The organism is Bradyrhizobium sp. BR 10289, assembly GCF_019455385.1.
GTDB lineage: Bacteria > Pseudomonadota > Alphaproteobacteria > Rhizobiales > Xanthobacteraceae > Bradyrhizobium.
Genome location: NZ_JACOFR010000014.1, coordinates 1 through 115,343 on the forward strand (window position 1 = coordinate 1; position 115,343 = coordinate 115,343).

At 64.8% G+C, this 115,343-nt stretch carries 94 protein-coding genes and 1 pseudogene (1 of these 95 running past the window's edge); 51 read left to right on the forward strand and 44 right to left on the reverse strand.

What is annotated here, in order from left to right; translation table 11 throughout:
- The 5 genes and pseudogenes from HYH08_RS22180 to HYH08_RS22200 all read left to right on the forward strand — a co-directional run.
- Positions 1-135 (forward strand): annotated as a pseudogene (locus HYH08_RS22180) (branched-chain amino acid ABC transporter permease); the annotation flags it as partial.
- Positions 132-1,130 carry a branched-chain amino acid ABC transporter permease gene (locus HYH08_RS22185; protein WP_220011949.1) on the forward strand — a complete coding sequence of 333 codons (999 nt, stop codon included), beginning with the start codon at positions 132-134 and terminating at the stop codon, positions 1,128-1,130. The pseudogene HYH08_RS22180 and the gene HYH08_RS22185, both read left to right, overlap by 4 nt.
- Positions 1,127-1,870, forward strand: coding sequence for an ABC transporter ATP-binding protein (locus HYH08_RS22190; protein ID WP_220011950.1), 744 nt, complete (start codon positions 1,127-1,129; stop codon positions 1,868-1,870). The genes HYH08_RS22185 and HYH08_RS22190 overlap by 4 nt, the downstream gene beginning before the upstream one ends.
- A gap of 3 nt (positions 1,871-1,873) precedes the next feature.
- Positions 1,874-2,611, forward strand: coding sequence for an ABC transporter ATP-binding protein (locus tag HYH08_RS22195; RefSeq protein ID WP_220011951.1), 738 nt, complete (start codon positions 1,874-1,876; stop codon positions 2,609-2,611).
- Positions 2,608-4,479 (forward strand): bifunctional sugar phosphate isomerase/epimerase/4-hydroxyphenylpyruvate dioxygenase family protein, encoded by a 1,872-nt coding sequence (locus HYH08_RS22200; RefSeq protein WP_220011952.1) that lies wholly within the window; start codon positions 2,608-2,610, stop codon positions 4,477-4,479. Before HYH08_RS22195 ends, HYH08_RS22200 begins: the two co-directional genes overlap by 4 nt.
- Positions 4,480-4,676: 197 nt before the next feature.
- On the opposite strand, the gene HYH08_RS22205 is transcribed toward HYH08_RS22200, so the two are convergent.
- Positions 4,677-5,849, reverse strand: a complete 1,173-nt coding sequence (locus HYH08_RS22205) for an ABC transporter substrate-binding protein (RefSeq protein WP_220011953.1) — start codon at positions 5,847-5,849, stop codon at positions 4,677-4,679.
- Positions 5,850-6,162: 313 nt separating this feature from the next.
- Here HYH08_RS22205 and HYH08_RS22210 point away from each other — a divergent pair, with 313 nt between their 5' ends.
- Positions 6,163-7,425, forward strand: coding sequence for an NAD(P)/FAD-dependent oxidoreductase (locus tag HYH08_RS22210; protein WP_220011954.1), 1,263 nt, complete (start codon positions 6,163-6,165; stop codon positions 7,423-7,425).
- 126 nt (positions 7,426-7,551) lie between these two features.
- Here the strand turns inward: HYH08_RS22210 and HYH08_RS22215 are convergent, their stop codons facing one another.
- Both HYH08_RS22215 and HYH08_RS22220 read right to left on the reverse strand, forming a co-directional pair.
- Positions 7,552-8,763 (reverse strand): ABC transporter substrate-binding protein, encoded by a 1,212-nt coding sequence (locus HYH08_RS22215; protein ID WP_220011955.1) that lies wholly within the window; start codon positions 8,761-8,763, stop codon positions 7,552-7,554.
- Positions 8,764-8,797: 34 nt separating this feature from the next.
- Positions 8,798-10,006, reverse strand: a complete 1,209-nt coding sequence (locus HYH08_RS22220) for a cytochrome P450 (RefSeq protein ID WP_220011956.1) — start codon at positions 10,004-10,006, stop codon at positions 8,798-8,800.
- Positions 10,007-10,089: 83 nt separating this feature from the next.
- On the opposite strand from HYH08_RS22220, the gene HYH08_RS22225 reads away from it, so the two are divergent.
- Positions 10,090-10,596: a MarR family winged helix-turn-helix transcriptional regulator gene (locus HYH08_RS22225; protein ID WP_220011957.1), complete on the forward strand. Its 507-nt coding sequence runs from the start codon at positions 10,090-10,092 to the stop codon at positions 10,594-10,596.
- A 372-nt stretch (positions 10,597-10,968) separates the two neighbouring features.
- On the opposite strand, the gene HYH08_RS22230 is transcribed toward HYH08_RS22225, so the two are convergent.
- A complete protein-coding gene (locus HYH08_RS22230) occupies positions 10,969-12,819 on the reverse strand; it encodes a feruloyl-CoA synthase (protein ID WP_220011958.1) in 1,851 nt (616 codons plus the stop codon).
- A gap of 151 nt (positions 12,820-12,970) precedes the next feature.
- Here HYH08_RS22230 and HYH08_RS22235 point away from each other — a divergent pair, with 151 nt between their 5' ends.
- Positions 12,971-13,465 (forward strand): MarR family winged helix-turn-helix transcriptional regulator, encoded by a 495-nt coding sequence (locus HYH08_RS22235; protein WP_220011959.1) that lies wholly within the window; start codon positions 12,971-12,973, stop codon positions 13,463-13,465.
- Positions 13,466-13,669: 204 nt separating this feature from the next.
- Positions 13,670-15,478 (forward strand): allophanate hydrolase, encoded by a 1,809-nt coding sequence (atzF, locus tag HYH08_RS22240; protein ID WP_502788592.1) that lies wholly within the window; start codon positions 13,670-13,672, stop codon positions 15,476-15,478.
- Positions 15,479-15,586: 108 nt separating this feature from the next.
- Here atzF and HYH08_RS22245 read toward each other — a convergent pair whose 3' ends face one another.
- From HYH08_RS22245 to HYH08_RS22285, 9 genes are all read right to left on the reverse strand, one after another.
- A complete protein-coding gene (locus HYH08_RS22245; protein WP_220011961.1) occupies positions 15,587-16,309 on the reverse strand; it encodes a GntR family transcriptional regulator in 723 nt (240 codons plus the stop codon).
- A 4-nt stretch (positions 16,310-16,313) separates the two neighbouring features.
- Complete coding sequence (gene hpxZ, locus HYH08_RS22250) at positions 16,314-16,706, reverse strand: oxalurate catabolism protein HpxZ (protein ID WP_220011962.1); 393 nt, start codon at positions 16,704-16,706, stop codon at positions 16,314-16,316.
- A 1-nt stretch (position 16,707) separates the two neighbouring features.
- Complete coding sequence (locus tag HYH08_RS22255) at positions 16,708-18,102, reverse strand: AtzE family amidohydrolase (protein ID WP_220011963.1); 1,395 nt, start codon at positions 18,100-18,102, stop codon at positions 16,708-16,710.
- Between the two features lie 7 nt (positions 18,103-18,109).
- Positions 18,110-18,292, reverse strand: a complete 183-nt coding sequence (locus tag HYH08_RS22260) for a DUF4089 domain-containing protein (protein ID WP_220011964.1) — start codon at positions 18,290-18,292, stop codon at positions 18,110-18,112.
- 43 nt (positions 18,293-18,335) lie between these two features.
- A complete protein-coding gene (locus HYH08_RS22265) occupies positions 18,336-20,168 on the reverse strand; it encodes a dipeptide ABC transporter ATP-binding protein (protein WP_220011965.1) in 1,833 nt (610 codons plus the stop codon).
- A 94-nt stretch (positions 20,169-20,262) separates the two neighbouring features.
- Entirely contained in the window at positions 20,263-21,162 is a 900-nt protein-coding gene (locus tag HYH08_RS22270; protein ID WP_220011966.1) for an ABC transporter permease, read from the reverse strand.
- A gap of 3 nt (positions 21,163-21,165) precedes the next feature.
- Positions 21,166-22,179, reverse strand: a complete 1,014-nt coding sequence (locus tag HYH08_RS22275; protein ID WP_220011967.1) for an ABC transporter permease — start codon at positions 22,177-22,179, stop codon at positions 21,166-21,168.
- A 215-nt stretch (positions 22,180-22,394) separates the two neighbouring features.
- Positions 22,395-24,017, reverse strand: a complete 1,623-nt coding sequence (locus HYH08_RS22280; protein ID WP_220011968.1) for an ABC transporter substrate-binding protein — start codon at positions 24,015-24,017, stop codon at positions 22,395-22,397.
- 223 nt (positions 24,018-24,240) lie between these two features.
- Complete coding sequence (locus HYH08_RS22285; protein ID WP_228747999.1) at positions 24,241-25,629, reverse strand: caspase family protein; 1,389 nt, start codon at positions 25,627-25,629, stop codon at positions 24,241-24,243.
- A 145-nt stretch (positions 25,630-25,774) separates the two neighbouring features.
- Between HYH08_RS22285 and HYH08_RS22290 the strand changes: the two genes are divergently transcribed.
- From HYH08_RS22290 to HYH08_RS22300, 3 genes are read left to right on the forward strand one after another with little or no spacing between them, the layout of a single operon-like run.
- On the forward strand, positions 25,775-26,374 hold the full coding sequence (locus tag HYH08_RS22290) for a hypothetical protein (RefSeq protein ID WP_220011970.1): 600 nt from the start codon (positions 25,775-25,777) through the stop codon (positions 26,372-26,374).
- Between the two features lie 11 nt (positions 26,375-26,385).
- Positions 26,386-26,874 carry a hypothetical protein gene (locus HYH08_RS22295; RefSeq protein WP_228748000.1) on the forward strand — a complete coding sequence of 163 codons (489 nt, stop codon included), beginning with the start codon at positions 26,386-26,388 and terminating at the stop codon, positions 26,872-26,874.
- A gap of 32 nt (positions 26,875-26,906) precedes the next feature.
- The gene (locus HYH08_RS22300) at positions 26,907-27,386 is read left to right on the forward strand and encodes a hypothetical protein (RefSeq protein ID WP_220011971.1); all 480 of its coding nucleotides are present in this window, start codon (positions 26,907-26,909) and stop codon (positions 27,384-27,386) included.
- A 37-nt stretch (positions 27,387-27,423) separates the two neighbouring features.
- Here the strand turns inward: HYH08_RS22300 and HYH08_RS22305 are convergent, their stop codons facing one another.
- From HYH08_RS22305 to ugpB, 4 genes are all read right to left on the reverse strand, one after another.
- Entirely contained in the window at positions 27,424-28,350 is a 927-nt protein-coding gene (locus HYH08_RS22305) for an aminoglycoside phosphotransferase family protein (protein WP_228748007.1), read from the reverse strand.
- Between the two features lie 88 nt (positions 28,351-28,438).
- Complete coding sequence (locus HYH08_RS22310) at positions 28,439-28,705, reverse strand: protealysin inhibitor emfourin (protein WP_220011973.1); 267 nt, start codon at positions 28,703-28,705, stop codon at positions 28,439-28,441.
- Between the two features lie 40 nt (positions 28,706-28,745).
- Entirely contained in the window at positions 28,746-29,777 is a 1,032-nt protein-coding gene (locus HYH08_RS22315) for a M4 family metallopeptidase (protein WP_220011974.1), read from the reverse strand.
- Between the two features lie 361 nt (positions 29,778-30,138).
- Positions 30,139-31,461, reverse strand: a complete 1,323-nt coding sequence (gene ugpB, locus HYH08_RS22320; RefSeq protein WP_228748001.1) for a sn-glycerol-3-phosphate ABC transporter substrate-binding protein UgpB — start codon at positions 31,459-31,461, stop codon at positions 30,139-30,141.
- A 198-nt stretch (positions 31,462-31,659) separates the two neighbouring features.
- On the opposite strand from ugpB, the gene HYH08_RS22325 reads away from it, so the two are divergent.
- From HYH08_RS22325 to HYH08_RS22370, 10 genes are all read left to right on the forward strand, one after another.
- The gene (locus HYH08_RS22325; RefSeq protein WP_220011975.1) at positions 31,660-32,655 is read left to right on the forward strand and encodes a TRAP transporter substrate-binding protein; all 996 of its coding nucleotides are present in this window, start codon (positions 31,660-31,662) and stop codon (positions 32,653-32,655) included.
- A gap of 6 nt (positions 32,656-32,661) precedes the next feature.
- Positions 32,662-34,740: a sensor histidine kinase gene (locus tag HYH08_RS22330; protein ID WP_228748003.1), complete on the forward strand. Its 2,079-nt coding sequence runs from the start codon at positions 32,662-32,664 to the stop codon at positions 34,738-34,740.
- Positions 34,710-36,455 (forward strand): ATP-binding response regulator, encoded by a 1,746-nt coding sequence (locus HYH08_RS22335; protein ID WP_220011976.1) that lies wholly within the window; start codon positions 34,710-34,712, stop codon positions 36,453-36,455. The genes HYH08_RS22330 and HYH08_RS22335 overlap by 31 nt, the downstream gene beginning before the upstream one ends.
- 9 nt (positions 36,456-36,464) lie before the next feature.
- Positions 36,465-37,202, forward strand: a complete 738-nt coding sequence (locus HYH08_RS22340) for a response regulator (RefSeq protein ID WP_220011977.1) — start codon at positions 36,465-36,467, stop codon at positions 37,200-37,202.
- Between the two features lie 266 nt (positions 37,203-37,468).
- Positions 37,469-38,080 carry a sigma-70 family RNA polymerase sigma factor gene (locus HYH08_RS22345; protein ID WP_220011978.1) on the forward strand — a complete coding sequence of 204 codons (612 nt, stop codon included), beginning with the start codon at positions 37,469-37,471 and terminating at the stop codon, positions 38,078-38,080.
- Between the two features lie 433 nt (positions 38,081-38,513).
- Positions 38,514-39,212 carry a cytochrome c biogenesis CcdA family protein gene (locus tag HYH08_RS22350; RefSeq protein ID WP_220011979.1) on the forward strand — a complete coding sequence of 233 codons (699 nt, stop codon included), beginning with the start codon at positions 38,514-38,516 and terminating at the stop codon, positions 39,210-39,212.
- 32 nt (positions 39,213-39,244) lie between these two features.
- Positions 39,245-39,832: a thioredoxin family protein gene (locus HYH08_RS22355; RefSeq protein ID WP_220011980.1), complete on the forward strand. Its 588-nt coding sequence runs from the start codon at positions 39,245-39,247 to the stop codon at positions 39,830-39,832.
- Between the two features lie 96 nt (positions 39,833-39,928).
- Entirely contained in the window at positions 39,929-40,903 is a 975-nt protein-coding gene (locus HYH08_RS22360; RefSeq protein WP_220011981.1) for a hypothetical protein, read from the forward strand.
- Between the two features lie 309 nt (positions 40,904-41,212).
- Positions 41,213-41,806, forward strand: a complete 594-nt coding sequence (locus HYH08_RS22365; RefSeq protein WP_220011982.1) for a L,D-transpeptidase — start codon at positions 41,213-41,215, stop codon at positions 41,804-41,806.
- 87 nt (positions 41,807-41,893) lie between these two features.
- Positions 41,894-42,931, forward strand: coding sequence for an amino acid ABC transporter substrate-binding protein (locus HYH08_RS22370; RefSeq protein WP_220012095.1), 1,038 nt, complete (start codon positions 41,894-41,896; stop codon positions 42,929-42,931).
- Positions 42,932-43,203: 272 nt separating this feature from the next.
- Here HYH08_RS22370 and HYH08_RS22375 read toward each other — a convergent pair whose 3' ends face one another.
- Complete coding sequence (locus HYH08_RS22375) at positions 43,204-44,343, reverse strand: acyl-CoA dehydrogenase family protein (protein WP_220011983.1); 1,140 nt, start codon at positions 44,341-44,343, stop codon at positions 43,204-43,206.
- A gap of 147 nt (positions 44,344-44,490) precedes the next feature.
- Positions 44,491-45,705: an acyl-CoA dehydrogenase family protein gene (locus tag HYH08_RS22380; RefSeq protein WP_220011984.1), complete on the reverse strand. Its 1,215-nt coding sequence runs from the start codon at positions 45,703-45,705 to the stop codon at positions 44,491-44,493.
- Positions 45,706-45,841: 136 nt separating this feature from the next.
- On the opposite strand from HYH08_RS22380, the gene HYH08_RS22385 reads away from it, so the two are divergent.
- On the forward strand, positions 45,842-46,387 hold the full coding sequence (locus HYH08_RS22385) for a carboxymuconolactone decarboxylase family protein (RefSeq protein ID WP_220011985.1): 546 nt from the start codon (positions 45,842-45,844) through the stop codon (positions 46,385-46,387).
- A gap of 90 nt (positions 46,388-46,477) precedes the next feature.
- Entirely contained in the window at positions 46,478-46,972 is a 495-nt protein-coding gene (locus tag HYH08_RS22390; protein WP_220011986.1) for a VOC family protein, read from the forward strand.
- Between the two features lie 91 nt (positions 46,973-47,063).
- Here the strand turns inward: HYH08_RS22390 and HYH08_RS22395 are convergent, their stop codons facing one another.
- Both HYH08_RS22395 and HYH08_RS22400 read right to left on the reverse strand, forming a co-directional pair.
- Positions 47,064-48,302, reverse strand: coding sequence for an MFS transporter (locus HYH08_RS22395; RefSeq protein ID WP_220011987.1), 1,239 nt, complete (start codon positions 48,300-48,302; stop codon positions 47,064-47,066).
- Positions 48,303-48,486: 184 nt separating this feature from the next.
- Positions 48,487-49,734 (reverse strand): MFS transporter, encoded by a 1,248-nt coding sequence (locus tag HYH08_RS22400; RefSeq protein WP_220011988.1) that lies wholly within the window; start codon positions 49,732-49,734, stop codon positions 48,487-48,489.
- A 198-nt stretch (positions 49,735-49,932) separates the two neighbouring features.
- On the opposite strand from HYH08_RS22400, the gene HYH08_RS22405 reads away from it, so the two are divergent.
- Positions 49,933-51,999: a prolyl oligopeptidase family serine peptidase gene (locus HYH08_RS22405; RefSeq protein ID WP_220011989.1), complete on the forward strand. Its 2,067-nt coding sequence runs from the start codon at positions 49,933-49,935 to the stop codon at positions 51,997-51,999.
- Positions 52,000-52,093: 94 nt separating this feature from the next.
- On the opposite strand, the gene HYH08_RS22410 is transcribed toward HYH08_RS22405, so the two are convergent.
- Positions 52,094-52,765: a DUF938 domain-containing protein gene (locus HYH08_RS22410; RefSeq protein WP_220011990.1), complete on the reverse strand. Its 672-nt coding sequence runs from the start codon at positions 52,763-52,765 to the stop codon at positions 52,094-52,096.
- 282 nt (positions 52,766-53,047) lie between these two features.
- Between HYH08_RS22410 and soxX the strand changes: the two genes are divergently transcribed.
- From soxX to HYH08_RS22455, 9 genes are all read left to right on the forward strand, one after another.
- Entirely contained in the window at positions 53,048-53,401 is a 354-nt protein-coding gene (soxX, locus tag HYH08_RS22415; protein ID WP_220012096.1) for a sulfur oxidation c-type cytochrome SoxX, read from the forward strand.
- Between the two features lie 37 nt (positions 53,402-53,438).
- Complete coding sequence (gene soxY, locus HYH08_RS22420) at positions 53,439-53,924, forward strand: thiosulfate oxidation carrier protein SoxY (protein ID WP_220011991.1); 486 nt, start codon at positions 53,439-53,441, stop codon at positions 53,922-53,924.
- An 11-nt stretch (positions 53,925-53,935) separates the two neighbouring features.
- Positions 53,936-54,247 (forward strand): thiosulfate oxidation carrier complex protein SoxZ, encoded by a 312-nt coding sequence (soxZ, locus tag HYH08_RS22425; RefSeq protein ID WP_220011992.1) that lies wholly within the window; start codon positions 53,936-53,938, stop codon positions 54,245-54,247.
- Positions 54,247-55,110, forward strand: coding sequence for a sulfur oxidation c-type cytochrome SoxA (soxA, locus tag HYH08_RS22430; RefSeq protein ID WP_220011993.1), 864 nt, complete (start codon positions 54,247-54,249; stop codon positions 55,108-55,110). Before soxZ ends, soxA begins: the two co-directional genes overlap by 1 nt.
- A complete protein-coding gene (locus tag HYH08_RS22435; protein WP_220011994.1) occupies positions 55,107-55,412 on the forward strand; it encodes a hypothetical protein in 306 nt (101 codons plus the stop codon). The genes soxA and HYH08_RS22435 overlap by 4 nt, the downstream gene beginning before the upstream one ends.
- A 49-nt stretch (positions 55,413-55,461) precedes the next feature.
- A complete protein-coding gene (soxB, locus tag HYH08_RS22440; RefSeq protein ID WP_220011995.1) occupies positions 55,462-57,207 on the forward strand; it encodes a thiosulfohydrolase SoxB in 1,746 nt (581 codons plus the stop codon).
- Between the two features lie 306 nt (positions 57,208-57,513).
- Positions 57,514-58,551, forward strand: a complete 1,038-nt coding sequence (locus tag HYH08_RS22445; RefSeq protein WP_220011996.1) for an MBL fold metallo-hydrolase — start codon at positions 57,514-57,516, stop codon at positions 58,549-58,551.
- Between the two features lie 94 nt (positions 58,552-58,645).
- Positions 58,646-58,813 (forward strand): hypothetical protein, encoded by a 168-nt coding sequence (locus tag HYH08_RS22450; RefSeq protein WP_220011997.1) that lies wholly within the window; start codon positions 58,646-58,648, stop codon positions 58,811-58,813.
- 154 nt (positions 58,814-58,967) lie between these two features.
- Positions 58,968-60,179, forward strand: coding sequence for an MFS transporter (locus tag HYH08_RS22455; RefSeq protein ID WP_220011998.1), 1,212 nt, complete (start codon positions 58,968-58,970; stop codon positions 60,177-60,179).
- Between the two features lie 32 nt (positions 60,180-60,211).
- Here the strand turns inward: HYH08_RS22455 and HYH08_RS22460 are convergent, their stop codons facing one another.
- Positions 60,212-61,537, reverse strand: coding sequence for an MFS transporter (locus HYH08_RS22460; RefSeq protein ID WP_220011999.1), 1,326 nt, complete (start codon positions 61,535-61,537; stop codon positions 60,212-60,214).
- A gap of 149 nt (positions 61,538-61,686) precedes the next feature.
- Here HYH08_RS22460 and HYH08_RS22465 point away from each other — a divergent pair, with 149 nt between their 5' ends.
- The 3 genes from HYH08_RS22465 to HYH08_RS22475 are packed head-to-tail and all read left to right on the forward strand — an operon-like array spanning position 61,687 to position 65,871.
- On the forward strand, positions 61,687-62,340 hold the full coding sequence (locus HYH08_RS22465) for an ABC transporter ATP-binding protein (protein ID WP_220012000.1): 654 nt from the start codon (positions 61,687-61,689) through the stop codon (positions 62,338-62,340).
- Positions 62,337-64,799: an FtsX-like permease family protein gene (locus tag HYH08_RS22470; protein ID WP_220012001.1), complete on the forward strand. Its 2,463-nt coding sequence runs from the start codon at positions 62,337-62,339 to the stop codon at positions 64,797-64,799. Before HYH08_RS22465 ends, HYH08_RS22470 begins: the two co-directional genes overlap by 4 nt.
- The gene (locus HYH08_RS22475) at positions 64,789-65,871 is read left to right on the forward strand and encodes a lipocalin-like domain-containing protein (RefSeq protein WP_220012002.1); all 1,083 of its coding nucleotides are present in this window, start codon (positions 64,789-64,791) and stop codon (positions 65,869-65,871) included. The genes HYH08_RS22470 and HYH08_RS22475 overlap by 11 nt, the downstream gene beginning before the upstream one ends.
- Before the next feature lie 283 nt (positions 65,872-66,154).
- Here HYH08_RS22475 and HYH08_RS22480 read toward each other — a convergent pair whose 3' ends face one another.
- The 3 genes from HYH08_RS22480 to HYH08_RS22490 form a co-directional block, all read right to left on the reverse strand.
- Positions 66,155-67,348 carry an ABC transporter substrate-binding protein gene (locus HYH08_RS22480; RefSeq protein WP_220012003.1) on the reverse strand — a complete coding sequence of 398 codons (1,194 nt, stop codon included), beginning with the start codon at positions 67,346-67,348 and terminating at the stop codon, positions 66,155-66,157.
- Between the two features lie 330 nt (positions 67,349-67,678).
- Positions 67,679-70,846, reverse strand: coding sequence for an efflux RND transporter permease subunit (locus tag HYH08_RS22485; RefSeq protein ID WP_220012004.1), 3,168 nt, complete (start codon positions 70,844-70,846; stop codon positions 67,679-67,681).
- Complete coding sequence (locus tag HYH08_RS22490; RefSeq protein WP_220012005.1) at positions 70,843-72,060, reverse strand: efflux RND transporter periplasmic adaptor subunit; 1,218 nt, start codon at positions 72,058-72,060, stop codon at positions 70,843-70,845. The genes HYH08_RS22485 and HYH08_RS22490 overlap by 4 nt, the downstream gene beginning before the upstream one ends.
- Before the next feature lie 254 nt (positions 72,061-72,314).
- Between HYH08_RS22490 and HYH08_RS22495 the strand changes: the two genes are divergently transcribed.
- The 7 genes from HYH08_RS22495 (at position 72,315) to HYH08_RS22525 (ending at position 80,744) form a co-directional block, all read left to right on the forward strand.
- Positions 72,315-73,469 carry an iron-containing alcohol dehydrogenase gene (locus tag HYH08_RS22495; protein ID WP_220012006.1) on the forward strand — a complete coding sequence of 385 codons (1,155 nt, stop codon included), beginning with the start codon at positions 72,315-72,317 and terminating at the stop codon, positions 73,467-73,469.
- Positions 73,470-73,486: 17 nt separating this feature from the next.
- Positions 73,487-75,037: an AMP-binding protein gene (locus HYH08_RS22500; protein ID WP_220012007.1), complete on the forward strand. Its 1,551-nt coding sequence runs from the start codon at positions 73,487-73,489 to the stop codon at positions 75,035-75,037.
- A 237-nt stretch (positions 75,038-75,274) separates the two neighbouring features.
- Positions 75,275-76,873 (forward strand): ABC transporter substrate-binding protein, encoded by a 1,599-nt coding sequence (locus HYH08_RS22505; protein WP_220012008.1) that lies wholly within the window; start codon positions 75,275-75,277, stop codon positions 76,871-76,873.
- Between the two features lie 30 nt (positions 76,874-76,903).
- Positions 76,904-77,851: an ABC transporter permease gene (locus HYH08_RS22510; RefSeq protein WP_220012009.1), complete on the forward strand. Its 948-nt coding sequence runs from the start codon at positions 76,904-76,906 to the stop codon at positions 77,849-77,851.
- A gap of 9 nt (positions 77,852-77,860) precedes the next feature.
- Positions 77,861-78,754, forward strand: coding sequence for an ABC transporter permease (locus HYH08_RS22515; protein WP_220012010.1), 894 nt, complete (start codon positions 77,861-77,863; stop codon positions 78,752-78,754).
- On the forward strand, positions 78,754-79,761 hold the full coding sequence (locus HYH08_RS22520) for an ABC transporter ATP-binding protein (RefSeq protein ID WP_220012011.1): 1,008 nt from the start codon (positions 78,754-78,756) through the stop codon (positions 79,759-79,761). The genes HYH08_RS22515 and HYH08_RS22520 overlap by 1 nt, the downstream gene beginning before the upstream one ends.
- Entirely contained in the window at positions 79,758-80,744 is a 987-nt protein-coding gene (locus tag HYH08_RS22525) for an ABC transporter ATP-binding protein (RefSeq protein WP_220012012.1), read from the forward strand. The genes HYH08_RS22520 and HYH08_RS22525 overlap by 4 nt, the downstream gene beginning before the upstream one ends.
- Positions 80,745-80,775: 31 nt before the next feature.
- On the opposite strand, the gene HYH08_RS22530 is transcribed toward HYH08_RS22525, so the two are convergent.
- From HYH08_RS22530 to HYH08_RS22560, 7 genes are all read right to left on the reverse strand, one after another.
- Entirely contained in the window at positions 80,776-82,752 is a 1,977-nt protein-coding gene (locus HYH08_RS22530; RefSeq protein WP_220012013.1) for an acetyl/propionyl/methylcrotonyl-CoA carboxylase subunit alpha, read from the reverse strand.
- The gene (locus HYH08_RS22535) at positions 82,749-84,365 is read right to left on the reverse strand and encodes an acyl-CoA carboxylase subunit beta (protein WP_220012014.1); all 1,617 of its coding nucleotides are present in this window, start codon (positions 84,363-84,365) and stop codon (positions 82,749-82,751) included. The genes HYH08_RS22530 and HYH08_RS22535 overlap by 4 nt, the downstream gene beginning before the upstream one ends.
- A gap of 120 nt (positions 84,366-84,485) precedes the next feature.
- Positions 84,486-85,352, reverse strand: coding sequence for a beta-keto acid cleavage family enzyme (locus HYH08_RS22540; RefSeq protein ID WP_220012015.1), 867 nt, complete (start codon positions 85,350-85,352; stop codon positions 84,486-84,488).
- A gap of 200 nt (positions 85,353-85,552) precedes the next feature.
- Complete coding sequence (locus tag HYH08_RS22545) at positions 85,553-86,353, reverse strand: helix-turn-helix domain-containing protein (protein WP_220012016.1); 801 nt, start codon at positions 86,351-86,353, stop codon at positions 85,553-85,555.
- 173 nt (positions 86,354-86,526) lie between these two features.
- Positions 86,527-87,183, reverse strand: coding sequence for a glutathione S-transferase family protein (locus HYH08_RS22550; RefSeq protein WP_220012017.1), 657 nt, complete (start codon positions 87,181-87,183; stop codon positions 86,527-86,529).
- Positions 87,180-88,346 (reverse strand): acyl-CoA dehydrogenase family protein, encoded by a 1,167-nt coding sequence (locus tag HYH08_RS22555; protein ID WP_220012018.1) that lies wholly within the window; start codon positions 88,344-88,346, stop codon positions 87,180-87,182. The genes HYH08_RS22550 and HYH08_RS22555 overlap by 4 nt, the downstream gene beginning before the upstream one ends.
- A gap of 12 nt (positions 88,347-88,358) precedes the next feature.
- Entirely contained in the window at positions 88,359-89,495 is a 1,137-nt protein-coding gene (locus HYH08_RS22560) for an acyl-CoA dehydrogenase family protein (RefSeq protein WP_220012019.1), read from the reverse strand.
- 421 nt (positions 89,496-89,916) lie between these two features.
- On the opposite strand from HYH08_RS22560, the gene HYH08_RS22565 reads away from it, so the two are divergent.
- Positions 89,917-91,137 carry an ABC transporter substrate-binding protein gene (locus HYH08_RS22565; protein ID WP_220012020.1) on the forward strand — a complete coding sequence of 407 codons (1,221 nt, stop codon included), beginning with the start codon at positions 89,917-89,919 and terminating at the stop codon, positions 91,135-91,137.
- A gap of 77 nt (positions 91,138-91,214) precedes the next feature.
- Here the strand turns inward: HYH08_RS22565 and HYH08_RS22570 are convergent, their stop codons facing one another.
- Positions 91,215-91,976, reverse strand: coding sequence for a helix-turn-helix transcriptional regulator (locus HYH08_RS22570; RefSeq protein ID WP_220012021.1), 762 nt, complete (start codon positions 91,974-91,976; stop codon positions 91,215-91,217).
- 186 nt (positions 91,977-92,162) lie between these two features.
- Here HYH08_RS22570 and HYH08_RS22575 point away from each other — a divergent pair, with 186 nt between their 5' ends.
- The 3 genes from HYH08_RS22575 (at position 92,163) to HYH08_RS22585 (ending at position 96,252) form a co-directional block, all read left to right on the forward strand.
- Positions 92,163-94,427, forward strand: coding sequence for a marine proteobacterial sortase target protein (locus tag HYH08_RS22575; protein WP_220012022.1), 2,265 nt, complete (start codon positions 92,163-92,165; stop codon positions 94,425-94,427).
- 98 nt (positions 94,428-94,525) lie between these two features.
- Positions 94,526-95,116 (forward strand): class GN sortase, encoded by a 591-nt coding sequence (locus HYH08_RS22580; RefSeq protein ID WP_220012023.1) that lies wholly within the window; start codon positions 94,526-94,528, stop codon positions 95,114-95,116.
- 143 nt (positions 95,117-95,259) lie between these two features.
- Entirely contained in the window at positions 95,260-96,252 is a 993-nt protein-coding gene (locus tag HYH08_RS22585; RefSeq protein ID WP_220012024.1) for a glycosyltransferase family 2 protein, read from the forward strand.
- Between the two features lie 11 nt (positions 96,253-96,263).
- Here the strand turns inward: HYH08_RS22585 and HYH08_RS22590 are convergent, their stop codons facing one another.
- Positions 96,264-97,913, reverse strand: coding sequence for a glycosyltransferase family 2 protein (locus HYH08_RS22590; RefSeq protein ID WP_220012025.1), 1,650 nt, complete (start codon positions 97,911-97,913; stop codon positions 96,264-96,266).
- Positions 97,914-98,106: 193 nt separating this feature from the next.
- Here HYH08_RS22590 and HYH08_RS22595 point away from each other — a divergent pair, with 193 nt between their 5' ends.
- Positions 98,107-100,320 carry an acetate--CoA ligase family protein gene (locus HYH08_RS22595; protein WP_220012026.1) on the forward strand — a complete coding sequence of 738 codons (2,214 nt, stop codon included), beginning with the start codon at positions 98,107-98,109 and terminating at the stop codon, positions 100,318-100,320.
- 102 nt (positions 100,321-100,422) lie between these two features.
- Entirely contained in the window at positions 100,423-101,256 is an 834-nt protein-coding gene (locus HYH08_RS22600) for an MlaD family protein (RefSeq protein WP_220012027.1), read from the forward strand.
- A gap of 3 nt (positions 101,257-101,259) precedes the next feature.
- On the opposite strand, the gene HYH08_RS22605 is transcribed toward HYH08_RS22600, so the two are convergent.
- The 9 genes from HYH08_RS22605 to urtA all read right to left on the reverse strand — a co-directional run bounded on the left by HYH08_RS22605 (position 101,260) and on the right by urtA (position 112,661).
- Positions 101,260-104,361 carry an autotransporter outer membrane beta-barrel domain-containing protein gene (locus HYH08_RS22605; protein ID WP_228748004.1) on the reverse strand — a complete coding sequence of 1,034 codons (3,102 nt, stop codon included), beginning with the start codon at positions 104,359-104,361 and terminating at the stop codon, positions 101,260-101,262.
- Positions 104,362-104,650: 289 nt separating this feature from the next.
- Complete coding sequence (locus tag HYH08_RS22610; protein ID WP_220012028.1) at positions 104,651-105,691, reverse strand: aliphatic amidase; 1,041 nt, start codon at positions 105,689-105,691, stop codon at positions 104,651-104,653.
- 31 nt (positions 105,692-105,722) lie between these two features.
- Complete coding sequence (locus tag HYH08_RS22615) at positions 105,723-106,100, reverse strand: FmdB family zinc ribbon protein (RefSeq protein WP_220012029.1); 378 nt, start codon at positions 106,098-106,100, stop codon at positions 105,723-105,725.
- Positions 106,101-106,277: 177 nt separating this feature from the next.
- Positions 106,278-107,507: a formamidase gene (fmdA, locus tag HYH08_RS22620; protein WP_220012030.1), complete on the reverse strand. Its 1,230-nt coding sequence runs from the start codon at positions 107,505-107,507 to the stop codon at positions 106,278-106,280.
- A gap of 28 nt (positions 107,508-107,535) precedes the next feature.
- The gene (urtE, locus tag HYH08_RS22625; protein ID WP_220012031.1) at positions 107,536-108,225 is read right to left on the reverse strand and encodes an urea ABC transporter ATP-binding subunit UrtE; all 690 of its coding nucleotides are present in this window, start codon (positions 108,223-108,225) and stop codon (positions 107,536-107,538) included.
- Positions 108,226-108,418: 193 nt separating this feature from the next.
- Positions 108,419-109,174, reverse strand: a complete 756-nt coding sequence (gene urtD / locus HYH08_RS22630) for an urea ABC transporter ATP-binding protein UrtD (RefSeq protein ID WP_220012032.1) — start codon at positions 109,172-109,174, stop codon at positions 108,419-108,421.
- Between the two features lie 11 nt (positions 109,175-109,185).
- The gene (urtC, locus tag HYH08_RS22635) at positions 109,186-110,328 is read right to left on the reverse strand and encodes an urea ABC transporter permease subunit UrtC (RefSeq protein WP_220012033.1); all 1,143 of its coding nucleotides are present in this window, start codon (positions 110,326-110,328) and stop codon (positions 109,186-109,188) included.
- A gap of 16 nt (positions 110,329-110,344) precedes the next feature.
- Entirely contained in the window at positions 110,345-111,271 is a 927-nt protein-coding gene (gene urtB / locus HYH08_RS22640) for an urea ABC transporter permease subunit UrtB (RefSeq protein WP_220012034.1), read from the reverse strand.
- 130 nt (positions 111,272-111,401) lie between these two features.
- Entirely contained in the window at positions 111,402-112,661 is a 1,260-nt protein-coding gene (gene urtA / locus HYH08_RS22645) for an urea ABC transporter substrate-binding protein (protein ID WP_220012035.1), read from the reverse strand.
- 168 nt (positions 112,662-112,829) lie between these two features.
- On the opposite strand from urtA, the gene HYH08_RS22650 reads away from it, so the two are divergent.
- Positions 112,830-115,343: the 5' portion of a hybrid sensor histidine kinase/response regulator gene (locus tag HYH08_RS22650; protein ID WP_220012036.1), read on the forward strand. It continues 858 nt past the right edge of the window; the window shows 2,514 of its 3,372 coding nt (coding positions 1-2,514); it begins with the start codon at positions 112,830-112,832; the stop codon falls past the right edge of the window.

Consider the following 115,343-nt stretch of genomic DNA (forward strand, 5'->3'; position numbering starts at 1 on the left):
GGCGTGCTCGACAACCTCGCGGCCGCCTATGTCTCGACGCAGTACCGCGCCGCCGTGCCGATGATCTTCCTGATCGCCGTGATCCTGTTCCGGCCGCAGGGCCTGCTCGGCCGCACCGAGGAGCGCACGGTATGAGCTTCTATGCCAAACCCCTCAAAATCGCGCTCGGCCTTGCCGTCATCGCCGGCCTGATCATCGTTCCCATGAACTTCAACCGCTACGGCCTGTTCATCCTGAGCCAGTGGGCGGTGATGAGCATCGCCGCGATGGGGCTGAACCTCACGCTCGGCTATGCCGGGCAGGTCTCGCTGGCACAAGGCGCCTTCGTCGGCATCGGTGCCTATGCATCCGCGATCATGACCACCCATGGCTGGCCGCTGCCGGCCGCGATCCTGGTCGCGATCGTCTTGAGCTTCGCGGTCGGCTGGGTGCTCGGCTATCCCGCGCTGCGCGTGCAGCATCACTACCTTGCCTTCGTCACGCTCGCCTTCTCGACGCTGGCCTTCCTCGTGTTCCGCAACGAGAGCTGGCTCACCGGCGGCATCTACGGCATCTCCAACATTCCGCGGCCGCACTTTTTCGGCCTCGCCACCAACAAGCCGCTGCCGTTCTACTATGTCTGCCTCGGCTCGCTCGCGATCGTCTCGCTCGCAGTGTGGTGGCTGATCCGCTCACCCTGGGGCCGCGCCTTCATGGCGCTGCGCGAGAATCCGCTGCGCGCGCAATCGCTCGGCATCGACACGCGGCGCTATACGCTGATGGCGTTCGCGATCGGCTCGGCGCTCGGCGGCGTCGCCGGCGCGCTCTATGCGCCGCTGACGCAATATATCGACCCCGTGCCCTTCAACCTGTCGCTCTCGCTCGACCTGCTGATGATGGTGATCGTCGGCGGCGCCGGCTTCTACTTCGGCCCGTTCCTCGGCGCGATGATCGCGGTGCTGCTGCCGGAATGGCTGCGCTTCACCGAAGGCTATTACCTGATGCTCTACGCGGTTGCGGTGATGTTGCTGCTGATCTGGTCGCCGACCGGCATTCTGGGAATCCTCGACCGCTATCTCGCCGAGCGCCGCACCAGGGCCGCCTCCGCACTGCGCGCCGTGGCAAAGTCGCGCCTGGAGACGGTGCAATGAGCGCGGTCCTCGAAGTCACCGACATCAAGAAGAGTTTTGGCGGCATCCACGCGGTCAATGGCGTCTCGTTCGATGTCCGCGAAGGCGAAATCCTCGGCCTGATCGGGCCGAACGGCTGCGGCAAGTCCACGCTGTTCAACTGCATCCTCGGCCAGCTCACGCCATCAGGCGGTGAAGTGAAGCTCGACGGCAAGGCGGTCACGGGCCTGCGCCCCGCCGAGCTCAACAAGCTCGGCGTCAGCCGCACCTTCCAGCTCTTGCAAGTCTTCCCAAAACTCTCGGTGCGCGAGAACCTGATCCTCGCGGGACAAGAGCACCAGGGCAACATGGCCTCGCGCTTGGTCGGCCGCTCCGATGCCGGGCTGACGGACGCCGCCAACCAGATGATCGGCTTCTTCAAGCTCGATCATCTTGCCGATGAGCCGGCCGGCGGCCTCTCCTACGGCCAGCAAAAGCTGCTCGATGCCGCCATGGCGTTCATGGGCGGCCCGCGCCTGGTGCTGCTCGACGAGCCCGCCGGCGGCGTCAACCCGTCGATGCTGGCGGACCTCAAGGATCGCCTGGTCGCGATCAACCGCGAGAAGAACGCGACCTTCGTCGTGATCGAGCACAATATGGAATTCGTGATGTCGCTCTGCTCGCGCGTGATGGTGATGGCGGAAGGCAAGGTGCTGGCGATGGGACGCCCCGACGAAGTGCGCAAGAATCCCGCCGTGATCGAAGCCTATTTGGGACATTAGACCATGAGCGAGGCGATCCTCTCGGTTCATAATCTCGTCGGCGGTTACGGCAAGATGACAATCCTGAACGGCACCACCTTCTCGGTACCGCCGGCCACGATCACCACCATCATCGGCCCGAACGGCGCCGGCAAATCGACCGTGTTCAAGGCGATCTTTGGCCTGCTCAAGCTTCGCGACGGCAAGATCAGCTTTGCCGGCCGCGACGTCACCCATCTGAGCCAGCGCGCGCTGCTCAATGCCGGCATCTGCTACGTGCCGCAGGGCCGCAACATCTTTCCCGAGCTCTCGGTCCGCAGCAATATCGAGCTTGGCGGCGTCTCGGCCGGGAAAGGCATCGACATGCCCGGTCGGATCGAAGCAGCCTTTGACCTGTTTCCGGCGCTGCGGCGGAAATCGACCCAGCAGGCCTCCACACTTTCGGGCGGCGAGCAGAAGCAGCTCGAGATCGCCCGCTCCTTGCTGCTCGACCCGAAGCTGGTGCTGATCGACGAGCCCTCGATCGGGCTGTCGCCGCTGATGGTGCAGCAGACCTTCGACATCCTCAAATCCTTGCGCGACCGCGGCGTCACCATCCTGATGATCGAGCAGAACGCGCGCTCGGCGCTGGAAATCTCCGACATCGGCATCGTGCTCGAGCTCGGCCAGACCCGCATGGTCGACGACGCGAAACGCATTCTGAACGATCCCCGCATCGGACAATTGTTCCTGGGCGGCGCGATGGAGGACAATGCAGCATGACCAAACGCTCGATCGCCACCGTCTCCCTCTCGGGGGCGCTGGACGAGAAGCTCCGCGCCATCGCGGCCGCCGGCTTCGACGAGGTCGAAATCTTCGAGAACGATCTGCTGTCGTTCGGCGCGGGCCCGCGCGACATCGCAAAGCTCTGCGGCGATCTCAATCTGAAAATCTGCGCGTTCCAGCCGTTCCGCGATTTCGAGGGCATGCCGGAGCCGCAGCGCACGCGCAATTTCGCCCGCGCGATGCGCAAGTTCGATCTGATGCAGGAGCTCGGCACCGATCTGCTGCTGATCTGCTCCAACGTCTCGCCCGCCTCGCTCGGCGGCATCGACCGCGCCGCGGATGATTTTCGCGAGCTCGGCGACCTCGCCGCCAAGCGCGGCTTGCGCGTCGGCTATGAGGCGTTGGCCTGGGGCCGCCACGTCAACGACTATCGCGACGCCTGGGAGATCGTGCGGCGCGCCGATCATCCCGCGATCGGCGTCATCCTCGACAGCTTTCACGCACTGGCGCCCGACTTTCCCGTTCGCGCAATGGCCTCGATCCCCGGCGACAAGATCTTCCTGGTGCAGCTCGCGGACGCGCCGAGGCTTGAGCTCGATATTTTGTCGTGGAGCCGGCACTTCCGCTCCTTCCCTGGCCAGGGTGATCTGCCGGTCGGTGAATTCATGCAGGCGATCGCCGCGACCGGCTATGCCGGACCGTGGTCGCTGGAGATCTTCAACGACCAGTTCCGCGCCGGCTCGGCCGCGCAAACCGCGGTCGACGGCCTGCGCTCGCTGATCCTGCTGGAGGACCAGCTTGCGCCGGATTGGCCGAAGATCGTCAGCGAGCCACTGGCGCCGAAGGCGAGGAGCCGCGGCACCGGGTTCATCGAGTTCGCCGTCAACGAGACCAAGGCGGGGGAGCTGGCCCGGCTATTCTCGCAACTGGGTTTCCGCAAGACCGGCAAGCATCGCAGCAAGGCGGTGGAGCGCTGGTCGCAGGGCAAGGTCGAGCTCGTGATCAATTGCGAGACCGACGGCTTTGCGCATTCGCACTACGTCACGCACGGTCCCGGCGTCTGCGCCATCGCGCTCGACGTCGACAATGCCGGCCTTGCGATGCAGCGCGCCGAGGCGCTGAAGGCGCGCACCTTCTATCAGCCGGTCGGCCCGGGCGAGCTGGAGATTCCCGCCATCCACGGCGTCGGCGGCAGCCTGCTCTACTTCCTCGACCAGGCCGGCAAGAACTGGGACACCGATTTCGAGCCTGTCGCGAGCAACCCCGGTGCCGACGCGCTGCTCGCCGTCGACCACATCGCGCAATCGATGCCCTATGACGAGATGCTGTCCTGGCTGTTGTTCTACACCGGCATCCTCGACCTCGAGCGCCTGCCACAGATGGAGATCGCCGACCCCCGCGGGCTCGTGCAGAGCCAGGCCATCATCAACGGCGACCAGAGCCTGCGCTTCGTGCTCAACGGCTCCTCCGCCAACCGCACCCTGCCCGCCCGCTTCATCTCGGAGTTCTTCGGCTCGGGCGTGCAGCACGTCGCGTTCTCGTGCAAGGACATCTTCGCGACCGTCGCCGCAATGCGCGCCCGCGGCGCGGACTTCCTGGACATCCCCGACAATTATTACGACGACATCGAAGCCAAATACGATCTCGCGCCCGACCTGATGGCGCAGCTGCGCGCCAACCACATCCTCTACGACCGCGAGGGCGACGGCGAGTTCTTCCAGGTCTACACGCACATCTTCGACGAGCGGTTCTTCTTCGAGATCGTCGAGCGGCGGAGCTATCAGGGATTCGGCGCAGCCAATGCCGGCATCAGGCTGGCGGCACAGGCCCGCGAAGTGCGCCCTGCAAGCATGCCGCGGGTGTAGCACTCTCTCCACGCCGTCATTGCGAGGAGCGAAGCGACGAAGCAATCCAGAATCCCTCCGCGGAAAGCCTCTGGATTGCTTCGCTGCGCTCGCAATGACGTTGTGGAGGCTATCGAGGAATTCGGCGCGCTGCGTCCCGCGGAGATTCCCCTCACCCCAGCCTCTCCCCGCAAGCGAGGAGAGGGAGAGGAGAGAACTCACTTCATCGGGCACTTGTCGTGGAAACGGTCCTGGTCGTCCGTGACGATGGTGGCAACGGTTTTCAGCGACAGCTCGCCTCCGGCACCCTTCACCACGTCCTGCAGATAGAAGTTCTGGATCGGGATGTGGTTGTTGCCGTATTTGAACGCGCCGCGCAGCGACTTGAAGTTGGCCTTCTCCATTTCGGCCTTCATCGCGTCTTTCTTGCTGGTATCGCCCTTCACCGCGACGACCGCGCTGTTGATGAGCTGCGCGGCGTCATAGGCCTGCGCGCCGTAATAGCTCGGCCGGGCGCCCGGATATTTCGCCCGGTAGTCGGCGACGAACTTCTTGTTCTGCTCGTTGGGTAAGTCGTTCACCCACTGCTGCGCGCCGGACACGCCGAGCGCATTTTCCTTCTGCAGCGGCAGCGTCGTTTCATCGACGGTGAAGGCGGTGTAGAGCGGCATCTGGCCCTTCAAGCCGGCCTGGACATATTGGTTGAGGAATTGCGCGCCGGCAGCTCCCGGATAGAACACGAAGATCGACTCGGCTCCGGAGGCACGAGCTTTCGCCAGTTCGGCCGAGAAGTCGAGCTGGCTCGGCCAGACCGTATACTCCTCGCCCTTGACCTCGCCCTTGAACGTGCTCTTCAAGCCCGAGAGCATGTCCTTGCCCGCAGCGTAGTTCGGGCCGATCAGGAACACGCTCTTGACGCCATTCGCGTTCATGTAGAGGCCCATCGCGGCTGGCGTCTGGTCGTTCTGCCAGGAGGTCGAGAACACGTAAGGGCTGCACAGTTCGCCCGCGAGCTGCGACGGGCCGGCATTGGCCGAGATCAGGAAGGTCTGCGAATCCACCGCCGTCTTCAGCGAGGCGAGCAGCACGTTCGACCAGATATAGCCGACGATGAAATCGACCTTGTCGGACTGCACCAGCTTCTCGGTCTTCTGCTTGCCGACGTCAGGCTTCTGGCCGTCGTCTTCGTAGATGACCTCGACCGGCTTGCCGTCCATCTTGCGACCCAGGTGATCCAGCGCGAGCTCGAACGAGTTGCGCATGTCGTTGCCGATCACGGCGGTCGGGCCGCTGAAGGTCGAGACGAAACCGATCTTGATGGTGTCGCCGGCGAATGCCGGATTTGCCAGCACCAGCGCCGCTGCGCCCGCCAGCCAGTATGCTGTCCTCATAACCAGTCCCCTCCTTATTATTGATCCCGGAAACGGGGTGATCGCCGCCCCGGGTCGTCTCTATTGAACGCAAAATCTGTCACGCCGCCAACGGCTCAGCGCCCGCCTCTGCACCATATTTCGCCCCAATTGGGGATGGCAAGAAATATAATTCTACTCACTTCGGCCAAGGCATGGTCAAGGCTGCGGCGCTTTTTCACGGGGGCATGTCGATACAGCGGGCCTATGCGGCGATTGATGACGGCTATTGGACTGCGGGTGCGCGATACGCACTTAATGAGAGGAGAGCAGCAGAGAGATTCGAGGGTGCATCATGTCCGGCAATCCCCACCGCGTCGTTATCGTCGGAGCCGGCTTCGGCGGGTTGGAGGCCACTTACAGGCTTGCGGGCGCGCCGGTCGAGATCACGCTGATCGATCGCCGCAACCATCATCTGTTTCAGCCGCTGCTCTACCAGGTCGCAACCGCCTCGCTTGCGACCAGCGAGATTGCCTGGCCGATCCGCCATCTGATGCGCGACCGCCGCGAGGTGACGACGCTGTTTGCGACCGTCAGCGGCGTCGACGCCGACCGACGTCGCGTGCTGATCGACGACGGCAGCGAGGTGCCCTACGACACACTGGTGCTCGCAACCGGCGCGCGCCACGCCTATTTCGGCCACGACGAATGGGAGCAATGGGCGCCCGGGCTGAAGACGCTGGAGGATGCGACCACCTTGCGCCGCCACATCCTGGTGGCATTCGAGCGCGCCGAGCGCGAGACCGATCCGGCCAAACGCGCCGCGCGGCTGACTTTCGTCATCGTCGGCGCCGGTCCGACCGGCGTCGAGCTCGCCGGCACCATCGCCGAGATGGCGCACCACACCCTGCCGGCCGACTTCCGCAACATCGACACCCACAAGGCGCGCGTGGTGCTGATCGAGGCGGGCTCGCGCGTGCTGGCGGGATTTCCCGACGATCTCTCCGCTTACGCGCAGGCGTCGCTGGAAAAGATCGGCGTCGAGGTCGTGCTGGGACAGGCCGTCACCGAGATCAACCGTGAGGGCGTCGTGTTCGGCGGCAAGCTGCTCGAGGCCAAGACCCGGATCTGGGCCGCGGGCGTGCGCGCTTCGCCCGCTGCCGAATGGCTGGGCGCGCCAGCCGATCGCGCCGGCCGCGTGCAGGTGGAGAACGATCTGACCATTCCCGGCCATCCCGAGATTTTTGCGATCGGCGACACCATCAACGTCAACGCCTGGAACGGCAAGCCTGTCCCCGGCATCGCACCGGCGGCGAAGCAGCAAGGCCGTCACGTCGCCGAGACCATCAAGGCGCGGCTGCGTGGCGAGAACAAGGGAGCGTTCCGCTACAAGCACTCCGGCAGTCTCGCGCAGATCGGCAAGCGGCTCGCGGTGATCGACTTCGGCAAGGTCAAGCTGCGCGGCACGATCGCGTGGTGGATCTGGGGCATCGCCCACATCTACTTCCTGATCGGCCTCCGCCACCGCCTCAGCGTCGCACTGAGCTGGCTGTGGATCTACGCACGGGACCAGCGCGCGGCGAGGCTGATCACGCAGGGGTCAAGCAAGGTGGTTTAGGGCACCTCTCGTGTCCCGGACGCGTCGCGGCATGAAATGACGCGACGCAGAGCCGGGGCCCAGAAGCCATGGGCCCCGGCTCTGCAGCGCAGCGCTACGCGCTGCACTGCGTCCGGGGCACGAGACCTACTTCACCAGTTCGCACCCGCCCTCCGCCAGCGGCCGGAACGCCTGCTCCGCCGGGATCGTCGAAACCAGCTTGTAATAGTCGTACGGATATTTCGATTCCTCCGGCTTCTTCACCTCGAACAAATACATGGGATGCACGACGCGGCCGTCCTGGCGGATGGTGGTGTCGCCGAACAGTTTGTCCTTGCCCTTGAACTTCTTCATTTCGGGCACCGCATCCTTGGCGTTGTCGCTACCGGTCGCCGCCACCGCATTGAGATAGGCGAGCGTCGAGGCATAGACGCCGGCCTGGTTGCCGCTCGGCATCTTGCCGTTCATCCCGGGCCGCGCGGCGAAGCGCTTTGCGAAGGCGCGGGTGTCGTCGTTCATGTCCCAGTAGAAGGCTTCCATCAGCTGAAGGCCCTGCGCGACCTTGATGCCCATGCCGTGGATGTCGTTGATGAAGAGCAGGAACGCCACCAGCTTTTGACCGCTCTGCTGCACGCCGAACTCGGCGGCCTGCTTCACCGCGTTGATGGTGTCGCCGCCGGCATTGGCAAGGCCGATCACCTGCGCCTTCGAGTTCTGTGCCTGCAACAGGAACGAAGCGAAGTCGGAGGTGCCGAGCGGATGCTTTGAGGAGCCCAGCACCTTACCACCGTGGCCCTCGATGTATTTCTGCGCCTCCGCCTCGATGCCCTTGCCAAGCGCGTAGTCGACCGTGAGAAAATACCAGTCCTTGCCGCCACGCGACATCATCGCAGCCGCGGTGGTGTTGCCGGTCGCCCAGGCGTCGTTGACCCATTGGATGGTGTTGGGCGAGCAGGCCTTGCCGGTGAGATCGGAGCTGGCCGTCGATGACGCCAGGAAAGTCATGCGGCTGTCGCGTAACAGCGTGTTGATGGAGAGGCCGACGGCCGAGTTCGGCACATCGACGATGGCATCGACGCCTTCGACGTCCAGCCATTTGCGCGCGATGGCGTTGCCGACGTCGGCCTTGTTCTGGTGATCGGCATAGACGATCTCGACCTTGATGCCCTTACCGCCCCCATTGAAGTCTTCCGCCGCCATACGCGCGGCCTCGACCGAGCCCATGCCATTGGTGTCCTGGAAGATACCGGAGATGTCGTTGAGCACGCCGATGCGCACGACATTGTCGGAGATCTCGGCGCTCGCCGCGCTGCTCATCAGGCTCGCGGCCATGACGAGCGTCCATTTCAAATTCTTCATTGCTCCCTCCCCCGTTGTTTTATAGCCGTTCGCGTCAGGCCGGCACGATCGTCACCGGCAGGCTGTCGAGCCCACGCAGCGTGTTGTTGAAGCGGCGTTTTGGTTCACCCGTGATCTCGATGCTGGCAACGCGGCGAGCCAGCGCCGAAAGTATCGTCTCGCCTTCGAGCCGGGCCACGAGCTGGCCGACGCACATGTGAATGCCGGAGCCGTAGCCGACATGACCAGAGGTGCGGCGCGTGATGTCGTAACTGTCCGCGTTTTCCCAGCGGCGCGGATCGCGGTTGGCGGCCGCGAGGAACATCAGCACCTTCTCACCCTCGCCGATGGCCGCGCCCGACAGCTCGACCTCGCGCGTCGTGGTGCGGAAGAAGGTCTGCACCGGGCTTTCGAACCGCACGGCTTCTTCGAAGGCGTTGCGCGCGAGTGTGAGATCCTCGCGCAGGCGCTGCCACTGCTCGGGGAAGCGCGCGAGGCAATAGACCGCAGCCCCGATACCATTGACAGTGGTGTCGAGGCCGGCCGACAGCAGCGAGCGCACCAGCAGCGGCGCCTCGGTCGCCGTGATGACCCCCTCGTCGACATGGGCATGAATGCAGGCGCCGATGCCGCCGGGCGTCAGGTTGTCGCGCTGGCATTGCGCGGTGACGTAGGCTTGGTGCGGTGCCGAGCGCGCGATTGCCTCCTGGCGCAATTGGTTCGGCGGACCGAAGGCGTTGAACACCAGGCTCGCATAGGGAATGAGGTTTTCGCGGCCTTCCGGCTTCAGACCCAGCGCATCCGGGAAGATCGAGAGCGGGTAGGCCTCGGCCAGATCCGCGATCGCATCGAAGCTACGCATCTCCAGCAGCGCGTCCACCCGCGCCTCGGCCGCGGCGGCAAAGCGGTCGCGCAGCCCCTTCATCACGGTCGGCGACAATACCTTCGATAGCACCGCGCGGGTGCGGACGTGCTCGGGAGGATCGGCTTCGAGGATCAGGCTCGGCGGCCGCCACGGCGTCTCCTTCTTGAAATCGGACAGGCCGACGCCGCGGCTGGAGCAGAACGTCGCGGGATCGTTCAGCACGGCGTGCACCTCGGCATAACGCGCCACGCCATAGACGTTCCATTTGTCGAGATAGACGACCGGCCCCGTCTCCCGCAGCAGTTCGTGCGTGGGATAAGGGTCGGCAAAAAAGTTCATCGCGAACGGATCGACGTCGAGATGCGGGACGCCTGATGCGGCTGAGCCGGGTGCGCTCATGAAGGTCCTCCCTTATTTTGATCTTGTGAAAAGGCGGTGCATGTCCTTAGGTCTGTCGGCACGCCGCGAGACAGAATCCCGATATGCCGCCGTCCTTGACCAGAGCCCGCCAGAAGCCTGCGCCTGCAGAAGCAGGACCGACGCTGGATCTCGACCGTTACGTCCCAGCCTTCATCACCTTCATCGCCAACAAGCTCTCGAACAGCGCGACGGCGCTCTATCAGAAGCAGTTCGGCGTCAACGTCACGGAGTGGCGGATCATGTCGCTGCTGGCGATCGAGCCCGGCATCCCCGCCTCGCGCATCTGCCACGTGATCGGCTTCGACAAGGGCCCGGTGAGCCGGACGCTGGCGGGTCTCGAGAAGCGGGGGCTGGTGTCGATCCGCACCGATCCGAACGATGGCCGCACCCACTCGATCTCGCTGACGGCGAGAGGCCGCGCCACTCATGACAAGGTGATCGTCGCCGCGTTCGAACGCGAGCGGCGGTTGCTGTCGTGTCTGTCGAAGGACGAGCGCGAGGTGCTGATCGATCTCTTGCGCCGGCTGCACGAGAATCTGGGCGCGGTGACGGGCGGCACCGAGGCCTGACGGGACCCGCGCCGGGCATGATCGCCTGCGATTTTCCGGCATGCGCAGGCATTTTCCTGCGGCACCCTCTTTGCCGAGCATCGTTTCCTCCCGAACGAGACGCAGCGGTTTCCCCGCCGTCATCTTCCCCGGAACGGTTCGCACAAATTAGTTGCTTAGGCAACAAAAGAATCATGCGGGGTATTGCGACAGAATGGCTGGCCCGATCGAGATGTGTCGTGTCCCGGACGCGCTGCAGCGTGAAACGCTGCTGCGCAGAGCCGGGACCCACGCAACCTCGTACATCACGAGAAATGGGCCCCGGCTCTGCAGTGCATCACCACGTGCTGCACTGCGTCCGGGGCACGATCGCCGTTGGCTGCCGCTCGGCCGTTACAACCCCACCCACTCCCCGGACGCATCATCATCCAGCCGCGCCACCGCATCGGCACGGCGCGCCAGCACGGCGCGCTGGTTGATGTAGCCCTTGTCGGTGATCTCGCCGCCGTCGACCGACGGTGGCTCGGCCAGCAGCAGCGCGCGCGTAGCGTGGCCGGAGGAGTTGGCGCCGTGCCGCTTAAGTTTCGCGAGGCCCTGCGCGACGGCGGTCCGAACCTCGTCATGCGCCAGCACGTCGCGCACGCCAGCCGTCTCGGGCAAACCAGCATGCGCACGGCACGCCAGGATGTTCGGGAACACCAGGAACCGCACCTCGTCGCCGCCATGACCGGTGACGACGATGTCCTGCGCCAGCGGCGCCAGGGCGGCGATGCCGGCGACGCGCAGCGTGCCGACGCTGACCCAGGTGCCGGAATTGAGCTTGAAATCTTCGGCGACGCGGCCGTCGAAGAACAGGCCGCGCTCGGGGCGCGCGGGATCGGCAAGCTTCACGGCATCGCCGATGAGATAAAAGCCCTCTTCGTCAAACGCCTGCTTCGTCAGCTCAGGTGCCTTCCAGTAGCCCGGCGTGACATTGGGTCCGCGTACGCGCACCTCCAGCTTGTCGCCTGACGTGACGAGCTTCAGCTCGGTGCCGGGAATCGGCACGCCGATATTGCCGGAGCGTTCGGCGAGGAAATGGCAGTCGGTCGCGAGCGGCGAGGTCTCGGTCGAGCCCCAGGCAGAGACCATCGGCAGCGGACGGCCAGCGGTCTCGACGGAGAGTTGCTCCAGCGCATCCCATAGATTTTGCGGCAAGGCTGCGCCGGCATAGAAGGCAAACCTCACCTCGCTGAAGAAGCGGCGGCGCAGCTCCTCGTCGCCGCGCAGCGCCGCGATCAGCATGTCGAAACCGCGCGGCACGTTGAAATACACTGTCGGCATCACGCTTTTCAGATTCGCGAGCGAGGTCGCAAACAGGCCGGGCGCGGGCTTGCCGCCGTCGATATAGAGCGAGCCGCCATTGCGCAGCACGAGATTGAAATTGTGGTTGGCGCCGAAAGTGTGGCTCCAGGGTAGCCAGTCGAGGATGACGAGATCGCTGCCGGCTTGTTCAAGGAAGGTCCAGGTCTGCGCTTTGGCCTGCTGGGTCGATGTCAGCATGCGCTGGGTGTTGATGACCGCCTTGGGCGTGCCGGTCGAGCCCGAGGTGAACAGGAATTTTGCGATCGTATCAGGCGTCACCGCGGCAAATGCCTGGGCTACATCGCTGGTCTCGGGCGTCGCGGCGATGGCACGGAAAGCGAGCGCATCGGCATCGCTGGCATTGCCGCTGATGACCTTTGCCGTATGCAGCGGCTCGATCGCGGCGAGAGCCGCCGCAAATGCTTTCGTGGCGGAGACATAGATCGCGCCCGGCTGAAGCAGCGCGATCATGCTCTTGAGCTTGTCAAAGTCTTTCGACACCAACGAATAGGCCGGCGAGATCGCCGCCGAGGGCACGCCGACATGCTGGGCGGCCAGCGCGAGCAGCGCGTGGTCGATGCTGTTGTCGGAGAGGATGACGACGGGGCGCTCGGCGCTGAGGCCTTGCGCCAGAATCCAGGACGCTGCCGCGCGCACTCGCAGCAAGGCGCCTGCATAGGTCACCGTGGCCCATGGCGTATCGGCGCCGTCTCGCTCGGCGAGGAAAATCTTGTCCGGCGTCTGCCGCGCAAAATGCTCCAGCCAGTCACCGATGCAGCGCGCGCTGGCGCGCAGAGGCTCGCCCGAGCGCAGCAGAATGCTGCCGTCGGCGCGGCGCTCCGCGACGGTTTTCGGCGTTGCGAACAGGCTTTCTGCGTCACCGCGAGCGGCGGTTGTCATGGTTTCCTCCTCGCCCCGAAAGCTTCGGAACGGCCGCAGCCTCGTTCCGGGCTGCTTTGACCATAATGTTGGGCATGGCAATTGTTGTCGTCAACAACAATCTTTCGCTTTGGCCGCTGGGGCGCTAGGATTGCTCGACAGGAGACACGATGTGACAGCCGGCGCAGCCCAAGCTTCCCCGCGCAAACGCGCCGGCAACGGCGCCGCGCGGCGGATCGACGCGGACGAGATCGGCCTCGACGCGCTGGTCGGCCACGCCGGCTATGCCGTGCGGCGCTTCCAGATCTGGATCTTCCAGGACTTCATCAAGACGCTGGGCAACGTCGACATCCGCCCGACACAATATTCGGTGCTGACAGTGATCGGCGCCAATCCCGGCCTGTCGCAGATGGCGGTGGCAAAACGCCTCGGCATCGAGCGCGCCCGGCTGGTGCATCTGCTCGACAGCCTTGAGCAACGCAAGCTGGTGAAGCGGGTCAAGTCGAAGGCGGACCGACGCTCCCACGCGCTGCACCTCACCGCCCAGGGCGAGATCGCGCTGGCCAAGTTCAAACGGCTCGCCGCCGAGCATGAGCGGCACGTCGAGGACAAGATCGGCAAGGCGAACCGGGAGCGGCTACTCCAGATCCTCGCCGGCTTCACTTGATCTCGCCTGCCCATGATTTGGGCAGATGCCCGTAACAGGGCGTTCGCCCGACGGTCCGGCCGTCCGCCGAAATATCCCACAACCCACTGATCTCTCGATAATATCCGGGGTGGGGACCGTGCCCGGATTCTGTACACAATGGCACATCGCTTGCTTCAATCGGGTGAGACCTGTTGCCGGAGTTTTGTCGCCATGAAGGCTGAGATGGGGGCTGAGCAGCCTGAAACGATCGCCGCGATCGTGGCCGCGCATCGCGCGGGCACGATGACGCCGGCTGAGACGATCGCCCGCACCTATCAGCGCATCCGCGACCACAACGATCCCGCCGTCTTCATCAGCCTGCGCGACGAGAAGGATGCGATCGCGGAAGCCGAGAAGCTCGCCGCGCGCCCGGATGCGGCGAGCCTGCCGCTCTATGGCATTCCGGTCGGCGTGAAGGACAATATCGACGCGCTCGGTTTTCCGACCACGGCGGCGTGTCCGGCCTTCTCCTACACGCCGACGCATGACTCGACTGCAGTGGAGCGCCTGCGCGAAGCCGGCGCGATCATCATCGGCAAGACCAATCTCGACCAGTTCGCAACCGGCCTCGTCGGCGTGCGCTCGCCCTATGGCATCCCCAGGAACGCGATCCGCGAGGATCTCATTCCGGGCGGCTCCAGCTCGGGATCGGCGACGGCCGTCGGCGCGGGGCTCGTGCCGCTCACGCTCGGCACCGACACGGCCGGCTCGGGGCGCGTGCCGGCGATGCTCAACAACATCGTCGGGCTGAAGCCGAGCCTCGGCATGATCTCGACCGCGGGCCTGGTGCCCGCCTGCCGCACGCTCGACTGCATCTCGGTGTTCGCGCTGACCGTGGACGATGCCGCGCTCGCGCTCTCCGTGATGGCCGGCCCGGATCAGGCCGATCCGTTCTCGCGCGACCGGCCGCTTGGTGCACTCACGCCGTTCCCGGCGAATTTGCGCCTGGGCGTCCCGCGCAACGGACAGTTGATCTTCTTCGGCGACAAGAAGGCGGAAGCAGCTTATGCCGACGCGCTGAAGCGCTGGACATCGCTCGGCGCGACGCTGGTCGAGTTTGACCTCGAGCCGTTCTACGAGACCGCGCGGCTGCTCTATGAGGGGCCCTGGGTCGCCGAGCGCTATCTCGTGATCAAGAACCTGCTGGCGTCCGCACCTGACTCAATTCATCCGGTCACGCGCGAGATCACCGCGGCGGGCGCGCGGCTGACGGCGGCGGAGACCTTCTCGGCGCTCTATCGCCTGCAGGGCCTGCGCAAGATCGCCGAGCGCACCTTTGCCAATATCGACGCGCTGGTGCTGCCGACGGCCCCGACCGCCTATACGACCGCGCAGGTGCTGGCCAATCCGATCGAACTCAACAGCCGGCTCGGCACCTATACCAATTTTGTCAACCTGCTCGATCTCTGCGGCCTTGCGGTGCCGGCGGCGATGCGCACGGACGGCATTCCGTTCGGCATCACGCTGCTTGCGCCCGCTGGCCGCGATGCGCTGCTTGCGAGCATCGGCCGCGTGTTTCATGCGGATACGAAACTCACGACTGGCGCAAAGGGCGTAGCGCAGCCCGCGCTAGTTCCGCCGCCCGCCAATTACGGCGACGAGATTCCGATCGCGGTGGTCGGCGCGCATCTCTCCGGCATGGCGCTGAACGGCGAATTGAAGGCACTGAACGGCAAGCTGGTCGAAGCGACAAAGACAGCGCCTGACTACAAGCTCTATGCGCTCCCGACCACGCCGCCGAAGCCGGGCATGCTGCGTGTCGAGACCGGCAAGGGCGCGTCGATCGAGCTGGAGATCTGGTCGCTGTCATCGTCCGCCTTTGGCAAGTTCGTCAACGCGATCCCTGCGCCGATGGCGATCGGCACGGTGCGGCTTGCGGATGGTCGCAGCGTGAAGGGCTTTCTCGTCGAGCCGGAGGTGCTGGGCGAGGCGCGCGACATCACCGCGTATGGCGGCTGGCGGAAGTTTGTGGTCGAAGCCGCGGCGTCATAACCGGTTTCGTAGGGTGGGCAAAGCGGAGCGTGCCCACCATCTGTGCCCATCATTAAAAGAACGTGGGCACGGCGCTTTGCGCCTTTGCCCACCCTACCGAGCGTGCGTCTACACCGACACCGCGTAAATCTCATACTCCCCGCGCACCAGCTCGATATGCGCGCGCATCGCGGCGGCTGCGCCCTGCTTGTCCCCGCGCATGATGGCGACGACGACGCGGTCGTGCTCGGCCTGCGACTTTGCCAACCGGCCGAGATTGCGGAACTGGGCGCGGCGGAACGGCTGCACGCGGACGCGCGTCGCCAGCGTGATCTCGGCGATGTAGCCGTTCTGCGAGCCCGCATAGATCGCGTTGTGGAAGCGCTCGTTGACCTCGTGGAAGCGATCCGGGTTGCCGGCATAGCTCAGCACCCGCAGCTCTTCGTGCACGGCTTCGAGACCGTGACGCTCGGCCGCAGACATGCGCTCGGCGGCAAGGCCGGCGCACAGCGCCTCCAGCTCCGCCATCGCCTCGAACATGCTCTTGAGACGCTCGATCGAGGGCTGCGCCACCACCGCGCCGCGATGCGGCCGCGCCTCGACCAGGCCGCTCGCCACCAGCTGGCGCAGGGCCTCGCGTACCGGCGTGCGCGAGACGCTGAAGCGCCGCGCGATCTCGGTCTCGTCCAGCGGCGCACCGGGAGGCAGGGTTCCACGTACGATCTCGTCGGCCAATTGAAGCCGCAATTCCTCGGCGCGCGTCACCTTGTGCACGCTGGGCTGCGCCCGGTCGACCCGCGGCACCACCGGCTCGGCCGGCAGTGTCCCGGGCGGAAGATCGTCAAGCGTCATACGGTCAGGTCTCTTTCGGCTCGTCGATGATGCTGACATGGGCCGCGACGACGCGCCAGCCCTCCGGGAAGCGAATCCAGGTCTGCATCTGCCGGCCAACCTTGCCGGGAGCCGTGTCGCGATAGAACAAGGTGGAGGCCACGGCCGTGTCGCGGCCGTAGCTGGAGATGACGGTTTTCGCGGTCCGGCGGTTGAGCCCCACCGGCGAACGGCCGGCGCGGAAGCCGGAGATCGCCTCGTAGCCGTAGAGGTTCTCGCCGATGCCGTAGCGCAGGGTGCGGGAATCGTTGCGGAACAGCTCGCCGAGCACGGCGACGTCGTTGCTGACGAGGGCCTGCTCATAGCGCTCGAAAGCGGCTTTGACTTCCGCGATCACCTCGGGGAGATCGATCTCCATGTCAGAATCCTCTTGGAGCTGGCGCGGATACGACGCCCATCTTCTCAAGCGCGTAGGCGACGCGCAGCGCGATGTCCTCGCGCCAGGGCGCGGCGATGATCTGCACGCCGATCGGCAGCGGCTCGAGTGGCACCGGCACGGCGACCACGGGCAGGCCGATGAACGAGATCGGCTGGGTGTGGATGCCGATATTGGCGCGCACCGGCAGTTCGACGCCGTCGAGAGTGAACATGACCTGCCCGAGCTTGGGCGCGGTGCAGGGCGTCGCGGGCGCGATCAGCACGTCGACCGATTTGAAGATCTCGGCGAATTGCGCACGATACCAGCGGCGGAATTTTTGCGCGCGGTCGACCAGCGGCGCCGGCACCATGGCGCCTGCGATCAACCGGTCGCGCACGGCCGGGTCGAAATCGTTCGGGCGCTTGCGCAGGCGGTCGAGATGCAGCGAGGCGCCCTCGGTGGTGCTGATGACGTAAGCCGCGGCGCGGGCACGGGCGGCCTCGGGCACGTCGACGGTCTTCGTCGCACCGAGCGCCTTGGCGACGCGGCCGACGGCTTCGACCGCCTCGGGAAACACGTTCTTCTGGAAGTAGCCGCCGGCGATGCCGATACGCAAATCCGAAACCGGATTGGCGAGCAGCGGCAGCGTCGGCTCGAGGCCGCGCGTGGTGCAGGCGGCATCGTCGGCATCCGGGCCCTGCATCGCGTCATAGGCGAGCGCGAGGTCGGTGACCGAGCGTGCGAACGGGCCGAGATGATCGAAGCTCGCCACGAATGGAAACGAGCGCGCGCGCGACAGCCGGCCATAGGTCGGCTTCAGACCAAAGATGCCGCAAAACGACGAGGGCACGCGGATCGAGCCATTGGTGTCCGAGCCGAGCGCGATCGGCACGAGCGCGCCGCCGACGGCGCTGCCCGAACCGCCGGAGGAGCCGCCGCTCATCCGCGTCGTGTCATGCGGATTGCGCGAGGGACCATCATGGACGTTCTCGCCGGTGAAATCGTAGGCGTATTCGCCCATGTTGAGCGCGCCGACGAGAACCGCGCCGGCAGCTTCCATGCGCTCGATCAGCGTCGCGTCGCGCCTCGCCGGTGCGAGCTCGCGGTTGATCTTCGAGCCCGCGCGGGTCGGCAGGCCCGTGACGTCGAACAGGTTCTTCACCGCGAAGGGCACGCCGGCTAGCGGGCCGACATCCTTGCCGGCGGCGATGTCGGCATCAATGGCGCGCGCCTTGGCGCGGGCGCGATCGGCGGTGACGTCGGTGAAGGCGTTGAGGATGCCGTCATGCTGCTTGATGCGCGCGAGCGCGGCTTCGGTGGCGGCGAGCGCGGACAATTGGCCGCCCGCCACCGCTTTCGCGATCTCGGCAGCATTCATCTCTGGCTTGGCGGTCATGGCGACGTCAGGCCGTAAAAACAGGCGCCGGCTCGGTGTCGTCCGGCAGCGCGAATTCGTCGACCAGGCGGGCGAGCCGCAGCGATACTTCGAGATTGGCGCGAACCGCCGGCCTCCAGGCCTCTTCGACCGGCAGCGCCAGCGCTTTGGAAACGGCGTCGATGTAGTCGTCCAGTGGTTCGGCGGCCATCACTCTCTCAAACTATGCATCTCGCAAGATACTGGCGTATCTGTCAGTGAACCGGCAACGGCGGATGCGGGATCGCCGTCAGCAGCTCCTTGGTGTAGTCGTCCTGCGGATCACTGAGGACTTTTTCGGACGTCCCCTCTTCCACGATTCGACCGGTCCGCATGACAATGACACGATCGCACAACAAGCGCACTACATTCAAATCATGCGAGACGAACAGATAGCTCATACCTAGCCGCGCCTTGAGGTCCTGGAGCAGGTTCAGGACCACGGCCTGCACCGAGACGTCCAGCGCCGCGGTCGGCTCGTCCAGGATGACCAGCTTGGGGTGCAGGGCAATGGCGCGGGCGATGCCGACGCGGGCCTTCTGGCCGCCGGAGAGCTGGTGCGGGAAGCGATCCAGCAAATTGTGCGGCAGGCCGACCATGGTGGCCAGCTCCTCGCAGCGGGCGCGGAGCGCATCGCGGCCCTTGATGTCGCCCAATTGCATGATGGGATCGGCGATGGCGCGGGCGGCGGTGAAGCGCGGGTTGAGGCTGTCGGTCGGGTCCTGGAACACCATCTGGATGCGGCTGCGCTGCGGCAGCCGGGCAAACGACGCCGGCTGGATGGCGCCGATGTCCTCGCCGTCGAACTGGATCAAGCCGGAGGTCTGGTCGAGCAGCCGCATCACCATCATCGAGGTGGTCGATTTGCCGCAGCCGGATTCGCCGACGAGGCCGACGCTCTCGCCATGGCCGATCGCGAAGCTGATGCCGTCGACGGCGCGGAACACGTCGGGCTCCACCGGCGGCTTGCGGCCGAACAGCTTTCCGAGCGTCGCGGTGGCGCCCTGGCGGGGGTATTCCTTCACGAGCTTTTCGATGAGGAGAAGGGGCTGGCCACTTGCACCACTCTGCTCCCTCTCCCCGTCCTTCACGGGGAGAGGGTTGGGGTGAGGGGCTGTCTCCGCGAGCACGGTGCTGGGAGAGTCCCCCTCACCCGCCATGCTGCGCATGTCGGCCTCTCCCCGCGTGCGGGGAGAGGCGAAGGATGCCGCCGCACTTGCTTCCTCTTCAGGCAGCAAGTCTCGTAGAGAGACGCCGAGCCGCGGCGTCGCGCGCATCAGCTTCTTGGTGTAGGGGTGCTGCGGGTTGGCAAAGATGTCGGCGGCTTTTGCGGTCTCGACGACGCGGCCTTTCTCCATCACGACGACGCGGTCGCAATAGGCGGCGGCGAGGCCGAGATCGTGGGTGATCAGGATGGTCGACATCGCCTTGCGTTTTGTCAGCTCGACGATCAGGTCCATCACCGCCTTCTGGGTGGTGACGTCGAGACCCGTCGTCGGCTCGTCCGCGATCAGGAGTTGCGGATTGCAGGCGAGCGCGAGCGCGATGACGACGCGCTGGCACATGCCGCCTGACAGCTCGAACGGATAGGCGTGATAGCGCTCGCGCGGGCGGGCGATCTTGACCTGCTCCAGCGCTTCGATCGCCTTCTCACCTTGATCGGCAACCGTCGCCTGCTGCACATGGGTGCGCAGCACGTCCTCGATCTGGTCGCCGACTTTCCGGATCGGGTTGAGCGCGGCGCGCGGGTTCTGGAAGATCATCGAGACTTCGCGGCCGCGCAGGTCCCGCATCTGGTCTTCGGTCGCGGCCTTGACGTCGATGCCGGAGAACATCACCGAGCCCTCCGCGATCTTGCCGGCTCGGTCGAGGATGCGCATCACCGCGTAGGACGTCACCGACTTGCCGGAGCCGGACTCGCCGACGATGGCCAGCGTCTCGCCCTTGGCGACGGAAATGTTGACGTGCTGCACCGCTTTGACGATGCCGCGGCGGGTGGTGAATTCGACCGTGAGGTCCTGGACGTCGAGCAGCGGCTGGGCGGTCATGGGCGGCTCCCGTCACTCAAGAAATCGAAAACAACCCCATGCACAGTAGAAGCCGCACCGAAATCATTGAGGAATTTTTGCCGGTCGCTCGCCATCAGGTCCTCCGCTGGGGGTCGACGATGTCGCGCAGGCCGTCGCCGAGGAGGTTGAAACAGAACACAGCGATCATCAGCGCGAGGCCCGGAAACAGCGCGATCCACCATTCGCCCGACACCATGAAGCCGGCGCCCTCGGCGACCATGATGCCCCATTCCGCGGTCGGCGGCCGGACGCCGAGGCCGATGAAAGAGAGCCCTGCGGCATTCAAGATCGCATAACCCATGGTCAGCGACATCTGCACGATCATGATCGGCATGATGTTGGGGAGGATATGCACCAGCAGGATGCGGAATTCGCCGTTGCCGGAGAGCCGCGCGGCCTGCACGAAGCCGGCGTTGCGGCGGACATTGGCTTCGGCGCGGGCGACGCGGGCATAGAGCGGGAAGTTCACGATCGCGGTGGCCAGAATGATGTTCTGCACGGTGTTGCCGAGCGCGGCGACGATACCCATCGCCAGCACGAACAGCGGGAACGCCATGATGGTGTCGGCGATGCGGCCGACGATACGGTCGGTCCAGCCACCGAAATAGCCCGCCGCGATACCGGCGAGCCCGCCCATCAAAAACACCAGCACGACGGAAGCGACCGCGATGAAGGTGTCGAGCCGTGTCGCCACCACGACGCGGCTGAAAATGTCGCGCCCGAGCTGATCGGTGCCGAACCAGTGCGCCGCCGAGGGCGGCTTCAGCGCCGCCGCGGTGTCGGAGGCGAGCGGATCATACGGCACCACATAGGGACCGAAGATCGCGGCGATCAGGATCACAATCAGCAGCGCGAAGGCAAAGCCGGTGACCTTGTTCTCGCTGAGCACATAGCGGGTCTGTTCGAGAACCGCGGTAAGGCCCGAGGTGCGGGCAGGGCCGACGGGTTCAACAGCAGGCGCAACGGAGCTCATGAATCAGCCCTCCAACCTGACGCGCGGATCGATGACGCCGTACAAAATGTCGATCACGAGATTCAAAAGCACGTACATCACCGCCATGGTGAGGACGAAACCCTGCACCGGCGCGAAGTCCGAGGAGATCAGCGCTTCCACCGCATAGGAGCCAATGCCTGGCCAGGCGAACACTTTTTCGACCAGCACGTTGGCGCCGAGCAGGAACGAGAACACCATGCTGAGCGTGGTGATCACGGGCAACATCGCGTTGCGGAAGGCGTAGGTGACGATGACGGTTGCCGGCGACAGGCCGCTGGCACGCGCGGTGCGGACGAATTCGGAGGCGAGCACCGCCAGCATGGAGGCGCGGGTCATGCGCGCGATCGGCGCCAGCGAGAAGATCGCCAGCGTCGTCGCGGGCAGGATGAGCTGGCTCAGCGCCGAGCGCCACGCTTCGAAGTCGCGCGCGATCAGGGTATCGATCAGGTAGAAGCCCGTCACCGTCGGCGGCGCGCTGTAGAACACGTCGAGACGGCCGAGCGGCGCGGGCGACCAGCCGAGCTGGAAGTAGAATAAATACACCAGCACCAGGCCAGTGAAGAACACCGGCAGCGACACGCCCGCTGTCGTCGTCACCCGGCATAAATGATCGACCCATGATCCCGGTCGCGTCGCCGCGAGCACGCCGAGCGGAATGGCGATGACGATCGAGACGATCAGGCCGAGCAGCGTCAATTCAGCCGAGGCCGGCAGACGGTTGCGGATTTCCGCCGCGACCGGTTGACCCGTCGTCAGCGAGTTGCCGAAATCGCCGTGGGCGAGATCGTTGGTGTAACGAAAGAACTGCTCGATCAGCGGCCTGTCGAGGCCGAGTTTCTTGCGGATCTGCTCGACGGCTTCCTTGGTCGCGGCGGGACCGGCGAAGTACGCGGCGGGATCGCCGGGCAGCGCGCGCGTCAGCAGGAAGGTGACGATGACGACACCGATCAGCGAGGGGATCGCGAACATCAGGCGCTTGCCGATCATGGCCAGCATGGGGTGCTCCGCAGGTTTGCTTCGCCTCTCCCGCTTGCGGGAGAGGCCGACGCGCTCGCAGAGCGCGGCGGGTGAGGGCTATCGCCGCGCAGGGATATGCTCCGCAGCGCCAGGCAATCCCGACGCGGAGAGACCCCCACCCCGGCCCTCCCCCGCAAGCGGGAGAGGGAGCCCACTGCCGATGCCGATGCGTCGCTGACGATCAGCATCACACATCACCCCTTCACCAGCGCGCGATAATCGAGCCTGCGGTGGAACCAGTATTGGTAGCCGCTGATGTTCTTCTGCATCGCGACGTTGACGAAGGGCTGGTACAGCGGGATGCGCGGGATGTCGGTGTAGGCGAGATCGACGAAACCCTTCACGTCCGTCTCGTAGGTCGCCTTGTCGCCGGTCGCGGCCGCGGTGCGCGCGCCGTCGATCAGCTTGTCCATCTCCGCCGACTTGTAGCTCATGGTGTTGAAGACGGAATTGTTGCCGTGATAGCACCAGTAGAAGAAGTATTCGGGGTAATCGAGCCAGCCCGAAAACACGTTGGTGAAGAGCGGCATTTCCTTCTTGTTCAACTCGGTGCGCCAGTTGGCGCCGGGCACCTTGTTGATGGTGGTCTTGATGCCGATCTGCGCGAGGCTCTCCTGCACCAGCACGCAGAGCGGCTCGTTGACGCCGGCAAAATTCAAGTCAAACGAGATCGTGGTCTCGAAGCCGCCGGCGACGCCGGCCTCCGCCATCAGCGCCTTCGCCTTCTCGATGTCGGTGTTGTATTTGTGCGGCTGCGGCCAGGCGACCTCGGTCGGCTTGTCCGCGGGCGCGCCGAACATCGGGTTGGCGAGGCCGAACATCACCGCGTCCATGATCTTCTGATAGGGCAGCGCGTAGGCGACGGCCTGACGGACCTTCGGATTGTCGAACGGCGGCTTGGTGACGTTCATGCCAATATACTGGATGCCGTTGGAGAACGGCAGCGACACCACGTTGAGCTTGCCGTTCGCTTTCATCTCCTGGAAATCCTTGTTCGGGAGTTCGTAGGAGATGTCGGCGTCGCCGCGCTCCAGCAGCGCGCGGCGGTTGCCGGCCTGCGGCACCATGCGCCAGATCACGCGCTTGATCTTCGGCAGGGGACCGCCGACCCAATCGTCGTTGCGCTCCATGATGACTTCGGTGCCGGCGGTCCACTTCGTCACCTTGTAGGCGCCGGAGCCCGCGGTCTGCTGCTTGGTGAACTCGAGGCCCCAGGGATCCTTCTCGCTGGCGTTCTTCTTCACCAGCTCGGAGTTGACGATGCAGGGCACGATGACGGCGAGGTCGGGGACCGTCAGCCTGTCCTTCTTCAGGAAGTCGACGCGCACGGTGTACTCGTCGATCACGACGAACTGCTCGGGCTTGGTCAGCGACCCCGCGCTCATCTGGAAGGTCGGGAAGCCGCCGACGCTGACGGCGCGATCCAGCGACCACTTCACGTCCTTGGCGGTGACGGGCGTGCCGTCGTGGAATTTGGCGTTCTTCTTCAGCTTGAAGGTGACCGACATGTCGTCGATCTTGAACTCTTCGGCGAGCTCGCCCTTGAACTTGTCGCGGTCGTAATACGGCACGCCGCCAGGACCGGCCTTCATCTCGTGGCTAATCAGGCGGTCGTAGCAATTCCACGACACCTCATAGCCGGGCACGTTGGTGCCGACGCCGTGGATGTCGAGATTGTTGGGGCCGCCTTCCGAGACGATCAGCAGCGTCTCCGAGCGCGCGTCGGCATAAGCCGACGAGACCACGGCTGGCATGGCCGGAAGCGCCGCGCCAGCGGCCAATCCGGAAACGGACTTGAGGAAATCGCGGCGCTTCATGAAATCGCTCCAACACAAAAGTTTCTGGTTGGAACTGGGATTCGCAAGGTTCGTGCCAAGGCTTAACGAACTCTTGCCTGCGGCCTAATCCATTGAAATCCAAATAAATTAGAGCCGGGGACGCAAATGAGACCCGAACCCAAGGCGAAAAAATTGCATACAAAGATGCTTATTTGCCTATTAAATAGACCGAATTATGCAGGAGCCTATTTGCTAGGCCACCCTAGTGGCAGAAGTCCTCGTTGTTCACGCGGAGGCAGCGTGGCGCGGCAACGGTGTTCAGCCGGGCACAGCCGTCGTTGCCATCGACCTTCTTCAGCGCCCGCAGCGCCGCCATGGTCGGCCGGTACCAGAGGAAGCGCTCGTCGGAGAGCCGCGAGGCCCGGCGCAGACCCTGCACGGTGCCGGCGTCGAACACCCCGCTTTGCTCGCCCGAGAAGCAATCGAGCCGCACCAGCTGCGCCTGGATCAGCTGCACCAGCTCGCGGCCCTCATAGGTCGGTCCGGCACTGTCGAGCACGGTGATCTCGCGCAGGCGCGAGGCTGCGCCGCGCGCCTCGTCGGCCTCGGGTGTATCCGGAAACAGCGCGGCGACGAGATCATAGGCTTCTGGCGTCCGCATCTGGCGCGCGCGATCGAGCACCAGCGAGGCAGCCGCGGGCCCGCCGGCGGTCGTCCCCCTTCTCAACTCCGCCGCAGAGGCGCGCGCCTGAACCGATTCCGGGCTTGCTGGAAAACGGTCGATCAGGAGATCGTAGAGCGCGACATTGCCGGTCTCTTTGGCGGCGGCGAGCAATTGCGCGGCCTGGCTCGGCGGAGGCGGCGGCGGCACGAAGAAGAAATCGAGCTCGAGCGAGGTGGATTCCCAGGGGATCTGCTGCTCTCCGGTCGAGAGCCGCACCTGGCGGCGCACGCTCTTGAACACGTCCTCCAACCGTTCGCCCGGCACGATCATCGCCTCCGCAAGCGCTCTGGTATAGGGACTGTGGCCATCCTCGCCGTCGAAGGCCATCTTGCCCGATCCGGTGGCCGACGCAATGAACACGCCGTAGACCGCGCCCATCGGCACCAGCCCGATTGCGTTTGCCGCGACGCCCGGCGGAAACGGATTGTCCCGGCAGGCATCGACGATAAGGATGTTGAGCGTATTGCCTGAAGCGGCGAGGCGATCGGCAATTCGCTTGACGCTGACCGACTGCGGCACGATGTCGGCGCGGCGCTTGATGTCGGCGTTGACCGGCACGAGGTAGTTGGCACCGTCGTTCTCGACGCCATGGCCGGCGTAATAGAGCACCGCGACGGTCGAGGGACCGCGCGCCTTCACCTTCTGTGCAAACTCTTCGACGTCCTGCGACAGGCCTTTCAGGTCGCGGTCGGCAACTGAAGTGACCTCGAAGCCGGTCTGGCGCAGCCGGTCCGCGATCAGTTCGGCATCGCGTCCGGGATTGGCGAGCGTGCCGAGCTTTGCGTAATGGGCATTGCCGATCACCAGCGCCAGCCGCGGCGCGGAATCGGCCACCGGCTTGCGCGCTTCCGATGCGGCGCGCGCGTAGCCGACGGTCAGCGCAGTAAGCGCGGCAGCAAAGAACACCGCAGGACGAGCGATTCGCATCTGCACCATCACATGGTCACCTGCATGGGACGTTACGCAAATGACGATGAGCTGTCATGTCGGGCGATTGACAGGGCGCTTCATCAAATTGACGAGTGCTATTTGCAATATCTAGAATTGAAATTTCACGAATCATTCCCCCTCCATGCCGCGCCAAAACCCCCTCTCGATGTCGCGACCGGGCTCGTGCCTCGCGCTCGCCGTCACCCTGACGGCCCTGCAAGCGCTGCCGGCTGCGAGCGAGGTGCTGAGCGGACGCGAATTCCAGAACCTGATCGCAGGCGGGCCTGAAGGCACGACCATCGTGTTTCAGGGCGGCACCGACAAGATCTTCTACTCGCCGAGCCTGAAGAACCGGCTGCGCCTGAGCGGCGAGCTCGGCCCCGAATTCCTCAAGCAGAAGATCCTGCAGAACACCGTGACCGAGGGCACCTTCATCGGCGCGACCATCGAAGGCGGCAAATGGCGCACCATTTCGGGGATCGCGGGCATCGCCGCCGATTCCGACAGCGGCCATGGCATCCTGACGCTGCTGCAGACCTTCCCCGAAGACACCAGCATCAAGGCGTTCCAGAAGCGCGACCGGCTCTATGCCGTCGTCATCGTCGAGGACGCGCCGGGCGGCGTCGTGTGCCGCAGATCACAGTGGGAGCATTTGTTCGCGCTTAAGGGTGAACCAAGGCTGACGACGGTGCCGTGCGATTTCACGGTAGGCAACGCGGTGACGCCAACGGCGCCGCGATAAGGGGGACTTACATGACGACACTGATTCTCGGAGCCCGCAAGGGCCTCCGGCTCGCGCACTTGCGGATGCTGGCGCTGCTCATGCTGGCGATGCTGGCCGCGATGGTCCCTGACCGCCAGGCATCGGCATCGACGGTTCTCAACGCCGCATCGGCCACCGCGACGTCCGGCCTGTCCGGGTGCAACACCAGCCAGGGCAAGGCGCTCTACAATTGCGTCGCCGACGTGCTGGAACGCATGGCCAATGACGTCAATTCGGTCAGGGTCGGCGAGACTCAGCGGGCGCTGCTGACGGCAGCGAGCAAGCTCCGCGCGGCGAGCAGCAAGGCGCAGGCGCTCTCCGCCATCACGCAATGCCAGGCCGCCATCGCCGGTGCGCTGCGCCAGGTGAAGGCGAGCCCCGGCGGCAACATGATGGTGCCCGGATGGGGCGACGACGGGCTGGCTTCGGTCGTGGGGGTGCTGGCGAAGGCGGCACGGCTGATCCAGGCCAAGGGATGAAGGGAGTCAACAACATGGCCTGTGGAGGCAACATGCTCAAATCGACTGAACCCGGAAGACCCCGTCGCCGCGGCGGCTTGATGGCGAACGGCGCGCGGATTGCCATGGCGCTCCTGATGCTCGCGACCGTCCCGCTCGGCGCGGGCCCGGCCCGGGCCGGCGACGGCGGGACCGGTCCCGCCGCGGCCGTCGGCAGCTCTAGCCTGGAGGCGTGCCGCATGAATCGCGGCAAGGTGCTCTATGACTGCGTCGCGAATACGCTCGACAAGATGAGCAACAGCCTGACGCAGTACGCCCCGCCCGAGGCGCGCAGCGCATTGCAGACCGCAGCCTCGCAATTGCGGGCTGCCAGCAGCAAGGCCCAGGCCCTCTCCGCCATCGCACAATGCCGCTCGGTTTTCTCGAGCCTGCTGCGGCTGGCGACGACCAATCAGCGGCCATCCGCACCCGGGCTCGGCGCCATCGTCGGCGTGCTGAGCAAGGCGGCGGCGCTGATCCAGTCGAAGGGATAGTCGCGATACCTTGAAGCGGCGGGCAATGCTCGCCGCTTCAGCCCGCCCAGATCAATTCCTGCAGTTCGACGAGATCGTTCGCCTGCTCCTGCCAGCCCTCGATGCAGATGTGGCTGTTGAGGTCGCTGGCGTGGTGCAGCAGCATCAGGGCCATCAGGCGGCGCTTGAGCGCGAAATCGAGCTTCGTATAGCCGAACCCTTCGAGCAGGTTGCGCACGCGGCCGGACCGGCCTGCTGCCATGAAGGCGCTGGGGCCGAGCAGGTCGTAGTCGCGCCATCCGGCGCGAACGTCGCCGAAGTCGAACAGGCCTTTGAGCGACCATTCGCCGTTGTCGCAGGCGAGCAGGAAATTTTCCGGGATGTATTCGCCGGTCAGGATCACTGGCGGCGCATCCATCGGGATGAGGCCGGCCGCCGCCTCGCGCAGGAGATCGTCGAGGCCGGCGAGGAATTTTTGCGCGAGGCCGAGACGCTCGTGTCTCGCGCGGCAACTCTGCATCTGCCTGCGCATGAACTCGTCCCAGCGCGGCTCGATGCTCGCGAGCGGACCAAGAGGCGCGCGCTGCACGGCGGCGATGGTCTCGCCGATCTGGCGTAGCACGCGCTGCTTCTGCTCTTCCGGCAACGAGGGCCAGGCCTCCGAGCCGAGCGTGCCTGGCAGGTGCGTGATGACGAGATAGGGCCAACCATCGCGGGTCCCTTCGGCGACGACCTCGGGGATCGGCAAATCGAGGCGGCCCTTGAGCTGCGTCAGCGAGCCGCGTTCGGAGACGAACTGCGCCCGCAGCAGCGGCGGGAAGATTTTCAGGATCAGGCGCTCGCCAAGACCGACGACGAGATTGGTGCCGGTCGAAAAGACATGCGGCGAGCTGGTATCGAGGCCATGGCCGCGCGCGATGTCGAGCGCAATCGGCAGCCATCGCGCACGGTCGGCCCGCAAGGCGCGGTAGGCATCCAGGCTCATCGACGCGGCCGCGCCCCAGGCGCCAGTGGAATCCGGCGGCAGCGTTCCTTCCATCACAGCGACAACCGGGTCCTATTCCAAGACATCTTTATTCCAAGACATCCTTGACGCTGTTCCTGATGGTCAAGGGGACCGCATGCTCGGGGACCTCAATGGTCTGCGCACCGCGCGTGATCCGGTAACTGAACGCGTCGGCCTGGCCGGGATGTGCCGCGGGGACTTTCTTCGGATCGGCGAACAGCGATTCAACTGTCTTCTGATCGGCGTCCGACAGATCCGACACCGCCACTTCACCGCGGCTCTTCAAATGAGGGCCGCCGAAGCCGGCGAACCCTCCGACGCGCTCGATCTTCAAGCGATCCACGCTTCCTTCCTTCCGTAACACCGTGACCGGTTTACAGCCCAACCTTGGTCCATCCCGCGTTGACGGCGGCGTAGACGGCGGCATCGCCGGGATACAACGTGTGGGCACCTTGCCGGGTCCGCGCCGCGAACGCCTTCATCGTCATGTTCGGCGTCGGCCCGAAGCCGGTGAGCGAATGGTACCACACCTGCCCGATCTTGGCCCAACTGTTTCCGCCGAGCGTGGTGCAGGCCGTGTAGAAGGCGAGGTTCGGCGGCCCGCTGGCATAATGCGGATCCATGCCCGGCGTGATTTGCGAGTATTTGGTCGGTTGCGGCGCGAGGCAATGCTTGGCCGCGGGGTTGGCCATGTCGCGCAGGCAGGTGAAACCCTGCTTCTTGGCGGCCGGACCCATGATGTCCTTGCCGATCAGCCAGTCGGCCTTCTTGACGTCCTGCTTTGCCTCCCACTGCCGGAACATCGAGCCGAAGCAATCCGAGATGCTCTCGTTCAGCCCGCCGGCATCGCCGCTATAGGCGAGCTGGAGGCTATGCTGGGTCACGCCATGGGTCAGCTCGTGGCCGATGACGTCGTTGCCCCTGGTGAAATCGATGAAGATGCTGCCGTCGCCGTCGCCATAGATCATCTGCGAGCCGTTCCACATCGCGTTGTTGTACTTCACGCCGAAATGGACCGACGACATCATGGTCATGCCGTGATCGTCGATCGAATTGCGGTTGAAGACCTGCTGGTAGAACTTCGCGACACGGCTTGTCTGGTTGAAGGTGCGCTTGACGGAGCCGTCCGATGACGTCTTCGGCTTCGGGATCGGCGTGCCCGGCAGCGTCTGCGTGTGCTTGCAGTCGTAGACGGTGACGGAGGGCGCCGCCGCCAGCGTGACCAAGGCGCCGGCACGCGCCGCGGCCACGCTGGTCAGCTTCGCGGCCTGAGTGCGCAATTCGCGCAGCTCATGGCTGATCTGGACCGTGTCGGCCAGCTGCTTGCGCAGCGGCGCCGACAGCTTCTTGTCCTGTGAGAGCCTGGTCAGAACGTCGTTGGGGATGATGCAACATGTGCAGGACATTGAGGATCTCCAATCAAGCTGTTTTGAAAATGGACGGATGAAACGATCTCTGGATGCTTCCTGCCGACGAGCGGCAAGCGTCGGCGCCGAACCGGCGTCACGCATACGGGATTATCGCAGGCGGGTGACCCGTTGCGTGTGAGCTCACACACACTTCCGGGTTGCAGATCACCTCTCCCGCAGGGAGAGGTCGGAGCGCATCGAAGATGCGATCCGGGTGAGGGGATCTGGCCTCACTGGCTGCCGCGGCCCCTCACCCGGATTGCACTGGACGAAGCGTCGCATCGCCAGGCGCAATCCGACCTCTCCCCGTCGGGGAGGTGAACGGAGTCAGGCCTGCCGAATCTCGTTCCGGCGCGATTTACCTTTCCGGGCTGGCGCGCTCGAACTGGCGCAGCAGCTTGTTGCCGCGCTCGACCGCGGCATCGAGCGCGGATTGCGCGCTCTTCTGGCCGGCAAAGGCCTGCTCGAGCTCATCCTCGATCGCGCCGCGGACCAAGACGAAGGAGCCGAGGCGGATGCCTTTCGAGTTCTCGGTCGGCGGATGCAGCGTGATCTCCTCGAACGAGATCGCAGATCCCGGATTGCGCTCGTAGAATCCTTGCGCGCGCGTCAGCTCGAACGCGGCGCGGGTGATCGGCAGGTAGCCGGTGTTCTGGTGCCAGGCGGCCTGCACGCCCGGCTGCGACAGATAGGCGAAGAACCGCGCCACGCCCTTGTATTCCTCGCGCGGCCGGTCGCGCAGCACCCACAGCGTGGCGCCGCCGATGATCGAGTTCTGCGGCGCGCCCGCAACGTCGGGCCAGTACGGCATCATGCCGTAGCCGATCTCGAATTTCGAATTGGACTTGATGTCGGCGCGCGTCGCCGAGGAGCCGATGAAGATGCCGCATTCGCCGGTCTGAAAGCGCGGCTCGGCCGATTGGCCGCGGCCGCTGTAGTCGAACAGTTTTGTCTTTTGCCATTCGGCGAGCTGGGCGACATGCTTGACGACAAGCGGATTGTTGATGGTCAATTCCGCGTCGAGCCCGGCAAAGCCGTTGGTACGCGTGGCCAGCGGGAGGTTGTGAAACGCCGAAAAGTTCTCGATGTGGATCCAGGACGGCCAGGACGTGGTGAAGCCGCACGCCGCGCCGCGGTCGCGCAGGCGCTTTGCAGCGGCGCCGAGCTCCGGCCAGGTCTTCGGCGGCGCCTCCGGATCGAGGCCGGCGTCGCGGAACATGGTCTTGTTGTAGTAGAGGATCGGCGTCGAGGAGTTGAACGGGAACGACAACAGATTGCCGGCGGCATCGGTGTAATAGCCGGAGACGGCCGGAAGGTAGTCGTTGAGCGAGAACGGCTCGCCCTGGTCGCGCATCAGGCTGAACACCGGATAGATCGCGCCCTTGGCCGCGGTCATGGTGGCGGTGGCGACCTCGTTGACCTGGACGATCGCGGGCTGGCTGCGCGAGCGGAAGGCAAAGATCGCAGCCGTCACCGTCTCGGTGTAATTGCCCTTGTAGGCCGGGACGATGCGATAATCCGGCTGCGAGGCGTTGAAGTCGGACGCGAGCTTGTCCAATTGCCGGCCGAGCTCGCCGGACATGGCATGCCACAGCGCGATATCGGTGGCGGCACGCGCCTGCCCGGTCAGGGCGAGCGCCATCGCGACGGCGACGGCCCGCATGAGGCGCAATGCTGACATCTCGATGGCTCTTCCCGCGGTAAAAGGCGACCATAGCCTGCTTACGGCGCGGCATTGGCGGTTTCAACCGGAATGAGGCCTGGCCGGGCCGCACAATCCCTCCGCGGGCCCGGCGCGGGATGGCCTTCCCTTAACTATCTGCTAGATTGCATTGAACCTTTTGGTCCCGCCCGAGACTCCACCAACGAGGGGTTGAGTGTGCCAGTGTTGAACCGTGCCGAACGCTCGCGGACCGGGGTGGTTTTCGTCGCGCTACTGCTCGCCATCTGTGCGACGAGCGCCGTTGCGCGCGAATTCCGCGCCGCCGACACCCAGACCGAGGATTACCCGACCGTGCAGGCGCTGCGCTACATGGGCGCGATGATCCATGAGCGCACCGGCGGCCGGCACGAGATCAAGGTGTTCCACTCCCGCCAGCTCGGCGAGGAGAAGGAGACCATCGAGCAGACCCGGGTCGGCGCGATCGATCTCAACCGGACCAACGTGGCGCTGATCGGCAATTTCGTCCCGGCGATGAACGTGCTGGCGATGCCGTTCCTGTTCCGGTCCATCGAGCACATGCAGAAAGTGCTGGACGGGCCCGTCGGCAGCGAGATCCTGGACAGTTTCGAGCCCTACGGCTTCGTCGGGCTGTGCTTCTACGATTCGGGCGCCCGCTCGATCTATAACGGCGTCCGCCCGGTCAAGAGCGTGGCGGACCTCAAGGGCCTGCGGCTCCGGGTCCAGCAATCGGAGCTGATGAGCGAGATGATCCGCGCGCTCGGCGCCGAACCGGTCGAGATGCCCTATGGGCAGGTGCTGCCCGCGCTTGCCAATCATCTGATCGACGGCGCCGAAAACAACTGGCCATCCTTCGTGACGACAGATCATTACAAACATGCCGGCTACTACACGCTGACCGAGCACACGATGAGCCCCGAAGTGCTGGTGATCTCGCTGAAGGCCTGGCGCAGCCTGTCGGCCGAGGACCAGCAGATTTTCCGCGAGGCGGCACTGCGCTCCAGCCGCTTCATGCGCGAGAAATGGCGCGACCTCGAGGAGCAGTCGCAGCGCAAGGCGCAAGAAGCCGGCGTCACCATCGTCAGGGATATCGACCGCAAGCCGTTCGAGGACGCGATGGCCGCGATCTACGCCAAGGCCGGGCGCGATCCCGCCGCGGCCGCGCTGATCGAACGCATTCGCAAGGTGGAGTGAGGCCCGTTGCCCGCGCCCGGACATCACGAGCAAGCAGACCGGCCGCCCGGCCCGATCGGGCGGCTGCGGGCGCGTCTCGTCGGCGTGCTCCGCGCAGTGCCGATCCGCTGGCGCATCCTGTCGATCGCGGCGCTGAACTCCGCCGTGGTGATCGTGCTGGTGGCGATGATCTGGAACGGCTCACAGGTGCTGGGCTCGGCCTGGGACGACGTCCGCCAGGTGCGCGAATCCGACCGCATCCTGGCGCTGCTCGAAAGCGAGACCGGGCGGCTGCAGAACCTGATCCATCGCTACATCAACCAGCCGAGCCCGGACCTGTTCGCCGAGATCCTCCTGCTGCGCGAGGCGGTGCTGGGCACACTGAGCAACCGCGCCGCCAAGGACCCGATGCTATCAGGCTCGGTCGAGGAGCTCGAGCGCACCACCGACCGGTTCCTCAACGGCTTCGGCGAATTGCGCAGCGTGCAGGCGACCATCGCCAGAACCTATGAGGACCAGGTGCAGGGCCCGGCGCGGGACATGGCCGGCCTCTACTCGATCATCGAAGGTGCCACCGGACATCGCGATGCGCTGATCTGGCCCTCGCTCGGCAAGTCGCGCGAGGCCTTTACGGCGATGCTGGTCGCGGCCAACTCGTACTATCTGTCGCTGTCGGCGAACGCCGCCGACGATGCCCGCCGCAACACCGAGACGATCGAGAAGACCATTCCCGTGATGATCGATCTCGCCGACAACGACCTCCAGAAGATGGCGCTGCAGCGGCTCGCGGCCCGCACCATGGCGCTGCGCGAGGGCTTTGCAAAGCTCTCGGAGCAACTGACGAGCCGCACCGAATTGCTGCGCAACACCATCGACGCCAGCCAGGCCGAAGCCATCGGCGCCATCGACGACCTCTCGACCAAGATGCGCCAGCGCGAGCAGAAGGCGCAGGAGACGTTCGACCGCACTTTGGCGGACATCTCGCGGCGCGTGCTATCGATCGCGGTGATCTTCCTCGGCATCATCCTCACCGCCGGCGTGCTGATCGCGCTCTCGATCCGGCTGCCCTTGCAGCAGATCATGACCGCGATGCGCGCGATCGCACTCGGCGATCTCGGCCGCGAGGTGCAGGGCACCAAGGCCCGCGACGAGGTCGGCGCCATGGCGCGCGCGGTGGAAGTGTTCCGCGAGAACGCGATTGCGAAGCGCCAGACCGAGGACGAGCTGCGCGCCGCCAAGGAGAAGGCCGAGAGCGCACTGCTGGAGCTCAACACCGCGCAGCAGAATCTGATCGACGCCGAGCGGCTGGCCGCGCTCGGCGGCCTCGTCGCCGGTGTCGCCCACGAGGTCAACAACCCGATCGGCATCAGCCTCACCGTTGCTTCGAGTTTTGCCCGGCGCAGCGAGATCTTCGAGGCCCAGCTCAAGGGCGACGGGGGCTTGCGCCGCTCGCAGCTGGAGGAGTTCGTGCAGTCCTCGCGCGATGCCTCGCAGCAGCTGGTCGCCAACCTCACCCGCGCCGGCGAGCTGATCCAGTCGTTCAAGCAGGTCGCGGTCGACCGCTCCCATGCCGAGCGGCGGCAGTTCTCGCTCAGCGAAGCCACCGACCAGATCATCGCGAGCCTCCGGCCCGTGCTGAAGCGCTCGCCGATCACGCTCGAGGTCGACGTGCCCGAGGGGCTGCTGCTGGACGGCTATCCCGGCTCCTATGGCCAGATCCTGACCAATCTGTTCCTCAACGCCGCCAACCACGCCTTCGCCGACGGCCGCGCCGGCACCATCACGATCGCCGCCAAGCCGCGCGGGGCCGATGACATCGAGATCATCTTCACCGACGACGGGGCCGGCATGACCCCGGACGTGCAGCGCCAGGCCTTTGACCCGTTCTTTACCACAAGGCGCAATGAAGGTGGCACGGGACTGGGCTTGCATATCGTCTATAACCTTGTCACCCAGCAGCTGGGCGGCCGGATGATGCTGGAATCCAAGCTGGGACAAGGCACCACTTTTCGCATTATCATGCCGCGGGTCGCCAAGGGCGGCGCGCCAAGCACAGAGACTGACGGGACTTCTCAATGGCCGAACAGGACGATGTCCTCCACCTGATCGACGACACCGGTACCGCGTCGGAGGAAACGGACACCAGGAAATGGAAGATCGCCGTCATCGACGACGATCCGGCCGTGCATGACGGCACGCGCTTTGCGCTGTCCGACTACAGCCTGAACGGCCAGAGCCTGGAGATCCTGTCCGCCCATTCCGCGGCGGAAGGCCGTAGGCTGATGGCGGCGCACAACGACATCGCCGCGGTGCTGCTCGACGTCATCATGGAGACCGACGTCGCCGGCCTCGAGCTGGTCGAATACATCCGCAACGAGCTCAAGAACGAGACCGTGCGCATCATCCTGCGCACCGGCCAGCCCGGCCAGGCGCCGGAACGGCGCGTGATCGTGCAGTACGATATCAACGACTACAAGGCCAAGACCGAGCTCACCGCCGACAAGCTGTTCACCTCGCTGACCGCGGCGCTGCGCTCCTACCAGCAGCTCGAGCGCATGGTGCAGACCCGGCGCGGCCTCGAGATCATCATCGATGCCGCCTCGACGCTGTACGACTTCAAGTCGATGCAGCGGCTCGCCGAGGGCGTGCTGACCCAGCTCGCCTCGCTGCTCAACGCCGATTGCGCCGGCATCCTGGTTTTGCGCGACAATGGCGGGGTCGATCCCGAGCTTTCAGTGCTCGCGGGAAGCGGCTGCTACAGCCGCTTCATCGGCACCACCTCGTCCAAGGCGCTCGATCCCGATCTGCGCGCGATGGTGGAGGCCGCCTTCCAGGGCCGCAAGAACGAATTCGCCGACCATCGCAGCGTGATCTATCTGCGCACCGGCTCGGGGCGCGAGGTCGTGGTGCTGCTGCAGGCCGAGCGCGAATTGTCCGAGACCGACCGCTCGCTGGTCGAGATCTTCTCGAGCCGGCTCTCGATCGCGTTCGACAACGTCATCCTCTACCAGCAGCTCCAGGCCGCCAACACCCAGCTGGAAGACCGCGTCGCCCAGCGCACCCGCGCGCTGATGCAGGCCAATCGCCGCCTCTCCGCGCAATGGCTGCGGCTGCAGCGCGCCAACGGCTTCAAGAACGAGATTCTCGGCACCGTCGCGCATGACCTGAAAAATCCGCTCGGCGTCATCCTCGGCCGCACCGAGATGCTGAAAGAGCTGATCTCGACCGGCGCCTCCGCAAGCGGCGTGGTCTCCCAGGTCGATCACATCCGCGACGCCACCAAGCGCCTGACCACGATGGTCGACCACCTGATCTCGGACGCCATGGCCGATGCCTTCGACATCACCATCCGCCGCGAGCCGGTCGATGTCGCCGCGCTGGTGAAGGAGGTCGCCGACGCCAACCAGCCGCTCGCCGTCAACAAGCAGCAGACCATCAGCCTCACCGCGCCAGCCAACATCGTTACCATGTGCGACACCGACCGCATCCGCGAGGCGATCGACAATCTCATCAGCAACGCCATCAAATACTCGCCGATCGGCGGCAAGATCGGCGTCGCCGTCAGCCATGAGGGCAGTGATACCATCGTTCGCGTCACTGACGAGGGCGCCGGCCTGTCGCCGGAGGATCTCGGTCGCCTGTTCGGCCGGTTCCAGCGGCTCTCGGCCAAACCGACCGCCGGCGAGAGCTCGACGGGGCTTGGGTTGTCCATCGTCAAGCGTATTGTCGATATGCATGGCGGCGAGGTGACGGCGGACAGCGACGGCCCCGGCAAAGGCTCGACCTTCACCATCACCCTCCCCGCGACCGAATTGCCGTGATGTAGAGACATGACCCAAAGCCAGCACATCATGATCGTCGATGACGAGGCCCCGGCCCGGGAGATGGTCGGCGATTACCTCAAGATGCACGGCTTCACCGTGACGCTGTGCGACGGCGGCAAAAGCTTGCGCGCCGCGATCGACGGCGGCATGCCCGATCTCGTCGTGCTCGACCTCAACATGCCCGAGGAAGACGGCCTCTCGATCATCCGCGACCTCAAGAGCCGCATCAACGTCCCCGTCATCATGCTGACGGCGACCGCAAGCCCGATCGACCGCGTCGTCGGCCTCGAGCTCGGCGCCGACGATTACGTCGCAAAACCCTGCGAGCTGCGCGAACTGATGGCACGGATTCGCTCGGTGCTGCGCCGGAGCGCGCCGGCCAAGGCCGCGGCGCCGGAGACCGCGGCTGCGAAATCGGACAAGGAGCAACTGGTACGCTTCGGGACAAAGTGGCTCGACCTCGAAGCCCAGGCCTTGCGCGACGACGAGGGCAACGAGCATCCGCTGACCGCATCGGAGTTCGGGCTCTTGAAAGTGTTCGCGGCCAATCCGAAGCGCGTGCTGTCGCGCGAGCGCCTGCTGGAGCTCGCCAACGCGCGCGATGCCGAAGCCTTCGACCGCGCGGTCGACCTGCGCATCATGCGCATCCGCCGCAAGATCGAGCCCGATCCGGCAAAACCCGCCGTGATCCGCACCATCCGCGGCGGCGGCTATCTGTTCTCGCCACAGGGCGAGAAAGCATAAGGCGCCGCGGAGGTGCGGTTGCGCACGCAACGCAAGCCCCGGGAACTCGTTCCTCCTAAGCCAAATCAGCAGTCCTGTATTTTCCGTGCATTGAAATTCCACGGCTTTTTGCCCCGAATGTTTCGTCGCGCTAACCCGGACGAAACAATTTGACGGCGCACGAAACCATTTTCCCCTTTTCGTGCAGACGTCCCGAAACGTTGGCTGATTAACACTTCGCTCCAAGGAAACGCCGCTCGGTTGCGGCGCACCGGGGAGCTAGGTCAATGCAGAACGTCATCGCCATCAACGCCCAGGCCAGCCAGAGCATCGTCGCCGCTCAGGCGACTTCGGACGATATGCTTCTTGAAAGCATTGCCGACGGCAACCGGACGTCGATGCACATCCTCTATTGCCGGCACAATGTGCGGGTCTACCGCTTCATCCTGCGCATCGTGCGCGACGCCACCACGGCGGAAGACCTGGTCAGCCAGGTGTTCCTCGACGTCTGGCGGACCGCCGGCCAGTTCCAGGGCCGCTCGCAGGTGTCGACCTGGCTGCTGTCGATCGCCCGCTTCAAGGCGCTGACGGCGATGCGTCAGCGTCGCTTCGAGGACATCGACCAGGAAGACGTGCGCCAGATCCCCGACGATTGCGACACGCCGGAAACCTCGCTCGATCGCAGCGACACCAGCGCAATCCTGCGCGCCTGCGTCGCAAAGCTGTCGCCCGCACATCGCGAGATCATCAACCTCGTCTACTACCATGAGAAGTCGGTGGAAGAGGTCGGTCAGATCATCGGCATCCCCCAGAGCACGGTGAAGACCCGGATGTTCTACGCCCGCAAGCAGCTCGCCGAATTGCTTAAGGGCGCAGGCGTCGAGCGCTTCGCCGCCTGAAGCCAAGATATTTCAATGGGATAGGACCTTTGGTTTGGCCCTGTCCTGGACACGGAAGCGTTACCACCGACGAAACAATTGAAACAAACGACAACATCAGGCGGAAAAACTTCACCCCTATAAAGCTCACATACGGTTTTCGTTAAACCTCCCAAGACCTCCAGCGACCCGGACGATGCCCCCGTCCGGGTCGTTTTTATTTTGGGCGATGGTGAAGCTGGCATTGTGATCCCCACTGCTTCCTCCATCGTCATGGCCGGGCTTGTCCCGGCCATCCACGCCTTCCCGCACGGCACAAAGAACGTGGATGCCCGGGACAAGCCCGGGCATGACGACCTAACGAGAGCGTCCCCGTCACGAGCGCGTGACAGCGCGTAACGATCTCCCCTCCACGCGCGAACTGCCCTCGTGACCTCCCTCGCGAGTGCCCCCGATGCTCGAGCTTCTGTTCGCCGTCCTTGCCGGTGTCCTCACCATCGCCGCGCCGTGCACGCTGCCGATGTTGCCGATCCTGCTCGGCGCCTCGATCGGCCACACGTCACAGCTGCGGCCTGCAATGATCGCGCTTGGCTTCGTCGTTTCGTTCTCGGCCGTGGCGCTGCTGCTCGGCGCGCTGACGCGGCTGTTCGATTTCGATCCGAACGTGCTGCGCGAGGCCGCGTCGGTCCTGCTGCTCGGCTTCGGCCTGTTGATGCTGTGGCCGACGCCGTTCGAATGGCTGTCGCTCCTGCTCAATGGCTGGCTGGAGCTCGGCAATTCCAGCGCCACGCAGCGCGAAGGCGCGCTCGGCGGGCTCTTGCTCGGCACCACGCTCGGCCTGGTCTGGACGCCCTGCGCCGGCCCCGTGCTCGGCTCGATCCTGACGCTGGTCGCGACACAGAAAAACCTAGCCTGGGCCAGCGTGCTGCTGATCGCCTACGCCATCGGCGCCGCGATCCCGATGCTGGGAATCGCCTATGGCGGACAGGCCGCGACCACGCGCGTGCGCAGCCTCGCCCGGATCTCGCCGCGGCTGCAGCAGGGGTTTGGTGTCGTCGTGATCGCCTTCGCGGTCGCCGCCTATTTCCAATACGACACGCTGCTCGTGGCGTGGCTCACCGGCTTCTACCCCACCGGCCAGATCGGCCTGTGATCACCCTCGCATCTCAACCGGAGGACTCGCCCATGACCGTCAAGCTGCTCGCCGTTTCCGCCGCATTGATCGGCATCGCCGTCACAGGTGCCGTCATCCCCGGCCTCTGCGATGAGGCCGTGCGGGCGACGCCCGTCGCCACCGCGCCCGCGACGCCGATCCAGGTCGCAGCCGCAAGCCAGCAGACCGCGCCCGACTTCGCCGGCATCAGCAACTGGTTCAACTCGAAGCCGCTGAGCATCGCCGACCTCCGCGGCAAGGTCGTGCTGGTCGATTTTTGGACCTATGGCTGCGTCAACTGCGTCAACACGCTGCCGCACGTCACCGACCTCTATGCAAAGTACAAGGACAAGGGCCTCGTCGTGGTCGGCGTGCATACGCCGGAATTCCCGTTCGAGCGCTCCGCCTCGAACGTGCAGGCCGCACTGAAGCGCCACGGCATCACCTATCCGGTGGCGCAGGACAACGATTCCAAGACCTGGGATGCCTACAGCAACCAGTATTGGCCGGCGCAATACATCATCGACCAGAACGGCAAGATCGTGTTCCAGCACGAGGGCGAAGGCCGTTACGACGAGATCGACCGCACCGTGGCCAAGCTGCTGAACGCCAGCAGCTGATGCCGCGCGGGCGGCAGGCTCGAGGTGACGCCGTTGTTGCTTGACTCCACGGACCCGTCCGTGGAGTTTCGCGCGCGACGCAAACAGCCGCCCGCAATGGACGACGCCAAAACCAGCACCGACATCCGCCTTCGTGAAGGCGCCTCGATCGCGCCGCGGCTGGTCATGTCCGCCTTCGCGGCGGCGGTCGCGCTGTGCTTCACGCCCGGCCTGTTCACGCATGACACGCTGGAGATCATCATCTCCGTCGTCGCGCTGCTGGTCGGCGCGGGGTTCGTCGTCGGCATCATGATGGCGACGGCGGTGGTGTGGATCATCACGCCGGACGAGATCCTGATCGGGCACCAGCGTCCGTTCGGGAAGCTAAAGACGCGGATCGTTGCGAAAGACGAGATCGCGGCATTACAGGTTCCCGGCAGCAAGCGGGTGAAGGCGCGCTTTCAACTTGTCTTTACGCTTGTCTCAGGGGAGCGGCTGACCTCGCCGCCGATCTCCGACGTCACCCATGTGCGCGACACCGTGGCGCGGATCGCCACGGCATTCGACGTCCCCAATGTCGAGGAGCCCGTCAATCCGCTGGATGCGAGCAATCCCGAGATGCGTCTCGGCGAGCCGCTCGAGGCGTTCTCGCAGCGGGACATCCGGATCGTCGCGCTGATCGCTGTCGCCTTGTCGGCCGTCCCATACGCCTACAAGCTCTGGCGCGGATGGCCGCCCAGCCATGTCGACATCCTGCTGCTGCCGCTCGGCGCGCTCGCGGCCTTTGCCGTCCATCGATACGCCAACCTCGTCACCGGCGCGTTCTGGATCATCCGCGAGGGCGATATCCGCGTCGAGCGCCTGCGGGGCAATGGCGAGCCGCGCGCCGACCATATCAGGGGGCACGAGGTGAAGACCATCACCGTCGACCGCCGCGGCCGGTCCGAGGACGAGCACTGCATCGTCACGATCAGAACGCACGCGGGAAAGCGGTTTCGCAGTCCCCGGATCGGCTCGCGGGGCGAGGCCCGCGCCGTGGCGACGGAGATCGTGCGGCGGCTCGGAGTCGCGGCGGAGAGCAATAAGATTTAGCGCGGACCATTTCCGTCATGGCCGGGCTTGTCCCGGCCATCCATGCCTTATCACGCCGTACCAAGAACGTGGATGCCCGGGACAAGCCCGGGCATGACGGCATCAATTTCCACCGTCCCACCTGGGGAGAATGTCTCCGACGCAGCTTTTCGCGCCATCCCCTGTTTGTGGCATTGCGGCGGGCTCGTCAAAAAACCATAGGTATTCTCGTGACATATCAGCGCCGCGCGCCATCAACTTGCCATGAACATGCCCCTGAGATTTGATGGTTCCGAATGATTTGCGCTGTGGCAGCGGGGAGAGCTTGAAATGACGGATTATCGTCGCCTGACCGGGATGATCGTGGCTGCGATCAGCCTCGTCCTGACCACCTCATACGCCTCCGCCCAGCAGCCTGACCGCGGCGACGAGCCGGGCCTGATCGCGGACGACAGCTACCAGCTCGATCCGGAATGGCAGAAGCAGGTCGTGTACTACCGCACCACCGAAGCGCCGGGCACGATCATCATCTCGACCTCCGAGCGTCACCTCTATCTGGTGCAGCCCGGCGGGCGCGCGATCCGCTACGGCATCGGCGTCGGCCGCGACGGCTTCCAGTGGCAGGGCCTGGTGAACATCACCAACAAGAAGGAATGGCCGGACTGGACGCCGCCGCCCGAGATGATCCAGCGCCAGCCTTATCTGCCGCGCTTCATGGCCGGCGGCCCCGGCAATCCGCTCGGGGCCCGCGCCATGTATCTGGGCACCACGGTCTACCGCATCCACGGCACCAACCGGCCCGACACGATCGGCACCAAGGTGTCCTCGGGCTGCTTCCGTCTCGTCAACAACGACGTCGCCGATCTCTACGATCGCGTTCCTGTCGGCACCAAGGTGGTGATCCGGCAGAAGCCCGAGCTCTGATCGTTATGGTTTGGGCATGATCCTCAGGGATCATGCCCGCCGCCCTCCCCAAGATTCCTTTTCCCGATTTTTCGAGAGAGCAACATGATGCGCACATTTCGTGGCGGCCTGCTGATCGGGCTCGCGGTCGCCGTGCTGGTCGCAGCCTTGGCCATCACCTATGAATTCTACGACACCCGCACCTTGAAGCGCACCGTGCGCCGCGGCGAAGTGCTGTGCGGCGTCAACAGGGGCCTGCCGGGCTTCTCGATCCCGGACGACAAGGGCAACTGGACCGGCTTCGACGTCGATTTCTGCCGTGCGGTGGCCGCCGCCATCTTCAACGACCCGAGCAAGGCGAAGTTCGTGCCGCTCGACGCCAGCGAGCGCTTCAAGGAATTGCAGAGCCGCAAGGTCGACATCCTCTCGCGCAACTCGACCTGGAGCATGGCACGCGAGCTCGATTACGACCTGTATTTCCCCGCGGTTGCCTATTACGACGGCGCCGGCTTCATGCTGCCGCGTTCGCGCAACAAGGAGACCTCGCTGGACCTCGACGGCAGCAAGGTCTGCGTGCAGACCGGCACCACCACGGCGCTCAACGTCGCCGATTACTTCCGTGCCAACAACATGAAGTATGAGGAGGTGAAGTTCGACAAGCTGGACGACGTGGTGAAGGCCTACGACACCGGCAGGTGCGACACGTTCTCCGCCGACGTCTCCCAGCTCTACGCGCTGCGCCTGAACCTGTCGAAGCCCGGCGACCACATGATCCTGCCGGACATGATCTCCAAGGAGCCGCTCGCTCCCGTCGTCCGCCAGCGCGACGACGACTGGATGATGATCGTGAAGTGGACGCTCTACGCCATGATCAACGCCGAGGAGCTCGGGGTCACCTCGGAGAACATCGACGAGGCCCTGAAGTCGAAGAAGCCCGAAGTGATGCGCCTCGTCGGCACCGAGGGCAATTACGGCGAGCAGCTCGGCCTCACCAAGGACTGGGTCGTCCGCATCATCCGCCACGTCGGTAATTACGGCGAGATGTACGAGCGCAACATCGGCGAGAAGTCGAAGCTGAAGATCCCGCGCGGGATGAACCAGCTGTGGAATGCCGGTGGCGTGCAGTATGCGCCGCCGATGAGGTAAGCTCTCTCTCCGCCGTCATTGCGAGGAGCGCAGCGACGAAGCCATCCAGACTGCCTCTGCGGAAAGATTCTGGATTGCTTCGCTGCGCTCGCAATGACGAGCTTGGGGCAAACGCCTTCCACGCTCCCAGCTGTCCTCGCCCGGCTTGACCGGGCGATCCAGTACGCCGCGGCCTCCCCGTGAATCTCTGCTGTCTCTGGAATACTGGGTCGCCCGGTCAAGCCGGGCGACGACACTGCGTGTGAGACGCGCCCTTCGCGCCTCAGCTCACCTCAATACCCTCGCGCCTTCGCCAGCTGCTCGGTGTGATAGTTCGCATCGCCGAACAATTCCTCGCAGACCCTTGCGCGCTTCATGAAGAAGCCGATGTCGAACTGGTCGGTCATGCCCATGCCGCCATGCATCTGCACGCCTTCCTGCACCGCGCGCGTGGCGGTGGTGCCGGCGCGCGCCTTGGCGACGGCGACGGCTGACGCCGCCATGGCGACGTCGGCGTCCAGTGCCTGCAGCGCCTTCATGGTGGCGGCGCGGGTGATCTCGATGTCGATGTAGAGCTCGGCGGCGCGGTGCTGCAGCGCCTGGAATTCGCCGATCAGCTTGCCGAACTGTTTTCTGTTCTTGAGATACTCGACCGTGCGGCCAAAAACCTCCTCGCTGAGGCCCACCATTTCGGCGGCGACCGCGCCGCGGCCAATGTCGAGCACGCCGTCCAGCAGCGCGGCGCCCTGATCGACCTCGCCGAGCACGCTGTCGGCGGTGACCTCGACATTGACGAGCTCGATCCGCGCCGCGTTATGCGCATCGACCATGATGGTGCGCTCGATCGACACGCCCTTGGCTTTGGGATTGACCAGGAACAGCGTCAGGCCGTCGCGCTCGCCCGCGGAGCCGGATGTGCGCGCAGCGACAATGAAGAGGTCGGCAACGTGTCCGTCGACCACCAGCGCCTTGGCGCCGGACAATTTAAAACCGTTGCCGGCGCGCACGGCCTGCAAGGCGGTCCGAAGCGGCCGGTGTTTTGGGCCTTCGTCGATTGCCACCGTCGCCAGCAGCGAGCCGTTGGAAATTTTTGGCAGATACTCGAACTTCTGCGCGGCATTGCCGCCCCGGTTCAGTGCGGAGGCCGCGACCACGGAGGTCGCGAGGAACGGCGACGGCATCAAGGTGCGGCCGATCTCCTCCATGATGATTCCGGCCTCCATGAAGCCGAGACCGCTGCCGCCGAATTCCTCCGGCACCAACAGGCCGGCAAAGCCCATCTCGGCGAAGGCGTGCCACAGCTCCTTGGAGAATCCGGTCGGATCCTTGCTGTCGCGAAGGCTGCGCAGATGCGACACCGGCGCCTTGTCGCTGATCAGCCCGCGCGCCGAGTCGCGGAGCATCGATTGTTCTTCGGTGAGGACGAGGGCCATGTGCGTGTTTCCGATTCGAAATCTATTTTGGTTTGTCATTCCGGGATGCGCCGTAAGGCGCAGGCCCGGAATCCATCGGGCGGCAGAGTCGGTGGATGAATGGATTCCGGGCTCGCGACTTCGTCGCGCCCCGGAATGACGGAAACCTCACGCCCCCGGCAGATCCAAGATGCGCTTGGCGACGATGCCGAGCATCACCTCGCTCGTGCCGCCCTCGATCGAGTTGGCCTTGGTGCGCAGCCAGGCGCGCGGACGGGCGCCTTGCCGTGAGCGCTCGCTCTCCCATTCCAGCGCGTCGACGCCGCCGGCCGACATCAGGATTTCGTAGCGGCGCTTGTTGAGCTCGGTGCCGTAATATTTCATCGCCGACGAGAACGCTGGATGCGCCTGGCCGGCCTTGGCGAGATCGACCGCCCGCTCGGCGCAGGCGGCGAGCGCGGCTTCGTCGACGTCGAAGCTCGCGATCTTGCCGCGCAGCATGGAGTCATCGAGCTTGCCTTGCGCATCGGTGCCGACCGAGTCGGCCGCGATCTGGCCGAGCGGGCGGCCGACGCCGCGCTCGCCCATCCCGGAGATCATCGCGCGCTCGTGCTGGAGCAGATATTTCGCGACGTCCCAGCCGCGGTTGATCTGGCCGACCACATGCGATTTCGGCACGCGGACGCCGTCGAAGAAGGTCTCGCAGAACGGCGAGTAGCCCGAGATCAAGAGGATCGGCTTGGTCGTCACGCCCTTCGAGGTCATGTCGAACAGGATGAAGCTGATGCCATCGTGCTTCTTCGCAGCGGGATCGGTGCGGACGAGGCAGAAGATCCAGTCGGCGTAGTTGGCGTAGGAGGTCCAGATCTTCGAGCCCGTGATGACGAAATCGTCGCCGTCGCTCTCGGCGCGGGTCTGGAGCGAAGCCAGATCGGAGCCGGCGTTGGGCTCGGAATAGCCCTGGCACCAGCGGATCAGACCCGCGGCGATCTTCGGCAGATGCTCCTTCTTCTGCGCCTCGTTGCCGTATTTCAGCAGCGCCGGCCCGAGCATCCAGATGCCGAAGCTCGACAGCGGCGGGCGCGCGCCGATCCTGGCCATCTCGGAACGCAGCACCTTGTGCTCGGCCGCGCAGAGGCCCCCGCCGCCATATTCCCTGGGCCAATCCGGCACGGTCCAGCCCTTGTCGCGCATGCGCTCGAACCAGATCCGCTGCGGCTCGGAGGAGAATTTTGCGTTGCGCCCGCCCCAGAACACGTCGGCGTCGGATGTCGCCGGCTTGCGCATCTCCGGCGGACAATTGGCTTCCAGCCACGCGCGCGTCTCGGAACGGAATTTTTCGAGATCGGCGGTCTCAGTTTCGCTGGTCTTGGATTCAGACATTGGTCGTTTCCATCAATCAAAAAGGCTTGTTGGGCGCGACTCTGGGCCAAGCCCTCGCGGAATTCAACCACTTCCGCAATCCGCATCGGTTATAGTCGCGACCACGACGGTGCTTGAAAACAAAGAGGAAACGAGAATGCGCCTGAAGCTTCTTTCGCCTGGCGAAATGAACGAGAGCCAGCGGCAGACCTATGACGAGTCGATTGCCGGCAAGCGCGGCAAGCCGCCAGCGCCGATGATGGCCTGGCTCAACAGCCCCGACATGGCCCGCCACGCCACGCGGCTCGGCGAAGTCTTGCGCTACGACACGATGTTTCCGGCTAAACTCTCGGAGATCGCGATCCTGGTGACGGCGCGGCACTGGACCGCGCATTACGAATGGTATGCGCACAAGCGCCTCGCGCTCGCCGGCGGCATGGACCCAAAAATCATCGACGCGATTCGCGATCGTCGCACGCCCGAGTTCGACGACCCGGTGGCTAAGATGATCTACGACCTCGCGAAGTCGCTGCATGAGGGCCACGGCGTCGAGAAGGGCCTCTATGATGAGGCCGTGAAGGTGCTCAGCGAGCGCGGCGTGGTCGAGGTGATTGGTCTGTGCGGCTATTACACGATGGTGTCGATGACGCTGAACACCTTCGAGTTCGAACTGCCGGAGGGCGAGGCGCGCGAACTGTCGTAGTTTCGCATCTGGAAACGCTGGGTTTCGGGATAGGGCCGTAGCACTGTCCCGAAGCCGGTCTTATGTGCATGTCTTCAACGGAGCGTTCACATGTCGCAAAGCCCAGCCGTCGCCGCCGGCACCAGGATCGGCCACGTCCACCTCAAGGTCGCCGATCTCGATCGCGCGCTTGGCTTCTATTGCGGCGTGCTCGGCTTCGAGCTGATGCAGCGGATGGGCTCGGGCGCGGCCTTCATCTCGGCCGGCGGCTATCATCACCACATCGGGCTCAACACCTGGGAGAGCAAAGGCGGCTCGCCGCCGCCGCCCGGCACGACGGGACTGTTTCATACCGCGATCCTCTACCCGACGCGGCCGGCGCTGGCGGATGCGCTGCACCGGGTGCTGTCGGCCGGGATTGCGCTGGACGGCGCAAGCGATCATGGCGTGTCCGAAGCGCTTTACTTGCGCGATCCGGACCAGAACGGCGTCGAGCTGTACTGGGACAAGCCGCGGGAGCAATGGCCGTTCGGGCCGGACGGCAAGCTCGCCATGTTCACCAAGCGGCTGGATGTGGAGGCGCTGCTGAAGCAGCGCGAGGCTTAGTCTCGCAGGGTGGGCAAAGCGTAGCGTGCCCACGCATTCTCGCGATGTAAAGACGGATGCGTGGGCATAGCGCTTCGCGCCTTTGCCCACCCTACGAGAGCTTCGCTCGCGGCGTCCCGCGCACCATGATCAATGCGGCCGCCATCACCTCCAGCGCGATGCAGAGATAGAACGGCAGCGAATAGCCACCGGACCAATCGCGCAAGGCCCCGACGACGCCCGGGCCGAACGCATACGTCACCTGGTTGATCGCGGTGTTGAGGCTGATCAGCACGCCGAACGAGGCACTGTCGAATTCCTGCTGCACGATCAGCGACGGCAGCGTGATGAGATTGCCGACAGAGAAGCCGAACACAGCGCAGGCCGCGATCAGCACATAGTCATTGTGCAGGTTGATGACGACGCACAGTGCAGCGGCCTGGCTCAGGAACGACAACGCCGAGGCGAGCCGCTGGTTGAGGCGGTCGATCACCATCGAGAACAGCACGCGGCCGACCACGGCCATCGCGGTCAGCACGGCAACCGCGACCGCGGCGCGCTCGCGGCCGATCACGGGGTCGAGGAACGAGATCAGGTGCACGATGAATCCGACCTGCGCGAACAGCACCAGCGCGAAGGCAGTGGTCACTGTAAGGAAGCCGATGTCGCGTAGCGCCCAGGAACGGATCTGCGTCGATGATTGCGGCTTCGCCTTTGCCGTCGCATGCCAGCCGTGAAGATCGGGCGGAGGGCCGACGACGAGCAGGATCACCGGCACGAGCAGTACCAGCATCGCGCCGGCCGCGGCGTACATCGCGCCGGCAAAGCCGATCTGGCCGATCAGGCTCACCAGCAGCGGCACGCCGACGATGCCGCCGAAGCTCGCGCCGTTGAGTGCGAGGCTGATCGCCATGCCGCGCCTGTGGTCGAACCACAGGCTGATCGTGTTGGTGATCATGGCGAGGCTGGTGCCGGCCCAGCCAAACGCAAGCACGGCGTCGGCGAGATAGAGCTGCCAGGGCTCGCGCACCGCGCCGATCGCCACGCCGGCTGCCGCCATCGCCAGCGTGCCTGATATCAGGCAGATGCGCGGGCCGTATTTGCGCACGGCCTCGCCGACGAAAACCACCAGCAGCGCGCCGAACAAGTAGAAGAAAGTCGTGCCGGAAGAAATCAGCGACGCCGGCCAGCCGCGCGCACGCTGGAGCTCGGCGACATAGACGCTCTGGCCGTAGAAGCCGAGGCCCCAGCCGAAGGTTGCGAGCAGGAAGCAGACCGCGACGATGCGCCAGCCTTCATAACGGAACGAGGATTCGTCGACGGGAACCGTGTGCCGGGGGTTGTCGAGCATTTGCGCTTCTCCTTCACCTACCCCGCGTCGTGGATCGTCTGTCGATGACGCGCATCATGTAACGATGCCCCACCAGAAAATCACTTCGAGCTGGATCGAAGTATCAACGCTGCTGACAGCCTCCTGACAGTCTATTGCCCGTGATCTTGTCGGAAAACCGCTACGCACTTTGCCGGATCGCGCGTCACACCGCGTCCGGGAACTCGCCCATGGCCGCTTCCAGCCGCGCCTTGCGGCGGCGGGCCCAGGAGACCAGCGACAGCACGGCGAGCCCCAGCACGACCGGCGGGAACACCACCATGTTCACGGCGGACCAGCCGTAATTGGCGAGCAGTTGGCCGGAAGAGAACGAGCCGATCGCCATCATGCCGAACACGAGGAAATCGTTGAAGGCCTGCACCTTGTTGCGCTCCTGCGGCCGGTGCGTCTCCAGCACCAGCGCGGAGGCGCCGATGAAGGAGAAATTCCAGCCGATGCCGAGCATGACAAGCGTCGCCCAGAAATGCATCGCGGTGATGCCGGAGAGGCCGATGGTGGCAGCGCCCGCTTCCAGCAGCAGACCTGCGGCAACGACTTTCGGTGCGCCGAAGCGCGCGATCAGCGCGCCGGTGAAGAAGCTCGGACCGTACATGGCAACGATGTGCCATTGCAGACCGAAATTGGAATCGGAAACGCTGAGGCCGCACAGCTTCATGGCGAGCGGCGCCGAGGTCATCACCAGATTCATCATGGGATAGGCGATGACGCCGCACAATGCCGCGGCGATGAAGCGCGGCTGGCTGACGATGGTGAGCAGCGGCCGGCCGCCGTGCAGATCAGCCGCAGCCGGCTTCGGCATGTCGACGCCGGCGACGATGCCCATCGCGACCAGCGCAACGGCGGCCTGCACCAGGAAGCTGAAGGCGAACAGGTAAGGCTGCCAGACATCCATGGTCCATTGCACGAGCTGTGGACCAAGCACCCCGGCGAACACCCCTCCCGCCATCACCCAGGACACCGCTTTCGGGCGATAGGCCGCGCTGGCACCGTCGGCCGCGGCGAAGCGGTAGGATTGCGCGACAGCGCCGTAGAGGCCGCCGAGGAAGGTCGCGAGACAGAACAGCGCGAACGAGCCGCGCAGGATCGCAAAGCAGCCGCACAGGCCGGTGAGCGTGCCGAGCCCGGTGCCGACGATGAAGGCCGCGCGGCGGCCGAAGCGGCGCGAGATCGCGCCGGTCGGCAGCGTGCCGGCGGCAAGGCCCACCACATACATCGAGATCGGCACCGTCGCGAACGACATGTCGGGCGCCAGCGTCGCGCCGACGATCGCGCCGGTGGCGAAGATGACAGCCGAATTGGCGCCGGTCAGCGCCTGCGCCGCGGCGAGGCGCACCACATTGGAACGCACGCGTGCGTCATCGGAGATCTCATCGGCTGTCGTCACGTCGAGCATCGGCATTTCCGCCCCAGGGGACTTCAAAAGGGCCTCGTTGATTCCCGGCACTATGGAGGGGCACGGGAGGGGGAGCAACCGGCGCGAACGGGCGCAGGCCATGCCTCTGACGCAATCGGGCCGATGATACCCGAGCGCAGCCTTGACGGCTTGCGCTCGATCAAATCCTATCCGCCGCGACCTTCAGGAGTTTCGTTCATGACCGTCGACGACAGGCCTACGCTTCAAGCTCCCGACGACGATCCCTGGCTCTGGCTGGAGGAAATCGAAGGCAAGCAGGCGCTCGATTTCGTCACGCGGCAGAATCAGCTGACACTGGCCGCGTTCAGCGGGCCGGCCTATGTGCGCGATCGCGACATCCTCGCGGCGATCTACGATCGTCCCGACAACATCCCCTATGTCAGCCGGCGCGGCGACGAACTGCACAACCTCTGGAAGGATGCCGCGCATCCGCGCGGCTTGTGGCGGCGGACCACGCTGGCGGAGTTTCGCAAGACCGATCCTGCGTGGGAGACGCTGCTTGATATCGACGAGCTCGCAGCAAAGGAAGGCGAAGACTGGCTGCTCAGCGGGATCGCCACGATGCCGGGCAGCGCGCGGGCGATCCTCAGCCTGTCGCGCGGCGGCAGCGATGCCGTGACCTTGCGGGAATTCGACCTCGCCACCAAGAGTTTCGTCGCGGGCGGCTTCACACTGCCGGAAGCGAAGGGCGGCCTCGACTGGCTCGATGCCGATACGCTGCTGCTGTCGAGCGCGCATGGCGAGGGCATGACCACGAGCTCCGGCTATGCGCGGACCGTTCGGCTGTGGCGGCGCGGCCAGCCTGTTGAGCAGGCCGAGGTGATCATCGAGACTGCCTCCGATCACATGATGATCTACGGGATGAGCGACGACACCGGGCCTGCGCCGCGGGTCTGGATCGTCGACCAGATCGACTTCTTCAACTACGCGGTCTGGCTGCGCGATGCCGCCGGCACGATGACGAAGCTCGACCTGCCGACCGGCATCTGGATGCAGGCCCATGGCGACTGGTTCGCGATGAAGCTGCGCAAGGACTGGACTGTCGGGGGACGGACCTACGCCACCGACACCGTGCTCGGCATCTCGCTCCCGGCATTCCTCGCCGGCAGCCGCGATTTCGCGGTCCTGTTCGAGCCGGCGCCGCGGCGCGCGCTGCAAGGCCTGTTCTGGGTCGCAGGAAAGCTGGTGCTCTCCATCCTCGACGAGCTCAAGCCGCAATTCGAGATTCACACGCCGTCCGCGAGCGGCTGGAGCCGCGAGATGCTTTCCGGCCTGCCTCAGATCGGCGTCGTCGACGTCTGGCCGCTCGACCGCCATCCCTCCGAGAGCAACGGCGACCTGCTCGCCAACGTGCAGGACCCGCTCACCCCGCCCTCGATGCTGTTGATGGAGCGCGGTGTCGCGAGCCCGACCGTGCTGAAGCAGGCACCGAAAACGTTCACTGCCGATGGTCTCGTGGTGACGCAGCACGAGGCGATCTCGATCGACGGCGAGCGCATTCCCTATGTCCAGACCGGGCCCGCCAAGGAGACCGGCGATGCGCCGGTCTATATGAGCGCCTATGGCGGCTTCGCCCTCGCGGTGAAGCCGTATTACAACGCTTCGCTCGGCAAGCTGTGGCTGGAGCGCGGCGGCACCGTTGTGCAGGCCAACTTGCGCGGCGGCGGCGAGTTCGGCACGCGCTGGCATGATGCCGGGCGGCTCGCCGGCAAGAAGCTCTCGCATGACGACTTTGCGGCCGTTGCCGCAGATCTCGTCCGCCGCGGCGTGACCAGCGCGAAGCGCATCGCTGCCCAGGGCGGATCGAACGGCGGCATCCTCATCACCAACATGCTGGTGCGCTATCCCGAGCGCTTCGGCGCCCTGTTCTGCACCATCCCGCTGATCGACATGCGCCGCTACACAAAGCTGCTCGCGGGCGCGAGCTGGATCGCGGAATATGGCGACCCCGACAAGCCGGAGGAATGGGAGTGGCTCAAGACCTATTCCGCCTATCACAACGTGAAAGCCGGCCAGTCCTATCCGCCGATCCTGATCGCCACCACCCGACGCGACGACCGCGTCCATCCCGGCCACGCGCGCAAGATGGCGGCCAAGCTCCAGGCGATGGGCTATGAGGCCTGGTTCTACGAGCCGGAAGCGGGCGGCCACGGCTACGGCAAGGACAACAAGGAGCGCGCCGGGTTTGAGGTGATCGGCTTCCGGTTCTTGAAGGAGAAGATCGGGTGGAAGGACGAGAGCTAGTGCCGTCATGGCCGGGCTTGACCCGGCCATCCACGACTTGCTTTGTCACTCGAAGAACGTGGATGCCCGGGACAAGCCCGGGCATGACGACCTTCTAGCGCGCAAACACCAGTGTGAGATTATTCGCCGGCATCTCGATCGTGTCGACGAGGGCAAGGCCCACCGCCAGTGCGAGCTTTTCGACATCGCCGATATCACGCACGCCCCAGTCGGGATTGCCTTCGCGCAAGGAGGTGTCGAACACGGCGTTGCTGAGCGCGGTGTGCTTGCCGTCGCGCTTGAACGGGCCGTAGAGGAATAGCTTGCCGTCGGCGCGCAAATAGCGGCCGGCGCCGGCGAACAGACCTTCGGCCACGTTCCAAGGCGCGATGTGGATGACGTTGGCGCAGAACACCGCGGCAAGGCTGGTCGGCGCCTGCCCGCTTTTCATCTCAGGACACCAGTCCGGATCGGTGAGATCGATCCGTAAGGGCGAACGGATGTTTGGCAGGCTCGAATGGACGCGCCAGGCCTCGATGCTCTTGAGGTGCCGCGGATTGAGATCGCTCGGCCACCAGACGAGGCCGGGCGTATGGCGGGCGAAATGGACCACGTGCTGGCCGGTTCCGCTGCCGACCTCGACCACGTCGCCGGTCAGGCCGGCGAGATGCGTCTCCAGCGCCGCCCAGAGCGGCTCGTGGTTGCGATGAAAGGCCGGCGCATCGAGGCGTCCATCCGGCTCGACGCGCCCGCCGTCCCTGCCAAATTCAACGACATATTCAGCCAAGTGAGGTCCCCTTGAAAAAACGAGAACGCGGATGAAAACAGGACGAGCGCCCAAGCGCCCTGCAAACCCGCCGGGCGCTGGAAAAAGCCGGCCCCGCCGCCCACCACCCTGAGCGCCCGGGCCAAATCGGCCGAACAAATAATCTCTTCAGTTGCAATGCGGAAGATATTAACTCCATTTTGCCGCGTGAATAGTCTTGATTGTCAGGTCCAGCCCTTTGTGCTTTGGAACGCTTCTATTTCCGCGATCGAGACCTTCGCCACAACGCCTCGGAATGACGCCTTGACCGCCCTTGCTCGAACGCCCCTTCTGTTCCTTCTGCTGGCCTTCGCCGCCGGCCTTGTGGACCCGGCGCGGGCGCAATCCGCTGCCGCCGAGGGCCAAAAACTCGCTTTCGACCGCGGCAAGGGCAACTGCCTGACCTGCCACGTCATCAAGGGCGGTGACCTGCCCGGAACGATCGGCCCGGAGCTGAAGGACCTCAAATCAAAATACCCTGATCGCAACGAACTCACCGCGATCATTTTCGACGAGACCAGGCGCAATCCGCAGACCATGATGCCGCCGTTCGGGCGTAACCGGATTTTGACCGAGCAGGAGATCAGCGCGATCGTTGATTTCCTGCAAACCCTGTGACTTCAGGCACGCAAGAGACTGTGCAGGAGACTTTCCGATGACTGCGACCACCGGCTCTCATCCGACGCGGCGCCTGATCCTTCAGGGCGCAGCCAGCGTCGCGCTGCTCGGCCTCGGCAATCTGCCGTTCGCTCCCGCGCGCGCGGCGGCCAACGACAAATATCCGGAAGAAGCGTTCAAGCTGAAGAACGAAGCGGATGCGATCAAGGCGCTCTACGGCAGGACGGCGGAGCCGTCCGAGAAGGTCAAGCTCGACGCGCCCGAGATCGCCGAAAATGGCGGCGTGGTGCCGATCTCGGTGACGACGACACTGGACAAGGTCACCTCGATCTCGTTCCTCGTCGCCGAGAACCCGAATGCGCTCGCGGCGTCCTACAGGATTCCCGACGGCACGCTGCCCGCTATCGCCAACCGCCTGAAGATGGCCAAGACCAGCAACGTGACCGCGATCGTGGAGGCCGACGGCAAGCTCTACAGCGCGACCAAAGAGGTCAAGGTCACCGTCGGCGGCTGCGGCGGTTAGGGAGATCAGACATGGCATCCAGCATTCGCGTACGCGCCACCGCCAACGGCGACATCACCGAGGTGCAGACGCTGATCCAGCACCCCATGGACACCGGCCTCGTCAAGGATTCCAAGGGCGAGCTGATCCCCGCGCACTACATCCAGGAGCTGAAGTTCGAATGTAACGGCAAGGACGTCTTCGTCGCCAATTGGGGCACCGCGGTCTCCAAGGACCCTTACGTGAAGTTCAGCTTCAAGGGCGGCAAGAAGGGCGACGACCTCAAGATCTCCTGGACCGACAACAAGGGCGGGTCGGACACAATCACCGCGAAGATCGCGTGATGAAGGCTCGCTCCGCCGTTCTGCTTGCATCGTTGAGCGCCGCGCTGGTCGCGTTCGCCCTGACATCTCCGCGCGTGGTCGCGGCCGACAAGGTCGATCCCGCGACTGATGCGAAAGCATTCCAGAACTTCTTCTTCCAGAAATTTCCCGACGTGAAGCATGAGGACTTCGTCAACGGTCCTTACTCCATGAACGCGGACATGAAGCGGCAGTGGCAGGAGAAGGAGGAATTCCCGCCTTACGAATTCGCGCTCGATGCCGGCAAGGAGATGTTTGCGACGCCGTTCAAGAACGGCAAGACCTATGCGGACTGCTTCCCCAATGGAGGCATCGGCATCCGCCAGAACTATCCCTATTTCGACACGAAGGAGGGCAAGGTCGTCACGCTCGAGCTCGCGCTCAACCGCTGTCGCGAAGCCAATGGCGAGGCGCCCTATTCCTACGTCAAGGACGAGATGGCTTCGCTGACCGCCTACATGGCCTTCACCTCGCGCGGCAAGCTGATGGACATCAAGATTCCCGATGACCCGCGCGCGCTGGAGGCGTTCGAGAACGGCAAGCGCTACTTCTACACCCGCCGCGGCCAGCTGAATTTCTCCTGCGCCAGCTGCCATGTGCAGAGCCCGGGCGAGCGCATCCGCGCCGAGATCCTGGCGCCTGCGCTCGGCATCCTGAACGCGATGCCGATCTACCGCTCGGAATGGAGCGGCATGGGCACGATCAGCCGCCGTTTCGTCACCTGCAACAGCCAGACCCGCGCGGTTCCGCTGGAGCCGCAGGCGGATGAATATCGCGACGTCGAATATTTCCTGTCCTACGTCGCCAACGGCCTGCCGATTTCAGGGCCGGGAGCACGGCCATGAAGCGGTCACTTAACCTGGCCATGCTGTTTGCATTGAGCTTCGCGCCGGCAGCGCGCGCGGCCAGCGAGGCGGACTACAAGGCGGCCTATGCCGCCGCGGAGGCTGCTTCCAAGGAGGCAGCCGGCATGCGCAACCAATGGACCGTGACCGTAACCGCGCTGGCGGCCGCCAAGAAGGCCGGCGATAGCGGCGATTTCGACCGTGCGGTCGCTGCATCGAAGGAAGCCGAGGCGCTGGCGAAAGCGTCGATCTTCCAGGCCAATTCTGAAAAAGAGGCGTGGAAGGCCATGGAAATCCGCTAGATTGTATCTCTTGCAGCAGTCGAGCGATCATTGAGGGCGGAGAAATTGGATGGCGATCCGCCGCCGCGATTTCCTGAAGAGTGTAGGCGTTGCCGCCGTCTCAGCTGGCCTGCCACGGCTCGCGCGCGGCGCCGAGACCGCCAGCATCTACGACCTCGAACGGTTCGGCAATGTGCGCATCCTGCACATCACCGACACGCATGCGCAGCTCAACCCGGTCTATTTCCGCGAGCCCAGCGTCAATATCGGCATCGGTGAGATGGCGGGGCGTCCGCCGCATCTGGTCGGCCGCGCCTTCCTCGAACGGTTCGGCATCCGGCCCGACAGCGCCGATGCCTATGCCTTCACCTGTTTCGAGTTCGAGAAGTCCGCGGGGCGCTTCGGCAAGCTCGGCGGCTTCGCGCATCTGAAGACGCTGATCGACCGCCTGCGCGGCGATGTCGGCGAGAGAAATTCGCTGCTGGTCGACGGCGGCGACCTCTGGCAGGGCACCGGTCTTGCCAACGTCATGCAGGGCCGCGACATGGTCGAGGTCGCCAATCTGCTCGGCATCGAGGCGATGACCGGGCATTGGGAATTCACCTATGGCGAGCAGGTGCTCCGCGACAATCTCGAGCGCTTCAAGGGCGAGTTTCTGGCGCAGAACGTTTTCCTGACCGAGGAGGCCGCGTTCAACGATGCGAGCGCTTTCGACAAGGCGAGCGGGCGCGTGTTCAAGCCGTCGACGATCAAGGAGCTCGGCGGCCATCGCGTCGCCATCGTCGGCCAGGCTTTTCCTTACGTGCCGATCGCGCACCCGAAACGGTTCACGCCGGACTGGACCTTCGGCATCCGCGAGGAAGAGCTGCAGAAACATGTCGATGGCTTGCGGGCCAGCGAAAAGGTCGATGCGGTCATCCTGCTGTCGCACAACGGCATGGATGTCGATCTCAAGCTCGCCAGCCGCGTCACCGGCATCGACGTCATCCTCGGCGGCCATACCCATGACGCCGTGCCGCAGCCGATGCCCGTGAAGAACGCCGGCGGCACTACGCTCGTCACCAATGCCGGCTCCAACGGGAAATTCCTGGGCGTGCTCGATCTCGCGCTCGACAAGGGCAAGGTCAGCGACGTCAGATATCATCTGCTGCCGGTTTATTCCGAGCTGCTGAAGCCCGACCCTGCTATGGCCGAACTGATCGGCCGGCTGCGCGCGCCTTACGTGACCGACTGGTCGGAGAAGATCGCAACGCCGGACCGGCTGCTGTTTCGCCGCGACAATTTTACAGGTCCCGTCGACGAACTGATCTGCACCGCGCTGCGCACCGAGCTCGATGCCGAGATCGCGCTGTCGCCGGGTTTCCGCTGGGGCGTCACCGCGCTGTCGGGTCAGCCGCTGACCATGGAGGATGTGCTCGCGGAAACCGCGATCACCTATCCCGAGACCTATGTGCAGGAGATGCTAGGTGCGGACATCAAGAACGTGCTGGAAGACATCTGCGACAATCTATTCAACGCCGATCCCTATTACCAGCAGGGCGGCGACATGGTGCGCGCCGGGGGGCTCAGCTACACCTGCAACCCCACGAACGCGGCCGGCAGCCGCATCTCCGAGCTGAAGCTCAACGGCGGCAAGACGCTCAACGCCAGCCACCGCTACAAGGTCGCCGGCTGGGCCTCCGTCAACGGCCAGCAGGGCGCACCGGTGTGGGACGTGGTCGCCAAATATCTGCGCTCAGGCCGGATGTTTCAGGAGCGCCTCGGCACCGGCGTCACGCTGAAGGGCATAGACGGCAATCCGGGGATTGCGGGATAGGGGTCGACGGGCGCGCGGTCATAGCTCCGCTGTCGTCCCTGCGAACGCCGAGGCCCATACCGCGTGATCTTTCGATTGGGGCGGTACCGAACCGCTGATCTTCGCCAAACTCCTCCCTGGGGTTATGGGTCCCTGCGTTCGCAAGGGACGACTGTGAATTTGGGGATCGGCCATCGCGCCCCCATCCCAGCCTCATCACGTAGAATAAAAATCTTCCAAATTTCCTTGTCTACACAGTGAATTGCTTCTCCCGTGAGCCCATATCGTAGTAGAATCGTCGAAATCAGTTCCACGCCGGGTCCTGCCATGATCTTCCGCCAGCTCTTCGACAGCGTTTCGGGCACTTACAGCTATCTCCTCGCCAGCCGCCCCGGCGGCGAGGCGCTGATCCTCGATCCCGTGCTGGAGAAGGTCGACCGTTACTGCCAGCTGCTGCGCGAGCTCGACCTCAAGCTGGTCAAGGCGGTCGATACGCATCTGCATGCCGACCATGTCACCGGGCTCGGCGAGTTGCGCGACCGCACCCATTGCATGACCGTGATGGGCGACCAGACCAAGGCCGACGTGGTGGCGATGCGGGTGGCCGACGGCGACAAGGTGACGATCGAGGGCCTGTCGCTCGACGTGATGTACACGCCCGGCCATACCGACGATTCCTATTCCTACCTGATGGGCGACCGCGTCTTCACCGGCGATACGCTGCTGATCCGCGGCACCGGCCGCACCGATTTCCAGAACGGCTCGTCGCGCGCGCAATACGATTCGATCTTCAATCGGCTGCTCAAGCTGCCGGACGAGACGATGGTTTTCCCGGCGCATGACTACAAGGGCGACACCGTCTCCACCATCGGCGAGGAGAAGCGCTACAATCCGCGGCTGCAGGTGCGCTCGGTCGATGAATATATCGAGCTGATGTCCAATCTGAAGCTGCCCAATCCGAAAATGATGGATGTGGCCGTGCCCGCCAACATGCGCGTCGGCCTGCATCAGGAGGAGTTGGAGAAAGAGGGCCGTGCGCTCAGCGCAATCGAGGCGATCCGCTCGCTTCACCGGCCCGACATCCTGCTGGTCGACCTGCGCGAAAGCAACGAACGCGCCAAGCACGGCATGCTCGAGGGCGCGCTGCACACACCCTATCCTTCGGTCGAGGAGAGTCTGAAACCCGGCGGCATGCTGCGCGAGGTCGCGGCCGCAACGGGCCGGCGCGTCGTGTTCTTCTGCGCGTTCGGCGAGCGCTCGGCTATGGCTGTTGCAGCTGCGAAAGAAGCAGGGCTCGGCAATACCGCCCATATCGCCGGCGGTATCGACGCCTGGAAGAAGGCGGGCGGGCCCGTGGTGCACTGACGCGCCCAGCCCTCCTCCCCTTCTTGCGGCAGGTCAGGGACCGCACATATTTTCCGGATCAAATCGGGTGACGCATCACCATCCGGAACCAGCCATGGCCAAGATCGGGACCACAAAACCAAGCGCACCACCGAAGTCAGAGATCGCTGAGGGCAAGGCGAAGAAGCCCAGGCGCCTGCGCGATCTCGATGAGGATGACGACGACGGCGATATCGCGACGCCAAAGCGCGATCGCGACGGTTGTGACGACGAGCCGTTGTGAGGGCTGCGGGATTTTGATCGTAAGCTGGCGCGCTGCACGGGTCGTCGCCCCTTGCTTCCCCACCCGCGCTACCTGCCATGCACCTCTGTTCATGGACAAATAACCGCCCTCCCCGATAGTTTGCGCGTCTCTCAAGCCGCAAAACGGAACTGCAATGGTCGACGTTCTCGCCGCACCGCAACAAGGCAAGGCGGACAGCGCGCTGCGCACGCTGACCGGAATCTCGATCGCGCATTGGGTCAGCCATTTCCATCTGCTGGTGCTGCCGATGCTGTTTCCGTTCCTGAAGGACAGGCTCGGCGTCGGCTATGTCGAGCTCGGCTTCTCGCTGACCATTCTGGCCGTCGTATCGGGCCTGACGCAGGCGCCGACCGGCTATCTCGTCGATCATTTTGGCGCGCGGAAGATTCTGCTGATCGGGCTGACGCTCGGCGGCTGCGCGCTGATCCTGCTCGGCCTGCACTTGAGCTACGCGTCGCTGATCGCCTGTGCCGTGCTGCTCGGGCTCGCCAACAGCGTCTATCACCCCGCCGATTACGCGATCCTCGCCGAGCACATGGACGAGGCGCGGATGGGGCGCGCGTTCTCGGTTCATACCTTTGCCGGCTATCTCGGCGGCGCGGTGACGCCGGCGATCGTGGCGGCGCTGGTCACAGTGTCGGGCGGTGTCGGTGCGCTGATCGCATCGGGCGCAGTCGCCATTCTGGTGGCGCTGCTGCTGATCGCCATGGGCATTCCCGAGGCCGGCGCTCATAAGAAAAAGCCGGGCAACGAGAACGCGCCGAAGCAGGCGGTGATCACGCCCGCGCTGATCACGCTGACCGCGCTGTTCATGCTGCTCAGCCTGTCGGTCGCCGGCATCAACAATTTTGGCGTGGTGGCGCTGATGAGCGGCTACGGCACCTCCTATTCGATCGCCAATGTCGCGCTGACCGCGTTCCTCGGCTGCAGCGCTGCCGGCGTGCTCGCCGGCGGCTTCCTCGCCGACCACACCGAGCATCACGGCTATGTCGCAGCGGCCTGCTTTGCCGCGAACGCCGCAATCGTGCTGCTGATCGCGCTGGTGACATTGCCGGGCTGGGCTTTGACGGCGGCGATGGCGAGCGCGGGCTTCCTCTCCGGCGTGATCGCGCCGTCGCGCGACATGCTGGTGCGCAATGCCGCGCCGGCCGGCGCCGCGGGCCGCGCCTTCGGCATCGTCTCCACCGGCTTCAATCTCGGCGGCATCGTCTCGCCGCTGCTGTTCGGCTGGATCATGGATCAAAGCGCGCCGCATTGGGTGTTCGGCGCGTCGGTGATCTTCATGCTGGCCACCGTGGTGCTGTCGCCGTTCACCGAGCGGAAGCCGCAAGCCAAGACGAATTGAGCCGTCGGCAGGGTCGCCTCGTCCCCGCCCCCTTACGTCGGCGACACCGCGCCTTTCAGCGGCGCGGGCTGCGCCGCGGCACCGCGGGTCAACCGCGCCTTCTCCGTGTTCGGCCAGAGCAGCAGCAGGCCGATCACGCCGGAGCCGATCATCACCACCGCGTTGATGGTGAAACCGGTCATGTAGCCGTCGAGCATGCTGCCGGCGCGCTGGATCACGGTGCCCATCACGCTCGGCGCGATGATGCCGGAGAGCGTGTAGAGCGCGCCGTAGATCGCAATGACCGCGCCGCGCTGCGAGGCCGGGGTGAATTCGCCGAGCATCGGCGGGCAGACGACGTAGATCGCGCCGCAGAGACCGGAGCCGACCACGAGCAGCGCGATCTGCAGGCCGGCGCCCGTTGCATGCGGCATCGTCGCGAGGATCAGGCCGCCGATGATCAGCGGCACCGAGCCCAGCACACCGCGCGAGATGCGCGTGGTGTAGCCGCGCGCCATCATCACCTGCGAGATCCAGCCCGTGAGAATCACGACGGTGGCGCCGAACACCCAGGGCAGGATCGAGACAAAGCCGGCCTGGCTCTGCGAGAAGCCGAGCCCCTTGACGATGAAGGGCGTGAACCAGGTGAGGCCGAGCGACAGTGCCCAATAGGCGCCGAAGGTCGCGATCACGCAACCGAGGAAGGTGCGCGAGGTCAGAAGCTGGAAATAGGGAATCTTCGGCTCGGTGGTGGCAAGAACCTGCGTGTCCTCCAGCGGCCCCTCCTTGCCGAAGATAAGCCAGGCACAGACCCAGATCAGGCCGACGATTCCGAGCGCACCGAAGGCGTAGTGCCAGGAGTGATTGACGATGACCCAGTTCAGCGCCGGCACCGCGAGAATGACGCCGAAGGCCGAGCCCTGCGACAGGATCGCGGTCGGCAGCGTGCGCCTCTCATCGGGGAACCATTTGTAGATCGCGTGCGCGGCCACCGAGAAGGCCGGGCCTTCGCCCGCACCCAACACGATGCGGCAGATCAGCAGCGTGGTGAAGGAGACGGTGCCGACCATCGGGAACTGCGCCAGCGCCCAGATCACCGCGAGGGTCAGCAGCACCCAGCGCGTCGGCACCTTGTTGACGATGAAGCCGACCACGATGGCGGAGATTGAGAACAGGAAGAAGAACGACGACCCGAGCAGGCCGAATTGCTCGGCATCGAGCTTCATGTCGGTCATGATCGGCACGCCGGCGAGGCCGACGACGATCTTGTCGGCGAAGTTCACCACCATGAAGAGAAAGAGGAGAAACGTGACGGTCCAGGCGCCCTTCGGCGTATCGGTCGTCTTACCCGCCGCATTGGGCGTTCCCTGAGCGCTCATGATTCTCCCCGTATGTCTCTTTGTCGGCACTTTTTTGATTTGGCCGTATTGGAAGCTAACAACGCCTTGGAAGCCAACGCAACCCCGGCATTGCCGCAATAAGTGTGCTACGCAGCATTTCCGTTAATTCCGTGCGGCGCGATCAGGTCTTGCTAAATATCCGAAACCTCTCCAAAACCTTCTCCTCGGCCGCCGAGCCGGTCCATGTGCTGCGCGGCGTCGACCTTGATCTCAAGGCCGGCGAGCGCGTCGCGCTCACCGGGGAATCCGGCAGCGGCAAGAGCACGCTGCTGCACCTGATCGCGGGGCTCGATGCCGCCGATAGCGGCTCGATCCGACTGGAAGACACCGAAGTTACCAAACTGTCGGACGCGGGACGCGCCGAGCTCCGGCGCGACCGGATCGGGCTGGTTTTCCAGCAGTTCAACCTGATCCCGAGCCTGTCGGTCGCCGACAATCTCGCTTTCCAGGCGCGGATCGCCGGCCGGCAGGATGCGGCCTGGACCAAGGAGCTGGTCGAGCGGCTCGGGCTTGGCGGACTGCTCAAGCGTTATCCAGAGCAATTATCAGGCGGCCAGCAGCAGCGGGTCGCAATCGGCCGGGCATTGGCGACGAAACCGTCGCTGCTGCTGGCGGACGAGCCGACCGGCAATCTGGACGAAGCCACCGCCGAGGACGTGCTGGCCCTGACGCGCGACCTCGTCGCGCGCACCGGCTGCGGCTTCCTGATGGTGACGCACAGCCTCCATCTGGCCGGCACGCTCGACCGCCACCTCACCTTGCACGCGGGACGAATCGCATGAGGCGCGCGCTGTGGGTGCTTGCGGTGCTCCTGAGCCACTGGCGGCGGCACAGGATGCAATTCGCGACGCTCCTGATCGGGCTGATCGCGGCGACGGCGCTGTGGAGCGGCGTGCAGGCAATCAACCAGCAGGCCCGCAACGCCTATGACCGCGCCGCGGCGACCTTTGGCGGCGCGCGCACCGCCATGCTGGTGGCGCCGAACGCGGCGACGTTCTCGCAAGGCCTATTCGTCAAGCTGAGGCGCGCGGGCTGGCCGGTCTCGCCGGTGCTGGAGGGCCGCGTTCAGGTGAATGGACGCTCGGTCCGGCTGCTCGGCATCGAGCCGGTGACGATGCCGGCCGATGTCGGCAATACGCCGCGCCTTGGGGCCTCGGATCTAAGCAGCTTTGTTGCCCCACCCGGCCAGACGCTGGTGGCGCAGGAAACGCTGAACGACTTGCAGGAGCAGGAGGGCGCGGCCCCGCCGATCAGCAGCGGCGCAAAGCTGCCGCCGCTGCGCGTGCTGCCGCAGCTCGTCCCTGATGTGCTCGTCGTCGATATCGGCGTGGCGCAACGCCTGCTGAACAAGCCGGACCAGGTGTCGCGGCTTCTGATCGGCAAGGCGAAGGGCAAGCCAGCGCCGCTGCAGAGCATCGTCGGCGACCAGCTGCAGCGGGTCGAACCGAACGCGGAGACCGAGCTGGAGCGCCTGACCGACAGTTTCCATCTCAACCTCACCGCCTTCGGCCTGCTGTCGTTCTTTGTCGGCCTGTTCATCGTCAACTCGGCCGTGGGCCTCGCCTTCGAGCAGCGGCTGCCGATGCTGCGCACCTTGCGCGCCTGCGGCGCCTCGGCGCGGCTGGTCAACACCATGCTGGTGGTCGAGCTGGTGGCCCTGGCGCTGGTCGCAGGGCTGATCGGGCTCGTCTGCGGCTACTTTATCGCGGCCGCCTTGTTACCCGACGTCGCGGCATCACTGCGCGGGCTCTATGGCGCGCAGATCCCGGGGCAGCTCAGCCTGCAACCCGAATGGTGGCTCGCCGGCATCGGCATCAGCGTGGCCGGCGCGCTTGTGGCGGCGGCGACTAGCCTGATCAAGGCGATCAGGATGCCGGTGCTGGCGACGGCGCAGCCATACGCCTGGCAGCAGCGGCAGCGCCGCTGGCTGATCCTGCAAAGCTGTGCTGCCTGCGCCGTGTTCGCGGTCGCGCTGCTGCTGCTTCACTATGGTGTGTCGCTGATCGCGGGCTTCGGCGTGCTGGCCGCGCTGATGTTCGGCGCGGCGCTGATCCTGCCGGCGTTCCTCGAGATTATCCTGCTGATCGGCCAGCGCACCGCGCGCGGACCTCTCGCGCTGTGGTTCTGGGCGGACAGCCGGCAACAGCTCTCGGGATTGTCGCTGGCGCTGATGGCACTGCTGCTCGCGCTCGCCGTCAATGTCGGGGTCTCCACCATGGTGGAGACGTTCAGCCGCACGTTTATCGGCTGGCTCAACGGACGCCTCGCCGCCGACGTCTACATCAGCGCCGCCGATAATGCGCAAGGTGTCGCGATCCGGGGCTGGCTGAAGGAACGCAGCGATGTGCAGGCAATCCTGTCGGGCGGACGGGCCGAGACACAGGTTCAGGGCCAGCCGGTAGAATTACTCGGCCTGCCCGATCACGCGCTCTATCGCGAGCGCTGGCCGCTGCTAGAGACCGCGCCGCGCGCCTGGACCCGGCTCGTGCCCGGCAATGCGGCCTTCATCAGCGAGCAATTGAGCCGCCGCCTCAACGTCCGCGTCGGCGATGTCATCGAGGTGCCGGCGCCGGGCGGAACCTGGGAGCTCGACATCGTCGGCATCTACGCCGATTACGGCAATCCCAAGGGGCAGCTTGCTGTCAATGTCGCTGCGCTGATCCGGCAGTTTCCGCAGACACCGCAGACGCGGATCGGGCTCATCGTCGCGAAAGAGAATATCCCCGACCTGATTGCGGCGTTGCAGAGGCAGTTCGCGCTCGACGACCGCAGCGTCGCCGACCAGGCGACGGTGAAGGCGGAATCGATCCGCATCTTCAACCGCACCTTCGCGGTGACTTCGGCGCTGAATGCGTTCACGCTTGGAGTCGCCGGCATTGCGCTGCTGACAAGCCTTTTGACGCTGGCAAACTCCCGCCTGCCACAGCTCGCGCCGCTCTGGGCGATCGGCATCACGCGCCCTCTCCTTGCCGCGATCGAATTGACCAAGACGCTGTCGGTCGCGCTGTTCACTGCGCTGCTGGCCGTGCCGCTTGGGTTGCTGGTGGCGTGGTGTCTGATCGCGATCGTGAACGTGAAGGCGTTCGGCTGGCGGCTGCCGTTCCATGTGTTTCCGCTACAACTGGTCGAGCTGGTCGCAGTCGCGCTGTTTGCCTCGCTGCTCGCCGCATTGCTGCCGATGCTGCGACTGGCGCGGATGCAGCCGGCGAGCCTCGTGAAGGTTTTTGCCAATGAGCGCTGACAGGATTTCGCGGCGCGCCTTTGCCGGCGGCATCGCCGCACTCGCTCTCGCGCGTCGTACAAGGGCACAGGGCTATGCCGGGCTCGGCGAGACGGCAGACGGCTTTGCCAAGGTCACGCCCGGAAAGACGTTCGACTTCCCTGCGGATCATGGACCGCATCCGGAGTTTCGCATCGAGTGGTGGTATCTCACGGCAAATCTCACAGACCGCAGCGGCGCCGCCTGTGGCCTGCAATGGACGCTGTTCCGTCAGGCCGCCCGGCCGGGTCCGCAAGGCGAAGGCTGGGCCAACCAGCAGATCTGGATGGCGCATGCCGCGGTGACGCGCGCCGACACGCACCGCTTCAACGAGGTGTTTTCGCGCGGCGGTATCGGACAGGCCGGCGTCACGGCAAAGCCGTTCGCAGCGTGGATCGACGATTGGGAGATGAAGGGGGTTGAGCGCACCGACGACCAGACCCTGGCGCCGGTGACGCTGAAGGCATCCGGCACGGATTTCAGCTACGCGCTAACGCTCGAGGCCGATCGTCCCGTGGTGCTGCAAGGCGATCGCGGTTTCAGCCGCAAGTCCGAGCGCGGGCAAGCCTCGTACTATTACAGCCAGCCGTTCTACCGCGCCCGAGGCACGCTCACCATCGACGACAAGCCGGTCGATGTGACAGGCCAGGCCTGGATGGATCGCGAGTGGAGCAGCCAGCCGCTCGACACTGACCAGACCGGCTGGGACTGGCTGTCGCTGCATCTGTCGTCCGGCGACAAGCTGATGCTGTATCGGCTGCGCCAGAAGGACGGCAAGGATTACCCGTTTGGCAACTGGATCAGCGCCGCGGGCGAGACGCAGATGATCGCGGGCAGCGATATCCAGATGGCACCGAAAGCGATCACCGAGATCGCGGGACGCAGGCTGCCGGTGGAATGGCAGATCGCGATCCCGTCGCGGTCGTTCTCGATTTCCTGCAAGCCGCTCAACCCAAAAGCCTGGATGGGGACCGGCTTCTCCTACTGGGAAGGGCCGATCAGTTTTGCCGGCACGCATGACGGCGTTGGCTATCTCGAGCTGACCGGGTATTGAGGCGCGGTCCGGGTTTCATGATCCAGGACATCGCGGCGACTGCGCTGTGGGCGGGGGCGTTGGGCGCGGTGGTGGCGTGACGGAAGCGCTGCGGCTCCAATCTCGGCTGTCGTCCCGGACAAGCGCAGCGAAGCGGAGCGCTGATCCGGGACCCATAACCACAGGGAGAGGTTGGGCGAAGACTCGGAGTTGCCTATTCCGCCCCACACCGCTCCCTGTGGTTATGGATCCCGCGTTCGCGGGGATGACAGCGAGATTGGAGCGCTAGCGTTGCCTCTTCCCTTCACTTCGTCAGCGGGCAGCCGCTGTCTTTCGCCGCGAAGAACGCCTTGTCGCCGGGGACGGTGGCGAGCAGCTTGTAGTAGTCCCACGGCTTCTTCGATTCCGACGGCTTCTTGACCTCGAACAGATACATGTCGTGGATCATGCGGCCGTTCTCGAGCACCTTGCCGCCCTGCGCGAAATCGTCGTCGACCGGCAGCTCCTTCAGCTTTTTGGCGACGGCGTCCGGATCCTTGGTGCCGGCAGCCTTGACCGCCTTGAGGTAGCTCAGCGTTGCCGAATAGGTGCCGGCCTGGATCATGTTGGGCATCCGACCGGTGCGCTTGAGGAAGCGGTCGCCGAGATTGCGCGACTTGTCGTTGACGTCCCAGTAATAGCCCTCGGTCAGCACCAGGCCTTGCGCCGCCTGCAGGCCGAGGCCGTGCACTTCGGCGAGCGTCATCAGAAGCCCTGCGAGCTTCTGGCCACTGGCGACAATGCCGAATTCAGACGCCTGCTTGATCGAGTTGGTGGTGTCGAGACCGGCATTGGCGAGCCCGACGATCTTCGCCTTCGAGCTCTGCGCCTGCAGCAGGAAGGAGGAGAAGTCCGAGGAGTTGAGCGGCACGCGCACCGAGCCGACCACCTTGCCGCCATTGGCAGTGACGATCTCGCTGGTGTCCTTCTCCAGCGCGTAGCCGAACGCGTAGTCGGCGGTGAGGAAGAACCAGGTGTCGCCGCCGGCCTTGGTCAGCGCACCGCCGGTGCCGACGCCGAGCGCGCGGGTGTCATAGGCCCAGTGAAAGCCGTAGGGCTGGCAGGCATCGCCTGTCAGCCTCGAGGTCGCCGCGCCGACGACGATGTCGATCTTCTTCTTTTCCTTGGAGAGCTCGTGGATCGCGAGCGCGACCGAGGAAGTCGTCAGCTCCGTGATCATGTCGACGTTCTCGACATCGTACCAGCGCCGCGCGATCGAGGTGGCCAGATCAGGCTTGTTCTGGTGGTCGGCGGTGACCAGCTCGACCTTCTGGCCCAGCACCTCGCCGCCAAAATCCTCGATCGCCATCTTGGCGGCTTCAACCGACCATTTGCCGCCGTAGTCGGCGTAGACGCCGGACTGGTCGTTGAGGATGCCGATCTTGACACCTTGTGCGAAGGCCGGCGCGGCCAGCAGCAGGGCCGAGGTTGCGACAGCGGCCAAAAGGGCTGATTTCATGTGTTGGCTCCCAGCAGTGCTTTGTTTTGAAATCGCGCGAAGTGTAGTGAAGAACCGAGGGCCTGCCCATCCATTTCGGCGTAGGCCGTTAGTATGGAGCGGCGGCGCTACGTTCTCCGTTGTCGTCCCGGACAAGCGCAGCGAAGCGGAGCGCTGATCCGGGACCCCCGCGCGAACGCTTGCGTTCGTCGCGATAGCCACAGGAAGGCGTTTGAGACGAAGCTGGCAACTGCGAGTCTCCGCCAAACTCCTCCCTGTGGTTATGGATCCCCGCCTTCGCGGGGATGACGGCGGAGGGATGTGGAGCCGCCTACGGCCATGGAGGCAGCGTCAGGCCGCCACTTCCGGTTTCTTCCCCTCGTTCCGCCCCTCGGCGAGGTTCCGCACCACCACGTAGAAGATCGGCGTGAACAGCAGGCCGAACAGCGTCACCCCGATCATGCCGAAGAACACGGCGACGCCGACGGCCTGACGCATCTCCGAGCCGGAGCCGGACGAGATCACCAGCGGCAGGACGCCGAGGATGAAGGCAAAGGACGTCATCAGGATCGGCCGCAGGCGCAGCCGGCAGGCGTCGATCACCGCCTCCAGGCGCGGCTTGCCTTCATGCTCGATGTCGCGTGCGAACTCGACGATTAGAATGGCGTTCTTCGCGGCCAACCCGACCAGCACGATGAAGCCGATCTGGGTGAGGATGTTGACGTCCTGCCCCATGACGCGCACGCCGATGGTGGCAGCGAGCAGACACATCGGCACGATCAGGAGCACCGCGAACGGCAACGTCCAGCTGCCATATTGCGCGGCGAGCACGAGATAGACGAACAGCACACAGATCGGGAACACGTAGAGGCCGGCGTTGCCGCCGGTGATCTGCTGATAGGAGAGGTCGGTCCATTCGAAGGTGAAGCCGCTCGGCAGCGTGTCGTCGGCGAGCTTCTTGATGGCGTTGAGCGCGGTGGTGGAGCTGACGCCCGGCGCCGGCTCGCCCTGGAGCTCGGAGGCCGCATAGAGATTGTAGCGCGCGACACGATCGGGACCGGAGACGTCCTTGAACTCGACCACGCTGCCCAGCATCACCGTGTCACCCGAAGCGTTGCGCGTGCGCAGCCGCGCGAGGTCGCTCGGTTCTTTCCGGAACGGGAAGTCCGCCTGGGCCGTGACGTGATAGGTGCGGCCGAACAGGTTGAAGTCGTTCACGTAGGTCGATCCGAAATAGGTCTGGATCGTGTCGTTGATGCTGGCGATAGGCACACCAAGCTTCTGCGCCTTGGTGCGATCGATGTCGACGAACAGCTGCGGCGTGTTGGCCGAGAACGGCGAGAACACCGTAGGCCCGAGCAGCGAAGGCGATTTGCGCGCCGCAGCGACGAGCTCGTCGGTGGCGGCGGCGAGCAGCTCCGGCCCGCGGCCCTGGCGGTCCTGGATGCGGATGGTGAAGCCGCCGCCGGTGCCGATGCCCGGCACGGCCGGCGGCGGAATCACGATGATGAACGCGCCCTGGATCGCCGCGAGCCGCTTGCGCAGCTCTCCCGTGATGGCGTTCGCCGTCAGTCCCTTCTTGAGCCGCGCCTCGGGCTCGTCGAACACCGGGAACAGTGCGGCCGCGTTGCCGGCCTGCGTGCGCGTCGCGCCGGAGAACCCCGCGAAGGCGGCGACGCGGACGATGCCCGGCGTATCCAGCGAGATCCGCTCGATCTCGCGGACGATCTCCGTGGTGCGCGCCAGCGACGCGGCGCCCGGCAATTGCACGGAGATGATGACGTAGCCGCGATCCTGCGCTGGAATAAAGCCTTGCGACGTCGTCCCGATCAGCCAGCCGGCACTGCCAATCAGCACGACGTAGATCAGCAGCATGACCACAGAGTGCCGGATCACAAAATTGGCGAGGCCGGCATAGCCATGCGAGAGCCGGTCGAACAGACGGTTGAAGGCGCCGGTGAACCCATTCCAGCCGCGGGCGATCAGGTTCCACGCAGCGGGCGGCCGCTTCTCCTCGTGCGGCGTGAGGATCAGCGATGCCAGCGCCGGCGACAGGGTCAGGGAGCAGAAGCAGGAGATCGCGGTCGCCACCGCAATGGTGACGGCGAATTGCTGGAAGAACTGCCCGGAGATGCCGCCAAGGAATGCGGTCGGCACGAACACCGCGCACAGCACCAGCGCGATCGAGACCAGCGCGCCGCCGACCTCCTCCATGGTCTTGAGCGCGGCATCGCGCCGGCTCAGGCCATGCTCGAGATGGCGCTCGACATTCTCCACCACGACGATGGCGTCGTCGACGACGATGCCGACGGCGAGGACGAGCCCGAACAGCGTGAGATTGTTGATGGAGAAGCCAAGCGCCGCCATCACCGCGAAGGTACCGACCAGCGAGACCGGGATCGCGATGATCGGGATGATCGCGGGCCGCCAGCCCTGCAGGAACACCAGCACGACGATGACCACGAGCAGCATGGCCTCGTAGATGGTCTTGATCAGTTCGTGGACGGACTGCGCGATGAACTCGGTCGGGTTGTAGCCGATATTGTAGTCGAGGCCTTTCGGGAAGCTCGTCTTGAGCTTCTCCATCGTGTCCGAGATGTTCTTGGCAGTAGCCAGCGCGTTCGAGCCGGGCCGCTGCGTCACCAGCATCGCGACCGCTGATTTGCGCAACAGGAAGCTGTTGGTGGAGTAGGCGAGCGCACCGAGCTCGATGCGGGCGACGTCGCGCAGGCGCACCGTGCGGCCGTCGGAGCCGGCCTTGATCAGGATGTCCTCGAACTGCTTCTGGTCCTTCAGGCGCCCGGTGAACACCAGGTTCGGCTGGAAGGCGCGGTCGGCGATCGGCGGTTCGGCGATCTGGCCGCCCGCGATCTGAACGTTCTGGGCTCGGATCGCCGCCAGCACCTCGGTCGAGGTGAGGCCGAGATTGGCGATGCGGTCAGGGTCGAGCCACAGCCGCATCGAATAGTCGCGCGCACCGAAGATCTGGATGTCGCCGACGCCGTCGATGCGCAGCAGCTGGTCGCGGACCTGGAGCAGCGCATAGTTGGAGATGTAAAGCTGGTCGAAGGTGTCGTCCGGCGAGAGCATGAACACGACCATGAGGATGTCGGGCGAGTTCTTGCGGGTGACGACGCCGTTGCGCTGCACTTCGTCCGGCAGCTGCGGCTGCGCGATCGCGACGCGGTTCTGCACCAGCACCTGCGCCTTGTCGAGGTCGGTGCCGAGCTTGAAGGTGACGGTGATGGTGAGCTGGCCGTTCGAGGTCGCCTGGCTGTAGAGATACAGCATGTCCTCGACGCCGTTGATCTGCTGCTCGATGGGAGCCGCAACCGTGTCGGAGACGGTCTGCGCGGAAGCGCCGGGATATTGCGTGGTGACGACGACGGTCGGCGGCACCACTTGCGGATATTCGGAGACCGGCAGCGTGGTATAGGCGAGCGCGCCAACGATCAGCAGCACGATCGACAGCACCATCGCGAGGATGGGCTGGTTGATGGACAGACGGCCGAGATTCATGACTTGCCACCAGCCGGAGCTTGAGCCGTCTGCGGGGCGACCTTGACGCCGACGCGGGCGCGCTGGATGCCGTTGACGATGACGCGGTCCTCTGCCTTCAGGCCCTCGCGGATCACGCGCAGGCCGTCGTCGAGCGGCCCGAGCACCACGGGTCGCGCCTCCACGGTATCGTCAGGCTTCACCACGAAGACGATCTTGCGGGACTGGTCGGTCGCGACAGCGACGTCGGGGATCAGCAGCGCCTCGTAAGGCGCGCTACCGATCAGGCGGACGCGGCCGAACTGGCCGGGCAGGATCGACAGATCGGTGTTCTTGACCACGGCGCGGCTGCGCAGCGTGCCGGTGGAGACGTCGAGGCGGTTGTCGAGGAAGTTGACGGTGCCCTCATGCGACGGCTTGGTCTCGCCGGCCAGCGTCACCTGCACCGGATTGGCCGTGTCGCGCGAGCTCGGGCGCTTCCCTTCGAACCACAGCTTGCTGTATTTGATGAAGGTCGTCTCATCCATGTCGAAATAGATATAGATCGGGTCGAGCGCGACGATCGAGGTGAGCAACGTCGAGGTGCCGGTGTCGCTGCCCTGCACGAGATTGCCGGGGCTGACGAGATGGCGGCTGACGCGGCCGGTGAGCGGCGCGGTGACATGGGTGAACTCGATATTGAGTCGGGCGGCCTTCAGTGCGCCTTCGGCCTGCATTTCCGCCGCATGCGCGGCTTGCAGGGCCTGGCGGCGCTGGTCGACGACCTGCTCGGAGACGGCGCTGGTCTGCACCAGGTTGAGGCCACGGTCGAGCTCGCGCTTGGCGAGCTCCACCCTGGCACGCGCGTCGGAGAGCTGGCCGTCGGCCTGCTCGGCCACCGCCTCGAACGGACGCGGGTCGATCACGTAGAGCAGATCGCCCTGGTGCACGATGGCGCCGTCCTGGAACTCGACCGAGTTGACGAAGCCGCCGACGCGCGGACGCACCTGCACCTCCTCGACCGCCTCGAAGCGGCCGGTGAACTCGTCCCAATCGGTGACGGTCCGCTTGACCGGCTGGGCGACCGTCACCGGAGCCGGCGGCGGCGCGGACGCTTGCGAGGTCGGTTGTCCGCAACTGGCGAGAGCGAACGAAGCGACGAGGACGCCTGCTAGTGCGTAATGCCGCGGCCGAACGAAGTCGTGCTTTTTGACAAGCGTCCTGGCAAGTCGCTCGCTTCCGTCCGGTTCGGTCATCCCAGTCCTCGCATCAAAAGCCGCGGAAAAAGCAGGGTACGCGTTTACCCGCGGGCGTCCCAACATGGGTGGAGTTGATGAACAGTTCAAGACCAAAGCGCGCGCAGAACTCGGAGCGACGCCCTGGCCGGATGGCGGGTTGACAGCGGTGGGAGCGTTCGAGAGCGGCCAGCGTCTTCGCACATGACTGATACGGCGGGCTCGGCTAGACTTGCCCGACAAGAACGAAGACGAATTGTCCGGGGAGGACAGGCGTGCACCAGGGACGTGTCGTTTACGGCGCGATCGAGGAGGTCGTGTTCGGCCATCCTGCAGCCGGGGCCATCTGCGCGCAGATGGACCGGCTGGGAACGCGCCGCGCTTTCCTGATGGTGTCGGGGACGCTGAACCGAGAAACCGACGAGATCACGAAAATCCAGGATGCGCTCGGCACGCGCTGCACGGGCCTGTTCGACGCGATGCCGGCACATACGCCGCGCGAGGCGGTGATCGCGGCGACCCATGCAGCCCGAGAGGCAGGCGCCGACCTGATCGTCACGGTCGGCGGTGGCTCGATCACCGACGGCGCCAAAGCCGTGCAGCTCTGTCTCGCCAATGGCATCGACGACGTCGCAGGTATCGAGCGCATTCGCGTGCACAAGGGCGTCGCGCCGGAGATGATCGCCCCTCACGTGCGCCAGATCAGCGTGCCGACCACGATCGCCGGCGGCGAGTTCTCGTCGATTGCGGGCGTCACCGACCGCAGCACCAACGTGAAGCAGATGCTGCGGCATCCACTCGCCGTGCCGCGCGCGACCATCCTCGATCCAGGCATCACCGTGTACACGCCGGAATGGCTGTTCCTCTCCACCGGCATCCGTGCCGTCGACCATTGCGTCGAGGCGATCTGCTCGCGCGAGACGCACCCTTACGCCGACGCCCAATCGGTGAAAGGCCTCGCCATGCTCGCCGACGCGCTGCCGCGTGTGAAGGCCGATCCTGCCGACCTCGACGCGCGCATGGATGCGCAGATCGGGACCTGGCTCTCGATGGGCGCACTCGCGGCCGGCGTTCCCATGGGCGCGAGCCACGGCATCGGCTACGTGCTCGGCGCCGCCTTCGACGTGCCGCACGGCCACACGTCCTGCGTCATGCTGCCGGCGGTGATGCGCTGGAACGCGCGCGACAATGCCGAACGCCAGGTGGTCGTCGCCGCCGCCATGGGTTATCCCGGCCATGACGCTGCCGACGTGCTCGACGCCTTCATCCGCTCGCTCGGCATGCCGCGCAGCCTCTCGGACGTGCACGTCTCGCCGGAGCATTTCGACACGATCGCCGAACAGGCGATGCGCACGCCATGGGTACCTCGCAACCCGCGCAGGATCGACGGCCCCGCCGACATCAAAGAAATCCTGCGTCTCGCCGCATGATCCAAGCCGGAGGATAGATGTACACTGGTCACCATGCCCGCCTGCGCCCGCTGCAGCCCGCCTTCATCATGGCGGCGACCGGCGAGGCCGTCACCTATCGCGAGCTGGAGGCACGCAGCAATCGGCTCGCGCATCTGTTCCGCAAGCACGGCCTGAAGCGACGCGACCATTATTCGATCTTCATGGAGAACAATTCGCGCTATCTCGAGGCCTGCGGCGCGGGTGAGCGGTCCGGGCTGTACTACACCTGCATCAACTCCTTCCTGACGCCGGGCGAGCTTGCCTATCTGCTCGTCAACAGCCAGTCGAAGATCCTGATCACGTCGGCCGCGAAGCTCGACATCGCGCGCGAGGCGATCAAGGTCTGTCCCGACGTCAAGCTCTGCATCGTCGCCGACGGCCCCGGCGAGAGCGAGCGCATCGTCGGTCTCGCGGATGTCACTGCCGATCTGCCGAAGACGCCAATTGCAGACGAATGGCTCGGCACGGCAATGCTCTATTCATCGGGCACGACGGGCCGACCAAAGGGCATTTTACGGCCGCTGCCGGATGAGCCGCCACAACACAATCTGCCGCTGTTCGATTTCCTGACCAAGCTCTGGCACTACCGCGAGGGCATGGTCTATTTGTCGCCGGCTCCGCTCTATCACTCGGCGCCGCAAGCTGCCGTGAACCTCACGATCCGCATGGGCGGCACCGTCATCATCATGGAGACATTCGATCCGGAACGTTATCTCCAACTGGTCCAGCAATGGAGCATCACCCACACCCAGCTGGTGCCGACGATGTTTTCGCGGATGCTGAAGCTGCCGAAGGAGGTGCGAGAGCGTTACGATCTGTCCTCCCTGGAGATCGCGATCCACGCCGCCGCGCCCTGCCCCGCGCTGGTCAAGGACGACATGATCAAATGGTGGGGGCCGATCATCCACGAATATTACGGCGCGACCGAAGGCCTCGGCTTCACCGCCTGCGACAGCAAGGAGTGGCTCAGCCATCGCGGCACGGTCGGCAAGGTGCTGCTCGGCGACCTCCACATTCTCGACGAAGACATGAAGCCCTGCCCGACCGGCACGCCGGGCCAGGTCTGGTTCAAGACGGGATCGCCGTTCGAATATTTCAACGATCCTGAAAAGACCAGGGAAGCGCGCTCGGCGGACGGCAGCATGAGCACGGTCGGCGACGTCGGCTATGTCGATGAGGACCGCTTCCTGTACCTCACCGATCGCGCGACCTTCATGATCATCTCGGGCGGGGTGAACATCTATCCGCAGGAATGCGAGAATCTGCTGATCACCCATCCGAAGGTCGCCGATGCCGCGGTGTTCGGCGTGCCCAATCCCGATCTCGGCGAGGAAGTGAAGGCGGTGGTGCAGCCGATGCCCGGCGTGGTGCCGGGACCCGCACTCGCCGAAGAGCTGATCGCGTTTTGCGGCCAATCGCTGTCGCGGCAGAAGGTGCCGCGCTCGGTCGATTTCGAGAAAGAGCTGCCGCGGCTGCCGACGGGGAAGCTGTACAAGCGGCTGCTGCGGGACCGGTACTGGGGGAGCAAGACATCAAGGATTGTGTGAGAGGCTCTTCGCCTCTCCCCGCGTGCGGGGCGAGGGAGCGCATTTTCGTTGCGGCGACAAGCAACGCACTTCACTTCTTCGCACCTGCACTCTCACATCGTGAGAGAAGCCCCTGCGGCCTTCCGTCATCCGAATTGTCGAGAGTGTGGGCGACCTTGCCGGTTGCCTCGCTGTGCGGGCGTCGCTATCGTCCTGACAAACAGGCCGTAAATGGCTGATGTCCAGGGAGGACCGAGGATGCGGAGCGTGTGGGCGCTCGCCGCGACGGCGGCGCTGTCTTTGCTGGCGTTTTCGACCGTGACGTTCGCCGGCGAGCCCAAGCAGGGCGGGATCCTGCGGATGTATCACCGCGACAGCCCCGGCAACGCCTCGATCCATGAAGGCGCGACCTACTCGCTCAATGTTCCCTTCATGCCCGTGTTCAACAACCTCGTCATCTACAAGCAGGACGAGGCGCAGAACCGGATGGATAACATTGTCCCCGAGCTCGCCGAGAGCTGGGCCTGGGTCAATGACAACAAGACGCTGACCTTCAAGCTGCGCCAGGGGGTGAAATGGCATGACGGCAAGCCGTTCAGCTCCGCCGACGTGAAGTGCACCTTCGACATGCTGATGGGCAAGTCGCAGCAGAAGTTCCGGCAGAACCCGCGCAAGAGCTGGTACGATCAGGTCAATGACGTCTCGACCAACGGCGACTTCGAGGTGTCGTTCAATCTGAAGCGGCCGCAGCCGTCGCTGCTGGCGCTGCTCGCCTCCGGCTACACCCCGGTCTATCCCTGCCACGTCTCGCCCGGCGACATGCGCACGCATCCGATCGGCACCGGCCCGTTCAAATTCGTCGAGTTCAAGGCCAATGAATCGATCAAGCTGACGCGGAACACCGATTACTGGCGCAAGGGCCGGCCCTATCTCGACGGCATTGAGTTCACCATCATCCCAAACCGCTCGACCGCGATCCTCGCCTTCGTTGCCGGCAAGTTCGACATGGCGTTCCCGACCGAGGTGAGCATTCCACTGCTCAAGGACGTCAAATCGCAGGCGCCGAACGCCGTCTGCGTGGTCGAGCCCAACAATGTCGCGACCAACATCATCGTCAATTCGTCGGCGCCGCCATTCGACAACATCGACATCCGCCGCGCCATGGCGCTGTCGCTCGATCGCAAGGCCTTCATCTCGATCATGTTCGAGGGCCAGGGCGATGTCGGCGGCACCATGCTGCCGCCGCCGAACGGGCTGTGGGGCATGCCGAAGGAGATGCTGGAGACCATTCCGGGCTACGGCCCCGACGTCAACGCCAACCGCGACGAAGCCAGGAAGCTGATGCAGAAGGCCGGCTACGGGCCGGACAAACACCTCGCCGTCAAAGTCTCGACCCGCAACATCCCGGTCTATCGCGATCCCGCGGTGATCCTGATCGACCAGCTCAAGAGCATCTATATCGACGGCGAGCTCGACGTGGTCGAGACCGCCAACTGGTTCCCGAAGATCGCGCGCAAGGATTACATGCTCGGGCTGAACCTGACCGGCAACGCCGTCGACGATCCCGACCAGTCCTTCTACGAGAATTATTCCTGCGGCTCCGAGCGCAACTACACCAATTACTGCAACAAGGAGATCGAGAAGCTGTTCGACGTGCAGTCGCAGGAGACCGATATCGCCAAACGCAAGAAACTGGTGTGGGACATCGACAAGAAGTTGCAGGAGGACGTGGCCCGCCCGATCATTTTTCACGCGCGCACCGGAAGCTGCTGGCAGCCTTATGTGAAGGGCGTGACTGTCATGTCCAACAGCTCGTATAATGGGTACCGGTACGAAGACGTTTGGATGGACAAGTAGCGCGCTGACGGTCTTACGGGAGGGCGCGGGATGTTTGCCTATCTGGTGCGGCGCCTGTTCCTGATGCTCGTGACCCTGTTCGGGATCTCGGTCGTCATCTTCTTCCTGCTGCGCATCGTGCCCGGCAACATCGTCGACATCCTGTTCGCCGCCGCCGGCTATGTCGATCCCGCCGACAAGGCCAATCTGGAGAAGGAGCTCGGCATCGACCGGCCGCTGATCGTGCAATATTGGCACTGGATCAGCGGTTTTCTGCGCGGCGATTTCGGTTACTCCTATGTCTCGGAGAAACCGGCGCTGCAGGAGATTCTCCCGCGCATTCCGATCACGGCGCGGCTCGCGGGTCTCGCGCTGCTGTTCTCGGCTTCCATCGGCATTCCCCTGGGCGTCATCAGCGCGGTGAAGCAGGGCACGCGGCTCGATTACGCGCTGCGCGTCGTCAGCCTCAGCGGATTGTCGCTACCCTCGTTCTGGCTCGGCCTGCTGATCCTCACCGCGTCGGTGGCCATGTTTGGCCAGATCCCGATCTTCAACCCGAATCCGCAGACCTGGCTCGAGGCGTTCGCGACCTATGCCGTGCCGGCCGCCGCCGTCGGCTTCCGCAGCGCCGCGCTGACCATGCGCATCACGCGCTCCTCGATGCTGGAGGTGCTGCGGCAGGATTATATCCGTACCGCGCGGGCCAAGGGCGCCTCCGATGCCGCCGTGAACTATCACCACGCGCTCAAGAACGCGATCCTGCCCGTCATCACCGTGATCGGCATCGAGGCTGCGTTCCTGATCGGCGGCCTGATCGTCACCGAGACCGTGTTCAACATCCCCGGCGTCGCGCGCTTCCTGGTCGAGGCGATCCGCTGGCGCGATTATCCGATCGTGCAGAACCTCGTGATGTTCATCGCGGTGGTCGTGGTCAGCGCGAATTTTATAGTCGACATGCTCTACGCGGTGTTCGATCCGCGGATCAGATACACGGATTAGGAGAAGCGTTTGGCCGCGATCGACTATGACCTTGAACTGAGACGCGCCGGGGCGCATGCGACCGGGGGGTGGCGGCGCGTGCTGTTTTTGGCGCAGCGGCATGTGCTGGGCGCGGCCGGGCTCGTCATCATGACGCTGTTCGTGCTCACCGCGATCTTTGCCGATTTCATCGCGCGCTATGACCCCCTCACGGTCGACTCCGCGCGCGCGCTGGCGCGGCCGAGCCTGGCGCACTGGATGGGCACGGATTCGTTCGGCCGCGACGTGTTCAGCCGCATCATCCACGGCGCGCGCATTTCGCTCGCCGTCGGCATCGGCTCGACCGCGCTCGGCGGCAGCATCGGCGTCATCGTCGGCCTCACCTCCGGCTATCTCTCCGGCTGGGTCGACCTCGTATTCCAGCGCGTCTCCGACATTCTGCAGGCGCTGCCGCTGCTGGTGCTGGCCCTGATCATGACCGCGGCGCTCGGCCCGTCGCTGCCGAACGTCATCATTGCCATCGCCATTCCGCTGATCCCGACCGTGTCGCGTGTCATCCGCGCCAACACGCTGGCGCTGCGGGAGCAGCCGTTCGTCGAGGCCGCCAAGTCGATCGGCATGAGCGAGGTGCGCATCGCGCTCCGCCACGTGCTGCCGAACACGCTGGCGCCGCTGATCGTGCTGGCAACCGCGCAGCTCGGGTCCACGATCCTCACCGAAGCGTCCCTCTCCTTCCTCGGCCTCGGCATCCCCGAGCCTTATCCGTCATGGGGCCGCATGCTGTCGGAATCCGCCGCCGAATATGTCCGCACCGCGCCGTGGCTGGTGATCTTTCCGGGCATCGCCATCAGCCTCGCCGTGTTCGGCGCCAATCTGTTCGGCGACGCCCTGCGTGACATCCTCGATCCCCGGCAGCGCGGCTGATGGCTGATAAATCCGATCTCGTGCTCGAGGTGAAGAACCTGAAGACGGTGTTCTTCACCAATTCCGGCCTGTTCAAGGCCGTCGACGACGTCTCCTTCACCGTGAGGCGAGGCGAGACGCTGGCCATCGTCGGTGAATCCGGCTGCGGCAAGAGCGTGACGGCGCTGTCGCTGATGCGGCTGGTGCCCGATCCGCCGGGCCGCATCGTCGGCGGCTCTGTTACCCTCGAAGGCAGAGATCTGCTGGCGCTGGATGAAGCCCAGATGCGTGCTGTCCGAGGCAACCGCATCTCCATGATCTTTCAGGAGCCGATGACCTCGCTCAATCCGGTGATGCGGATCGGCGACCAGATCGTCGAGGCCGCGCGGCTGCATCGCAATCTGTCGACCAGGGACGCTCAGACCATCGCGGTCGAGATGCTGCGGCTGGTGCGCATTCCCGAGCCGGCGCGGCGTGCGCGAGACTATCCGCATCAGCTCTCCGGCGGCATGCGCCAGCGCGCGATGATCGCGATGGCGCTGGCGTGCCGGCCGGCGCTGCTGATCGCGGACGAGCCGACCACCGCGCTCGACGTCACCATTCAGGCGCAGATCCTGGCGCTGATCCTCGATCTCCAGAAGGAGCTCGGCACCGGACTCGTGCTGATCACGCATGATCTCGGCGTCGTCGCACAGACCGCGCAGCGCGTGATCGTGATGTATGCGGGGCGGAAGGTCGAGGAAGCCAGCGTCGAGGCGCTGTTCGTCGCGCCGAAGCATCCTTATACGCGCGGATTGATGGCCTCGATCCCGGCCGTGCCTGCATCCGGCGTCGCGGCACAGGAGCGGCTGAACGAGATCCCCGGCACCGTGCCGTCGTTGGTGCGGTTGCCTACAGGCTGCGCCTTCGCGCCGCGCTGCAAGCTCGCAGTCAAGCGCTGCGAGGCCGAATATCCACCGCTCGCCGATTGGGGCGGCGGCCATCTCGCCGCCTGCTGGCGCGCGGCCGAAGTTGCGGAGGTGGCATGACCGGGGCGCTGCTCGACGTCACCGATCTCAAAAAACACTACCCGGTCCGTGCCGGCGTGCTGCGGCGGCAGGTCGGTACCGTGCATGCGGTGGACGGCGTTTCGTTCTCGCTTCAGACCGGCGAGACGCTCGGTCTCGTCGGCGAATCCGGCTGTGGCAAGTCGACCGTGGCGCGCAGCGTACTGCGGCTGGTGGAGCCGACCTCGGGCCAGATCCGCCTCGAGGGCCAGGACATCACGCATCTGTCCAAGACGGCGCTGCGCCCGCACCGCCGCTCGATGCAGATCGTGTTCCAGGACCCGTTTGCCTCGCTCAATCCGCGCATGAGTGCGGGCGACATCGTCGGCGAGCCGCTGGCCGTGCACGGGCTCGCCAGCGGCAAGGAGCTGGAGGCGCGGACCGCGAAGCTGTTCGAGCAGGTGGGCCTGCGCCCCGACCAGATGCGCAATTTCCCGCATCAGTTTTCCGGCGGCCAACGCCAGCGCATCTGCATCGCACGGGCGCTGGCGCTGGAGCCGCGCCTGATCGTCTGCGACGAGCCGGTCTCCGCGCTCGATGTCTCGATCCAGGCGCAGGTGATCAATCTCTTGATCGACCTGCAAAAGCAGCACGGCTTCTCCTATCTCTTTATCGCGCATGATCTCGCGGTCGTCGCCCATATCAGCCACCGCGTCGCCGTGATGTATCTCGGCCGCATCGTCGAGATCGCGAACAAGGACGAGCTGTTCCGCAATCCCAGGCATCCCTACACGCAGGCCCTGCTCGCCTCCGTGCCGATCGCCAACCCGCGGGCGAAGAAGCTTGCGCCACTAGTCGACGGCGACGTGCCGAGCCCGGTCAATCCGCCGCCCGGCTGCGCGTTTCACACCCGCTGCCGGTTTGCGATGGAGCGGTGCAAGACGGAACGGCCGGCGCTGGTGAATGCGGGCGAGGCGCATCAGGTGGCGTGCCTGCTCAATGAGGGGACGGGGCGGGGGCAGTAGCCCTCTCCACCGTCATTGCGAGCTCGCTGCGCTACCCCGCTCCGATCTCCGCCACGATCCTACCCGTCGTGACCTGCTCGCCTTCGGCGACGTCGATCGCGGCAACGACGCCGTCGATGCCGGCCTTGTGGATGTGCTCCATCTTCATCGCCTCGAGCGTCAGCACCGGTTGGCCAGCAGAGATGCGGTCGCCCGGCTTGACGAGGACAGCGACGACGCGGCCGTTCAGGGCCGCGCGGACCTTACCGTCGCCGCCATTGGCTGCGGCGGCTTTCGGTGCGGCGAGGGTGAGATCGGTGATCGCGAGCGGGATGCCACGATGCTGGACGTACAACCGGTCGCCGTCGCGCAGGAATTTCGCACTCTCCATCACGCCGTCGTGGCGGCAGCGGATGGCGTCGGCATCGAGCTGATCGATCTCGAATTTGTCCGGACGACCTTGGGCAGCAACGACGTAGCTGCCATCGCGTTCTCGGGTGACTTCAAGCTCAAGCGTGCGGCCTGCAATCTCGAGCTTCGCGGGCAGCGGGAACGTTGCCGCAAGGCTCCGTCCGCTTTGCCATGACGGCGCGCGGGGATCGGTGACGTAAAGCAGCAGGCCGGCCAGCGCTGTCTCGAATGCGGCATCCGCTCGCGGCGCCAGCAGCTCGTCGCGATGTGCGCCGATGAAGGCCGTCGTGGCCTCGCCCCGGGCAAAGCCGGGATGACGCAGGCACGACATCAGGAACGCCTGATTGGTCGTCACGCCCAATCCCGTGAGCTGCTCCAGGCCGACGATGAGCCGTGCTCTCGCCTCCTCGCGATTGGCACCATGGCTGATCACCTTGGCGATCATGGAATCGTAGAACGGCGGAATCTCCGTGCCCGATTGCAGCGCGTGCTCGACACGGATGCCATCCGGCACCTGCCAGCGAGCCATGCATCCGGACTGCGGCATGAAGTCCTGCGCGGCATCCTCCGAGCAGAGCCGTACCTCGATGGCGTGGCCCGAGAACTTGATGTCCTGCTGCTTCACCGGCAACGGCTCGCCGCGCGCGACGCGCAGTTGCAGCTCGACGAGATCGAGCCCGGTGATCGCCTCGGTGACGGGATGCTCGACCTGGAGACGCGTGTTCATCTCCATGAAGTAGAACGCGCCGCTGGCGTCGAGCAAGAATTCCAGCGTGCCGGCGCCCTCATAGCGCAGCGCCCTCACAGCCGCGACCGCGACCTCACCCATTTTCGCGCGCAGCTCCGGCGTCACCGCCGGTGACGGCGCCTCCTCGATCAGCTTCTGGTGCCGCCGCTGCACCGAGCAATCGCGCTCGCCGAGATGGATGGCGTTGCCAAAACTGTCGCCGAACACCTGGACCTCGATGTGACGCGGATTCTGGATGGCGCGTTCGAGGATCACCGTGGGATCGCCGAACGCCGCCTTTGCCTCCGAGCGCGCGCTGCGCAGCGCATCACCGAACGAGGCGGCCTCAGTGACGAGCCGCATGCCGCGGCCGCCGCCGCCCGCGACTGCCTTGATCATCACGGGGAAGCCGATCTTCTTGGCTTCCGCGAGCATGACCTCGTCGCCCTGGTCGGCGCCCTGATAGCCGGGCACGACGGGAACCCCGGCCTTCTTCATGATCTCCTTGGCGCCGGCCTTGTTGCCCATGGCCTCGATCGCCTGCGGCGACGGGCCGATGAAGACGAGACCTGCATCCTTGCAGGCCTGCGCGAAGTCTTCGTTCTCGGCCAGGAAGCCATAGCCGGGATGTACCGCATCCGCACCGCTCGCTTTCGCGGCAGCAATGATCGCGGGGATGTTCAGATAGGATTGCGCGGGCAGCGCTTCGCCAATCCGGACAGCCTGATCGGCCTGCCTGACATGGAGCGCATCGCGGTCCGCGTCGGAATAGACCGCGACGACGCCGAGGCCGAGTTTTCGCGCGCTACGCATAACACGGAGTGCTATCTCGCCGCGGTTGGCGACCAGAACCCTAAAGAACGGCCGATGCTGCACTGATCCGTTCCTCATGGGCGCGCCACCGAGAACTGCATGCGCTGGGGTATGCGCGAATCGCCCTCGTGGCAGATCGCGAGCACCTCGGACAGCACCGCGCGGGTGTCGCGTGGATCGATCACGCCGTCGTCGAGCACGCGCGCGCTGGTCGAGAACACGTCCATCTGGCCGTCGAACACGCCGATAATCTCAGCCTTCATGGCGTCGAGCTTGTCTTTCTCGAGCGGCTTGCCGCGGCGCGCGGCGGCGGCTTCCGTCACGATCGCCATGGTTTCGGCGGCCTGCTCGCCGCCCATCACCGCCGTCTTGGCGTTCGGCCAGGAGAAGCAGAAGCGCGGATGGAAGCCGCGGCCGCACATGCCGTAATTGCCGGCGCCGAACGAGGCACCGCAATAGATGGTGATCTGCGGCACCGTCGCCGACGTCACCGCCTGGATCATCTTGGAGCCGTGCTTGATCATGCCGGCTTCCTCATAGGCCTTGCCGACCATGTAGCCGGTGGTGTTGTTGAGATACAGGATCGGCGTGCGGGTCTGGCAGCAGGCCTGGATGAAATGCGTCGCCTTGTTGGCACCGGCAGGGTCGAGCGGGCCGTTGTTGGTGATGATGCCGATGGCCTGGCCCTCGATGCGGGCATGGCCGCAAACGGTGGCGGGGCCGTAGTTCGGCGCCATCTCGGTGAAATCGGAATCGTCGATGATGCGCGCGATCACCTGTTTCATGTCGACAGGGCGCTTGTGGTCCATCGGCATGATGCCGAGCAGCTCGTCCTGGCCGTAGCGCGGCGGCTTGAATTGCGCCTTCACCCTGCCCGGCCGCTCCCATTGCAGCGCCGCCATGATCTCGCGCGCGATACGAAGCGCGTCGCGGTCGTCCTCGGCGAGATAGTCGCCGAGGCCGGAGATTTGCGTATGCATCTCGGCGCCGCCGAGCTCTTCCTCGGTCGCGATCTCGCCGGTCGCGGCTTTGAGCAGCGGCGGCCCCGCGAGAAAGGCGCGGGTGCGACCGCGGACCATGACGATGTAATCGGACAGGCCCGTCTGGTAAGCGCCACCGGCGGTGGACGAGCCGTGCGTCACGGTGACGACCGGGAGGCCTGCCGCCGAAAGCCGCGCGAGATTGCGAAAGATGTTGCCGCCGCGGACAAAATCCTCGACGCGGTAGCGCAAGAGATTGGCGCCGGCGCTTTCGACGAGTTGCACGTAAGGTAGCTTGTTCTCCAGCGCGAGCTCCTGCACGCGCAGTGCCTTGTCGAGGCCGTAAGGCTGCAGCGCGCCGGCATCAATGCCGGAATCGCTGGCGCTGACCATGCAGCGGATGCCCGAGACAAAGCCGATGCCGGCGATGACGCCGCCGCCGGGCACGCTCCTGGCGGCATCCGGCACGTCGAACATGTAGCCGGCGAGCGTGGACAGCTCGAGGAAGGGCGCGCCGGGATCAAGCACCAGCGCGACGCGCTCGCGCGGCAGCAGCTGGCCGCGTTTGTGGAAGCGATCCTTTGCCGCCGCGGACGCCGCACGCGTGCGCTCTTCCAGCGCGCGCAGGCGGTCGATCAGGCCGAGCATGCCGTCGCGGTTGGCATGGTAGGCAGCGCTGCCGGGGGAAATGGTGTTTTCGAGAATGGACATCAAAACTCCTGCCCGTCATTCCGGGCGCGCGGAGCGCGAGCCCGGAATCCATACTCCCGATCGTGGTTATGGATTCCGGGCCTGGCCCTTCGGGCCATCCCGGAATGACGGAGTGTGTGGCTACCTGTTCGTCCCAAACATCTTCCGCGCTTCGGCGGGACTTGCGATCTCGCGGCCGGCACGGCGGGCGCAGGCGGCAATGGCTTCGATCAGCTGGCCGTTCGACGTCACCTTCTTGCCGTCGGCGAGATAGAAGGTGTCCTCGAGGCCGGTGCGCAAATGGCCGCCGAGCTCGGCACAGCGCTGATGCAGCGGCCAGATCTCCTCGCGGCCGATCGCGGTGACCTGAAACTGCGCCTCGGGGCGCTTCAGCTTGATCAGGATCGGCAGCAGCTCGGGATCAGCAGGCATGCCGGAGGCGACGCCCATGACAAAGTTATATTCCAGCGGGCCCTTGTACATGCCGACTTGGGTGTACATGCCGACGCAGCGGACGATGCCGACGTCGAAACATTCGAACTCGGGGATGGTGCCGACTTCGTTCATGACGTCGAGATAGTCCTTCACCTTCTCGACCGAATTGTCGAACATCATCGGCGGCCAGGCCCAGCTGTTGTCGGCCTTCACCTTGAGATAATTCAGCGAGCCGGCGTTGCAGGCCGCGATCTCCGGCCTGGTCTCGCGGATGCAGTCGAGCGCGCCGCGGTAGTTCGGCCCTGATACGCCCGAGGTGTGGTTGATGATGACGCCCGGGCAGGCTTCGCGGATCGCCTGCTGGATTTCCTTGCTGACGGCCACCTCCCAGGACGGCAGGTGGCCCTTGTCCGGCGCCTGCTGGCGCAGATGGATGTGCATGATGGAGGCGCCGGCATCGAACGCAGCCTTGGCCTCGCGCGCCATCTGCTCGGGCGTCACGGGCACGTTGTGCTGCTTCGGGTCGGTGAGCACGCCGTTCAGCGCGCAGGTGATGACGGCCTTGTCGCTCATGCCTCAGATGTCTCGCACGTTGAGAATTCAACGTGGGCGATCATGTGATGCGGGGCATGCGGCTTCTTGCGCGGAGAAGCTGGGAAAGGGCGAGCTTTCGTAGGGTGGGCAAAGCGAAGCGTGCCCCCCCTCTTTGCAAGTTACAGAGAGGTGGTGGGCACGGCGCAAGGGGCGCCTTTGCCCACCCTACGCGAGCGGTGCTAGCCCGCCTCCGCGAGCCGTACCGTCTCGGTGCTGCGATAGATCGCAAGATCCCGCGAGCCGACGAAGATTGCGCGGGGCTTCAATCCATAGAAGCGGCGGATCGAGTGGCTGAAATGCGTCGAGTCGGGATAGCCGATGTCCTGCGCGAGATGGGCGAGGTTGAGATCCTGGTTGGCGAAGTGCAGCAGATGCCGCGCACGTTTCCAGGCCCGGAAGGAGCGGAACGAGATGCCGGTCTCTTCCTTGAACAGATGCAGGAAGCGCGAGGCCGAGAGGCCGGCTTCCGCCGCGCAGGTATCCGCCGTCACCGGCTCGCCGGAGAAGCGTCCGATGCGGGCAACCGCTCGCATCACACGCGGGTCGAGCACGCGGCGGGGCAGTGCCTCGCCAAAGCACATCTCGTCGAATTCGGCGGTGGTGATGTCGCCATAGCGGCGCTGGCGCAGCAGCGCGTAGGCGGCGAGGATCTTTCGGGCATAGATGGCCCGGTCCGGTCCGGTCAGCCGCTTTGCCAAAGCCTCGATCACGCCGTCCGGCACGCTCTCGGGCTCGAGCGTCACGCTGATGGCGGTACGGTAGTCGCTGGCGATGGAATGCCGCTGGTTCGGCAGAGTGACGAACAGCTCGGCGGTGGCGAGGACGTCGTCGATGGTCAGGTGCAGATTGCCCTTCACCGCCACATAGACATGGCAGCAGCCCGGGGTCCGCCTGCGGGGGCGGCCGAGCAGGCCGGCATAAAACACCCGCTCCGGCGTGATCAGCATGAGATGGTCGGATTCGCGACCGTTATCTTCCATTGGGCTTCCTCCTCGCGCGGCTCTCTGGCCGCTGCGGACGGAGGTCACCTTAGCGGAAATTTGGGCGCTGTCACGACGGGATAGCGCTGTCATGACGCGCAAAGGATCGGCATTCCAGACGGCGGTGCATCCGTCCGGAACCAATATGAGACAATAGTCCCAACCGTCGCGCCTTACGCCCTCACGCGCGGCGCAACATTCTGCTCGGCTCCGGCCTTTTGCTCCGCAGCAACGGCACGCTTGAAACCGTCGCGCTGCTGCAGGCGCGCCCAATAGGCTGCGACATTTGGCCCGAAATCCTTGGCGAGGCCGATATTGTCCGCGAGGCGGAGCGCATAGCCGATGACGATGTCAGCGGCGGTAAAGCGGCCGGCGCACAATGTTTCGGCATTCGCGGTCGCTGCCTCGACGGCGCGCAGCCGACCCAGAAACCATTTTGCGTAATCGGTGGCGACCTGCGGATTGCGACGCTCTTCCGGCTCGAGCTGGGTATAGCGGAGCACCAATGTCTGCGGGAAGGTTAACGTGGCATCGGAAAAATACATCCAGTTCAGGAAGGCGCCATAGGCGGGATCGGCGACATCGACCATCAGCGGCGTCGGCGCATATCTGGTGCCGAGGTAATGACAGATGCCGGAGGACTCCGTCATCTTCGTCTCGCAGTCGATCATGAAAGGAATCGTGCCGAGCGGATTGAGCGCGAGATAGTCCTTGGCGAAAACGCGCGGCGGAAACGGCAGCATCTTCAGCTCGTACGGCAGCCCCATCTCCTCCAGCATCCAGAGCGGACGGAACGAGCGCGCGGCGTCGCAGTGATAGAGCGTGATCATGATGCATTCCCTTTGCTGCCCGGCAGCGTGCCCATCATCTTGCACAGCACCATCAGCATGACCTCGTCGGCGCCGCCGCCGATCGAAGTCAGGCGGCTGTCGCGATAGGCACGGCTGACCGGCGTCTCGTTGGTAAAGCCCATTCCGCCCCAATATTGCAAGCAGGCGTCGGTGAGCTCGCGACCGAGCCGGCCAGCCTTCAGCTTGGCCATGGTCGCGAGCTTCGTGACGTCCTCGCCGGCGACCAGCTGCTCGGCGGCGCGATAGATCAGTGCGCGCAGCAGCTCGACCTCGGTCTGCATCTCCGCGAGCTTGAAGTGCACGACCTGGTTATCGAGGATCGACTTGCCGAAAGCCTTGCGGTTGCCCGTGTAGGCGATGGTCTCGTTGATGATGTATTCATGCGCCTTCAGGCAGGCCGCCGCGCCCCAAAGCCGCTCCTCCTGGAACTGGATCATCTGGTAGGTAAAACCCTTGCCCTCCTCGCCGATGCGGTTGCGTTTGGGCACGCGGACGTCATCGAAGAAGATCTGCGCGGTGTCCGACGAGCGCATGCCCATCTTGTCGAGTTTTCGCGCGACAGTGACGCCCTTGGCCTTCATGGGCACGCAGATCAGCGATTTGTTGCGGTGAACCGGACCGTCGCCAGTGTTGGCGAGCAGGCAGATCCAGTCGGCCTGCGTGCCGTTGGTGATCCACATCTTGCCGCCGGTGATGAGATAGTCGTCGCCGTCCGAGCGCGCCTGGGTCTTGATCGAGGCGACATCAGAACCGGCGCCGGGCTCGGACACGCCGATGCAGGCGACATAGTCGCCGGAGATCGCGGGCGCGAGAAACTCGCGCCGCACCTCGTCCGAGCCGAACCGCGCCAGCGCCGGCGTCGCCATGTCGGTTTGCACCCCGATCGCCATCGGCACGCCGCCGCAGGTGATGGCCCCCAATTCCTCCGCCATCATCAGCGCGTAGGAGTAATCGAGGCCCGAGCCGCCGAACTCGACCGGCTTGTTCAGCCCGAGAAAGCCGAGGCTGCCCATCTTCTTGAACAGCGCATGCGCCGGGAAGATGCCGGCCTTCTCCCATTCGTCGACGTGCGGATTGATCTCGGCCGCGATGAATTTTTGCAGGGAGCGGCGGATGTCGTCGTGGTCAGCGGTGAATAGCATTTTGTCCTCTCGTCACAACCCCATCTGCCGCGACGCCAGATCCTTCATGATCTCCTCGGTGCCGCCGCCGATGGCGTTGACCTTGACCTCGCGGTAGATGCGCTCGGCCTTGATGCCGCGCATGAAGCCGGCGCCGCCGAAGATCTGCACGGCTTCCGAGGCGCAGAACGCCATGGTCTGGGTCGCCTGGTTCTTCATCATGCAGATTTCGGCGACCGGGCTTTCGCCCTGCTCGAGCCGCCACGCCAGCATCTCCAGCATCGCCTGGCTTGCTGCGACCTTCTGCGCCATGTCCACGATCTTGTGGCGGATCACCTGATGCTGCGCGAGCGGCTTGCCAAAGGTCTTGCGCTCCTTGGCGTAGGCGATGGCTTCGTCGAGGCAGACGCGCGCGAAAGCCGTGCAGCCGGCCGCCATGCCCATCCGCTCGCTGTTGAAATTCTGCATGATGATCTTGAAACCCTGGCCCTCCTCGCCGATCAGGTTTTCGGCCGGCACGCGGCAGTCGTCGAAATGCAGCGTCGCGGTATCGGACGCCCACCAGCCCATCTTCTTCAGTTTTGTCCTGGACAGGCCGGGCGTATCGCCCTCGATCAGCAGCAGGCTGACGCCGCCGGCGCCCTCGCCGCCGGTACGCACCGCAACGGTCAGATAATCGGCGCGCACGCCCGAGGTGATGAAGGTCTTTTCGCCGCTCACGACGTAGTGATCACCGTCGCGTCGCGCGCGGGTGCTGAGGTTTGCAACGTCGGAGCCGCCGCCCGGCTCGGTGATCGCGAGCGCGGAAATCTTCTCGCCCGACAGCACCTGCGGCAGCACACGCGCCTTCACCTCGGCCCGCGCCGCACGCGCGATCGGCGGTGAGCCGATGGTATGGCTCATCAGGCTGGCACTGATGCCGCCCGCCCCGGCCCGCGCCAGCTCCTGGCTGGCGACGATCTTCATGAACTGGTCGGCGGCAATCCCGCCATATTCCTCGGGGAACCCGAGCCCCAGCAGGCCGATCTCGGCCGCCTTGCGATACAGCACCCGGGGAAATTCGCCGGCCTCGTCCCATTCGTGGGCGAACGGGGCGATCTCCTTGTCGACGAAGCGGCGCATGACGTCGCGAAAGGCGTCGTGCTCGGCGGTATAGAACGGGCTCTTCATGGCGCTCGTGCCTCGGACGCGGATTCGTCCCGTTCACCATGGCCGGAACATGTGCCGTTCACTTGCGCAGAGTGGCTGACTCGCGGAACCGCGCCACCGCAGGCCAAGACCTAGCAACTCAACGCAAGACGATTTTCGCCCCCCGCAGGCCAACTCCCGGTCAAAAAAGACGTCGATGCACAAACTCCGGCTGGCCCCAGGGCCATGCCGGGCCTGGTGCACGGCGACAGGGACGCGAGGCGGCACAAGACCGCCGAGGGAGGGATTTTTGGCCGTTCGTCATTACGACTGGATCGCTCATCATGCGCGCCGCGCACCCGGCAAGGTCGCGGTCATCGACCTCGCCAGCGCGGGCGCTTTTGTTTTTTCGACGTGCCTGCCCGAGCCAGAAGAAACCCCGAAGAAACACCAAGGAATTTTCATGAACAAGAAACTCTCCCTGCTTGCCGCCGCAACCGCACTGACGCTGCTTGCGAGCCCATCCGCCCATGCGCAGAAGGCGTACGACACCGGCGTCACCGACACCGAGATCAAGATCGGCAATGTCGAGGCCTATTCGGGGCCCGCCTCAGCCTACGGCATCATCGGCAAGACCGAGGAGGCCTATTTCAAGATGATCAACGACCAGGGCGGCATCAACGGCCGCAAGATCAACTGGATCTCCTATGACGACGGCTACTCGCCGCCGAAGACGGTGGAGCAGATCCGCAAACTGATCGAGAGCGACGAGGTGTTCCTGGTCTTCAATGCGCTGGGCACGCCTACCCAGACCGCCGTGCAGAAATACCACAACGCCAAGAAGGTGCCGCAGCTCTTCCTCGCCACCGGCGCCAGCAAGTGGAACGACCCGAAGAACTTTCCGTGGACCATGGGCTTCCAGCCCAGCTACCGGGTCGAGGCTCAGATCTTCGCCAAATATATCCTGAAGGAGAAGCCGGACGCGAAGGTCGCGATCTTCTATGCCAATGACGATTTCGGCAAGGACTACCTCGCCGGCATCAAGGACGTGTTCGGCGACAAGGCCGCGAAGATGATCGTGGCCGAAGAGAGCTACGAGACCTCGGAGCCGTCGATCGATGCCCATATCGTCAAGCTCAAGGGCACCGGCGCCGACGTCTTCGTCAACATCGCGACTCCGAAATTCGCGGCTCAAGCCATCAAGAAGATCGCCGAGCTGGAGTGGAAGCCGATGCACCTGATGACGGACGTCTCGGTGTCGATCGGCGCGGTGATGAAGCCGGCCGGCTTAGAGGCATCCGAAGGCGTGCTGTCAGCCGGTTATCTCAAGGACGCGTCGGACCCGCAGTGGAAGGACGACGAAGGCATGAAGAAGTTCATGGCCTTCATCGACAAGTACATGCCCGGCGCCAACATCTCGGACGCCAATCTGGTCTACGCCTATGCCGCGGCCCAAACCATGGTGCAGGTGCTGAAGCAGTCGGGCGACAATCTGACCCGCGAGAACGTGATGAAGCAGGCCGCGAGCCTGAAGGACTTCGTTCCCGATACGCTGATCCCGGGCATCAAGATCAACACCTCCTCGACGGACTTCGCACCGATCGAGCAGCTCAAGATGTGGCGGTTCAAGAAGGGCCAGTGGGAGCTGTTCGGCGACATCATCAGCGCCGAGACGGGCGGCTGACCTCGGCGAACGATCCGATACAGGAGAGATGGCGGCGACGAGGCCGCCACCTCCTCATCGGAGGATACCAGAAGAACCTACGCCGACAGAAACAGAGCGAACGACTCTTCGACCGTGCGGCGCAGGTGTTTTCGGTACAGCTCATAATTGGCGTCGTCAGGCGCGACGCGCCCCAGCGATGGTTTCAGGACATTGCTAAGCGGCACATAGGCAATCGGCGCGGCGATCGGCGTCAGCTGCGAGCCAGGTCCGGCACGGAGCGTGGAGATGATGCCGTACATCTCGCCGTCGACCGTCGGCCGCGACACCGTGATCACGCGATGCTGGCCGTGCTTGATGATGACCAGATAGATGAAGCCGGACTGATGCGGCACGGCAACCTCGCCGGTATGCTCATAGGCCGCATCGGTGCGCTCGCCCTCGCGGAACACCAGTGACGAGACTTTTGGCTCCCAGACGATCTCGGTGCGGTAGGCGAAGATCGCGTCCTTGTCGCCGAAGGACGGCCGCAGCGTGATGTAGACGTCCTCCAGCCAGGTCACCGCGCGATGCGAATAGGAGCCGAGGCTGTCGGGGGCGACATCGCTCGCGGCTGGAGGCGTCACCGCGGCGACGGTCTTGCGCAAGGAAACGCCCAGCGCCTGCTCGAGCCGGACGGTCGTCGCCAGGGTGAATGGCCGGCGGCCGCCGAGCACCTTCTCCAGCGTCGACAGGCTGAGCTTGGCCTGTTCGGCCAGCGCCTGCCGGGAGATCCGGCGCCTCGCAAGCTCCTCGCGAATGGTCTCTGCGATCTCGCGGCTCTGCTCGTCCGAAAGCTGCTTGTCGTCCTGCGTCTGCATCGTCAACCCTGCCTTGGGACGCCAGTCTAGCAGGGCGGACAAACCAGCACAAAACCGGACATGGCCGTCCCGCGGGCTGTCGGCCCGGCCAGCCGCGGCAAAACATTGCCGATCATTCTGCTCGCGAGATCCCCCCTCCCGACCGATGCTCGCCATCGTCAAAAACACTCTTCGGGAGCAGGCCAAATGAGCAATGACGACGCGGTCGACAGCAACCAACACCCCTGGCTGGGACGGCTCATCGTCGTCGGAGTGTTCCTTCTGGCGCAGGGCGTTGCCATGCTCCTGGTTGCCTTCATTGCCCTGCTGGTGAGCTTCGAGCCGGGCTGGTCGGCAACGATCGAGCAGGCCAGCCTGCTCCAGCCGGGCGAGGCCAAATCCGGCAGCCTGCTGCTGAAGGACGACGGCGCCACGACCGAAGCGATCCGCCTCGGCACCGATGTCGACATCACGGTCTCGAGCCCGACGCTGCGGGCCCGCGTCACGCAAGTGTTCCGCAACCCGACCAAGGACTGGGTCGAGGCCACCTATGTCTACCCGCTCGCGAGCAACGGCGCCGTCGATACGTTGAAGATGGTGGTCGGCGACCGAGTCATCGTCGGCGACATCAAGGAGCGCCATCAGGCCCGTATCATCTACGAGCAGGCGCGCCGCGACGGTCAGAAGGCCGCGCTGACCGAGCAGGAGCGGCCGAACATCTTCACCAATTCGGTCGCCAATATCGGCCCCGGCGAAACCGTGCTGGTGCAGATCGAATATCAGGAGCCGGTGCATCAGAGCGGCAATGAATATTCGTTGCGCGTGCCGCTAGTGGTCGCGCCGCGCTACAATCCGGCGCCGATCGTGCAGAGCGTCGAGTTCCGCAACGATGGCTCCGGCTGGGGCGCGGCGAATTCGAACCCCGTGCCGGATCGCGACCGCATCGCACCACCGGTACGGGACCCCGCGAAGAATGCACCGGTCAATCCGACCAGCATCACGGTGCGCCTGAAGGCCGGCTTTGCACTCGGCGAGGTCAAGAGCCAACATCACACCATCAAGACGGAAAGCCCCGAAAGCACGACGCGCATCGTCACGCTTGCCGACGGCGCCGTCCCGGCCGACCGCGATTTCGAGCTGACCTGGAAGCCGGCCGCCGAGAAGGCGCCGTCGGTCGGCCTGTTCCGCGAGCATGTCGGCGATGCAGATTACCTGCTCGCCTTCGTCACGCCGCCGAGCGCCGAGCAGGCAACACAGAAGCCGCTGCCGCGCGAGGTCGTGTTCGTGATCGACAATTCCGGCTCGATGGGCGGGACCTCCATCGTGCAGGCCAAGGCGAGCCTGCTCTATGCGCTCGGCCGCCTCCAGCCGAACGACCGCTTCAATGTGATCCGTTTCGACGACACCATGGACGTGTTGTTCCCGGCCTCGGTGCCGGCCGATCCCGCCCATCTCGGCGAAGCCCTCGGTTTTGTCAATGGATTGCAGGCGCGCGGCGGCACCGAGATGGTGCCGGCGATGCGTGCGGCACTGACCGACAAGCTTGGTGACACGAATATGGTCCGCCAGGTCGTATTCCTCACCGACGGCGCGATCGGCAACGAGCAGCAATTGTTCGAAACCATCACGGCGATGCGCGGCCGCTCGCGCGTCTTCATGGTCGGCATCGGCTCGGCGCCCAACACCTATCTGATGACGCGCGCCGCCGAACTCGGACGCGGTGCCTTCACCCATATCGGCGCGGTCGAGCAGGTCGAGGAGCGCATGCGCGGCCTGTTTGCCAAGCTGGAGAACCCGGCAGTGACCGGCCTCAGCGCAAAATTCTCCGAGGCCAAGGCCGACATCACGCCGGCGATCATTCCCGACGTCTATCGCGACGAACCCCTGGTGCTGGCGGCGAAGCTCGACAAGCTCGCCGGCTCGCTCGAGATCAAGGGGCGCGTCGGCGACCGTCCCTGGTCGGTGACGCTGCCGCTGCAAAATGCCGCCGAAGGCAAGGGCCTGTCAAAGCTCTGGGCGCGGCGCAAGATCGGCGATGCGGAAGTTGCGCGCACCCTGCGCGAGATGACGCCCGAAGAATCCGACAAGGTGATCCTGGCGCTGGCGCTCGACCATCAGATCGTCACGCGGCTCACCAGCCTCGTTGCAGTCGACAAGACGCCGAGCCGCCCGGAAGGCGAACCGCTCAAGCTCAGCGAACTCCCGATCAACCTGCCGGCCGGCTGGGATTTCGCGAAGGTGTTTGGCGAGCGTCCGCAGCAGGCGCCTGCGCAGTTGCGCGAACGCCATGCCGATGCGCGCAGCCAGCCGGCGGCAAGACGGCCGACCCCCGCCGCGCCCGATGCGATCCGCCTGCCGAAGACCGCCACCTCGGCCGAGCTGAAGATGATCGCAGGCCTGGTCCTGATCGTGCTCGCCCTGATCCTGTTCGTGTTCAACCGGCGTCAGACCTTGCTCACTGACGCTGCTTGAGAGAGGAGTCCCCCGAACTCCTCTGTTAGCGCGCGCGGCTGCCCGTCCCGCAACAACGGCCGCGCGCGCCTTTTTTGGGGATCGTCATTGGACCTACTATGTCCCGCCTCATCTCTCCTCTCGTCCTCGCGCTCATCGGGCTCTTCCTGTTCGGCGATGGCGCCTACATCCACGCAAAGGCCTGGCTGGCACAGCTGCTGCTGGAGCGCGCATTCGACCGGAGCATTGCGACGGGCCAGCCGGTCAAGCCGTGGGCGTGGGCCGACACTTGGCCGGTGGCGCGGATCGAGGTGACGCGGTTAGGGGCCAGCGCCATCGTGCTGGACGGCGCTAGCGGCCAGGCGCTCGCCTTTGGCCCCGGCCATCTCCACCAAACGGTTGATGCGGGCGAGCGCGGCATTGCGGTATATGCCGCACATCGCGATACGCATTTCCGCTTCCTGCGGAATGTTGCGATCGGTGATGAGATCGACGTGACACGCGCGGACGGCAAGCACTTTCGGTATCGCGCCGACTCCTCGGCCGTGGTCCGTTTCGATGCATCGGGGATCGACCCTGCATCACAAGGTTTCGAGCTCGTGCTTGCCACCTGCTGGCCGTTCGACGCGGTGACCTCGGGTCCCGAGCGCTACGTCCTGCACGCAACATTGATTGGAACCGGTGAACAGCGGTTCGCAATCGAACCGTAAGGCTCCGATTGGGCGTCGACAAGCCGCGATGGAGTGCCGGGCGATCACGTTGGCGGGACCGCTGAACTGGCGCTACCGACCAGAGACCTATAAGAATGGGCGATTGATCTTTTTTGATGCCGCATTTTTCGGGGCAAGCAGTAATGGATGACGAGTACAGGCAGCGCCTCGAACAGCGGTTGGAACTGCTGGAAAACCGGGTCGCCCTCCTCGAAAGGAATCTGGACCTCCTTGCCGCCGGGCAGAGACGCTCCTCGCTTCGAAGCCTCTGGCGTCGCCCGCCGATGTGGACCTTCGAGCAATATCCGCCGCGCCTGCTCAACCTTGCTACGTTCCCGCCCGCGCCGTCGATCCCGGCGAATGCGCCGCGGATCGCGATGGTCACGCCGAGCTACAATCACGCGCAATATCTCGGCGCCACGATCCAAAGCGTCGTCAGCCAGAACTATCCGAACCTGTATTACCACGTGCAGGATGGCGCCTCGATCGACGGCACCGTCGATCTGCTGAAGAGCCGCGGTGACAACATCAGCTGGAGGAGCGAGCCGGACGAGGGCCAGTCCAACGCGATCAATCTCGGCTTCGCCGGCATCGATAGCGACATCATGGCTTACCTCAACAGCGACGACATGCTGCTGCCGGGGACGCTGGCCTATGTCGCCAACTACTTCGCGTCCCATCCCGACGTCGACGTCGTCTATGGCCATCGCATCTTCGTCGATCGCGAGGGGCTCGAGGTCGGGCGCGCCGTGCTGCCGCCGTATGACGGCAAGGTCCTGCAATATGCCGACTATATTCCGCAGGAGACGATGTTCTGGCGCAGGCGCGTGTGGGACGCGATCGGACCGATCGACGAGAGCTTTCACTATGCGATGGACTGGGACTTCATCCTGCGGGCGCAGGCGGCGGGATTCAAGTTCGTGCGCCTGCCACGCTTCCTCGCCTGCTTCCGCATCCATGATGCTCAGAAAACCGCCGCGACTTACGCGGTCGGCGTCAAGGAGATGGCCATATTGCGGCGCCGCGTGCTCGGCTTCGATCCAACCCAGCTGCAGATCCGCCGCGCCATCGCGTCCTATCTCGCCAAGCAACTGGCCTATCACTACGCCCATAAGCTGCGCCTGCTGCGCTACTGAGCCGGCCGGGGTCAGCGATGCTGCTGGGCGCGGCCGCCGCGACCAAGCCAGGCCCGTTCGAGCCCAATCCCGAGCGGCCGCACGTCGCGGCCCAATGCCAGATCCGCGGGCGAGTGCGGATCGGATAGCGCAAGGCTGATGGTCAACGTCCCGTCGGCCGCAATCGCGGCGGGATCCACCATCAATTTGCGCTGGCCGGCGAACGCATCCGTCGAGAATTCCAATTGCTGGAGCGCGCCGCTGCCGACGCGGCAGGCGACGCGCAGCTGCGGATTTTTCTCGGAGACGAACGCCCGGCACGCCAGCACGAGTTCGAGAGGTCGCGATGGAACGGGACGGACCTCGAAGCGGAGCACGCAGTTCCTGGCGACGGACCAGGTGCCCCATTCCTCCGGCTCGCTCCACCCCTCGGTCAGCGCGGCAACACCGGCCCCGTCGCGCGCGAAGCTGAGCTCGTCTCCGCCCAGCAGCGGCACGGATGCGGACACTTCGAGGGTGTCCGGATCGAACGGCGGCTGGTCCGGAACGAACTGCGCGATCGCGCGCACTGCGTCCGCGATCGAGGAAAGCCCAAGCGCCGAGCCATCGAGCTCATAGATCGCACTGTTCGGACCAACGGCGCGCACGCCCGGCCGTGCGGGCGGCGGACGATCCGCAAGGCGTGCGGGAATGATGATGTCGGCGACGTCGAAGCCGCGCGTGCGGGCGAGTTCACCGATGGTCTGCACGGTCCGATCATACAGGGGCGGACGATCGTTGATACCGGTCGCAAGCGCCTGCGCCAGCGCCCTGTAGTCGAGCTGGACGTGATCGTCATCGGCCAGCAGCAGGCGCTTGAGGACGAGCATGTCCCTGGCGATGAAGAGCTCGAGCGCGTTGAGATCGGGGAGCTGCTTCTCGCCGTCGATGGCTCCGAAATCGCGAGCCCCTCGCGGCGTTTCGAGCAGATCCGTGGTCTCGAAGAACATCGCGTGGCCGGTGCTGTACGACGAGATGCCGGACATGCCGAGCGGTCGCGACAGCCGCACGAAACTGTCGGTCAGCGCGGCGTTGGCGATGCCGGAGGCGACATCCGGCGAGAGGCCGATGAAATAGCGCCCGCAGGTCGCGCGCATCCGGTCGATGATGCCGCGGCGAACGAACGAATTGTAGATCATCGGCAGATGCGAATAGTGCGCCTGGAAGGCGAAGATGCGCGCCAGCGCTCGGCGCGAGGAGACCCGCTTCACCGACGCCGCAAGATCGATCTCCGCCAGCAGCCGGTTGCGGAACGCCGGATGATAATAGGTCGGCCAATGGTAGCTGCAGGCGCGCCAACTCAGCAGGTCGATCTTGCCGCCGGCGAGAACGTCGTTCGCCGTCGTGCAGGCATAGGGCATCAAGCCGTCGTCGTCGCCGATGAGCGTGACATACTCGCCCGAGGCATGGCCGAGCGCCGCCTCCCAATTGTCGGTCATGGTAAGAACGCGATCGCTGGCGAAGTGCTTGAATCGCGCATCCTTCAGGCCTTCGACCATCGCCGCGATATCGGGGTTGCCGCCATTGTTCTGGACGATGAACTCGCAATCCGCATTGGTGGGCTGACAGGCCATCGTAGCCAGCGCGTGACGCAGCGTGTCGGGACGATCGAGAGTCGGAACGACAATGGAGAGCAGCGGCATGAGCACCATCGGAAGAACGATCGCGCGGATTCCTAACACGACGCCGGGTCGTTCGCACTTTCGCCAAAAGTCCGGTGATGCTAGCCTTATCGCATCGTCTCATCCATTCCGCCTCGCGGTATGGCGTCAGTTGCAATCAGCCAACCCGGCGCATGATGGCGCAGGGCAACAAGAATAAAGGTGAGGAAGCGCCATGGAAGCCTGCGTATCTGCCGTCTCTCCTCGCCAATGGTCGCCGCCGCCCGATGCCAGTGACGTCGTCAAGGGCATCCACGCCATGCTACATCCGCACAACATCGTGCTGGTGGGCGCGACCGACAAGCCCGGCAACTATGCCGAGCGCATCTGGAACAACCTGGTCAAATACGGTTTCGAGGGTGGGCTCTATCCGGTCAATGCCAAGCGCGAGACCATCTGGGGCGTGCCCTGCTTCAAGGATTTTGCGAGCCTGCCCGAGAAGCCCGACCATGTGCTGGTGCTGGTGCCGGCGCGCTTTGCCGTGCAGGTGATCCGCGACGCCGCGGCGGCCGGCGCGCGGTCGGCCACCATCGTCACCTCGGGCTTCAGCGAGTTGCAGGATGAGGAGAGCCAGAGGCTCGCGGCTGAACTGCAAGCGGCGGTGCGAGAAACCGGACTTGCCGTTACCGGCCCGAACTGCCTCGGCAATCTGAGCGCGGGCGAAAAGCTCTTCACCAATATCGACGACCGCGTCGTCACCATGGAGCAGGGAGCGGTGGCGGTCGCCGGACAGTCCGGCGCCATCGTCATGGCGATCCGCCAGGCGCTGGAGGATCGTGGCGTCGGCGTCGGCTACATGGTGACGACCGGCAACGAGGCCGGGCTCGAGACGCCCGACCTGATGCGGTATTTCGCCGAGGATCCCAGCATCAAGGTGATCGTCGTCTACCTCGAAGGCGTGCGCAACACCAAGGCATTCCGCGATGCCTGCAAGGCGGCGCGCGCCGCGAGCAAGCCGGTGATCGCGCTCAAGCTCGGGGCGTCCGAGGGCGGCCGCGCCGCGGCGATGGCGCATACCGGCGCGCTCGCAGGCTCAATCGAGACGTTCGACGCTATCGCGACGCGCGAGGGCGTGATCCGGGTCCGCGGGCTCGACGAGCTGATCGAGACCACCGAATGCTTTGTCCACTGCGCCGTGCCGAAGGGCGACCGGCTCGCCGCGGTCACGCTCTCGGGCGGCAAGCGCGGCATGCTGCTGGATGCCTTCTACGCCGAGGGTCTGAGTTTTGCGCCGCTGAGCCCGCATGTCGGCTCGGAGCTGGCAAAGATGCTCGGACCCGGCTCGATCGTCGGAAACCCGCTCGACGCCGGCTTTGCCGCGGTGGTCGATCCCTCCGTCTACATGAAGTCGATCAAGCTGATGATCGACGATCCCGATATCGATATCGTCATCATCGATGCCGAGCTGCCCAAGGCGCCGCACGAGCTGCGTGAGCGCAATCTGCGCATCGTCAACGAGATGGCGCGCGCGGCGGGCAAGCCCGTGATCTATGTCAGCGCGATGTCGATCGGCTTCACCGACTTCACCAAGGGCCTTCGCAAATCACTGCCGCATCTCGCGGTGATGCAGGGCATGGACCGCGCGGTCACCGCGATCAAGTCGCTGCTCGCCTATGCCAGGCTGCGGAAGGAAGTGCCCGACATCGTCTCGAGCTCCAAGCCAGCCGCGCGCGCCGTGCTGGAGAAGGCGCTGACATCGGCAACCGGCGCCGCGCTCGACGAGGTTTCTTCGAAGAAGCTGCTGAAGGCCTATGGCATCCCGATCTCGAAGGAGGCAATCGCGCAGACGGCGGCGGAGGCCATGAAGATCGCCAGGCAGATCGGCTTTCCGGTCGTCGCGAAAGTCGTCAGCGCCGAGATCCTGCACAAATCGGATATCGGCGGCGTCGTGCTGAATCTCAACAGCGCCGCCGAGGTGAAGAAGGCCTTCACCGACATCACTGCACGAGTGGCGAAGCTGAAGGGCAAGCCCAGGCTCGACGGCATCCTGATCGCGCAGCAGGTCAAGGCCGATCTCGAACTCGTGGTCGGCGCCTCCCTCGATGCCGAGATGGGGCCAGTGGTGCTATTCGGCACCGGCGGCATCGATATCGAGCTGATGAAGGACGTCGCGCTATCAGGCGCACCGCTGGACGAGGCCGAGGCGCGGGCCCTGATCGGCCGCACCAAGGCCGGCATCAAGATCCGCGGCTATCGCGGCAAGCGGGCCCTGCACGAGGCCTCCGCGGTGAAGGCGCTGGTCGGCCTGTCCAACCTGATCGCGGATGCCGGCGACCGGATCGCCTCGATCGACATCAACCCGTTCCTGATCAACACCAGGACTGGAGTCGCGGTCGATGCGCTGATCGTGCTGAACAATGCCGCGGCAAAACGCGCCGCCGGACATTGATGTCGCGCCGGGCGGGTTACGCTTCCCTAACCCGACTTACCTAGACTCGCGGCCATGCGGGCTTCTTCCAACTTCCCCGCTTTGGCCGTAGACTTAAGCTTCATGGCACGCGCAAGCAATCTTGTGATCGGGACGGTGACGCTGGCGGCGATCGCCGTGGCGTTCGGCGGCTTGCTCGGCGTGCAGAAATGGCGCACCGCCCAGAGCCGCAGCCAGTTGCGTGTCGTGTTCGAAGGCGGCTCGGCCAGCGGCCTGCGCCGTGGCGGCCCGGTCAATTTCGACGGCGTGCTCGCGGGCCAGATCCTGTCCATCAAGCTGGACAATCCCCGCAAGGTCGTGGCGCTGGTGATGCTCGACAACGCCGCGCCGATCCGCAAGGACACCGTGGCGGGCATCGAGTTCCAGGGGCTCACCGGCGTCGCCGCCGTCTCCCTGATCGGCGGAGCGCCCTCCGCTCCGCCTGTGCCGCTGGATTCGGACGGCATTCCCGTGCTCACCGCCGATCTCAGCGACGTCGAATCTATCGTCGACACCCTGCACAGCGTCGACCGCACCATCGTGAGCAACGCGCCGGCGATCAAGGAAGGCCTGCGCACCTTCGAGAGCACCACCGCCGATCTCAGGAGCAAAGGCGGCGAAATCGATTCCGTCATGGCCAAGGTCGACACTGCTTTCGCGGGCTTCGACAAGGCGGTCAGCAAGATCGAGAGCGCGGTGCCCGGCTTCGTCGACGGCAAGGCGGACGAGCTGTTCGAGAAGATCAAGGGGCTGCACGAGCTCGCCGACACCATGAAGAAGAAATCGGCGAGCTTCATCGAGGACACCCGCCGCTCGCTGCTCGACGTCAGCGAGGCCGCCAACAAGATGAGCGGGACACCCTCGCCCGCCGCCGCTGCCCCGCGCCCGCCGCGCAAGCCTCCCCAGAAGAAGCAGTAAAGTTCACCACGCGTAGCGGACGACGCCCTTGCCGGCGTAGGAACGGGTGACGTTCGAGAACTCGCCCTCGAAGGTCGCGGATGCGGACCAGCCGTTCATCCAGTTCATTTGCACCGACGCCGTGGTCAGCGCGGAATCGCGCGCCTGGGCGGCACCGTTCACGACGAAGGCCGCGCCCGGCAACGTCTGGAACACGGCACCCACGGTGCGATCCGGATTGAAATCATGCGCCCAGGCGAGGCGACCACGCAGAGTCATCAAGCCGCCGGCGGCGGCAAACGACTTGTCCGTACGAAAGCCGAGCTCGGTGCGGGTGCTGGTCACGTCCTTGGCGCCATAGTCGAGGGCGAAAGTGTTGCTGCCGACCACGGCGAACTCGGAATAGTTCGGCAGGCTGAACAGGGTGGCCTGGGCCGCGGCATAGGGCGTGAGGCCAATCCACGGCGTGACATAGCGGTAGCCACCCTCGACACGACCCGAGACGGCGTTGGCATTGAACTGCGCTCTCAACTGATCGACGCCGGCGGCTGTGACGATGCGGTTGGTGGTAACGTCCTGCCATCCATAGGCCAACGCGGCGGTGATGTAGGCCGGGCCCGCGGTGTGACGGACGAACGCGCCGGCCTGGAACAGGTCCGAACGGCCCCAGCCGAGCCCGTTGACGCTGAAGCCGGTGCCGCCGCCGGCCAGCGCGAAACCGGCAATCGTCGACGGCGAGAAGCGATAGTCGAGGCCGACGGCGGTGCCGTAGACACTGTTGCTGGTGTTGTTCGAGCCGAGCGTGGCGTTGCCGTCGGTGGTCTGCGAACCACCGTAGCCGGCGGCCCACACATCCCAGCGCGGCTCGAATCCCACGGGTGCCGCCTTGCGATAGATTGAGGCGAAGGCATCGCGCGCGCTCTTTCCGGTCGAAGCATAAGCGTTCGCGCTCGGGCCGTCGGCATAGGGCGCCGCACCAGGCATCCCGCTGCGCCCCGAGCCGAACATATCGGTCAGCAGGCTGATGAACAGGTTCATCGCATTGAACATCGTCTGCTGCGATCCCGTCGCGGATTCACCCGAGGCCTGCGTCAGGCCGGACGGCGAGAGATTGGCGAAGGCACTGTTGATGCCGCCGTTGGCATTGAAGAAATTGGCCAGGGTATTGGCGACGTTCGCCTGGTTCACGTTGAGTGCCGATTTCGCGCCATAGTCGAGCGCAAAGTTCAGGTAAACATTGCTCGCATCATAGCTGAGGCTCGCGGTGTAACTTGCCATGCTGGGCGTGGCGACGCCGCTGAAGGTGCCGATGAGCCCGCCAGCGGTAGTCAGGATGGTATATCGCTTCGCGAGCATGGAGCCCGCTGCCACGCTCACTCCGACGGATCCGGAAAGCGTCGCGGTCCCGGTCACGTTGGCGAGGCTCGACGTCGTGCCGTTGATGCTGACGAGATAAAGCGCGCCGGACTGGAAGGCGAGATTGCCGGACACCGTCATCGCCGTGCCCGGCGTACTGTTGCCCGGCAGGAAAATGCCGCCAGTGGCGATCAGGGCATTGCCGACAGCGCCGACGCCTGTCAGCGCGCCGCCGGCATTCACCGTGGTCAGGACCGACGACGTGATCGAGCCGTCAACCTGCAAGACGCCGCCGTTCACCGTGGTCGTGCCGGTGTATGCGTTGGTGCCAGACAGGGTCAGCGTGCCGCTGCCGATCTTTTCGAGCGAGCCGGCTCCCGGCCCACAGGCGCAGGAATCGACGACGGCGCCGCTCACCTCGCTCGAAAGATTGTTGCTGCCGACCACGAGCGTATTGCCGGCGCCGATCGCGTAGGTGCCCGAGCCCGCGATCGATCCGGCGCTGATGCGGCCGTCGCCATTCCGCCCGGTGCTGCCGGAAAAATCGACGACGCCGGAGCCGTTGGTGACGAACTGCGCGTTGCCGCCCGTTGCTGCGACGAAGAACAGGGTCTGGCCGCCGCTGAGGGTGGTGATGGTGGCGTTGCCGGCGGTCGTGTTGTCGGTGAACACCGTCACGCCGGAGGATCTGTTGGTGATGACGGCGTTGGCTGCCGTGCTGGTATTGTTGAAGATAGTCACGCCGCCACTGCGATTCACAATCGTTGCGCTGGCCGCACTGCTGCCGTCGAGGAATACGGTCGCGCCGCCGTTCCTGTTGGTGATCGCGATCGTGGCGGCCGACGTCGCATTGTTGAACGTCGTCAGGCCCGCATCGTTGGTGAGCGAGGTGATGCCGGCGGTATTGGCATTGACGATGTTGAACTGGCCTTCGTTCGTGATGCCACCTACCATCGAAGCCGTGTGCGTGGCGTCGCCGAGCTGGAGCGTGCCGCAGAAGCAGATCGTCGTGCCGCCGCTATAGGTGTTGGTGCCCGTGAGGACCACGGTGCCGCCGCCACCGGTGGAATCCAGCACGGTCAGTTTGCCGGCTCCAGCGCCGTCGCTGATGTTGCCCGCAATCGTCAGCGTCACGCCGTTGGAATCGATCGCGCTGCCGGACGTCGAATGGTTGATCTTGAAATTGTTGGTGAAGGTGAGATCGCTCACGCCATCAGCCTGGAACTGCGCTTCCTCGAGCGTGACCGTTCCGGTGCCGACCGCATGGTTGTTCGTCACCTGGAGCGTCCCGAGATTGATGTCGGTGCCGCCCGTGTAGGTATTGGTGCCGGACAGGATCAGCGTGCTCTGTCCCTGTAGCCGCACCTGAACGCCGGCGACGGCTTCTCCGATATTGTTGGCAATCGATACGGTCTGACCGGACGACGCATTGTCGAAGATGCCGCCGAATACGACCGCAGCGGAGCTGAAATGGATGTCGGCGCCGGTCAGCGTGTAGCCGTCCGAGAAAAGCATGAAGTCCGGAGCGATCGGGCCAGCCGTGACGTTGACGGTGCTCGATCCGCCGCCAAGGAAATAGACTCCCTGCCCGGACGCCACCGGTGGCGCAGCCGGTGCACCCGACGCCGGGGTGGACCAGTTGGTAGCCAGGTTATAGTCCGATGTTGCGGTTGTGCTGCCGGGGCCATTCCACGTGTAGCCGAAGAAGCTCTGGGCCGAGGCTCCCGTTGCTATAAGACCGAAAGCGCCGGCGAGCACGAGCGCCGCCAAGTTCAGCCGACCTCGCCCACCAAACCGTAGTGGAAAACGCACGCCACACCCCTATTCCCGCGCGCCCCGCGGCGCGGCGGGAACTTAGGCGAGGGAACCCACTCGCAAAACTACGGGCCTCAAGGATTCCCCGGTCGGCATGCGTGTTTTCATCCAGATGTTGCATCTGCGCCACGATTTCGCGTCGAACGATCATTATTTCGGCACAGAAAAGATTGGACAGGCCGGCAACAAAGTCACTTGGTGCTAGTCATCACCGGCGCCGGCCCCCTGTGGCGCCGACGATGACTTAGTAATTGCTGGCCACCGCCTCATTCGGGATGCCGTCGATCGGGCACTCGTCGGTCCCGGGCGTCGAACGGGTCATCGCTTCGACCATGTCGCGGGTCCCTTCGGGATCGGCGATCCAGTTCTTGTAGAAATCATAGGGGCAGGCCGCGACGCCGCGCGGGCTGTCGCCGGAATTGATCATGCCGGTGTAGCCGCGGTGGACCAGCTTGTAGAGATGGTTCTGCGACTGGCCGTTGCGGCGCGCATCGCGGATCAGATGCTTCGACAACTGGGCATATTGGATGCCGTAATCCTCCTCGCCGCATTCGCCGAGCGTGCGGCCGTCGAAGCCGATGATCGCGGAGTGGCCGAAATACGAGTAGACGCCGTCGAAGCCGGCGGCATTGGCAACCGCGACATAGACGTTGTTGGCCCACGCCATCGCCTTGGATATCATGACCTGCTGCTCCTTGGCCGGATACATGTAGCCCTGGCAGCGCACGATCAGCTCGGCGCCCTTCATGGCGCAGTCACGCCAGATTTCCGGATAATTGCCGTCGTCGCAAATGATCAGGCTGACCTTGAGGCCTTTCGGACCCTCGGAGACATAGGTGCAATTGCCGGGATACCAGCCTTCGATCGGCACCCAGGGCATGATCTTGCGGTACTTCTGGACGATCTCGCCCTTGTCGTTCATCAGGATCAATGTGTTGTAGGGCGCCTTGTGCGGATGCTCCTCGTGGCGCTCGCCGGTCAGCGAGAACACGCCCCACACTTTCGCCTTGCGGCAGGCCTCCGCGAAGATCGCGGTCTCCTCGCCCGGAACCACGGACGCCGTCTCGTACATCTCCTTGGAGTCGTACATGATGCCCTGCGTGGAATATTCCGGGAAGATCACGAGGTCCATGCCGGGCAGGCCGACCTTCATGCCGACGATCATGTCGGCGATCTTGCGCGCATTGTCGAGCACCTCTGCCTTGGTGTGCAGGCGGGGCATCTTGTAGTTGACGACCGCCACGCCGACGGTGTCGTTGCTGCTGGAGATATCGCCGTGAAGCATGTTGAGCGCTCCTGTACTTCTTCGTTTGAGGTTAGTGGCTGATCATCCAGGGCCGCGCGGTGGGAAACCCCTTGGCGCCGCTCTTCGTCTTGGTCACCAGTCGGGACGGCTTCTTCTTATCGGCCGCGCCCTTGTCCTTGACCGTCTTGCCCGACGAGCAGCAGCCGCAGCCCGGGCCGTGCGAGGCCTTGTATTGTGCCAGCGTCTGCGGCGCGTGCGAGCTGCGCTCGTTGACGGCGTGCGCCTTGCGCTTGTCCGAGGGCATGCAGAAGAAATTCGGTGCGGTCAGGATGACGCGTGGCGCCAACGTCTCGCAGTGCGGGCAGTTTTGCGGATCGTCGCATTCCGCCATCGGGCGGAGATCCTTGAAGGGTCCGCAATCGTCACAGAGATATTCATAGACCGGCATTGTGTTGTCCTTCGTGTTCTTTAATCCGTCATCCTGAGGCGCTCTAGATGGGGCGCGTTGCGCCTCATCTAGAGCCTCGAAGGATGTACGGCCGAGATACAGCCGGGCCGTCGTCCTTCGAGGCTCGCCTTGCCTTGCAAGGCGAGCACCTCAGGACGACGGGGATAGAACGCACGATCACTTGTCCGGTGAGATCGGCATCTGGATATCGCCCGTAATGTGCTTGATGGGCCCGGCTGCCGACGGCATCACGTCGAAGTCGAAGATCTCTGTCGGAAGCCACAGCGTGGCGCAGGCGTTGGGTACATCGACCACGCCGGAGATGTGGCCCTGGCACGGCGCGGTGCCGAGAATCGAATAGGCCTGGGCGCCGGAATAGCCGAACTTCTTGAGATACTCGATCGCGTTGAGGCAGGCCTGGCGGTAGGCGATGTGGACGTCGAGATAATGCTGCTTGCCTTGCTCGTCGACCGAGATGCCCTCGAAGATCAGGTAGTCCTTGTAGTTCGGCGTGATCGGTGACGGCTTGAAGATCGGGTTCTTGATCCCGTATTTCGACATGCCATCCTTGATCACCTCGACTTTCAGATGCAGCCAGCCGGCCATCTCGATCGCACCGCAGAAGGTGATCTCGCCGTCGCCCTGGCTGAAGTGCAGGTCGCCCATCGAGAGGCCTGCGCCGGGCACGTAGACCGGGAAGTAGATCTTCGAGCCGCGCGAGAGATCCTTGATGTCGCAATTGCCGCCATGCTCACGCGGCGGCACGGTGCGCGCACCTTCCGCTCCGATCTTGGCCTTGACGTCGCCCTTGGCGCGGCCGCCATGGGCGGTCGCTGCGAACGGCGGATTGGCGAGCCCGGGAACGCGGGTCGGATTGGTCGAGATCAGCTCGGCCTCGCGCTTGTTCCAGGTCTCCAGCATCTTCGGATCGGGCAGGCAGCCGATCAGGCCGGGATGGATCAGGCCGGCAAAATTCACGCCGGGCACGTGACGCGACGAGGTGTAGAGGCCCTTGATGTCCCAGATCGACTTCTGCGCCAGCGGGAAATGGTCGGTGAGGAAGCCGCCGCCGTTCTGTTTGGAGAAGAAGCCGTTGAAGCCCCACAGGCTCTCCTTGAGCGGACCGACGTCGAGCAGGTCAACCACCAGAAGGTCACCGGGCTCAGCACCCTTGACGCCGATCGGACCGGACAGGAAGTGCACGATCGAGAGATCGATGTCGCGCACGTCGTCGGCGGAATCGTTGTTCTTGATGAAGCCGCCGGTCCAGTCATAGGTCTCGATGATGAAATCGTCGCCGGGATTGACCCAGGCCACGATCGGGATGTCGGGGTGCCAGCGGTTGTGCACCATGTCATTTTCGTAAGCCGACTTGGTGAGATCGACCTTGATCAGTGTCTCTGGCATCGAGATGCTCCCCTTTTACTACGGTTGGTTAGACGGACAGATATTTGGAGACCTGCGCCGCATCGACGGCGTCACGCGGATCGTCGCGCACGATCTCGCCGTTCTCGATCACCAGCACGCGGTCGGCGATATCGAGTGCGAAGCTGAGGACCTGCTCGGAGACGACAATGGAGAGCCCCTTTTCGTCGCGGATGCGCTTCAAGGTGCGCGCCATCTCCTTGATGATCGACGGCTGGATGCCCTCGGTCGGTTCGTCCAGCAGCAGCACCTTCGGCTTGGTCGCGAGCGCGCGGGCGATCGCGAGCTGCTGCTGCTGGCCGCCGGAGAGATTGCCGCCGCGACGGCCCTTCATCTCCAGCAGCACCGGAAACAGTTCGTAGATGTCGGCCGGTACCTCGGAGCCGCCGGAGACGACGAGACCGGTCTCGATGTTCTCCTTCACCGTCATGGTGGAGAAGATCATGCGGCCCTGCGGCACATAGGCGAGGCCCTTGGCGACGCGCTCATAGCTCGGCAGGGCGCCGAGCTCGGCGCCGTCCATGGTCACCGAGCCGCTCTTGGTCGGCAGGATGCCCATCAGCGACTTCATCAGCGTGGTCTTGCCCATGCCGTTGCGGCCCATGATCGCGACGATCTCGTTGGGCGCGACCTTGACGTTGAGCCCGTGCAGGACCTCGCTCTGGCCGTAGGCGACATGGAGATCGGAAATTGCCAGCATCGATGTGCCTCCTAGACTCGGTGTCTCTTCACCTCTCCCCACCGGGGAGAGGTTGGCGCGTAGCGCCGGGTGAGGGGACGCAGGTCACCCGAGAGAGCGAAACCCCTCACCCGAATGGCTGCGCCATTCGACCTCTCCCTATGGGAGAGGTGGACGGAGATCGCCGCTCCGGCTTGCCGATTACTCGCCATCTCTAGTGCCCCAAATAGACTTCAACGACCTTGGGGTCGTTCTTCACCTTCTCCATGGTGCCTTCCGACAGGATCTGGCCCTGGTGAAGCACAGTGACCTTGTGTGCGATGTCCTCGACGAATTTCATGTCGTGCTCGATCACCAGCACCGAGCGGTTCTTGATGATGCGGTTGAGCAGCTCGGCGGTCTTGGCGCGCTCGGACACGCTCATGCCCGCGACGGGCTCGTCGAGCATCAGGAGGTCCGGGTCCTGGATCAGCAACATGCCGATCTCGAGCCATTGCTTCTGGCCATGGCTGAGCTCGTCGGCATAGGTGTTGAGCCTGTCCTTGAGGAAGATCATCTCCGCGACCTCCTCGACCCGGTCCTTAACCAGCTGGTCGCGCTGGAAGGTCAGCGAGCCGAATACGGTGCGGCCGCGCGGGAACGAGATCTCGAGGTTTTCGAACACGGTGAGGTCCTCGAACACCGACGGCGTCTGGAACTTGCGTCCGACGCCGGTCTGCACGATCTCGTTTTCCTTCATTTTCGTGAGCTCCTTGCCACGAAACTGAATCGAGCCCGAGGTCGCCTTGGTCTTGCCGCAGATCAGATCGAGCACAGTGGTCTTGCCGGCGCCGTTGGGACCGATGATGACGCGAATCTCGTTCTCTTCCACGTAGAAGGAGAGGTCGTTGACCGCCTTGAACCCGTCGAAAGACACGGTCAATCCAGAGACCGCGAGCAGGAATTCCTTGGGCTGTTGTCCGACGAGCATGACCTATCTCCTCACTCTGCCGGTGCGCCGTCGGCGACCGAATTGTCCTTCCAACCAGCCTTCGACTTGCGCGAGGCGAACAGGCGGTCGATGCGCGGCTGTACGTAATCACCCCAGAGGCCGGACAGGCCGTTCGGGAAGGCGAGCACGACTGCGATGAACAGCGCGCCGAGGCCGAACAGCCAGAGCTGCGGAAAGGATTCCGACAGGCTGGTCTTGGCGAAGTTCACCAGGATGGCACCCCAGATCGCGCCGAAGATCGACATGCGTCCGCCGACCGCGGTGTAGATCACCATCTCGATCGACGGCACGATGCCGACGAACGAGGGCGACATGAACCCGACATTGAGCGCGAACATGGCGCCGCCGATCGCAGCAAAGACCGCGGCCATGCAGAAGGCGAAAATCTTGAAATTGGCGACGCTGTAGCCGGAGAAGCGGACGCGGTCCTCCTGCTCGCGCATCGCCACCAGGATGCGGCCGAGCTTGGTCAGGCGGATGAACTGCGCGATACCGATGCACGCGAACAGCAGCACCACCTCGACGAAGTAGAGGATGATCTTGGCGTGGTCCGGCCGGATGTCCCATCCCTTCAGGGTCCGCAGGTCGGTCATGCCGTTGATGCCGCCGGTGTAGCCCTGCTGCCCGACGATCAGGATGGTCAGGATGGCCGCGACGGCCTGGGTGATGATCGCAAAATAGGTGCCGCCGACGCGGCGCTTGAACATCGCGGTGCCGATGATCAGAGCGAAGAGGCCGGGGACCAGGACGATGGCGAGGATGGTGAAGGTGAGGCTGTGAAACGGCTGCCAGAACAGCGGCAGCGACGTGATCTGGTTCCAGTCCATGAAATCGGGAATGCCGGGCGTGGACTGGATTTTCGTGTTCTCGACGCTCGACGCCTCGAGCTTGAGGAACATCGCCATGCAGTAACCGCCGAGGCCGAAGAACACGCCCTGCCCCAGGCTCAAGATGCCGCCATAGCCCCAGCACAGCACGAGGCCGAGTGCGACGAAGGCGTAGGTCAGGTATTTCGCGACCAGATTGAGGCGGAATACATCCAGCGTCAGCGGCAGGATCACGAACAGCACGGCGGCCAAGGCAACAAAGCCCATCAGTTCGGATCGATTGAAGAAGCGTGAGTTGATGATCATGACTTGCCTGCTTCCGTTATTTGCGGACCTTGAGGGCGAAGAGACCCTGCGGCCGCAGCATCAGGATGCCGACGACAGCGAGCAGCGTCAGCACCTTGGCCATCGAGCCCGACATGAAGAATTCGAGCGTCGACTGCGTCTGCGAGATCGAGAAGGCCGATGCGATGGTGCCGATCAGGCTGGCGGCGCCGCCGAACACGACGACGAGGAACGTGTCGACGATGTAGAGCTGGCCGGAGGTCGGCCCGGTCGATCCGATCATGGTGAAAGCGCTGCCGGCGACGCCGGCAATGCCGCATCCGAGGCCGAACGTATAGCGATCGACCTTCTCGGTGTTGATGCCGACCGCGCCTGCCATGATGCGGTTCTGCACGACGGCGCGGACCTGGCGGCCCCAGCGCGACATGTAGAGAACGTAAGCGACGCCGACGGTGATCAGCACGGTCAGGCACATCACGAAGACGCCGTTGATCGGCACTTCGATGCTGTCGGTGACGTGCAGCGAGCCGAGCATCCATTGCGGCAGCTCGACGCCGACCTCGCGCGCGCCGAATACGGAGCGATAGGCCTGCTGCAGCATCAGGCTGAGGCCCCAGGTCGCGAGCAGCGTGTCGAGCGGGCGCTTGTAGAGGTGTCGTATCAGCACCCATTCCACCACCATGCCCAGCGCACCGGATGCGAGAAAGGCCAGGATCATGGCGAGGAAGAAGTAGCCGCCGAACAGACCAGGCATATAGGTCTGGAACAGATTGGAGGTCATCCAGGTGACGTAGGCCCCGAGGATCATGAACTCGCCATGGGCCATGTTGATGACGCCCATCTGGCCGAAGATGATGGCAAGGCCGAGGGCCATCAGGACGTAGACCGAGAACAGGATCAATCCTGCAAAGCCCTGCATGACGAAAATGGAGCCAAGGTCACCAAGCGAGTAGTCGCCGAACATCGATGTCCTCCGTCAGGGAATGGGGTCCCGCGTCGCGAGCAGGTTCGCGACGCGGGGTCTTGGGCGCGGATTTGCTGTCCACGCCAGGGAGAGGCTTGGTGTTGGAGAGGAGGCGCGAGCCGACCGCGGCTTACTGGTATCCCTTCGGGAACGGATCCGGCTCGACGAGATCGGCGGTCTCGTAGATCAGCTCGAACTGGCCATCGAGCTTGGCGCGGCCCACGCGGGTCTTCGACCAGAGGTGATGGTTCTCGTGGATGCGCACGTAACCTTCCGGCGCGCCCTTGAACTCGACGCCCGGCGAGGCCGCCGCGATCTTGTCCACGTCGAAGGAGCCGGCCTTCTCGACCGTCAGCTTCCACAGCCACGGGCCGAGATAGGCAGCCTGGGTGACGTCTCCGATCACGGTCTTCTCGCCCCACATCTTCTTGAACGCGGGCACAAAGGCCTTGTTGTTGGGATTGTCGAGCGACTGGAAATACTTCATGCAGGCATAGGCGCCCGCGATGTTCTCGCCGCCGATGCCGTCGATTTCGTCCTCAGTCACCGAGATCGTCAGCAGCGGCTGCTTGGCGAGGTCGATGCCAGCAGCCTTGAGCTGCTTGTAGAAGGCGACGTTGGAGCCACCGACGACGTCGGTGAAGATCACGTCGGGCTTGGTCAGCTTGATCTTGTTGATCACCGAGTTGAACTGGGTCGAGCCGAGCGCGTAGTACTCCTCGCCGACCACCTTGCCCTTCAGCACGTTCTCGACATGCTTGCGCGCGATCTTGTTCGAGGTGCGCGGCCAGATGTAGTCGGAGCCGATGAAGAAGAACGATTTTGCGCCCTTCTCCTTGGCGATCCAGTTCAGACCGGCGAGAATCTGCTGGGTGGCTTCCTGGCCAGTGTAGATGACGTTCTTGGACTGCTCGAGGCCTTCGTAGAAGGTCGGATAGTAGAGCATGCCGTTGTACTGCTCCATCACCGGGAGCACGGCCTTGCGCGAGGCCGAGGTCCAGCAGCCCATGATGGCCGCGACCTTGTCGTTGACGAGCAGCTTCTTGGCCTTCTCTGCGAAGGTCGGCCAGTCGCTGGCGCCGTCTTCCTGGATGAACTTGATCTTGCGGCCGAGCACGCCGCCCATCGCATTGATCTGCTCGATGGCGAGCTTTTCGGCCTCGATCGAACCGGTCTCGGAGATGGCCATGGTGCCGGTCGCCGAGTGCAGGATGCCGACCGTGACCTCGGTGTCAGTGACCGCAAGACCGGTGGTGTTGACCGCCGAGGTCGCCGGGGCCTGCGCGAACGACGCCTTCGGAAGCATCGTGATGGCCGGCACGGCGGCCATTCCCATCAATAGTTTGCGCCGGAGCGGCGACAACAGGCCCTTGTTGGCTTCGTCTGACATGAGCACCCCACTGTTTGTTCGAGGACACGCGATTGGTGCCGTGAGGATGGCTCGAATTTGTGCAGCGCAAGCATACGCAAGATCGCGTATACTGCACCGCAAAATACCGACGTAGGCTTTTGGTACGGGATTTGCGAGGAAACTGACTAGTCCGGAAGTGGGGTTCGAGTGGCAGGGCGGCAGCGAATAGACCGCGTCAGGCGCCAATATAACCAATGGGTCGCCAACCAGACGCTGGAAGACTACGCGCTGCGCTTCACCGCCAAGAGCGCGCGGCGCTGGTCCGCCGCCCGCGTCGCCAACACCGCGATCGGCGCGATCTCGTTCCTGGTGCTGGAAGCGATCGGCGGCACCATCACCCTAAACTACGGCGTCACCAACGCCGCCGCCGCGATCCTGGTCGTCTCCACTATCATCTTCTGCTGCGGCGTTCCCATTGCCTATTATGCCGCCAAATGCGGCATCGACATTGACCTCCTCACCCGCGGCGCCGGCTTCGGCTATATCGGCTCGACCGTGACCTCGCTGATCTACGCCTCCTTCACCTTCATCTTTTTCGCGGTCGAGGCGGTGATCCTGGCGACCGCACTGGAGATGTGTCTCGGCATTCCGCGCCCGATCGGCTACCTCATCAGCGCGGTCGCCATCATCCCGCTCGTGACTTACGGCATCACGCTGATCAGCCGCTTCCAGCTCTGGACCCAGCCGCTCTGGATCGTGCTGCACATCCTGCCCTTCGCCGCGATCGCGTGGGCCAGCCCGCACTCCTTCACGGAATGGCACAAATTCGCCGGCGAGCACGGCGACCCCGGTGGCCATTTCGATCTGCTGCTGTTCGGCGTTGCGTCTTCCGTGGTGTTCTCGCTGGTGGCGCAGATCGGCGAGCAGGTCGACTTCCTGCGCTTCCTGCCGCGCGACCGCCGCACCTCCCGGGCGTCGTGGTGGATCGCGCTGATGAGCGCAGGGCCCGGCTGGATCGTGCTCGGCGCGCTGAAGCTACTGGCCGGCTCGTTCCTCGCGTTCTTCGCGCTGAGCCACGGCGTGCCGCCCGAAGAGGCCGCCGAACCCGCGCATATGTATCTCGTGGCGTTTCGCTACGTGCTGTCGGAGCCGGATCTCGCGCTGGCGCTGACCGGCATCTTCGTGAGCCTGTCGCAGATCAAGATCAACGTCACGAACGCCTATGCAGGTTCGATCGCCTGGTCGAATTTTTTCTCACGCCTGACCCATAGCCATCCCGGGCGCGTGGTCTGGCTGGTGTTCAACGTCATGGTGGCGCTGCTGCTGATGGAGATCGGCGTCTACAAGGCGCTGGAGCAGACGCTCGCGCTCTACTCCAACGTCGCGATCGCCTGGGTTGGCGCGCTGGTGTCCGATCTCGTCGTCAACAAGCCCCTCGGGCTTCGCCCGCCGCAGATGGAGTTCAAGCGCGCCCATCTCTACGACATCAACCCGGTCGGCGTCGGCGCGATGACGCTGGCCATCATCGTCTCGATCGCGGCGTTCTACGGGCTGTTCGGCCCGACCATGAAGGCCCTTGCCGCCTTCGTCGCGCTGACGGTCGCCTTCGTCACTGCACCGATCATCGCCTGGCTCACTGACGGAAAATACTACATCGCGCGCAAGCCGAAGAAGAGCTGGGCCAATATCGAATCGATCCAGTGCTGTATCTGCGAGCACAGCTTTGAGCCCGAGGACACCACGTCCTGTCCGGCCTACGCCGGCCCGATCTGCTCGCTGTGCTGCTCGCTCGATGCGCGCTGCCACGATCTCTGCAAGCCGCATGGGCGCGCGCAGGTGCAGTTCGCCGAGGCGCTCGGCAAGATCCTGCCGCAGCCCATCTATCAGCGGATCAACTCGCAGTTCGGACACTATATCGGCGTGTTCGTGGTCTCTGCCGGTCTCGTCGCACTGGTGCTGGGGCTGATCTATCTCCAGACTTCGGCGAGCGTGCATGGCGAGAACATGCTGGTCTCGAACGTGCTGTGGAAGGTGTTCTTCTCGCTCAGCATCATCATCGGCGTTGTCGCCTGGCTGTTCGTGCTGGCGCAGCAGAGCCGCCGCGCGGCCGAGGCCGAGACGCGGCGGCAGACCGCGCTGCTGATCCAGGAGATCGACGCCCACAAGCGCACCGATGCCGAGCTCCAGCGCGCCAAGGAAGTGGCGGAATCCGCCAACCTCGCCAAGAGCCGCTATGTGGTTGGCTTAAGCCACGAGCTGCGCTCGCCGCTGAACGCAATCAGCGGCTATGCCCAGCTGCTGGAGCAGGACGCCTCGCTCGCCACCAAGCCGCGCGACCAGGTCCGCGTCGTCCGCCGCAGTGCCGATCACCTCTCCGGCCTGATCGACGGCATTCTGGACATCTCCAAGATCGAGGCCGGACGGCTGTATCTGTCGCGCGACGAAGTGCGCTTAAGCGAATTCCTCGACCAGCTCGTCGGCATGTTCCGTCTCCAGGCCGCGGCCAAGGGCATCGACTTCGTGTTCCGCCGTCCCGCACATCTGCCGTTGGTCGTCTACGCCGACGAAAAGCGGCTGCGCCAGGTGCTGATCAACTTGCTTTCCAACGCCATTAAGTTCACCCAGACCGGCAGCGTGCAGTTCGTCGTGCATTATCGCAGCCCTGTCGCCGAGTTCGAGGTGATCGATACCGGCCCCGGCATCCAGGCCGACGATCTTGAG

Bases quoted from the DNA above. Each gene is read 5' to 3' on its own strand.
- HYH08_RS22535 (WP_220012014.1), bottom strand. From the start codon at position 84,365: ATGTCCATTCTCGAAAACACCATTTCCCCCGGCAGCGCTGCCTACCAT.
- HYH08_RS22565 (WP_220012020.1), top strand. From the start codon at position 89,917: ATGAACAAGAAACTCTCCCTGCTTGCCGCCGCAACCGCACTGACGCTG.
- HYH08_RS22185 (WP_220011949.1), top strand. From the start codon at position 132: ATGAGCTTCTATGCCAAACCCCTCAAAATCGCGCTCGGCCTTGCCGTC.
- urtD (WP_220012032.1), bottom strand. From the start codon at position 109,174: ATGCTCGTCGGACAACAGCCCAAGGAATTCCTGCTCGCGGTCTCTGGA.
- ugpB (WP_228748001.1), bottom strand. From the start codon at position 31,461: ATGTCAGCATTGCGCCTCATGCGGGCCGTCGCCGTCGCGATGGCGCTC.
- HYH08_RS22590 (WP_220012025.1), bottom strand. From the start codon at position 97,913: ATGCCGCTGCTCTCCATTGTCGTTCCGACTCTCGATCGTCCCGACACG.
- HYH08_RS22460 (WP_220011999.1), bottom strand. From the start codon at position 61,537: ATGAGCGCTCAGGGAACGCCCAATGCGGCGGGTAAGACGACCGATACG.
- HYH08_RS22530 (WP_220012013.1), bottom strand. From the start codon at position 82,752: ATGAGGAACGGATCAGTGCAGCATCGGCCGTTCTTTAGGGTTCTGGTC.
- HYH08_RS22560 (WP_220012019.1), bottom strand. From the start codon at position 89,495: ATGAAGAGCCCGTTCTATACCGCCGAGCACGACGCCTTTCGCGACGTC.
- HYH08_RS22210 (WP_220011954.1), top strand. From the start codon at position 6,163: ATGTCCGGCAATCCCCACCGCGTCGTTATCGTCGGAGCCGGCTTCGGC.
- HYH08_RS22245 (WP_220011961.1), bottom strand. From the start codon at position 16,309: ATGACGCTTGACGATCTTCCGCCCGGGACACTGCCGGCCGAGCCGGTG.
- HYH08_RS22280 (WP_220011968.1), bottom strand. From the start codon at position 24,017: ATGAAGCGCCGCGATTTCCTCAAGTCCGTTTCCGGATTGGCCGCTGGC.
- HYH08_RS22290 (WP_220011970.1), top strand. From the start codon at position 25,775: ATGCCGCGCCAAAACCCCCTCTCGATGTCGCGACCGGGCTCGTGCCTC.
- HYH08_RS22360 (WP_220011981.1), top strand. From the start codon at position 39,929: ATGGACGACGCCAAAACCAGCACCGACATCCGCCTTCGTGAAGGCGCC.
- HYH08_RS22365 (WP_220011982.1), top strand. From the start codon at position 41,213: ATGACGGATTATCGTCGCCTGACCGGGATGATCGTGGCTGCGATCAGC.
- HYH08_RS22570 (WP_220012021.1), bottom strand. From the start codon at position 91,976: ATGCAGACGCAGGACGACAAGCAGCTTTCGGACGAGCAGAGCCGCGAG.
- HYH08_RS22270 (WP_220011966.1), bottom strand. From the start codon at position 21,162: ATGAGCTCCGTTGCGCCTGCTGTTGAACCCGTCGGCCCTGCCCGCACC.
- soxA (WP_220011993.1), top strand. From the start codon at position 54,247: ATGAAGGCTCGCTCCGCCGTTCTGCTTGCATCGTTGAGCGCCGCGCTG.
- HYH08_RS22500 (WP_220012007.1), top strand. From the start codon at position 73,487: ATGTACACTGGTCACCATGCCCGCCTGCGCCCGCTGCAGCCCGCCTTC.
- HYH08_RS22255 (WP_220011963.1), bottom strand. From the start codon at position 18,102: ATGACCGCCAAGCCAGAGATGAATGCTGCCGAGATCGCGAAAGCGGTG.
- atzF (WP_502788592.1), top strand. From the start codon at position 13,670: ATGGGGGCTGAGCAGCCTGAAACGATCGCCGCGATCGTGGCCGCGCAT.
- HYH08_RS22520 (WP_220012011.1), top strand. From the start codon at position 78,754: ATGGCTGATAAATCCGATCTCGTGCTCGAGGTGAAGAACCTGAAGACG.
- HYH08_RS22350 (WP_220011979.1), top strand. From the start codon at position 38,514: ATGCTCGAGCTTCTGTTCGCCGTCCTTGCCGGTGTCCTCACCATCGCC.
- HYH08_RS22335 (WP_220011976.1), top strand. From the start codon at position 34,710: ATGGCCGAACAGGACGATGTCCTCCACCTGATCGACGACACCGGTACC.
- urtB (WP_220012034.1), bottom strand. From the start codon at position 111,271: ATGTTCGGCGACTACTCGCTTGGTGACCTTGGCTCCATTTTCGTCATG.
- HYH08_RS22490 (WP_220012005.1), bottom strand. From the start codon at position 72,060: ATGACCGAACCGGACGGAAGCGAGCGACTTGCCAGGACGCTTGTCAAA.
- HYH08_RS22315 (WP_220011974.1), bottom strand. From the start codon at position 29,777: ATGTCCTGCACATGTTGCATCATCCCCAACGACGTTCTGACCAGGCTC.
- HYH08_RS22205 (WP_220011953.1), bottom strand. From the start codon at position 5,849: ATGAGGACAGCATACTGGCTGGCGGGCGCAGCGGCGCTGGTGCTGGCA.
- HYH08_RS22470 (WP_220012001.1), top strand. From the start codon at position 62,337: ATGAGGCGCGCGCTGTGGGTGCTTGCGGTGCTCCTGAGCCACTGGCGG.
- HYH08_RS22225 (WP_220011957.1), top strand. From the start codon at position 10,090: ATGCCGCCGTCCTTGACCAGAGCCCGCCAGAAGCCTGCGCCTGCAGAA.
- HYH08_RS22525 (WP_220012012.1), top strand. From the start codon at position 79,758: ATGACCGGGGCGCTGCTCGACGTCACCGATCTCAAAAAACACTACCCG.
- HYH08_RS22400 (WP_220011988.1), bottom strand. From the start codon at position 49,734: ATGCTCGACGTGACGACAGCCGATGAGATCTCCGATGACGCACGCGTG.
- HYH08_RS22595 (WP_220012026.1), top strand. From the start codon at position 98,107: ATGGAAGCCTGCGTATCTGCCGTCTCTCCTCGCCAATGGTCGCCGCCG.
- HYH08_RS22510 (WP_220012009.1), top strand. From the start codon at position 76,904: ATGTTTGCCTATCTGGTGCGGCGCCTGTTCCTGATGCTCGTGACCCTG.
- hpxZ (WP_220011962.1), bottom strand. From the start codon at position 16,706: ATGGAGATCGATCTCCCCGAGGTGATCGCGGAAGTCAAAGCCGCTTTC.
- HYH08_RS22455 (WP_220011998.1), top strand. From the start codon at position 58,968: ATGGTCGACGTTCTCGCCGCACCGCAACAAGGCAAGGCGGACAGCGCG.
- HYH08_RS22505 (WP_220012008.1), top strand. From the start codon at position 75,275: ATGCGGAGCGTGTGGGCGCTCGCCGCGACGGCGGCGCTGTCTTTGCTG.
- HYH08_RS22370 (WP_220012095.1), top strand. From the start codon at position 41,894: ATGCGCACATTTCGTGGCGGCCTGCTGATCGGGCTCGCGGTCGCCGTG.
- urtC (WP_220012033.1), bottom strand. From the start codon at position 110,328: ATGATCATCAACTCACGCTTCTTCAATCGATCCGAACTGATGGGCTTT.
- HYH08_RS22275 (WP_220011967.1), bottom strand. From the start codon at position 22,179: ATGCTGGCCATGATCGGCAAGCGCCTGATGTTCGCGATCCCCTCGCTG.
- urtA (WP_220012035.1), bottom strand. From the start codon at position 112,661: ATGTCAGACGAAGCCAACAAGGGCCTGTTGTCGCCGCTCCGGCGCAAA.
- soxY (WP_220011991.1), top strand. From the start codon at position 53,439: ATGACTGCGACCACCGGCTCTCATCCGACGCGGCGCCTGATCCTTCAG.
- HYH08_RS22555 (WP_220012018.1), bottom strand. From the start codon at position 88,346: ATGCTATTCACCGCTGACCACGACGACATCCGCCGCTCCCTGCAAAAA.
- HYH08_RS22480 (WP_220012003.1), bottom strand. From the start codon at position 67,348: ATGAAATCAGCCCTTTTGGCCGCTGTCGCAACCTCGGCCCTGCTGCTG.
- HYH08_RS22340 (WP_220011977.1), top strand. From the start codon at position 36,465: ATGACCCAAAGCCAGCACATCATGATCGTCGATGACGAGGCCCCGGCC.
- HYH08_RS22540 (WP_220012015.1), bottom strand. From the start codon at position 85,352: ATGAGCGACAAGGCCGTCATCACCTGCGCGCTGAACGGCGTGCTCACC.
- HYH08_RS22390 (WP_220011986.1), top strand. From the start codon at position 46,478: ATGTCGCAAAGCCCAGCCGTCGCCGCCGGCACCAGGATCGGCCACGTC.
- HYH08_RS22475 (WP_220012002.1), top strand. From the start codon at position 64,789: ATGAGCGCTGACAGGATTTCGCGGCGCGCCTTTGCCGGCGGCATCGCC.
- HYH08_RS22550 (WP_220012017.1), bottom strand. From the start codon at position 87,183: ATGATCACGCTCTATCACTGCGACGCCGCGCGCTCGTTCCGTCCGCTC.
- HYH08_RS22215 (WP_220011955.1), bottom strand. From the start codon at position 8,763: ATGAAGAATTTGAAATGGACGCTCGTCATGGCCGCGAGCCTGATGAGC.
- HYH08_RS22600 (WP_220012027.1), top strand. From the start codon at position 100,423: ATGGCACGCGCAAGCAATCTTGTGATCGGGACGGTGACGCTGGCGGCG.
- HYH08_RS22385 (WP_220011985.1), top strand. From the start codon at position 45,842: ATGCGCCTGAAGCTTCTTTCGCCTGGCGAAATGAACGAGAGCCAGCGG.
- HYH08_RS22575 (WP_220012022.1), top strand. From the start codon at position 92,163: ATGAGCAATGACGACGCGGTCGACAGCAACCAACACCCCTGGCTGGGA.
- soxZ (WP_220011992.1), top strand. From the start codon at position 53,936: ATGGCATCCAGCATTCGCGTACGCGCCACCGCCAACGGCGACATCACC.
- HYH08_RS22220 (WP_220011956.1), bottom strand. From the start codon at position 10,006: ATGAGCGCACCCGGCTCAGCCGCATCAGGCGTCCCGCATCTCGACGTC.
- HYH08_RS22200 (WP_220011952.1), top strand. From the start codon at position 2,608: ATGACCAAACGCTCGATCGCCACCGTCTCCCTCTCGGGGGCGCTGGAC.
- fmdA (WP_220012030.1), bottom strand. From the start codon at position 107,507: ATGCCAGAGACACTGATCAAGGTCGATCTCACCAAGTCGGCTTACGAA.
- HYH08_RS22485 (WP_220012004.1), bottom strand. From the start codon at position 70,846: ATGAATCTCGGCCGTCTGTCCATCAACCAGCCCATCCTCGCGATGGTG.
- HYH08_RS22230 (WP_220011958.1), bottom strand. From the start codon at position 12,819: ATGACAACCGCCGCTCGCGGTGACGCAGAAAGCCTGTTCGCAACGCCG.
- HYH08_RS22355 (WP_220011980.1), top strand. From the start codon at position 39,245: ATGACCGTCAAGCTGCTCGCCGTTTCCGCCGCATTGATCGGCATCGCC.
- HYH08_RS22380 (WP_220011984.1), bottom strand. From the start codon at position 45,705: ATGTCTGAATCCAAGACCAGCGAAACTGAGACCGCCGATCTCGAAAAA.
- urtE (WP_220012031.1), bottom strand. From the start codon at position 108,225: ATGCTGGCAATTTCCGATCTCCATGTCGCCTACGGCCAGAGCGAGGTC.
- HYH08_RS22265 (WP_220011965.1), bottom strand. From the start codon at position 20,168: ATGACCGCCCAGCCGCTGCTCGACGTCCAGGACCTCACGGTCGAATTC.
- HYH08_RS22450 (WP_220011997.1), top strand. From the start codon at position 58,646: ATGGCCAAGATCGGGACCACAAAACCAAGCGCACCACCGAAGTCAGAG.
- HYH08_RS22435 (WP_220011994.1), top strand. From the start codon at position 55,107: ATGAAGCGGTCACTTAACCTGGCCATGCTGTTTGCATTGAGCTTCGCG.
- HYH08_RS22260 (WP_220011964.1), bottom strand. From the start codon at position 18,292: ATGGCCGCCGAACCACTGGACGACTACATCGACGCCGTTTCCAAAGCG.
- HYH08_RS22305 (WP_228748007.1), bottom strand. From the start codon at position 28,350: ATGAGCCTGGATGCCTACCGCGCCTTGCGGGCCGACCGTGCGCGATGG.
- HYH08_RS22405 (WP_220011989.1), top strand. From the start codon at position 49,933: ATGACCGTCGACGACAGGCCTACGCTTCAAGCTCCCGACGACGATCCC.
- HYH08_RS22300 (WP_220011971.1), top strand. From the start codon at position 26,907: ATGCTCAAATCGACTGAACCCGGAAGACCCCGTCGCCGCGGCGGCTTG.
- HYH08_RS22545 (WP_220012016.1), bottom strand. From the start codon at position 86,353: ATGGAAGATAACGGTCGCGAATCCGACCATCTCATGCTGATCACGCCG.
- HYH08_RS22615 (WP_220012029.1), bottom strand. From the start codon at position 106,100: ATGCCGGTCTATGAATATCTCTGTGACGATTGCGGACCCTTCAAGGAT.
- HYH08_RS22610 (WP_220012028.1), bottom strand. From the start codon at position 105,691: ATGCTTCACGGCGATATCTCCAGCAGCAACGACACCGTCGGCGTGGCG.
- HYH08_RS22190 (WP_220011950.1), top strand. From the start codon at position 1,127: ATGAGCGCGGTCCTCGAAGTCACCGACATCAAGAAGAGTTTTGGCGGC.
- HYH08_RS22195 (WP_220011951.1), top strand. From the start codon at position 1,874: ATGAGCGAGGCGATCCTCTCGGTTCATAATCTCGTCGGCGGTTACGGC.
- HYH08_RS22580 (WP_220012023.1), top strand. From the start codon at position 94,526: ATGTCCCGCCTCATCTCTCCTCTCGTCCTCGCGCTCATCGGGCTCTTC.
- HYH08_RS22445 (WP_220011996.1), top strand. From the start codon at position 57,514: ATGATCTTCCGCCAGCTCTTCGACAGCGTTTCGGGCACTTACAGCTAT.
- HYH08_RS22585 (WP_220012024.1), top strand. From the start codon at position 95,260: ATGGATGACGAGTACAGGCAGCGCCTCGAACAGCGGTTGGAACTGCTG.
- soxB (WP_220011995.1), top strand. From the start codon at position 55,462: ATGGCGATCCGCCGCCGCGATTTCCTGAAGAGTGTAGGCGTTGCCGCC.
- HYH08_RS22345 (WP_220011978.1), top strand. From the start codon at position 37,469: ATGCAGAACGTCATCGCCATCAACGCCCAGGCCAGCCAGAGCATCGTC.
- HYH08_RS22395 (WP_220011987.1), bottom strand. From the start codon at position 48,302: ATGCTCGACAACCCCCGGCACACGGTTCCCGTCGACGAATCCTCGTTC.
- HYH08_RS22295 (WP_228748000.1), top strand. From the start codon at position 26,386: ATGACGACACTGATTCTCGGAGCCCGCAAGGGCCTCCGGCTCGCGCAC.
- HYH08_RS22285 (WP_228747999.1), bottom strand. From the start codon at position 25,629: ATGCGAATCGCTCGTCCTGCGGTGTTCTTTGCTGCCGCGCTTACTGCG.
- HYH08_RS22375 (WP_220011983.1), bottom strand. From the start codon at position 44,343: ATGGCCCTCGTCCTCACCGAAGAACAATCGATGCTCCGCGACTCGGCG.